Raw genomic sequence first — 112,364 nt, forward strand, 5'->3', positions numbered from 1 at the left:
CATACTTTCGGGAGTACTGGGACGGTGAGCGGGGCGCGCAAGTCGGATGTGGTCAAGCTGGTCGGCGTGGCGGTGGCGGCGTTCGCCTTCACCTTCTCGCTGGTGCCGATCTACCGCATCGCCTGCGAGAAGGTGTTCGGCATCCGTCTCGACGGGTCCGCGGTCAGTGAATCCGCCGCGGTATCCGCCACGCCGGTCGCCGAGCGCTGGGTGACGGTGGAATTCGACGGCAGCGTCAATTCCAAGCTGCCGTGGTCGTTCCGCCCCAACGAGACCAACCGGCGCGTGCGCGTGGGCGAGGTCTACGAGACCACCTACTACGCGCACAACAACAGCGCGGGCCCGGTGGTCGGCAGCGCAACGCCTTCGGTGGCGCCGGCGCGTGCGTCGGGCTACTTCCAGAAGACCGAATGCTTCTGCTTCACCCTGCAGACCCTGCAGGCCGGCGAGACCCGTGACATGCCGGTGCGTTTCATCATCGACCCGGCACTGCCGGCCGACGTGAACACGGTTACCCTCTCCTACATGTTCTACAAGAACGACCTCGCCACCGAACGCCTGTCGCAGGCGCCGCGGGCCGGGGCGCTCTCCACCGCGCGCGCGACGCGCTAGAACCCCAACCGACCGCAGCATCCGACGGAACACCGCCATGGCCCAAGCTCCCGCTACCCACGACAGCGACACCTACTTCGTGCCGCATCAAAGCAAGTGGCCGCTGTTCGCGTCGGTCGCCCTGTTCGTGACCATGTTCGGCCTGGCCGGCTGGTTCAACGATTCCGCCTGGGGGCAGGTCACCTTCTTCGTCGGCGTCGCCGGACTCTGCGCGATCCTGTTCAAGTGGTTCGCCGACGTGATCCTGGAGTCGGTGTCGGGCTACTACAACAAGCGCGTCGACGGCTCGTTCCGGATGGGGATGGTGTGGTTCATCTTCTCCGAGATCATGTTCTTCGGCGCGTTCTTCGGCGCGCTGTTCTACGCCCGCACGCTGGCGTTGCCGTGGCTGGGTGGCGAAGGTTCCGGGATGGCGACCAACGAGGTGCTGTGGGGCGGTTTCAGCGCGGCCTGGCCGAGCGCCGGCCCCGGCGACGTCGGCGGCGGCTTCCAGACCATCCCGGCCTGGGGTCTGCCGCTGCTCAATACCCTGCTGCTGCTGGCGTCGGGCGTGACCATCACGATCGCCCACCACGCACTCAAGGCCGGCCATCGCCTGCAGCTGCTGTGGTTTCTCGGCGCCACCATCGCGCTGGGCTGCATCTTCCTGTTCTTCCAGATCGAGGAATACATTCACGCCTACCGCGACCTCAACCTGACCCTGGGTTCGGGTATCTACGGTTCCACGTTCTTCATGCTCACCGGCTTCCACGGCGCGCACGTGACGCTGGGCACGATCATGCTGATCGTGATCTGGTTCCGTTGTCTGAAAGGCCACTTCACCCGCGAGAACCACTTCGCCTTCGAAGCGGTGGCCTGGTACTGGCACTTCGTCGACGTGGTGTGGCTGATCCTGTTCCTGTTCGTCTACGTGGTCTGACGGCGGAATCCGGTCTGCCGGTCCGGACGGGTCGCGGCCCGTCCGGTTCCCGGGCCGCAGGATGTGCCGGGCGCGGGCGCGGCGACGCAGGATCCCGGCGGGAGAGTCGGAGCGGCGGATGGGCAGCGGGGTGGGCCCGGCGCACGACGCAGGCTGGCCGGATCGTCATCAGCCGGTAGCGATGTCACACCGGCTGCAGGCGTGGCCGCGGCGCAGCACACGCGGCCGCTCACGCCGGGCGCGGTTACCCGCCGACGCCGTGCGGCTCGATCCAGCCCATCCAGATCGCCAGCATCACCAGCAGGATCAGCGCCACGGACAGGCCGATGCGCTTGGTCAGCGCATTGACCGTGCGCTTGGTCTCGCCCTTGTCGACCAGCATGTAATACAGGCCAGTGCCGAGGTTCCACAGGATGAGCACCAGAAAGGCGGCGATCAGCAGGATCTTCAGCGAGTCGTTCATTGCGGTCTCCGGCGCAGGCTGCGCATGAGCGGATTATTGCAGCCGTCGCGGAGCAGCGGGTGAGCAGGTCACGGGCTACCCCGGTCCTCGGCTGGGTGTTCGCGCTGGTGCTGATCGCGCTGTTCTGCATGCTCGGCAGCTGGCAGCTGGGGCGGCAGGACGCCAAGCAGGCGATGCTGGACTCCGCCGCGCAGGCGCTGTCGTCGCGCGCGCCGCAGGCGCTGGATGCCGCCGCGGACCCGCAGCGCAGCCGTGAGCACGAATGGGCCGCGGGCACCGGGCGCTTCGCCGATACCCCGGCGGTGCTGCTCGACAACCAGCAGCGCGGCGGGCGCCCGGGACTGCGCGTGTATCGCGCGTTCCTGCCCGAGCACGGGCGTGCACCGGTGCTGGTCGACCTCGGCTGGCTGCCGGTGCCGCCGGACCGCACCATCCCCACCATCGACCCTGCGCCCGACTGGTCGCACGTGGAGGGCCTGCTGGCGCCACCGCCCGCCGCGGGCCTGGTGGCACCGGCGATCCAGCCGCAGGCCGACGGCAGCCTGCTGGTGATGGCGCTGGACCCGGCGACGATCGCCGACGTACTCGGCCTGCCCACGCTGGCGGCACGCGTGCTGCGTGCCGACCCGACGCTCGAAGGCGGCTATCCGCGCGACCTCGAGCTGCTCGTCAACACCCTCCCGCCCGAACGCCACCTCGGTTACGCGGTGCAGTGGTTCGGCCTGGCCCTGGCGGTGCTGGTGACCGCACTGCTGCTGACCTTCCGCAGGAAATCCCGATGAATCCCACTCCCGTGTCGCGCGGGCAGCGCAACCGCAACCGCGCGCTGCTGATCGTGGTCGTCGTGATATTTCTCGGCAGCGCGCTGGTGGCGGGTGCGTTGCGCTTCGCCGGCTGGCAGCCGCAGGGCATGCGCAACCATGGCGAGTTGCTGCAGCCGCCCGGCGACCTGCGCGCGGTCGCACTGGCCACCGCCGATGGCAGGCCGTACGAGTGGCAGCCGGTGGAGCGCACCTGGCGGATCGCGGTGGCACCGCCGCCGCACTGCGTCGCCGAGTGCGTGCGCCTGTCCGGCGATCTCGACAAGGTCTGGCAGCTGTTCGGGCGCGAGGCCGACCGCGTCCACATCCTGTGGATGGGCGAGCCACCCCCTGCGGCCCCGCGTTCGCGCGCGCTGCATGTGCTGGCCGAGGACGATGCATTCCGCGCCGGCCTCGCGCGCAACGAGGACCCGGCCGGGGTGCCGGTCTATGTGATCGATCCGAACGGGTTCGTCATACTGCGCTACGCTCCCGGGTTCGATGCGGGGCACCTGCGTACCGACATGGCACGCCTGCTCAAGCTGAAGTAGCCCGCGGCCGCATGCCCGGCACCCCGGACCGATGACGACCCACGACCCGATGACTCCTTCCACAGGCTCCGCGCCCACACCTCCGCCGTCCCGGCCGGCGCGTCCGGCCGCGTCGAAGCCGAGCCTGCACCGGCACTTCCACCGCATCGCCTGGTTCGCAGTGGCGCTGACGCTGGTGGTGGTGGTGTTCGGTGCGTTCGTGCGCCTGTCCGACGCCGGCCTGAGCTGCCCGGACTGGCCGACCTGCTATGGCCGCGCGGCGTGGCCGAAGGCGCCCGAGGAAGTCGCGGGGCACGCGGCCACCGACATCCGCCCGCTGGAAACCCACAAGGCCTGGCGCGAGCAGGTGCACCGCCATATCGCCGCGATCCTTGGCGTGCTGGTGCTGGTGATGGCGCTGCTGGCCGCACGGCGTCGGCCGCATGGCGTCGCCCAGGTGCTCGGCGCGTCCGCGCTGGTGGCCGCGGCGATCCCGGCCTACATGTACGGGCACATCGGCGCCGCGTTCGCCCTGGCCGGTGCCGGCGAGGCGATCCTGCTGCTGGCGGCACTGCGCTGGAGCAATGTCGATCTCGCGCGCGCTGCGGTGCTCACGCTTGCGGTGATCATCTTCCAGGCGCTGCTCGGCAAATGGACGGTCACCCTGCTGCTCAAGCCCGTGATCGTGATGGGCCACCTGCTCGGCGGCCTGCTGACGTTCTCGCTGCTGACCTGGATGGCGTGGCGTGCGACGCACCTGCCCATCCGCCTGGCCGGCGCGCACGCCCTGCGGGTACTGCTGTGGGTGGCACTGGCGGTGCTGGGGCTGCAGATCGCGCTGGGCGGATGGGTGAGCGCCAACTACGCGGCGCTCGCCTGCGGTGGCGGCGGCTGGACCACCGACAGCGCCCACTACATCGATTTCCCGAAGTGCGTGGGCCAATGGTGGCCGCCTGCGGATTTCCGCGAGGGCTTCGTGCTGTGGCGTGGCATCGGCGTCGACTACGAGGGCGGCATCCTCGACGGCGGCGCGCGCATCGCGATCCAGATGGCGCACCGCCTGTTCGCGATCGTCGCCTTCGTGGCGCTGATCGCCGCCGCGGTGCGGCTGCTGCGCCTGCCCGGCCTGCGCGGCTGGGGCACGCTGCTGGCGCTGCTGACGGTGGCGCAGGTACTGCTGGGCATCCTCAACGTCAAGCTGGCGCTGCCGCTGCCGGTGGCGGTGATGCACAACGCCGGCGCGGCGCTGCTGCTGTTCGTGCTGGTGTCGCTGCTGGCGCGGGTGCGCGACGTGGGCGCGGGCGCCACGCGCGTGGCGGTGGACTGACATGGCGGTGGCGTTCGGCCAGTACTGGGAGCTGACCAAGCCGCGCGTGGTGGCGCTGCTGGTGTTCACCGCGCTGGTGGGCATGTTCCTGGCCGTGCCGGGCCTGCCGCCGCTGCGCGAAAGCCTGTTCGGGCTGCTGGGCATCTGGCTGGCGGCCTCCTCGGCGGCGGCGATCAACCACCTGATCGACCAGCGCATCGACCGCATCATGGCGCGCACCGCCCACCGGCCGCTGCCCAGCGGCACCCTGCGTCCGGTGCAGGTGCTGCTGTTCGCGATCGCGCTGGGCGTGGCCTCGATGCTGATCCTGGTGCTGCTGGTCAACACGCTGACCGCGGTGCTCACCTTCTTCGCGCTGATCGGTTACGCGATCATCTACACCGGCTTCCTCAAGCGCGCGACCCCGCAGAACATCGTCATTGGCGGGCTTGCCGGTGCGGCGCCGCCGGCGCTGGGCTGGGCGGCCATCAGCGGCACGCTGGATCCCCACGCGCTGCTGCTGGTGCTGATCATCTTCGTGTGGACGCCGCCGCACTTCTGGGCGCTGGCGATCTTCCGCCGCGAGGACTACGCACGCGCGCTGATCCCGATGTTGCCGGTGACCCACGGCGTGACCTACACGCGCTGGCAGATCCTGTTCTACACGGTGCTGCTGCTGGTGGCGACGGTGCTGCCCTGGGCGACCGGCATGAGCGGGCTGTTCTATCTCGGCGGTGCGCTGGTGCTGGGCGTGGTGTTCCTCTGGTACGCCTGGAAGCTGCTGGATCCGCCCGATGAATTCTTCGCGATGCGGGTCTTCAACTACTCCATCGTCTACCTGATGGCGCTGTTCGCCTTCCTGCTGGTCGACCACTGGCTGCAGCCGTGGCTGGCGCCGTCACCGCTGATCGGGTTCGAGCGGATCGGCTGATTCACTCCGGCCGCGCACGCTCCGCAACCGCGTCGAGCGTGTCCGGGCGGATCTCCCACCGGGTGGGCGCGTCGTAATCGAAGTCGACGGTGATACGTCCGGTGTCACGGCGGATCCTCACCACACAGGCGTTCCACGGCGCCTTGCCGGACACCTGGGTGCCGGCACGCAGCGCGTCGATCTGTTCACCCAGCTGCGCGGTTGCCTCGGGGGTGGCTGCCTCCGGCGCAGCGCCGTCGCGGTAGCGGAAGCCCGCGAGCGTCCGGCGCTCCCCGGCATGGACCACGATCAGCGCATAGCCGTCCCACGGCGCGGTGTCGACATTGCGATCGGTCGCGACCAGCCGGCCGATCTCCATGATGCGGGCGTTGTTGTCCATCGACCGAGGATATCAGGCGATATCCGCGACCAGCCGGCCGATCTCCGCACGCGACAGGCTGTCGAACACCTGGCCCGCGGCGTTCTCGAACACCGTGGTGGACGGGTCGTACACCACCTTGCCGCTGTCCGGATCGGTGACCGAATACTCGACCACCACCTGGTCCGGGCGCAGCGCGCCGGCCGGTGCGAGTTCCACGCGGATGTCGACATCCATGCCGGCATCGAGCCAGTCGGCCCATTCCTGTTCCAGGCGCGCATAGGCGCCGGTGTTGAAGTTGCCGTTCTGCGGGAACATGTTCACCGCGCCGTGCCCGTGCACGAAGCGGTAGGCGAAGATGTGACCGGTGTGCTCGCTGCGGTCGAGGCCGTTGTCGACGCGGAAGCCCGACTGTGCGCGGTTCTCCACGCTGTCGGTGTCGCGCATGCTGCCGCTGCCGGGCAGCCAGGTCAGCGTGCCCTCGGCCTGCAAGGGCCGGCCCTGGTCGTCGAAGGTCCAGGTGACGTCGTTGACCTCGCCGCTGGCGACGTCGCTGACCAGTGCGTTGATGCTGCCGGACGAAACGGTTTCGGCGACGCCGACGGTGCCGTCGGGCAGCGTGCCCGAGACCAGCAGGTGGTTGAGCGCCGCGCGCTGGTCGGGATGGCCGGGGTCGCGCTGCACCAGCGTGTGCACGCTGAAGTCCTCGCGGTCGAGCACCGGCGAGCCCGGGCCATGGGCGGTCGGTGCATCGAACACGCTGGCCGGTCCCGACATCACCCGCAGTTCCGCCTCCGGGCGCGCCCTGGTTTCGGTGGTCTTGACCATCACCAGGCGCACGTCGTCGATCGAGTCGACGCCATTGGCATCGGCGAGTGCGTGGAAGGTCGCCTCGAACGGCGTACCGGCATGGTCGCCACCGGCCAGTTCGACGCGGGTGCCGGGCGGCCAGGTGCCGGGATCGAGCGGGTTGATCGCCTGCATCGCGGCCGGGGTCGCGGCATTGCGCGGCATGTCGGCCCGGTAGTGCACGCGCACCGGTGCCTCCTGCTGCCCGGCCACCGCCACCGATACCTCCGTGCTCGCTTCCCAGCGGCTGCGCTGGCCGGCGCTGGTCTCGTTGGAGATGCGGGTGGATGCCGGATCGTGTTCGAACCCGACATCGTGACCCTGCGCGGCCAGCACGTCCGCGCCGAAGCGGCCGGCCGGCGGCTGCAGCCTGGCGGCCTGGCCCGATAGCCAATCAGGCAGCGATGGCCCCGGAAGGCGCGAAGCATCGATGGTCATGCGGCAAAGCCCGTGGGCGGCGCCCGTGCGCCGGCTTCGCACAGCCTAGCCAGTCGGCCATCCGCCCGACATTGGGGGGCACCCGAGGTGCCGGCGGCTGGTTGACATACGGCTCACGGCGGCGGCCGGAGACTCGATGTCCCTTCGCGGCACACCCGGAGCACCCATGGCCAGACCGATCTGGAGCGGCACCCTGTCGTTCGGGCTGCTCAACATCCCCGTCTCGCTGATGGCCGGCGAGCGCAAGACCGACCTGTCGTTCCGCATGCTCGATTCGCGCAACAACGCGCGCGTGCGCTACGAGCGCGTCAATGCCGACACCGGTGAGGAGGTGCCGTGGAAGGACATCGTCAAGGCCTACGAATACGACAAGGACAGCTACGTGGTGCTGGAGCCGGAGGACATCCAGGCGGCGGCTCCGGAAAGCCGCGATTCGATCGATGTCGACACCTTCGTCGAGGCCTGCGACATCAGCCCGCAGTACTTCGAGAAGCCCTATGTGCTGGTGCCGGCGAAGAAGGCCGAGAAGGGCTATGTGCTGCTGCGCGAGGCGCTGACGCGCACCGGCAAGGCCGGCATCGCGCGGGTGGTGATCCGCACCCGCGAGCACCTGTGCGCGGTGATGCCGCGCGGCGAGGCCCTGCTGCTGATCATGATGCGGTTCCCGCAGGAGCTGGTGGACATCGGTGAGTACAGCCTGCCCGAGGCCGATGCCAAGGGCTTCCGCATCACCGAGAAGGAGCAGGCGTTCTCCGAGCAGCTGATCGAAACCATGGCCGCGCCCTGGGACCCCAGCCAGTACACCGACGATTTCCGCGAGCGCCTGCAGCTGGCGATCCGCAAGCGCATGGAGGCCAACGGCGTGGTCGAGAAGCACGAGGATGCCGATTCCCCGGTGGGCGAGCATGCCGCCACCAACGTGGTCGACTTCATGGAACTGCTGCAGCAGAGCATCGACCGCAACCGGCGCACGCCCGCGCGCAAGGCGGCGCCCTCCAAGGCACCGGCGAAGAAAGCCGCGGCCGAGCCGGCGCCGAAGAAGGCCGCGCGCAAGGCCGCTGCGAAGAAGGCCGCCGCGAAGAAGGCGCCGGCGAAGAAGTCGGCCGCGCGCAAGCGGGCCTGACCGGTGGCTGCCCGTGGCAAGGCCGACCGCGACGAGGCCGCTGCATCACCGCGGCTGACCAGCCCGGATCGCGTGGTCTATCCGCGTGCGGGCATCACCAAGCGCGAGGTTGCCGACTACTACCGCGCGGTGGCCGATCGCGTGCTCGCGGACGTCGGTGGACGCCCGCTGTCGCTGCTGCGTTGCCCCGGTGGGGTGGGCGGCCAGTGTTTCTTCCAGAAGCACCACGCCCGCGCGCTGGGCGGTGCGGTCCGCGCGATCCCGCTGCGCGAGAAGGATGGCGACGAGGCCTGCTATGTCGCCATCGACAGCGTCGAGGGCCTGCTCGAGCTGGTGCAGATGAACACCCTCGAGCTGCACCCGTGGGGCAGCCTCGGCAATGACCTCGAGCACCCGGACCGTCTGGTGTTCGATCTCGATCCCGGTCCCGGCGTCGACTGGAAGGCGGTGACCGCCGCCGCGCGAGACGTGCGCAGGCGGCTGGCCGACATGGGCCTGCAGGGCTTCGCGCGGCTGTCCGGCGGCAAGGGCGTGCACGTGGTGGTGCCGATCCGCCCGGGTCCGTCCTGGGACGAGGCGCGTGGCTTCTGCGAGGCACTGGCCGATACGATGGCGCAGCAGCGCCCGGACCGTTACGTCGCCACCGCCAGCAAGGCCAAGCGCGACGGCGTGATCTTCATCGACTGGCTGCGCAACGCCCGCGGGCAGACCAGCGTGTCGAGCTGGTCATTGCGTGCGCGCGAAAGCGCCGGTGTGGCGATGCCGGTGCGCTGGGAGGAACTCGGCCGCGTGGGGGCCGGCGACGCCTACGACCTCCGCCGCGCGCTGCGGCGTGCATCGGCGTTGCGCGGCGAGGAATGGCCGGGCTGGCAGGACGCCTGCGACCAGGCGTTGCCGGACGCAACAGTCGACTGAGGGCTCAGCGCTGCAGCGGCCCGGCCATGCGTGCCAGGGTGCCATCGCGCCACCACATCTGGTGCAGCGCCACCATCAGCACGTGGCCGGCGATCAGCGCGCACAGCGTCCAGGCCAGCACGCCGTGCGACAGGTTGGCCGGCGCCAGCATCCATTCGATCTTCTGGCCGGTGGCCGGGAACAGCGGGATGCCGAACGGCGCGAAGCCGCGTCCGGAACCGGCCTCGCGCAGCAGCGCCACCGCCGGCACGTACGCCATCAACGCGTACAGCACGGCGTGGCCCGCGGTGGCGCCACGGCCGATCAGCGTGCGCGGATGCGGCGGGCGCCGCGCCCATTGCGACAGCCCCCATGCACCACGCACCAGCACCAGCAGCATCAGCACGGTGCCGACGGGTTTGTGGCTGCCGACCATGAACGCGGTCAACGGATGCCGGCCGACGATGTTCTTCACCGCCATGCTGGCGAACTGCCACAGCAGCAACGCCGCCATCGACCAGTGCAGCAGGCGCGAGACCAGGCCATAGCGGAGCGGGGAGTCGAGCCAGCGGGACATGCGGATTCCTGTGGTGCGCGCGCGGGACGCGGCGTTGATGACGGAGTCATGCGGCCGCGCAGTTCAGCGTGCCGGCGCAGGCATGTCAAACATGGCTGGCGGCCACCGGCCGCACCGCCACCGGCCAATCGCGCGACCTGCCGGTCGCGAAGCGGACGATGCCGCCACCGTGACCGCATGCCGACACGGCAGGGCTGCTAGTTGCGGATCGACTGCTGCAGCTCCCGGAGTTCGGCATGCTCCTCCGCGTTCAATGCCGAGGGCGAGCCACCTTCGCGCCACTTGAGCATCAGGTCGTCGACCCGCTGCTGCCTGGTCTGCCTGATCAGCTGCGACACCGCGCCTGCGAATTCCTGTCGCCAGGATTCGATATCGCCGGGCATGTCGCTGGCAGCGAGCTTGTGCAGTGACGCGGCCTCGTCACGGCCCTCGAAATGCTGCAGCAGCATGCCGGTGCTGATGTCGGGCCGTGCATGCACCAGCTCGATCAGCTCCACCAGCAAGGGAACGCCCGGCTGGCGCAGGCCGGCCAGCTGTGCCTGGTCGGGGGTGTCGAGCGCCAGGGCCGGGCGCTGCAGCAGCAGGGTGATCGCGGTGCGCACCAGGCTGCGCTTCGGGGCGGGCACGCCGCGGCTGCTGCGCATGCGTCGCGGTGGCGCCTGTGCGGCCGCCGCGTCGGGCCGCGCACCGACACCGGTGACGGTGACCAGGTGCTGGCGCATCAGGTCGGCGAAGGCACCGTCGGGGATCTGCGCCAGCAACGGTTGCGTGCGCTCGGCCAGCCGGGCCTTGCCGTCCAGCGTGCCCAGGTTCACGCCTTCCGAGAACTGGTCGAAGAAGAACTGCGACAGCGGCACCGCCTCGCGCAGGCGCGCCTCGAAGCCCGCGGTGCCCTGGCTGCGCACGATCGAATCCGGGTCCTCGCCTTCGGGCAGGAACAGGAAGAACGCCTGGCGGCCATCGCGCATACGTGGCAGCACCGATTCCATCGCCTTGGATGCGGCGCGGCGGCCGGCGGCGTCGCCGTCGAAGCAGAAGTAGACGTCGGGCGCGTTGCGGAACAGCAGCTCGGCGTGGTCGGCGGTGGTCGCGGTGCCGAGCGTGGCCACCGCCTCGCGCAGGCCGTGCTGGAACAGCGCGACCACGTCCATATAGCCTTCGACCACGATCAGCCGCGCGATCTTCTGCTGCGCCTGGCGCACCTGCCACAGGCCGTACAGTTCACGGCCCTTGTGGAACAGCGCGGTCTCGGGCGAGTTGAGGTACTTCGGGCCATCGTCGGCCTTGAGGACGCGGCCGCCGAAGGCGATCGTGCGGCCGCGGCGGTCGGCGATCGGGAACATCACCCGGTCGCGGAACTTGTCGTAGGTGTGGCCGCGGTCGTTCTTCGACAGCAGGCCGGCACGCTCGAGCAGCTTCAGCCGGCGCTCGTCGGTGCCCAGGGCGTCCTTGAGCGCGGAGAAACCCTCCGGTGCATAGCCGATCCCGAACAGCTCGCGGATCTCCAGGTCCACGCCGCGCGCATCGAGATAGGCCTGCGCGGCCGGGCTTGCGGCCAGCGCGTTGCGGTAGTGGCGGGCGGCGGCCTCCAGCGCGTCGTAGACGCCGCGGCTGTCGTCGTCGGGGGTGCGCGCGCGCTCGTCGCGCGGGATCTCCATGTTGGCCGCACGCGCCAGTTCCTCGACCGCGTCGAGGAACTCGAGGCGGTCGTAGTTCATCAGGAAGCTGATCGCGGTGCCGTGCGCGCCGCAGCCGAAGCAGTGGTAGAACTGCTTGACCGGCGACACGTAGAACGAGGGCGTGCGCTCGTCGTGGAACGGACACGGTGCCGAGAACTCGCGGCCCTTGCGCTTGAGCGGCACCCGCGCCCCCACCACCTCGACGATATCGGTGCGCGCGAGCAGGTCGTCGATGAACGCGTCGGGGATGCGGGCCATCGCGCTAGTGTATGCCGCCGCCCCCGGATCACCGGCCTGCGGCGGTCGCTGTCCCCATGCCGCAGCAGCCCAGCGGCGGTGTCGCGGCTACGGCGTGCGATCCGGCGGCGAAGCAACGGGCGGCCTCGCGCCCGGTTCGACCGCCAGCGTCGTCGGGTACACCTGCGGCTCGGCCTGTTCGCCGCGCCGCGCCGCGTCCTCGGGCCAGCAGTCCTCGTGCTCGGGCGGCATCTCCCCGCAGCGGATCTGCGCGCGTTCGTCGATGACCGCGGTGATCAGTGCGCCGACGAAGAACACCATCGCCGCGTAGTACATCCATACCAGCAGGATCACCAGCGTACCCATCGACCCGTACGCGCTGCCGGGCGCCGCGCGCGCCATGTACATGCCGATGGCCCAGCGCCCGAGCATGAACAGCGCGGCGGTGATCAGCCCGCCCAGGAACGCCTGCTGCCAGCGCACCCGGCGATCGGGCAGGTAGTGGTAGAGCAGCGCGAACGCGAAGGCGTAGATCGCCAGCGAGATGACGATGCCCATCAGCGGCAGCAGGCTGGGCACCCCGGCGAACACCCATTCGATGATCGCCGACAGCACCGTCGACACGATCACCAGGAAGCCGAGCGCGAACACCACGCCGAACGAGAACACCCGCTTGCGCAGGAACGCGACGATGCCGCCGAGCGTCTGCCCGCTGGTGTGGAAGATCAGGTTGAGCGTGCCCTGCAGGCGCGCGAACACCGTGGTGGCGCCGATGAACAGCAGCAGCGTGCTCCACAGCCCGGCCAGCGAGCCGATGTCCGGCTGCTCGCGGGCGTTGCGCAGCACCGTGCCGGCGACTTCCTGCGCGCTGCTGCCGGCGATCGCGCCGAGCTGTTCGATCAGCTGGTCCTGCGCTTCCGGGTACAGCGAGGCCGCCAGCCACAGCAGCAGCACCAGCAGCGGCGCCAGCGACAGCAGCGCGAAGAACGACAGCGATGCCGCCTGGGTGAGCAGGTCGATCTCGATGAAGCGCCGCGCCAGCGCCACCGGCAGGCTGTGCTGCAGGCGCTCGAACTGGCGTTTGAACTTGGCGCGGGTGTCGGACATGGCGACCGGGAAAGCGACGTCGCCGCGAGGATGCCAAGGACGCGCGTGCGTGCGCCGTGTAGGTGCGCACGCACCGGGGCGCGTGCCCTGACCCCGTCAGGCCGCGGCGGCCAGCCGCTGCAGGGCGTCGCCGTCGACGCGCTGGACCGTCCAGCCGTCGAGGCCCACCGCACCCAGCTCGCGATAGAACGCGATCGCGTCGGTGTTCCAGTCCAGCACCGACCATTCGAAACGCGCGCAGCCGTGCTCGACCGCGGTGCGCGCGAGATGGCGCATCAGCTGGCGGCCGATGCCGCGCGCACGGAAGGCCGGGCGCACGTAGAGGTCTTCCAGGTACAGGCCGCGGCGGCCATGGAAGGTCGAGAAGTTGTGGAAGAACAGCGCGAAGCCCGCCGGCGCGCCATCGACTTCGGCGATCACCGCTTCCGCCGCCGGGCGTGCGCCGAACAGGCTGTCGGCCAGCACAGTTTCGTCGACGACCACCTCGTGGGCCAGGCGTTCGAAGTCGCCGAGCTCGTGGATGAAGGCCAGCAGCAGGCCGACGTCGGCGCGCGTGGCGGGGCGCAGGCTGGCGGCGTCGGCCGCCATCAACCGGCCAGCTTCTGCTTGACCAGCTTCGAGACCTCGCCCATGTCGGCCTGGCCCGCCAGCTGCGGCTTCAGCACGCCCATCAGCTTGCCCATGTCGGCGGCGCCGGCGGCACCGGTCTGCGCGATGGCGGCATCGATCGCGGCCAGGATCTCCGCCTCGCCGAGCTTCTCCGGCAGGTAGCGTTCGATGACCACGATCTCGGCACGCTCGATGGCGGCCAGGTCCTCGCGGGCGGCGGCCTCGTACTGGGTCACCGAGTCCTTGCGCTGCTTGACCATCTTCTCCAGCACCGCCAGCACCGCGGCGTCGTCGAGCTCGATGCGCTCGTCCACTTCGCGCTGCTTGATCGCGGCGTTGATCAGCCGGATCACGCCGAGGCTGGCCTTGTCGCCGGACTTCATCGCGGCCTTCATGTCGTCGGTGAGTCGTTGCTTGAGGGTCATGGGCGGGGCTCCATCGGGCATCGGGGGCAGGGGGCGGCCGCGCCGGGTGTGGGCGGCAGGAACGCAGAAAAGCCGGTCACGCTTGCGCGTGCCGGCTTCTGGCAGCGGCCGGTGCGCGCGGAAGACCGCGCCGCGACCGGCAGCCGACGACTCAGTACAGGCGCTGGCGCTTGGTGACGTCGCGCGACACGCGACGGGCCTGGCGCTTCACCGCGGCTGCGGCCTTGCGCTTGCGCTCCTGCGTCGGCTTCTCGTAGTACTCGCGCTTGCGCGTTTCGGCCAGCACACCGGCCTTCTCGCAGGTACGCTTGAAGCGGCGGAGGGCAAACTCGAACGGCTCGTTTTCGCGGACTTTGACGCTTGGCATAGGGATCTCTGGGAAAGTGGGTGACCGGCCGGCGGGGCCGGCATCCCGGCCGTCGCGGGGCGCATAGGCACGCCACCCCGGCGGGAGAGCCGCGTATGATACCGGGCCTGCGTGGCCGCCTGCAAGATGGGCCTGCAATCCGGCGTGATCGGGCCTGATCCGCCTCCCGGCCCCCGCTGGCCGACCGACCCGGACCTGACTCCCATGCGCGTGCTCGGCATCGAAACCTCCTGCGACGAGACCGGCGTTGCGGTCTACGACACCGCCCTGGGCGGCGCCGCGGCGCTCAGGGCGCAGGCGCTGTACAGCCAGATCGCGCTGCATGCCGAATACGGCGGCGTGGTGCCGGAACTGGCCAGCCGCGACCATGTGCGCAAGCTGGTGCCGCTGATCCGCGAGACGCTGGCGCAGGCCGGGATGACACCCGCCGACCTCGATGGCGTGGCCTATACCGCCGGCCCCGGGCTGGTGGGCGCACTACTGGTCGGCGCCGGGGTGGCGCGGTCGCTGGCCTGGGCGCTCGACATCCCGGCGATCGGCGTGCACCACATGGAAGGCCATCTGCTGGCGCCGCTGATCGAGGACGACCCACCGGCGCCGCCGTTCGTCGCCCTGCTGGTGTCCGGCGGGCACACCCAGCTGGTGGCGGTGGAGGCGATCGGCCGTTACCGGCTGCTCGGCGAGACGCTCGACGACGCCGCCGGCGAGGCCTTCGACAAGACCGCCAAGCTGATGGGCCTGCCGTATCCCGGCGGGCCGCAGCTCGCGGCGCTGGCCGCGCAATCCGACAAGGCGCCCGGCACCCCCGGCGCGTACCGCTTCTCGCGGCCGATGACCGATCGCCCCGGGCTCGATTTCAGTTTCAGCGGCCTCAAGACCCAGGTGCTGCTGGCGTGGCGCGACAGCGACCAGACCGATGCCACCCGCGCCGACATCGCGCGCGGCTTCGAGGACGCGGTGGTGGACACGCTGGCGATCAAGTGCGCGCGCGCGCTCGATGCCGCCGGCAGCGACACCCTGGTGGTCGCCGGCGGCGTCGGTGCCAACCGCCGCTTGCGCGAACGCCTCACCGCGATGTGCGCGCAACGCGGCGGTCGTGCCTGCTTCCCGCGTCCGGCGCTGTGCACCGACAACGGCGCGATGATCGCCTTCGCCGGCGCGCTGCGCCTGCAGGCCGGCCAGCACGATGACGCCAGCGTGCGCGCGGTCCCGCGCTGGGACATGGCGACGCTGTCGCCGCTGGCGGCCTGACGCGACGGGGCCCGGGACGCAGCGGCTAAGCTGTGCCATCCCGCCGCCGCACACCGCACGCCGCCATGGACAAAGTCTTCATCGAAGGCCTCGAGATCGAGGCGCTCATCGGCATCTACGACTGGGAACGGCGGATCCGGCAGACGCTGGTGTTCGACCTCGAGATGGGCTTCGACAACCGCGTGCCCGCCGCCAGTGACGACATCACCCACACGCTCAACTACAAGGCGGTCAGCAAGCGGCTGATCGCGTACGTGCAGGCCTCGGAATTCGGGCTGGTGGAAACCCTGGCGGAACGGTGTGCGGCGATCGTGCTCGATGAGTTCAAGGTCGACTGGTTACGCTTGAAGCTCAGCAAGCCGGGTGCGGTGCGTGGTGCGCGCGCGGTCGGCGTCATCATCGAACGCAGCCGGCAGGCCTGATACAGGGACTTCCGGTGCTGGCGCACCCCGGAGGACCCGACCCCATGCAATCCCAGCTCGAACGCCTCAACGACGCGCTTGCGCCGTACCCGTGGGCCTACACCGTGACCGTGCTCGCCGGCCTGCTGCTGCTGGCCTGGTTGGCCAACTTCCTCACCAAGCGGATCCTGCTGCGTGGCCTGGGACAGCTGCTGCAGCGCACCGCGCTGGGCGGCGCGCAGCACGACCAGCAGGTGCGCCTGCAGGTGATCCCGCGGCTGGCCAACGTGGTGCCGGCGCTGGTGATCTCGGCCGGCATCTCGCTGGTGCCCGACCTGCCGCCGCAGCTGGTCGGGGTGGTCAAGGCGCTGTGCCAGGTGTTCGTGGTGGTGACCATCGCGCTGGCGGTGTCGAAGGTGCTCGACGCCATCAACCGGACCTACGAGCGACGCCCCGACGCGCACAACCGGCCGATCAAGGGTTATTTCCAGGTCGCCAAGATCATCATGTTCGTGCTGGTCGGCATCTCCGTGGTGGCCACGCTGATCGGTGCGGAATTCCTGCACATCGTCACCGGCCTGGGCGCGATGACCGCGGTGCTGCTGCTGATCTTCCAGGACACCATCCTGTCGCTGGTGGCCAGCGTGCAGATCAGTAACGACGGCCGTGTGCGCATCGGCGACTGGATCGAGATGCCCAGCCAGGATGCCGACGGCGACGTCATCGACATCGCGCTGCACACCATCACCGTGCGCAACTGGGACCGCACCGTGACCACGGTGCCGACCAAGAAGCTGGTCAGCGACGCGTTCAAGAACTGGCGGCAGATGTCGGAAGGCGGCGGCCGCCGGATCAAGCGTGCACTGCATCTCGACCAGCGCAGCGTGCGCTTCCTGGAGCCCGACGAGATCGCGCGCTTCCGCCGCTTCAACCTTCTCGACGACTATCTCGATCGCAAGGAGCAGGAGCTGCGCGAGTGGAACGCGACCCTGGCCGGGCGCGGTGCCGAGCCGGTCAACCATCGCCGGGTGACCAACCTCGGGACCTTCCGCGCCTACGTCGAGCACTACCTGCGCCATCACTCCGGCATCAACCAGGAGCTCACCCTGCTGGTCCGGCAGCTGCAGCCGACCGAGGCCGGGCTGCCGCTGGAGATCTACTGCTTCACCGCCGACACCCGCTGGGCCGTCTACGAGGGCATCCAGTCCGACATCTTCGACCATCTGCTGGCGATCCTTCCGGAGTTCGGGCTGAGCGTGTTCCAGGCCCACAGCGATGCCGCGGTGGAAGTGCGGCTGCGCCAGCTCGACGGTGACGGTGATGCGGCACGGCCGGCGCGGGCGTTCGCGCCGGCGCAACCCCCGCTGGATGCAGCCGGGGACCGCTGAGGCATCGCGCCCGCGCCGCCGCTGCGCGATCATGGCGCCCCGATCCGGAGCGCCCCATGCCGCATCTCGCCTGCCTGAGCCTCGGCAGCAACGTCGAACCCGAGCGTCACCTCGCCGCCGCGGTGCGCGCACTGCGTGCGGAGTTCGGCGACGTGGTGCTGTCCACGTTCTACCGCACCCGCGCGGTGGGCTTCGACGGGCCGGATTTCGTCAACGCCGCCGCCGTCCTGCGCACCACGCTCGACGTGCACGCGCTCGACGCCTGGCTGCATGCACTGGAGGACGCGCACGGCCGCGACCGCAGTGGCCCGCGCTACGGCAACCGCAACCTCGACATCGACATCGTGCTGTTCGACGACCTGGTGATCGCCGGGCCGGGGCGGCTGCGGCTGCCGCGGTCGGACCTGCGCCACGCCTTCGTGCTGCGGCCGCTGGCGGAAATCGCGCCGGATATCGTCGAGCCGGTGAGCGGGCGCACGCTGGCCGCGCTGTGGAACGACTCGTCCGAACGCGGGCTGGCGATGGAACCGGTGGTGCTGCCCGCATGAACGGTACGCCGCACGTGGCGGGCGTTGCGCTCGCCGCAGCCGGATAGGCCAGGCCGCATCCGTATACGCGGCCACCGGGGGCGCGGGACAGGGCGTGTGTGCATGCGGGCTGCAGCGTGCGCGTGTCCGCGCGATGTCGCGCACACGCGGATGATCGCGGTCACATCGCCCGCGCGCCATCGTCCTGGTGACTTCCGGCGCTTGCCCGTGCTGGCGGCACCGGCGCAGGATTTCCGTACGTCGACAGATGGAGGTGGGCCATGCTGGAGAAGTTTCAGCGCAGCTGGGCGCTGGTGAAGGCGAGCGCGGCGGTGCTGCGTTCCGACAAGGAGCTGATGCTGTTCCCGGTGATCTCGGGCATGTGCACGCTGGTGGTGCTGGCGACGTTCCTGCTGCCGATGTCGGTGTTCGGTGGCTTCTCCGGCAGCTGGGGCTTCGGCGCGATCGCGGTCGGGCTGCTGTTCTACTTCTGCCAGTACAGCGTGATCATCTTCTTCAATTGCGCGCTGGTGGCGGCGGCGATGATCCGCCTCGACGGCGGCGATCCGGGCCTGGGTGACGGCCTGCGCGCGGCCCGCGCGCGACTGCCGGCGATCCTGGGCTATGCGGCGATCGCCGCGACCGTGGGCGTGCTGCTGCAGTCGCTGCGCAACCGCGAGGGCAACGTGCTCGTCCGCCTGTTCGGCGGCCTGCTCGGCGCGGCGTGGACCCTGGCCACGTTCCTGGTGGTGCCGGTGCTGGTCAGCCGTGATGTCGGGCCGATCGAGGCACTGAAGGAAAGCGTGCGCCTGCTCAAGCGCACCTGGGGCGAGAACGCCATCGGCAACGTCGGCATCGGGGCCGCGTTCGGCCTGATCAGCACGGTCACGATCGTTGCCGGCATCGCGCTGACGGTGCTGGCGGCCAAGGCCTGGCTGGGCCTGGCGATCCTGGTGGGCGGGCTGTTCGCGATCGCGGTGCTGCTGCTGGGCGTGGTGCAGTCGGCGCTGGGCGGCGTGTATTCGGCGGTGCTCTACCGCTATGCCAACACCGGCGAGGCGCCCGCTGGCTTCCAGCCGGCAGCCCTGGAGCAGGCGTTCCGCGCGCGCGGCTGAGTGTCTGTGCCGGCGGGCCGTGCGTCGCGCGCGGCTGGCAGATCGCGATGAAGGCCGCTCCCACCGGCCGCGCCCGCAGGTGGCTCCCGCGCGTCACCCGCGGGCCTGCCTTCGCAGGCCGTGGCCTCAGCCGGCGACCAGCCGCCCGCCGTCCACGCGCAGGCTCTCGCCGGTCAGATAGGTCGCGTCGCGCAGCAGCCACAGCACCGCGCCGGCGACCTCGTCGGGGGTGCCGGTGCGCGCCAGCGGCGTGCGCGCGAGCATCGACTGCTGGCGTGCGGGGTCGTCATCGCCGGCACCGTCGCCCCAGAGGATCGCGCCGGGGGCCACGCTGTTGACCCGCACCTGCGGTGCCAGGTCCAGCGCCAGCGAGCGCGTCGCCGCTTCCAGCGCCGCCTTGGCCATGCAGTACAGCGCGTGGTCGGCGCGCGGATGGCGGGCGTAGATGTCGGTCATGTTGACGATCGCGCCGCGGGCCGCGCGCAGGTGCGGTGCCGCCGCCTGGGCAAGGAAGAACGGCGCCTGCGCGTTGCTGGCGAACAGCCGGTCCCAGTCGCCTGTGGTGGCCGCAGCCAGCGGCGTGGCGAAGTAGGACGAGGCGTTGTTGACCAGCGCATCGAGGCGACCGAAGCGCGCCACTGTCTTCTCGACCAGCGCGGGCAGGCGCCCGGTGTCGGCCAGTTCCGCCTGCAGCGCGAGCGTGCTGCCCGGACGTGCGGCTTCCAGGTCGGCCAGCAGCGTGTCCAGCTCCGGCCGCTGGCTGCGGTAGTGCAGGGCGAGGTCGTAGCCGGCCGCATGCAGGCGCCGGGCGATCGCATTGCCGAGGCGGTGCGCGCTGCCGGTGACGAGGGCGACGGGGGCGGGGCGGTCGGTCATGGCGATCGGCAGCGGCGACGGCCCGACACCATAACCGCCCGTCCGGCGGGCGTGCAGGCGGCCTCGCTTATCCTGTAGCCCGCCTTCGTGAAGCCAGCCGATGCCAGACCTGCACGCCCACCTGCCCGACGCCGCCCTCGCGCTCAGCGCCCGGCTGCAGGGACTGATCCGCGACGAGATCCACGCCACGCCGGGCCGTGCGATCCCGTTCTACCGCTTCATGGAGCTGGCGCTGTACACGCCCGGCCTGGGGTATTACAGCGCCGGCATGGCCAAGTTCGGCGCCGAGGGCGATTTCGTCACCGCACCGGAACTGGGCACGCTGTTCGCCGGGGCGGTGGCCGATGCGCTGGCACCGGTACTGCGCCAGCTCGGCGCCGATGCCCAGTTCGTCGAGATCGGCGGCGGCAGCGGCCGTTTCGCCGAACACGCGATCCGTCGCCTGGTCGCGCTCGACACGCTGCCCGCGCGCTACGCCATCCTCGAGCCCAGCGCGGACCTGCGCGAGCGCCAGCGCGACCACCTGCAGCGCGTGCTGCCTGCCGAGGCATTCGCGCGCGTGGCCTGGCTCGACGGCCCGCTGCAGGAGCCGTGGCGCGGCGTGCTGTTCGCCAACGAGGTGATCGACGCGCTGCCAACACCGCGCTTCACCATCCGCGACGGTGAAGTCTTCGAGGAGCACGTCACGGTCGATGCGGACGGCGCATTCGCCATCACCGACCGCCCGGCGGATGCGCTGCTCGCCGCGGCCGTGCGCCATGTCGAACGCCAGCTGGACACCCCGTTCGCCGAGGGCTACCGCTCCGAACTGCTGCCGCAACTGCCGTACTGGATCCAGGCGGTGATCGGCGGGCTGGATGCCGGCGCGATGCTGTTCGTGGACTACGGCCACGCGCGCCGCGACTACTACCGCCCCGAGCGCCGCGACGGCACGCTGCGCGCGTTCAGCCGCCACCGCGTGGGCAGCGATGTGCTGGCGCGTCCGGGATTGCAGGACCTCACCGCGTCGGTGGATTTCACTGCGCTGGCCGAGGCCGGCACCGGGGCCGGCTTCGATTTCGCCGGCTACTGCAACCAGGCCAGCTTCCTGCTCGGCAACGGCATCGACCGCCTGCTGGTCGACCTCGAGGCGGAGGCCGGCGACGAGGCCGCGCGCTACCGGCTGCGCCAGGAGGTCAAGCAGCTGACCCATCCCGACGCGATGGGCGAGCGCTTCCAGGTGATGGGTTTCGCCCGCGACGTCGACCTCGACCACGCTTTCCTCGCCGGTGACCTGAGCCACCGGCTGTGAGCCGGCTGCGCCCGGGCCGCCCGCTGAAACCGTTCCGCCGCCCGTGGCTGTGGGCGGGGCTGTGGATCGCGGCGATCGCCACGGTACTGGTGGCGTCACTGTCGCCGGCGCCGCCGCTGCCGCCGGTCGACAACAGCGACAAGCTCGGCCACTTCCTCGCCTATGCAGTGCTGGCGATCGGCGCGGTGCAGCTGTACGCGCGCTGGGCGTCACTGCTGGGTGCCGGGATCGGCCTGGTGCTGCTGGGCATCGGCATCGAATACGCGCAGGGCACCCTCACCGCGACCCGCATGGGGGATCCGGCCGACGCACTCGCCAACACCCTGGGCGTCATCGCCGGGCTGGCAACGCGGCTGACGCCATGGCGCGATGCGCTGCTGCGGTTCGACGGCGGGCGTCGCTAGCTGTGATCTCTCAGTAGGTTGTTCATCCGGGGTGATCCCGGAAGACTGGAGGTGCGAATCAGCCACCCCTCCAGGAGCCCCGGATGAACCTGCATAAACATGCCCGTCTTACGCCTCGCGGTCGAGCCCTTCTGGTGGAGCGGGTGATCGACCAAGGCCTGCGGGTCGAGGAAGCTGCGCACGCGGCGGGCGTGAGCGTCAGGACCGCATACAAGTGGCTACGCCGCTTTCGCGAGGAAGGCTGGGCCGGCTTGGATGATCGGTCATCGCGACCGCATCGGTGCCCGCATGCCACACCGCCATCGGTGGCCGCAGAGGTGACCGCTCTGCGTCGTCAGCGTCAGACCTACCGCCAGATCTCATTGGCTTTGCCTGTCGGCCTCAGCACCATTGCCCGGCTGATGCGCCGCGCCGGGCTGCACCGGCTGGCCGAGCTTGAGCCGGCGCGCCCGGATAACCGCTACGAGTATCACCAGGCCGGGGACCTGTTGCATCTGGACATCAAGAAGCTGGGCCGCTTCTGGCGCCCTGGCCATCGGATCACGGGCGATCGCCAAGGCGCGTCCGAGGGCGCAGGCTGGGAGTTCGTCCACCTTGCCATCGACGATCACTCACGGGTCGCCTTCGGCACCATCGAAGGCGATGAGCGCGGATCCAGCGCTTGCCGCGCACTGCTTCAAGCCTTGCGCTACTACCGCGGTCTGGGAGTCACTTTCACCCGGGTGATGACCGACAACGGTGCCTGCTACAAGTCCCGGCGCTTCTGCCGGCTCCTGCGCCGCCTGGGCCTGCGCCATCTGCGCACGCGACCCTACACCCCGCGGACCAACGGCAAGGCCGAACGCCTGGTCCAGACCGCTTTGCGCGAATGGGCCTATGCCTGTTCCTACGACAGCTCGGAGCAGCGCCGGCACGCTCTTCCTCGCTGGCTGCACCAGTACAACTGGCACCGGCCGCACGCCAGCCTTGGCTACCAACCCCCAATCAGCCGCATCCAGCTTCCACTGAACAACGTCCTGGGTTTACACAGCTAGCCGGGCTGCTTGCGCCGGCCGGGGGACCAGCGGCACGAGGTCGCCCGCCATCAGCGATGCACCCCGGGTTGCGCATGGCGCGCCGGGCGTCCGCCCGCCCATCCGCGATCGCGCGGACTTGCTACGCTGCGCGGCCCTGCAGCCGCCTGTCCCCCCATGCACGCACCCGCCATCGTCCACGCCATCCCCGACGCGCTGCGCGCCACGCAGCGACTGGCCTGGACGCGCGCGGCCACCGGTGAACCGGCGCTGGAGCTGCAGCGCGCATCGATGGATGCGGGCTTCCGCAGCTACTGGCGCACCCGGGGCGCGGGCCCCGGCCGCATCGTCATGGATTCGCCGCCCGACCTCGAGGACGTGCGGCCGTGGCTCGAGGTGCGTGACCTGCTCGACGCCGGCGGTGTGCGCGTGCCGCGCGTCGATGCGCGCGATGTCGACGCCGGCTTCCTGCTGCTGGAAGACCTCGGCGGCGACACCTGCCTGCAGGCGCTGGCGCGGCTGGATGCCGATGCGCTGATGGAGGCCGCGTTCGACCAGCTGCTGCGCGTGCAGGCGGTCGCGCCGCCCGCGCACCTGCCGGCCTACGACGCGCCGATGCTGCTGCGCGAACTGGCGCTGTTCGACGACTGGTTCCTCGGCCGCCACCTCGGCGTTGAACTCGATGCCGACGAACGCGCCGCGCTCGACGGGGTGAAGGCGCTACTGGTCGACGCGATGCTGGCGCAGCCGCAGGTGCTGGTGCACCGCGACTACATGTTGCGCAACCTGATGCCGGTGGCCGACGGCGTGGCGGTGCTCGATTTCCAGGATGCGGTGCGCGGGCCCGTCGCCTACGACCCGGTATGCCTGCTGCGCGATGCCTTCCACAGCTGGCCGGAAGCGCGTGTGGAAGGCTGGCTGGCGCGCTACCACGCGCGCGCGCTGGCCGCCGGCCTCCCGGTGCCCGCGCGCGAACGCTTCCTTCGCGATGCGGCGCTGACCGGCGTGCAGCGCCACCTCAAGGTCATGGGGATCTTCGCGCGGCTGCACCACCGCGATGGCAAGCCAAAATACCTGGTCGACGCACCGCGCTTCCTCGGCTATCTCGATGTGGTGATCCCGCAGTATCCGGAACTCGCACCGCTGGGCGTGCTGCTCGACCGCCATGTGCGGCCGCGGCTGGCCGGCGCAACAAGGTCCGCATAATCCGCGGGGCAGCATTCCGCGCGGGCCCATCAGGTTGGGCGGCGACAGGAACGCGCCAGCCCGGCCCCTTACGCGTGGCGCAACGGATCGCACGGGCGCCCTGCACGACACCGCCACCGGCCGTGCGCGATCGTCCGTGACGACACACGCCCGTAGCGAGGCCACGATGGTCGATCTCTTTAGCAACATCCCGCAGCCGAAGCACGGCATCCGCACCGGCATGGGTGGCTGGACCTTCGTGCCCTGGCGCGACAACTTCTATCCGAAGGGCCTGGTGCAGCGGCGCGAGCTGGAATTCGCCAGCCGCCAGGTCACCGCGATCGAGATCAACGGCACGTTCTATGGGCCGCAGAAGCCGGCCACGTTCGCGCGCTGGCGCTCGGAAACCCCGGAAGGCTTCCTGTTCGCGCTGAAGGCACCCAAGCAGATCGTCGAATCACGCCGGCTGGCGGAAACCGGCGCACGCATCGATGGCTTCATCCACGGCGGCATCGCCGAGCTGGGTGACCGGCTGGGCCCGCTGCTGTGGCAGCTGGCGCCGCGGCGTGCGTTCGACCGCGACGATCTCGCCGCCTTCCTCGACCTGCTGCCGCGCACGCTCGACGGCAGGCCATTGCGGCATGTGCTGGAGGTGCGCAACCCGGACTTCATGTGCGCGGAGTACCTGGCACTCGCGCGCGACCAGGGCGTGGCTACGGTGTTCACCGATTCACCGGCGTATCCGTCGTTCGCCGACATCACCGGCGACTTCGTCTATGCGCGGCTGATGCACAGCCGCGACGAGGTGGCCAACGGCTATCCGGATGCCGAGCTTGACGCCTGGGCGCAGCGCGCACGCACCTGGGCCGCCGGCGGGGAACCCGACGACCTGCCGCGGGTCGAGCCGGCCGCGAAGCGCAAGGCGTCGCCGCGCGAGGTGTTCGTGTTCTTCATCGGCGCGGCCAAGGCGCGCAACCCCGCCGCGGCCATGGCGCTGCAGCAGCGGCTGTAGCCTCGGCGATCCGCCAGGTCGCGTGCGCGACCACATGAGCCCGGCGCGCCGCGCGTGCAGGGGCCAGGCTGGCATGGCCCACGCCGTCGCCGGGACAAGGCGGAAGCATCGCGATGGGCGTATCGATCCGCCTGTCCGGTACAGCCCGCTATCGGATGGCGGCTTTGCCGCCCTCAGCGCGCTGCACGTTCCCCGTTGATCCGCGCGTCGAGGGCGGCCCCGGCGGCGTCCGCATAGCCGCGGCAGTCGAGTTCGCGCTCGCGTGCGGGGGTGGCGTCATAACGCCAGCCGCTGGCGTCCGGGTGCGGTGTCAGCAGCAGGTCGCAGGGCAGGGCGCGCAGGGTGGCGATGCTGCGGCGGAAGTCCTCGACGATGCGCGGGTAGCGCGGGTTTCCGACCAGCCGGTAGCCGGGTGCGCTCAGGCTGTCGGCATAGACAATGCGTACCGGCGCGCCGTCGCTGCCGATGTCGGTCCAGCTCCAGCTCATGCTGCCGGGTGTGTGGCCGGGGGTGAAATGCACCTGCAGCTGCAGTTCGCCGAGCGTGAGGGTTTCGCCGTCCTGCAACAGGCGGTCGACCTGCAGCGGGTGATAGAGCATGCCGTCGCCGAAATGCAGGTCATCGGCGCCGCCACGTGCCAGCAGCGCGGCCGACTCGGCATTGCTGGCCACGCGCGCGCCGGTGGCGCGCTTGACCGCCGCCAGCGGGCCGACATGGTCCGCGTGCGCCTGGCTGTGCACGATCCACTTCACGTCCGACGGCTGCAGCCCCAGCGCGGCGATGTTGGCCAGCAGGTGGTCGGCGGCCTGCGGCATGCCGCCGTCGATGAGGATCGCGCCGTCGTTGCCGGCCACCAGCAGCGCGCTCAGGCCGGCGGTACCGATCTGCCAGGTGTTCTGCGCGATGCTCACCGGCGCGAGCGGCTTCCGCCAGGCCTCGCGCACCTCGTACGCACGCAGCTGTGGCAAGGGTCCGGCCGCGTGCGCACTGGCGGGTGCGAGCAGGGCGATGCAGGCGAATGCGGGGAACAGGCGGTGCAGGGTCATGGGTGTATCGGTCCGAGCCGGGGTCAGGTGCACAGTGTGCCGACCGGCGCACTGCTGTCGCCAATCCCGGGACTGGTGGAGATTCGCGAAAGCAGCCCCGGAAGGACCTTCCGAAAACCGATCCATGCGTCGTTAACGAAGACGGTCTGGACACGCAGCGTGATTGCGGGGGAAATCGCATTCCGTTCGGGAACGGTGCTTCTGCAGGCTCCGGGGCAATCGACCGTGCCGGGTGTTCGTGCGGCCGCGGGCCGCTTCGTTGTGGCCCGCGCTGCCCGTCGCGCACACCGGGGGGCGTGCTCCCCCGGCCGGAGTCCGCGTCCGGCTACCACGGCCGGCCACCGGCCATCCATGGCCGGCTGGGAGCACACCCCCCGGTGCACGCGACGGGCGCTGGCGTCCGCGGGCTTCGGTGCCGGGATCAACAGCGCGACCCGCGCGGGTCTTCGTCCTGGATCCTGATCTTCGTCCCGTCTCGACGACAGGTCGGGCCCGCCGTGGATGCAGGGGGATGTCCAGAGCCGGCCATGGATGGCCGGCGGCCGGATGTGGGAGCAGGACGCGGAGATATCCGGCTGGACATCCCCCTGCGTCCGCGGTGGGCTACCGGGACATCACGGATGCCCCGTTCGATCGGGAGAAGATCCGGAAGACGCCACGCCAGTGGGAGCAGGACGCGGAAATATCCGGCTGGACATCCCCTGTCGCCGTAGGTGCGCGACCCGGACCGATGTTCCATCGATCGCGAGAAAAGCCCGGAAGCAGCCCGGCAGTGATTGGTCCGGCGGCATCGGGACCGACCCGGCGGTGCCGCCCGCTACGCTGGCGACGGTGCACGCGCATGCCCGATCGCGGCGACCCGGGCCCGCGCCAGGGCCTCGCCGATCGCGGGTCCGGTCATGCCCTCGCGCACCACGTCGCGCGCCTGCACCGCGCGGGCGGCGTCCAGCAGGCGCAGCAGTTCGCCCGCCTGCGGGTAGGGCACGTCTTCCAGGCCCAGGCGGCCGCGCTTGTCGGCCTCGCAGACGGTGGCCAGCCGGGCGATGCGCTCGGGCTTGCGGAACGCATCGCACCGCTCCAGCAGCGTATGCACGGTGCGGTCGCGCAGCTCGAACAGGCGATGCACGTTGAGGTGCTCGCGGCAGGCCATCACCGCCAGCTCGCGATGCGCGGACGGCACCTTGAGTCGCTCGCACAGGCTCAGCAGCGGTTTCACCCCGCGCTGCTCGTGGCCGATGTGCTTCGGCCATTCCGCCGGCGGCGTCAGTGCCTTGCCGAGATCGTGGGTCATCGCCGCGAACCCGACCACCGCATCCCCCGGTGCAAGCTGCGCCGCCATGTCGCAGACCATCCCGGTGTGGACGCCGGTGTCGATCTCGGGGTGGTATTCCGCGCGCTGCGGCACGCCGTACAGCGCATCCACCTCCGGCAGCACCACCGCGAGCGCGCCGCTGTCGCGCAGCGTCTGCAGGAAGGCGGACGGCTGTGCGTAGGCGAGCGCACGCGACAGTTCCTGCCACACGCGCTCGGGCACCAGGTCGGCAAGCTCGCCGCCGGCGGCCATTGCGCGCATGAGCGCCAGCGTCTCCCCGGCCACGCGGAAACCCAGCGGTGCGAAGCGCGCCATGAAGCGCGCGGCGCGCAGTACCCGCAGGGGATCCTCGACGAACGCCGGGCCGACATGGCGCAGCACCCGCGCCTCGAGGTCGCGCGCGCCGCCGAACGGATCCACCAGGCGGCCGTCGGCATCCTCGGCGATCGCGTTGATGGTGAAGTCGCGGCGTTCGAGGTCCTGCTCCAGCGTCACCGATGCGTCGGCCTGCACCACGAAGCCGCGATAGCCGCGCCCGGACTTGCGCTCGGTGCGCGCCAGCGCATGTTCCTCAGCGGTATCGGGATGCAGGAACACCGGGAAATCACGCCCCACCGGGCGGAAGCCCGCGGCCTCCATGGCTTCGGGCGTGCTGCCGACGACGACGAAGTCGCGGTCGCCCGGCGGCAACCCCAGCAGGCGGTCGCGCACCGCGCCGCCGACGAGATAGGTCTTCATCGACTGATGTCCCGGTCGTTCAACGGGTCGACAGCTTAGGCGATGGCCCCGACCGGGGCGATCGGGTCATGGCCCGCAGGGCGCCTGCGCGCAGCCTGTGCGAGCAGCACTGGGTGCGGGCCTCTCGCAGCGACGTCGCTCTCCGGCAGGCTCCTTCGCGCGCAAGCGCGCTACCGCCGATCGCATGGCTCAGGCCGGGCACGCGAACGGCTTGCGCGGTGCGTCCACGCGACCCTGCATGCGCTCGCTGACCGGCACCGCCGCGCCATGCAGCCGCCAGTCGTAGATCACGCTGAAGGCCAGCACGCGCGCCACGTACTCGCGCGTCTCGCGGTAGCTGATGGTCTCGATCCACAGGTCGGGGTCCATGCCCGGGCGCTGTTCCATCCAGCGTCGCGTCGGCGCGGGGCCGGCGTTGTAGGCGGCGATGGCGACATAGGGCAGGCCATAGCGCTCCTTCATCTCGCGCAGGTAGGCGGTGCCCAGGCGGATCGACACTGCCGCGTCGTAGAGGCTCTCCGCGCCGCCCCAGGGCTCGCCCAGGCGCCGCGCCACCGCCTGCCCGGTGGCGGGGATCACCTGCATCAGCCCGCGTGCATCGGCGGGCGAACGCGCGCGCGGGTTGAAGGTGCTCTCGGCGCGGATCTCGGCCGCGATCCACGCCGGGTCGAGGTTGTGGCGGCGCGCCTCTGCGCGGATCAGGTCGTCATGGTGCAGCGGGAAGCGCAGCGTGTAATAGCGGGTCTCCTCGGGCTGCCGGCCGAGCGAGAACACCGCGCGGTCGAACCAGCCGTGGTCCTGCGCCACCGCCACCGCGATGCGACGCTCGGCATCGCTGAAGGTCTCCAGCGCGGCGTTCCATTCGCGCGTCGCCCAGCCGGGGCGGTCGGCGCCGAACAGCGCCATCGCGCGCACCATCTCCGGGCGGTTGGCGACGCGCGCGCGCGCGGCAGCGTCGGCAGGCAGTTCCAGGGGACACAGCGCATACGGTTGCCCCAGGCGGTCGGCGGCCAGGAAACCGTGGAAGGTGGCCTCGCCCGCGGCGCGCGTAAGCTGCGTGCGCGCGGCCTGCGCCTCGCCCAGCAATTCGTGCATGCGCCCGGCGAAATAGGTCCAGCGCGAATCATTGCGCTGCGTCGGCGGCATGCGCTGGATCGCGGCGAGCGCGGTCTTCCAGTCGGAGCGGGTGATCGCCTCGCGCACCTGCCATTCGTGCAGGCGCTCGTCGTAGGCGGCCATGGGTACTGCCGCGAGCCGTTCGGCCGAGCGCGGCAGGTAGGACGCGACCGTCCACAGCGCGATCTGGTGCAGCACGCGCCCGCGTTCGCTGTCGTCGAAACCCAGCGCCTGGGCGAGTGCGGGCAGTCGCGCTTCGGCGGCGTCCGGGTCCTCGCGCCCCAGCTTCGCCAGTCCGTGCGAAGCCACCAACCGGCTGCGTGGTGTCTTCGGCCACAGCAGCGCACGGTTGTGTGGCGCCTGTACGAAGGCGGCATAGTCCTCGGCCAGCGCACGTTCGCCCCCGGACAGCCCGGCTGCGGCGCTGCGCATCACCGCCGGGTTCCATTCCGCTGCGGCCAGTTCCAGCCGCTGCCAGCGCAGCGCGGGGGTCAGGCTGCCGCGCGTGGTGGCGGCCGCGAACGGCGCATCGCACTCGTCGGGCAGCGAGTTGCCGCTGCTGGTCCAGATCGCCGCCACCTCCTGGTCCCAGCGGGCATCCGCCGCGCCCAGGCGCTGGCGGGCATCGAGTTCGATGCAACGCAGCGCGGTGTTGTCGATGGTGGGCGCCCACGCCGCGCGGATCCCGGCCCAGTCCTGGCGACGGTGCAGCGCACGCAGCCACTCCTCGCGGAACACCTCGGCCACCGCCTGCCCGCGGTAGCGCTGCATGAAGGCGTCGGCCTGGGACGCCGGCAGCGTGGCGAGATTGCGGCGCAGGGCGGTGAACTCCACCCAGCCGTAGGCCGGATGGCCGCTCATGTGCGCCGGTACGGTCTGGCCACGCGCGGCGGCTGCGAACGCGCCCCGCAGCCCGGCATCGGCGGCCGGTTGCGCATGCGTTGCGGTGACGGACAGTGCCAGCAGGACGAACGCGAGCACACGGGACGGATGACGTAAACATGGGATGCGCGACATCCGCCGGACTATAGCCAAGCCGCGATGAAGCGCGTTGATGCCGCGCACACGCACCGTCGCGTGCGCGCTGGGCTAACCTCCTGCGCACCGCCGCTGCCACGAGTGCCACATGCTGACGATGCTGCTGTTCTTCCTCGCGCTCGGCGCCGTGGCCGGGGTGCTTGCCGGGCTGCTCGGCATCGGTGGTGGGCTGGTGCTGGTGGCGGCGCTGGCGTGGTTCCTGCCGTTGCATGGCGTGCCCAGGGAGGTGGCCATGCATGCGGCACTCGCCAGTTCGATGGCCAGCATCATCCTCACCGCGACGTCGTCGGCGTGGTCGCACCACCGCCGCGGCGGCGTGCTGTGGTCGACCGTGGCGTGGCTGGTGCCCGGCATCCTGGTGGGTGCGTGGTTCGGCAGCCGCTTCGCGATCGGCCTGGATGGCGAGGTGCTGAAGTGGTGCGTGGCCGGCTACTGCTTCGTGGTCGGCACGCAGATGGCGCTGTCGCGCGCGCGCAAGGGAAGTGGCCGCGGCGACATCGCGCCGCGCGGTGCGCCGATGGTGGCCGCCGGCGGCGGCATCGGCGCGGTATCGGCGGTGGTCGGCATCGGCGGCGGCAGCATGACCGTGCCACTGCTGGTGTGGCTGGGCGTCGCCCCGGTACGCGCGGTGGGCACGTCGTCGGCCTGCGGCGTGTTCATCGGCCTGTCGGCGGCCGCGGGCTACGCCCTGCAGGCGCCCGCCGGCGCCCTGCCTGCGCACGCGGTCGGCTACGTCTATCTGCCTGCGGCGATCGGCGTCGCGGTGGCCTCGGTCCTGGCCGCGCCGCTGGGCACGCGGCTGGCGCATGCCATCAGCGGCGCCGCGCTCAAGCGCGTGTTCGCGGGCTTCCTGTTCCTGGTCGGCCTGAGCCTGGTGCTCTGGTAGCCGGCGGTGATGCAGGTCGGCGAACACTCCGGCAACCAGGCGCAGCTCGACCTGCTGGCGCGGCTGCTGGAGGCCGCCGCGCGGCGTGAACTGCCGGTCTGGCTGGGCGGCGGCTGGGCCATCGACGCGCGGCTGGGCCGCATCACCCGCGCGCATGACGATCTCGACCTGACGTATCCGGCCGCGCGCCATGACGAGTTCGTCGAACTGATCGGAAGCCTTGGCGCGAAGGTCACCGAGATCACCGGTTACGGCTTTCTTGCCGACTGCGGCGGGGTGCTGCTCGACTGCGAGCCCGCGCACTGGACCGGCACCGCCTGGGAGGTGGAGGGCACGCCGCCCGGCTCCTGTCCGGATGCAACCGAAGGCTCGCTGGCCGGCCTGCGCATGCGCTGCAACAGCTGGGCGGCGATCCTGTGGGACTACTTCCATTACGCCGATGAGTCGCCGCAGGCGCAGTGGCCGGCCAGGCACGTGCACTCGTACGGGCTCGCCTGCGCGGCAGTCGGGGCTGCGGAGGTGGCGCGGTTGCGCGCGCACTTCGACGCCGGGCGGAACAGCCCATCGCGGCAGGACCACTGACGTACAGCGGCGGAAACCGGCCGCGCACGACCATTGCGGCGGCCGATCAGTGACGCAAGTCACAGTTCAGTTTTAACGCTTTGGTTACAACGGGTCGCCGCGGATGGACAGGGGCATCGGCGGCAACCTTCGTCCATGGAGAGAACGATGATGTTGCCGACCCCCTCACGGCTGGCCCGCGCGGTCCAGCTCAGCCTGCTGCTCGCCCTGCCCGCCACCGCCGCCGCGCAGGATGCGCGCCCGGCGTCCACCACCCCCGACACCCGCACCCTCGACGCCGTCCAGGTCACCGGCACGCGCATCCGACGCGCCGAACTCGAGGGTGAGGTGCCGGTGCACACGGTCACCCGTGCCGACATCGAGCGTAGCGGCCTCACCTCGATCGGCGACGTGGTGCAGCAGCTCACCGGCTCCGGTTCGGCGCTCAATACCAAGTTCAACTCGTCGGGCAACTTCGGCTTCCCGCCGGATGGCAGCGGCGTGGGCGCCGGTTCGGCGCAGGTCGACCTGCGGCACCTGGGCTCCAAGCGGGTGCTGGTGCTGGTCGACGGCATCCGCTGGGTCAACGAATCCTCGGCGTCCGGCGTGGGCGCGGCCACCGACCTCAACACCATTCCGCTGGCGATCGTCGACCGCATCGAGGTGCTGGAGGACGGGGCCTCATCGCTGTACGGCTCGGATGCGATCGCCGGCGTGGTCAATATCATCACCCGCCGCGATTTCGACGGCGCCCAGGTGACGCTGAACTACGGCGAGTTCGACGAGGGCGACGGCGCCAGCAAGGGCGTGGACCTCGCCTGGGGCCGCACCACCGAGCGCAGCAGCCTGTTCCTGTCGCTCAGCCACACCGACCAGGACGTGGTCTACGCGCGCGACCGCGAGCAGTCGCGCTTCCCGGTGCCGGGCACCGGCGTGGCGCTGGGCAGTTCGGGCATTCCCGCCGGCCGCTTCTGGTTACGTGACCCGAACACCGGGGTCTCACTGGACCTGGTGCCCAACGCCGGCGTCACCGATCCGCTCTACAACCCCGCGCAGACCGGCTGCACGCGCACCGACGGCTTCCACTGTTTCGGCCTCGCCGACCGCTTCAACTTCGCCGAATACAACCTGCTGCTCACGCCGTCGAAGCGCAGCGGCGCCTTCGGCCAGTTCCGTTTCGACATCAGCCCGGAACTGCAGTGGTATGCGAAGGCGCTGATCAACCGCCGCGAGTCCACCAACCAGGCGGCACCGGAGCCGATCTTCCTCGGTCCCGAAGGCGCCACCGGCAATCCGCTGGCCGACAACATCACCATCTCCGCGCGCAACCCGTACAACCCGTTCGGGTTCGACCTGGTGTCCGGTGAAAACCTGTTTCTGGTCGGGCGCCGGCCGCTGGAAGGCGGGGCGCGCGTGTTCGAGCAGAAGGTCGACACCCAGTATGTGGGCACCGGCCTGGTCGGCAGCTTCGAGGCCGGCAACTCGCTGTGGTTCTGGGACGTCAACGCCGCCTGGTCGCGCAACAAGGCGCGCCAGACCAACCGCGGCAGCTACAACATCTTCAATATCGCGCTCGCGCTGGGCGATCCCGACGCCTGCGCGGCAGTGGCCGGTTGCGTGCCGCTCGACATCTTCGGCGCCGGCACCATCACCCCGCAGATGCTCGGCTGGATCCAGCCGCTGGTGCGCGACGAAAGCCAGAACGAACTGCGCCTGGCCTCGGCCAACATCTCCGGCGAGCTGTTCGAGCTGCCGGCAGGCCGCATCGGCATGGCCGCCGGTTACGAGTTCCGCGAGTACAAGGGCTGGTACCAGCCCGATCCGCTCACCGTGCGCGGCCACTACAACGGCGTGCCGTCGCTGCCGACCGCGGGCAGCTACGACGTCAACGAGGTGTTCGTCGAGCTCGACGTGCCGATCTTCGGCGAGGGCGTGCTCGGCCAGAGCCTCAACCTCAACGTCGCCGGCCGCTACTCCGACTACTCGACCTTCGGCGGCGAGTTCACGCCGAAGTACGGCCTGCGCTGGCAGGTGAGCGAGGACTTCCTGCTGCGCGCGACCTATGCCGAAGGCTTCCGTGCGCCGTCGATCGGCGAGCTGTTCGGTTCCGACAGCCGCTTCGATGCGCAGCTGATCGATCCCTGTTCCGAGCCGTTCCTGGATGCATCGGTGGAATCCAACTGCCGCGCGCTGGGGGTGCCGGCCGGGTTCGCGCAGGTCAACCCGCAGATCTCGATCACCACCGGCGGCAACCGCGAACTCGAGCCGGAGCGTGCGCGCAGCTTCACCACCGGCTTCGTCTGGAGTCCGTGGTTCGCGGCGAATTCGTCATGGGCGGACCGTTTCGATGTCGAGGTGACCTTCTACCGCCACGACATCCAGGGCCCGATCCAGGCGCTGTCGGCGCAGACCCAGCTCGACCTCTGCGTGCGCACGCTCGACGAGGCCTATTGCGATGGCATCGGCCGTGCCGCCACCGGCGGCATCAACGCCTTCAACAACCGCCTGACCAACCTCGGCTCTATCAAGACCGACGGCTGGGACGTGGACTTCTACTGGACGCTGCCCGAAACCGCCGCCGGGCGCTTCGCCTTCGGCTGGCAGAACACCTTCGTCGGCCGCTACGAGGCGGTGGGTGGCGCCGGCCAGCTGCAGCCGCGGCGCCCGGGCATCGAGGTCGAGGACAGTGCGATCCCGGAATGGGCCAGCACCGCGTCGCTGGACTGGACCCGCGAAGCGTGGAATGCATCGTGGACGCTGCGCCACGTGTCGGACCTGGTCGAGGACTGCGGCAATGCGGTGACGTTCCCGGTGTGCAGCGATCCGGCCAGCGGCACCAACCGGCTCGGCTCGACCACCTTCCACGACCTGCAGGCCGGCTACCGCTTCGACTGGCAGCAGGGCCTGACGCTCACCGCGGGCCTCAACAACGTGTTCGCCAAGGATCCGCCGATCTGCCTGTCGTGCTCGCTCAACGGCTACGACGCCTCGACCTACGACATGCCCGGCAGCCGGTTCTGGTACCTGCGTGCGGACCTGAGGTTCTGACGGTCGGCTGCATCCCTTTCCCCGCGCGCGGGAGAGGCGCATGCCTTGACCCTTCTCCCGTTCGCGGGAGAAGGGCCCCGCAGGGGCGGATGAGGGTGCTCTACGCGGCGTCGCGCGTCGACTGCAGGGCCGCGACCGGCACGTCCATCGCCACCGACACCGCGAGGTGGTCGGACAGCGCCGCCGGCATCGCCTGCATGTCGTTGCAGACCAGCGAGCCGGTGGCCAGCACGTGGTCGATGGCCTTGGCCGGGCGCCAGCTCGGGAAGGTCTGGATCGCGCACGACGGCGGCTGCAGCGAGGTGTTGCGATAGAGGATGTCCATCTCCGGGGTGTCGGCGGTGCAGTTGAAGTCGCCCATCAGCACCGCGTTGGGATGGTCGTGCAGCAGCTCGGCGATGAACGACAGCTGCGAGCGGCGCGACTGCGCGCCCAGCGACAGGTGCGCCACCGCGATGCTCAGGCCCTCGGCACCGTCGCCGAAGCGTGCCAGCAGCATGCCGCGGCCCGATATGCGCCCGGGCAGCGGATGCGACTGCACCTCGACCGGCTCGATACGCGCCAGCAGCCCGTTGGCGCTGGAGGCGAGGTTGGCGACATTGCGGTTGGGCTGGTGGGTCCACCAGTCGAAACCGCCACGCTCGGCGAGGTAATGGGTCTGGTTGGTGAAGCCCGAGCGCCAGCTGCCGGGGTCGGCCTCCTGCAGGCCGACGATGTCGTGGGTGCCGGCGAGCTGGGCGATCTGGTCGAGCGCCCAGCGCTTGTTGCCCGCCGGCAGCACGTGCGACCAGCTGCGGGTGGCGTAGTCGCTGTAGCGGCGCGTGCTGGAACCGGCCTGGATGTTGGCGCTGAGCAGGCGCAGGCGGCGGGTGGAGGGGTCGATCGCCATCACCGGTGCGTCGGGAGAGACGCCCGCACCGTAGCCACTGGCGGGTGACGGCGGCGCAGCGTGCGCGGAACCGGCGCCGGGCGGCGCGGTGCGATGCACGACCAGTGGCGACATCACCGCCAGGACACCTCAGCGCGCGTCACGTTCCCGCGCGACCAGGTGCTCGACGGTGTTGAGCTGCTCCTCGAACGCGCGGCCGCCCAGCACGCGGTACCTGCCATTGACCACCAGCGTCGGGGTGGCGTCGACGCCGGCGCGCGCAAGGAACTGCTCGGCACGCTTGAGCTTGGCGTTGACGGTGAAGCTCTGCATGGTGCTGGCGAACTGCGCGGCGTCGGCACCGTGGTCGGCGTAGAAGCCCGCGATCTGCTGGTCGCTGGCGTTCTGCGGCGACAGGCGGCGCTGCACGTGGATGGCCTCGAACATCGCGTCGTGGGTCCGGTCGACCAGGCCCATCGATTCGGCGGTGTAGAAGGCACGTGCGTAGGGCATCCAGGACCCGCCGAACGGCGCGGCCAGCGGGGTCACGCGGACGTCGGCGGGCTGGCGCTTCTTCCATGCCGAGAATACCGGCTCGAACGCGGCGCAGGCCGGGCAGGTGTAGCCGAACACCTCGACCACCTCGATCTGGCCGTTGAGCGGCTGGAACGGCTGGCCATTGGCGATGGTGACGAAGTCGGTGCCCTCGACCGGTGCCGGGCCCTGCGGCGGCGTGGCAGCCGGTGCCGGGGTGGCGGCGTCGGCGTCGGCTGCCGGATCGACAGCAGCGTCGGCGTCCGCGGACGGCTGCGCACCGGTATCGGCGGTTGCGGCGTCCTGCGCGGGTGCGGGGTTGGCGCTGGCGGCGTCGGTGGCGTCGGTGGCGGTCGTGGCGCTGTCGGTGGTCGCGGTTGCGGCCTGGTCGCGATCGCCACAGGCGGCCAGGGCGGCGGCCAGCAGCAGGGAAACAAGGATGCGTGACGTGCTCATAAGCGTGAAGGACCTCGGCTCGAGAAGAAGGGGGAAGGGCTCAGCCGCCGGCCTGGCGCTCGGCGGCAATCAGCTGCTCGGCCGTGTGCAGCAGCTCGCGCAGGCTGCGCGCCTGCACCCGGTAACGGCCGTTGATGATGAGGGTGGGCGTGCCCTGCGCGCCACTGCGCAGCAGGAAATCGCGCGCATCGTTCAGCTTCTGCCGGGTCTGCGCGCTGGTCATCGCGGCGTCCAGGCGGGCGCGGTCCACGCCCAGCTGCTCGTAGAACCAGGCCAGTTCGGCGGTGGTGGCGTTGCGCGGCAGGCGACGCGCGCGGTGCATGGCGTCGAAGGTCGCGGCGTGCGTCTGCTCCAGCGCGCCGATCTCCTCGGCGGCGAAATAGGCCGTGGCGAAGGCATCGTCGGGCCGGTACACCACCGGCAGGTAGCTGAAACGCACGTCGTCGGGGAGCGCGCGCTGCCACGGTTCGATCAGCGGATGCAGGTCGGCGCAGTGGCCGCAGGCATAGGAAAAGATCTCCACCACCTCGATCCTGCCGTCGGGCGACGCCAGCGGGCGGCCGTCGGCGATGCGCACGTAGTCGACGCCCTCCACCGGCGCGTGGCCCTCGTGGGCGGACGCGAGCGGTGCGGCAAGCACCAGGCAGAGCGCGGCGAGACGGATCAGCAGCCGGCGGGACAGGTGCATCGGGAGACTCCGTGGAAGACGGGACGGGCCGCAACGAAAACGCCGGCGCGTGTGGCACGGCCGGCGCGCTTCGGGGTGCAGACGGGGCGATCACGCGCCAGGCAGCGACGGCGCCACTCACTGCTGCTGGACGGGCTCCGCCGACTGCTCGGGGTCGATGCCGCTGGCTTCCGGCGAACCCGGCGCGCCGGCCGGCGGGTTGCCGGCTTCTGCGGGGTCGAGGTAGCGCGTATCGGCCGCAGGCGCGCGCGTTTCGGCCGGTGCCTCGGCCTGCAGCTGCGCCATCTGCGCGCGGGTGGCGGCATCCGGGCGTGGGTGCAGGCCTTCCATGTAGCTGGCCAGTGCCTGGATTTCCTCGTCGCTCAGCGGCTGCGCGATCGTGTGCATGATCTGGAACATGCGGGTATCGCGCTCGCCGGTGGTGCCGTCGCGGAATTCCTGCAGGCGGCGCGCGGTGTACCACGCCGGCTGCCCCGCCACGTGCGGATACGACGGCCCGGGCATGCCGGCGCCGGTCGGGCCATGGCAGGCCATGCAGGCCGGAATCTGCCGCCCGGTATCGCCGCGCCGGTAGATCTGCTGACCGACCTCGTAGAACTTCATGCCTTCGTAGTCACCGGCCGCGACCACGCCATCGTCGGCGATGCCGGCCTGCGCCGACTGCATCGAGTAATAGGCGCCGACGTCGCGCATTTCCTGCGCGGAGAGCATCTGCGCGAACGGCTGCATGATCGGGCTCGGCCGCTCGCCGCTCTTGAACAGCGCCAGCTGGTGGGCCATGTAGGGCTCGTTCTGGCCGGCGATGCTGGGATAGATCTCGCGCACCACGCTGTTGCCGTCGAGGCCGTGGCAGGCGGCGCAGGTGCCGGCGATGGTGGCACCGCGCTGGGCATCGCCCCACTGGGTGTCGGCGAGTTCCGCCACCGCGTTGTCTTCCAGCGGCGCAGCCTGGACGGGCGCGTCCTCCGGCAACGGCAGCGCGGTGGACTGTGCAAAGGCCACGGCACCCATGACGAGGGCGGCGAGGCCGGCGATTCCGTAAACGCGGGCTTGGCGCATTGCTGGGCTCCGACAACATGAATCGAACGCGAACGCGCCCGGGATCGCCGAATTATCGACGCGTGCCGCAACCGGGGTCAAACGGCGCCGGCAGCCACCGGGCCTGCGCACCGGCGGGAAAAACGGGCGGCACACCGGCGCCCATGCGATCCTATCGCCCATGACCAACTTTCTTGCCCGCTCCCGTTACCGGCTGGCGGCGCACACCCCCGCCCAGCTTCCGCCCGACATCGGTTACGAGGTCGCCTTCGCCGGCCGCTCCAACGCCGGCAAGTCCAGCGCCCTCAACGCGATGTGCCAGCAGAATGCGCTGGCGCGGGTCTCCAAGACCCCCGGCCGCACCCAGCAGCTGGTGTTCTTCCAGGTCGAGCCCTACGAGGACCGTCACCTCGTCGACCTCCCGGGTTATGGCTACGCCAAGGTGCCCAAGGACCTGCAGGCGCACTGGCAGGCCTTCATCGCCGGCTACTTTGCGCGCCGCGAGGCGCTGCGCGGGCTGGTGGTGGTGATGGACATCCGCCATCCGTTGCGCGACTACGACCGGCAGATGCTCGGCTACGCGGTGGAACGCGGGCTGCCCGCGCACGTGCTGCTGACCAAGGCCGACAAGCTGGGACGCGGTGGTTCCGGCAACGTGCTGCTGCAGGTGCGCCGCGACCTCCAGCAGGCCTATGGCGACTCGGTCTCGGTGCAGACCTTCTCGGCGCTGCACAAGCTCGGCATCGACGAGGCCTGCGGCGTGGTCAACGCCTGGCTGGAACTGCCTCCGCCGCGCTGATCCGCGCCGCACGGCGAAGCACGCCCGCTGCGCGGTGACGGGCCGCGCCCGCAGGCGACGCCGCGGCCCGAACTCGACATGCATGGCCGATGCATCGGCGATTGTGACGTTGCCGGTGACGCAGCGGGCCATGCGCGTGCGCCGTGCCGTCGATGCCGCGGGATATAGTGGCGCCCCCGCGACGTGCCGCCAGCGCGCGTCCTGCAAGCGTCGACGAGCCTCCGCCACGTGCCCACCTCAAGCCCTTCCCCCGATGCCCCGATCCTCGACCCGCGCGAACTGACCGCGGAAATCGCCTCCGGCGAGAAGCCGCGATCGGACTGGCGCATCGGCACCGAGCACGAGAAGTTCGGTTTCCGTCTCGACGACCTGCGCCCGCCGACCTTCGACGGCGAGCGTGGCATCGAGGCGCTGCTGGACGGCCTGACCCGCTTCGGCTGGGACCGCGTGCGCGAGAACGGGCGCACGGTCGCACTGCTGCGCGATGGCGCATCGGTGACCCTCGAGCCGGCCGGCCAGCTGGAACTGTCGGGCGCGCCGGTGGTGGACATCCACGAAACCTGCCAGGAGGTCGGCAACCACCTCTACGAGGTCAAGGCGGTCGCCGACGAGCTGCGGCTGGGATTCCTCGGCATGGGCTTCCAGCCGAAGTGGCGTCGCGACGAGATGCCGTGGATGCCCAAGGGCCGCTACAGGATCATGCGCGACTACATGCCCAGGGTCGGCAGCCTCGGTCTCGACATGATGACCCGCACCTGCACCGTGCAGGTCAACCTGGACTACATCACCGAAGCGGACATGGTGAAGAAGTTCCGCGTGGCGCTGGCCCTGCAGCCGATCGCCACCGCGCTGTTCGCCGATTCGCCGTTCACCGAAGGCCGGCCCAACGGCTATCTGAGCTACCGCTCGCATATCTGGACCGATACCGACGCCGACCGCACCGGCATGCTCGACTTCGTGTTCGAGGACGGCTTCGGCTATGAGCGCTACGTCGACTACATCCTCGACGTGCCGATGTACTTCGTCTACCGCAACGGTGCGGATGGCAAGGGGCATTACCACGACGCCAGCGGGCAGAGCTTCCGCGCGTTCCTGCGTGGGGAACTGCCGGGCCTGGAAGGCGAGCTGCCGACGATGCGCGACTGGACCGACCACATGACCACCGCGTTCCCCGAGGTGCGGCTGAAGAAGTACCTCGAGATGCGCGGTGCCGATGGCGGCCCGTGGAACCGGCTGTGCGCGTTGCCGGCGTTCTGGGTGGGGCTGCTGTACGACGATGCCGCGCTCGACGCGGCCTGGGACCTGGTGCGCGACTTCACCCGTGCCGAGCGGCATGCACTGCGCGACCACGTGCCGCGCACCGCGCTGGCCACCCCGTTCCGTGGCCACAGCGTGCGCGAGCTGGCCATCGAGGCGCTGAAGATCAGTGCGGCCGGGCTGCGTCGCCGCGACCGCCGCAACGCACAGGACATCGACGAAGTGCGTTTCCTCGAGCCGCTGATCGAGCTGGCCGAAGCCGGGCAGACGCCTGCCGAGAGCAAGCTGGAACTGTTCCACGGGGAATGGCACGGCGACATCGATCGCGTGTTCCGCGAGTTCGCGTACTGACCTGCATCGCCCGCCGCGGATGCACGCGCGGCGCGCGATCGATGTTCAGTCGTCGCCGCGCAGCCAGCGCGACAGCCGGCGGTGATAGTCGACGCGATGACTGGGCTTGCCGGTGCCGGCCAGCAGGTGCGTTCCGCCGGGATAGACCACCATGCGCACCGGCGCCTTCGAGCGCCGGGCCAGCCGCGCAAGCAGCTCTTCCGACTGCCCGAGCGGACAACGCTGGTCGTCGTCGCCCTGCAACAGCAGGGTGGGCGTGCGGATGTCATCGGCATAGGACAGCGGCGACAGCCGGCGATAGCGTTCGTGGGCGTCATCGACTTCGCCATCCATGCTGTACGGGTCGACGTAGTAACCCGAGTCGGATGTGCCGCTGTGCGATTCCATGTTGATCACCGGTGCGCTGATGCCGGCGCGCGCGAAGCGGCCGTCGTGGCCGATCGCCCATGCGGTGAGATAGCCGCCGTAGGACTTCCCGGTGCAGGCCAGCTGCTCCCCCGCAATGCCTTCGGCCTGCAGCGCCTCCACGACGGCGAGATGCTGCGGCAGGTCGAGCTCGCCCCAGTGGCCGTTGAGCCGCTCGGCGAACCGCGCACCGTAACTGCCGGAGCCGACCGTGTTCGCGGCGACGATGGCCCAGCCATGCGACAGCAGGTCATACCCGTACACGTGGCTGGCGAAGTCGATCAGCACATGGCTCTGCGGGCCGCCGTGGAAGTCCACCAGCAACGGGAACGGGCCTTCGCCCTCTGCCGGCAGCAGGACCCAGGCGTCGATCTCCTCGCTGCCGCCGTTGCCGTCGGGCACCTGGAAGCTGCGCTTGTCCACGCGCGGAGCCGCGCGGTCTTCCTCCCAGTCGCGGTTGAAACGGGTCAGCACGCGTTCGGTGCCCGGCGACCAGGTGGTCGCGTGCAGTTCGTCCGGGCGCTCCACGCGCGCAGCCACGAACACCAGGCCATCGCCGGCCGCGCACAGTGCGGCCGCGTGTTGCAGGCCGTCGTCCACCCGGGTGACGACGCCGCTGGAGATGTCCACGACCACCACTTCCTGCAGACCACGCCGCGCGGCGATGGTGGCGACGCGATCGCCGTCCGGGTGCCAGACGATGGTCGAACCCTCGAGCTGCAATTCGTCCGCGGGCCTGCGCAGCGAGCCGTCGGCGATATCGACCAGCCACAGCAGGCTCAGCGAGTCGCCTTCGGTGACGGTTCCGCCGAGCGCCAGCGTGCGGCCGTCAGGCGACCAGGTGATGCCGGCGATGCTGGCCAGCCCGTCGGTCAGCAGGCGTGCGTTGCCGCCATCACCGTCGGCCAGCCACAGGTCCATCCGGTGACGCTGGCTGCCATCGCGCGTACGCACGTAGGCGAGCGACTTTCCATCCGGCGACCACGCGGCTTCCACGACGTCGAAATCACCGCAGACCAGGATCTGTTCGTCGCCACTGTCGACATCCATCGCGAGCAGTACGGTGCGGTGGCCCACCTGTGGGCCGCTGCCATCGAGCTTCCATGGAAGATGGGTCACCACCCACGGCCGGTTGCTGCCGTCGGTGGCGTCGTCCGCGTCCTCGGACCAGGGCGTGCGTGCGGAGAGCAGCACCCGCCGTCCGTCCGGCGACCACTGCATGAGCGCCTGCAGTTCGCGCTGCGACCCACCGACCTGGCGCGCTTCGCCGCCGTCCAGCGGCAGCAACTGCACCTGCTTCGCTTCACCGGCGCGCGCGGAAAGAAACGCGACGTTGCGGCCGTCCGGCGCCAGCGCCGGGGATGACGCGCTGAAGACGTCGGTCGTGAGCTGCCGCGGCGCGGTCTCGGACGCGGTGTCGAGCTGCCACAGCACGGTGCGGTAGCTGTCGGAATCGCGCATCGCCTGTGAACTGGAGAACACCACCCGCGGATTGCCGGGGCACCCCTGGAGTTCGGACAGTGTGATGTGGTTGAAGAGGTCATCGATGCAGAACGCTTGCATGCATGCTTCCTGTCGGATCCCAAAAGAAGACGCCCCCGAAGGGGCGTCGTATGCCAGCAGTAGAGCCTTCGGTGCTCAGCGGCGCTGTTCGCGCTCGTTCTGGCGGTTCTGCTGGTTCTGCTGGTTCTCGCGGTTCTGCTCGTTCTCGCGGTTCTGCTGGTTCTGCTGGTTCTGTTCGTTCTGGCGGTTCTGATCGTTGTTCTGGTTGTTCTGGTTCTGCTGATTGTTCTGGTTCTGCTGGTTGTTCTGGTTGTTCACGTCGAATCTCCAGTCGTTGGGGGTTGCCTTGCGGCAGCAGCAGATCACCACCGCCAACTTCAAAAGTGCGTGGAACGCGCGAGGCCATAACTGAAAGGTTCAGTGGCCCGTAGCGAACGCCGAAAAAGCCTTGTTTTCAAGCGCAGTCATGGACGTGTTTTCACTGTGAGTGGCCAAGGGAACGCATCCCGTAGGATCGGCCCGACCCGCTTGCGCGTCGGATAGGGGTTCAGTTTCCCGTGACGCCCCACGTCATCAGCGATGGTCTGCAGAGGAGTTTCCCCGTGGCACTCGATCTCACCAACATCAAAGGCTGTCCACTCGAACAGCAGCGCTTCACATGGCGCGAACTCGTCCAGCAACCGATCAGCAAGCTGGACGATGACACCTTCACCCGCGTGCGCATCATCCTGCTCAACGGCCTCGAGCATGAGGCGTTGCGCTTTTCGCATGCGTTCGCGCGGATGAATCGCGACATGCGTGCGCCGCTGGCGCGCGTGCGCCGGGTCGAGCAGCACCAGCACACGATGATCAACTGGCTGATCGGTGCCGACCACTCGCCGCTGGAGACCACCATCGCCTACGAGCAGGTGGCCATCGAGATCACCGCCGCGGTTGCGCAGGCGGAGCCGGATCCGTACCTGGCGCAGACCTACCGCTTCGGCCTGCTCGAGGACTTCGACCACATGTACCGCTACTCGGCGATGCTCGACCGGCTGGAAGGCAAGGATGCGAACAACATCCTGCAGTGCTACACCGACATCCTTCCGGGCCGACCGACGGTGGTCGAACACCGCCACCCCGACGACGACCTGCGCAATCCGTTCGATGCCAAGACCGCGCATCCGCTGTCGAAGCTGCACGCGCTCACGATCATGGCGGCCGAGCAGCAGACGCACAATTACTACATGAACATCGGTCCGCTGTTCACCGATCCGGTGGCGCGCCTGCTGTATGCGGAAATCGCCTCGATCGAAGAGCAGCACACCACCCAGTACGAGTCGATCATCGATCCCGACCAGACCTGGATGGAACAGTGGCTGATGCACGAGTTCAACGAGGTCTACAACTACTACGGCGCCGTGCAGCAGGAGGTCAACCCGCGCATCAAGGCGATCTGGGAGCGCTTCCTCGATTACGAGCTGGGCCATCTGCAGTACGTCATGGAGCTGTTCAAGCAGGTCGAGCGCCGCGACCCGATGGAGATCATCCCGGCGACGATGCCCGAGCCGATCGCCTTCGCCAGCCAGCGCGACTTCGTGCGCCAGGTGCTGCTGCAGGAAGTGGACCTGCGTGCCGACGGCCCGGATTTCGTGCCGATGGAGCAGGAGGCCGATGGCTCGCGCGCCTACCGCAGGCAGCTCAATTCGGAAGGGTCGCCGACCGAAGCGGTGCCAGCGGGCTATGTGTGGAACCCCGGAACCGAGCTCGCCCTGCCGGCCGAGCAGCAGAAGTAAGCGTCGAGGAGACGAATCATGGAAAACGACATCCGTACCGGCACCAACCGCACCGGCATGAAGGCGTCCCCGGTGGACGCGCGCAAGCTGCTGGAAGTGCGCGAGCTGCAGACGACCGTGCCCGACCCCGAAATCGATGCGGTGGCGCTGCGTGCCTCCTATCTCCTCGAAGCCGAGCCGGTGGGTTCGATGCCGCCGCCGCCGACGCTGCGCGGCATGGCGGGCACCGCGATGAAGGCGCTGACCGGCAAGAAGATGCACGTGCTGCTCGACAAGATCGCCGAGCGCGCCGCGTTCGAACGCACCGGCACCCGCCTCTACGACATGATGCTGCAGAAGGTGGCCGTGGCCCCCGGCCTGCCGGCCGGCATGACCATCGAAGGCGTGCGCGAGATCCGCGACGAGGAGCACTCGCACTACCTGCTGCTGGCCGCGGCGATCGAGACCCTCGGCGGCGATCCGACCGCGATGACGCCGTGCGCTGATGTGACCGGCGTGCAGGGCATGGGCCTGGTGCAGGCGATGGGCGAGCCGCGGCTGACCATCGCCCAGGCGCTGTCGACATTGCTCGCTGCCGAAGTCATCGACAACGCGTCGTGGGAGCTGCTGATCGACCTGGCCACGCAGTTCGGTCAGGACGAGCTCGCCGCGCAGTTCACCGAGGCGCTTGCCGCGGAGCAGCGCCATGAAGTCACGGTGCGCCAGTGGATGGCCACGGCACTGACGGAGGAAGCGGGGGTCTGATACGACCGCGCCGGATCCACCGATGTGCACGTCGTGGAGGCGTGCCGACCGTGTAGCCTTCGGGCATGCACGCCTCCACGACCGCCGCGCCGCCGCGCGCTTCCGAAGACGACACCCTGCGCGAACCGATCGGGTTCGCCGACACCGACACCCTGCTGCGCGATGATGTGCGCCGCCTCGGCGCGCTGGTGGGCGACATGCTCGCCGAGCAGGGGTCGCCCGAACTGCTGGAAGAAGTCGAGGCGGTACGCCGCGCCGCGATCGCGCGGCGCGAGGCCGCGCTGCCGGTCGACGAACTGGCCGACCAGCTGTCGCGCATTCCGCTCGAGGATGCCGAGGCCATGGTCCGCGCCTTCGCCGCGTACTTCGGCGCGATCAACCTCGCCGAGCGCGTGCACCGCATCCGCCGCCGCCGCGACTACCAGCGCGAAGCCGCGGCGCCGCAGCCCGGGGGGCTGCATGCGGTACTGGCCGAGCTGCGCGACGAAGGCGTCGGCGCCGAGGACGTGGCGGCGCTGCTGCCGCGGCTGCGCATCGAGCCGGTGTTCACCGCCCACCCCACCGAGGCCATGCGCCGCGCGCTGCTGGAGAAGGAGCGCGAGATCGTCGCCCGGCTGGTGGCCGACATCGACCGCGGCCGTACCCCGGGCGAGCGTGCGGTCGACATGGAACGCATCCGCCAGGCGTTGACCGCGGCGTGGCAGACCTCCGAGGCACCGCCGACCCGGCCAACCGTGCTCGACGAGATGGAACACGTCGGCTACTACCTCGGCGACGTGCTGTACCGCGTGCTGCCGACCTATTACCGGGAGTTCGCCGAAGCGTTGGATGCCGTCTACGGGGAGCGCCCGCAACTGCCGGTGGTGCTGCAGTTCGGCACCTGGGTCGGCGGCGACATGGACGGCAACCCGAACGTCGGTGCCGACACCATCCTCGCCACGCTGGAAGCGCAGCGCGCCCAGGTGCTCGGCAACTACGCCGCCGATCTCGGCAAGCTGATGCGCATCCTCACCCAGACCACCGAGCGCGCCGGCATCGATGCCGCCGTTGCGCGGCGGCTGGACGAGTACCGCGCACTGCTGCCCGACGCCGCAGGGCGGCTGAAGCCGCGCCAGGTGGACATGGTCTATCGCCAGCTGCTGGACCTGATGCGCGCGCGCCTCGAGGCGACCGCCCAGGGCGCGGAGTGCGGCTACCGCAGTGCCGGCTGCCTGCTGGCGGATCTCGACCTGATCGCCGACAGCCTGCGCGTCCACCGCGGCGACCATGCCGGCCTGCACGCGCTGGAGCGCGTGCGCCTGCGGGTGCGCAGTTTCGGCTTCCATCTCGCGCGCCTGGACCTGCGACAGGATTCCGCCGTGCACGATGCCGCCATCGCGCAGCTTTCCGGCGACGCCGACTGGTCCGCGCGTCCGCTCGACGCACGCATCGCGGACCTGCACCGCTGGCTCGGCGGTGCCCTGCCGGACACGACACCCAACGACACCACCGCGCGCAGCCTCGCGGTGTTCCGCGCCGTGCGCGAAGCCCGCGCACGTTATGGCGAACACGCGTTCGGCCCCTACATCGTCAGCATGAGCCGCACTGCCGCCGATGCGCTGGCGGTGCTTGCACTGGCACGGATGGCCGGCTGCGTCGAGGACGACGCCGTGCCGCTGGACGTGGCGCCGCTGTTCGAGACCGTCGACGACCTGCAGGCCGCCCCGGCGGTGATGCGCGCGCTGTTCGCCGACCCGGTGTACCGGGCGCACCTCGCGGCGCGCGGCCACCGGCAGACGGTGATGCTGGGGTATTCCGACAGCACCAAGGATGGTGGCGTGCTGGCGTCGCGCTGGGCACTGCAGCGCACCCAGGCCGAACTGGTGGCGCTGGCCCGCGAGGCCGGCGTTGCGATCGTGTTCTTCCACGGCCGCGGCGGCTCGGTGAGCCGCGGTGGCGGCAAGACCGGACGCGCGATCATCGCCGCGCCGCGCGGCTCGATCGACGGCCACCTGCGCGTGACCGAGCAGGGCGAGGTGATCCACCGCAAGTACGGCATCCGTGCGCTGGCGCTGCGCAACCTCGAGCAGACCACCGCCGCGGTGCTGCGCGCGACCCTGCGTCCGCGCGCGGCCGATGCGCGCGAGGACCCCTGGCGCACGCGGATGGCGGAGCTGGCGCAGTGCTCGCGCACGCACTACCGCGCGCTGGTGCACGAGCACCGCGACTTCGTGCCGTACTTCCGCGCGGCCACGCCGATCGACGTGATCGAGCGGCTGCAGATCGGTTCGCGCCCCTCGCGGCGGCGCGATGGCGGGGTCGGCAACCTGCGGGCGATCCCGTGGGTGTTCGCCTGGTCGCAGAACCGCTCCGGGCTGACCGGCTGGTATGGCGTGGGCACCGCGCTGTCGCGCGGCATTGCGCAGTGGGGGATCGAGCCCCTGCAGGAGATGGCGCGCGACTGGCCGTTCTTCGCCGCGACGCTGGACGACATCGAGATGCTGCTGGCGAAATCCGACCTCGACATCTTCGAGCGCTACTCGCGCCTGGCCGGCGAGCTGCACGCACCGATGTTCGAGGACATCGCCAGCGAGTTCCGCCGCACCCGCGACGCGATCCTGGCGATCAAGGGCCGCGACGAGCTGCTGGGCGACGACTACCGGCTCGGCCTGTCGATCCGTCTGCGCAACCCCTATGTCGACCCGATCAGCCTGCTGCAGGTCGAGCTGCTGCAGCGCTGGCGCGCCGACGGCAGCCACGACGACGCCACCCTGCGTGCGCTGATCGCCACCGTCAACGGTATCGCCGCCGGCATCCAGAACACCGGCTGATCGATCCCGGAGTAACGTAGCGGCGACACCCGAACCGGACCGCCGCCATGGCCGATCACGAACTGGTCTTCCACACCAACCCGATGTCGCGCGGCCGGATCGTGCGCTGGATGCTCGAGGAAACGGGTGCCACCTACCGCACCGTCGTGCACGACTACGGTGCGGCGATGAAATCGCCGGAGTACCTGACGATCAACCCGATGGGCAAGGTGCCGGCCATTGAGCACCGCGGCGTCGTGGTCACCGAGGCCGCGGCGATCTGCGCCTACCTGGCCGATGCGTTCCCGCAGGCGGGGCTGGCGCCGGCCATTGACGACGCGCAACGCGGCCCGTACCTGCGCTGGCTGTTCTTTGCCGCCGGGCCGGTGGAAGCGGCGGTGACCGCGCGGGCGCTCGGCAGCCTGCCACCGCCGGAGAAGGCCGGCTTCGTCGGCTATGGCAGCTACGAGCAGGCCATCGACGTGCTTGAACAGACGGCCGCGTCGGCCTCGCCGTGGCTCCTGGGCGAGCGTTTCAGCGCCGCCGACGTCTATGTCGGCAGCCAGGTCGATTTCGGCCTTGCATTCAGGTCGATCCCCGAACGCCCGGCGTTCGTCGCCTGGGCCGAGCGCCTGCGTGGGCGCGAGGCGTACCGCCGTGCGAAGGCCGCCGATGACGCGGCGATCCCGGCCGCCGGCTGAGCACATGCCGGTCCGCGTGCAACTGAGCCGCCGGCGCGGGTGGCGGCTACCCGAGGGCGCCATCAGCGTCGCCCGGCCGACGCGCTGGGGGAACCCGTTCCGTATCGGCGTCGACGGCGACGCCGCCACGTGCGTGGCGCTGTTCCGCGCCTGGATGCTCGCCGATCCGGCACGGCTCGATGGCGCGCGCGCGGCGTTGCGCGGCCATGACCTCGCCTGCTGGTGCGCGGCGGATGCCCCCTGCCATGCCGACGTGCTGCTGGAGCTGGCCAACCGCTGAGGCGGATGGAGTGTCACGCGTGCCGGGAGCTGCAGCGTCCCCCGTCGCGGCAGGGCGCGTCGCTGGCAGCAGGCCCATGATCCGCCGGTGAGCTATACTGCCCCCCACTATCCATCATCGTCTTTTTTGCCATGCCCCATTCGCCCGAGGAAAAGAAGAAGGTCCTCGCCCGCATCCGCCGCATCCGCGGCCAGTGCGAGGGGCTGGAGCGCGCGCTGGAAGCCGGTGCCGACTGCGCGCCGGTGCTGCAGCAGATCGCCGCCATCCGCGGTGCGGTCAACGGGCTGATGAGCGAGGTGCTGGAGTCGCACCTGCGCGAACAGTTCGGCCAGCCCGCCGCCGATGCGGACGAACGCCAGGAACGGATCGCCGAAATGACCACGCTGATCCGTTCCTACCTGAAATAGGACGCGTCCCGCACGCGTCCGACGCCACCCGAGGAGTCCCGCCATGAAATCCCGTGCCGCCGTCGCCTTTGCCGCAGGCCAGCCGCTGCAGATCGTCGAGCTCGATGTCGCCCCCCCGCAGAAGGGCGAGGTGCTGGTGAAGATCACCCACACCGCGTTGTGCCACACCGATGCCTTCACCCTGTCGGGCGAGGATCCGGAAGGCGTGTTCCCCGCCGTGCTGGGCCACGAAGGTGCCGGCATCGTGGTGGAAGTGGGCGAGGGCGTCACCAGCGTGAAGCCGGGCGACCATGTGATCCCGCTCTACACCGCCGAGTGCGGCGAGTGCCTGTTCTGCAAGAGCGGCAAGACCAACCTGTGCGTGGCCGTGCGCGCCACCCAGGGCAAGGGCGTGATGCCCGACGGCACCACGCGCTTCAGCTACAAGGGCCAGCCGGTCTACCACTACATGGGCTGCTCCACCTTCTCCGAATACACGGTGGTGGCCGAGGTGTCGCTTGCGAAGGTGAACCCGGACGCCAACCCCGAGCACACCTGCCTGCTCGGCTGCGGCGTGACCACCGGCATCGGCGCCGTGCACAACACGGCGAAGGTGCAGGAGGGCGACAGCGTCGCGGTGTTCGGCCTCGGTGCGATCGGCCTGGCCGTGATCCAGGGCGCCCGGCAGGCAAAAGCCGGCCGCATCATCGCGATCGACACCAACCCGGCGAAGTTCGAGCTGGCGCAGCAGATGGGCGCGACCGAGTGCGTCAACCCGAAGGACCACGACCGGCCGATCCAGCAGGTGATCGTGGAGATGACCGGCTGGGGCGTGGACCACAGCTTCGAGTGCATCGGCAATGTCGACGTCATGCGCGCGGCGCTCGAATGCGCGCACCGCGGCTGGGGCCAGAGCGTGATCATCGGTGTGGCCGGTGCGGGCAAGGAGATCAGCACCCGCCCGTTCCAGCTGGTGACCGGCCGCAGGTGGCTGGGCACCGCCTTCGGCGGGGTGAAGGGCCGCAGCCAGCTGCCGGGCATGGTGGAGGACGCGATGAAGGGCGACATCCAGCTCGCCCCGTTCGTCACCCATACCCTGCCGCTGGAGCGCATCAACGAGGCCTTCGACCTGATGCACGAGGGCAAGTCGATCCGCACCGTGATCCATTACTGACCAGGCATCTCCCAGCTTTCCCACCCTCACCTTTTCCCGCACGCGGGAGAGGGGTTCAAGACACGTTGGAGGAATCCCATGGAACGTATCGAACATCGTGCGAGTTTCGGCGGCTGGCAGGACGTCTACCGCCATCGCTCGCAGGTGCTGGGCTGCGACATGACCGTCGGCGTGTACTTCCCGCCGCAGGCGGCCGAGGGCCCGTGCCCGGTGCTGTACTGGCTCTCCGGGCTGACCTGCAACGAACAGAACTTCATCACCAAGGCCGGCGCGCAGCGCTATGCCGCCGAGCACGGGATCATCCTGGTCGCTCCCGATACCAGCCCGCGTGGTGACGACGTCGCCGATGCCGAAGGCTACGACCTCGGCAAGGGCGCCGGTTTCTACGTCAACGCCACGCGGGAGCCGTGGGCCAAGCACTACCGGATGTACGACTACATCGTCCACGAGCTGCCGGAGTGGGTGGAGTCCGACCCTGCTGCCAGCGATGCGCGTGCAATCAGTGGACATTCGATGGGTGGCCACGGTGCGCTCACCATCGCGCTGAAGAACCCCGGCCGCTACCGCAGCGTGTCGGCGTTCTCGCCGATCGTGGCGCCGTCACAGGTGCCCTGGGGCGAGAAGGCGTTCGGCGCTTACCTCGGCGACGACCGCGCGGCGTGGAGGCAGTACGACGCCGTCGAGCTGGTGAAGTCGGCGCACGAGCGGCTGCCGCTGCTGGTCGACCAGGGCGATGCCGACGAATTCCTCCATGGCCAGCTGAAGCCGCAGTTGCTGCAGGCCGCCTGCGAAGCTGCCGGGCATCCGCTCGAACTGCGCATGCAGCCGGGCTACGACCACAGCTACTACTTCATCGCCAGCTTCATCGGCGACCACGTCGCCCACCATGCGGCAGCACTGAAGGGCTGAAGTCCTGCCTGCCGCGGACCAACGTGGACCAACGTGGACCAGCACGCACGGGTGCTCCGGTCCGCGCCTGCCCACGCCATCGGTGGCAACGCACACGGTTCCTGCCGCGTCCTCACAGCAGGAAACCGGTGCGCTGGAAGCGGTCCTGGTCCAGCGTGCCGTCACCACGGCGCAGCGCGATCGCCGTGGCGAACATCGGCCCGGCATGCACGACGGTGTGGAACTCCCCGTTCTCGCCGCAGTGGTCGATGCCCGACGGCAGCGCGTCCAGCAACGCGGCGTCGTAGTCGCGGCCGGCGAAGCCCGCGTCCAGTTGCGCGGTATCCACGCAGCACAGCGTCGCACGCAGCCCGCCGGCGAGCATCGTGCGCGCCAGCGTGGTGGTGTCGGCACCGAACAACGGAAACAGCGCCTGCCAGCCGTGGCGCGCGCACAGCGCCTCGCGCCATGCGCGCAGATCATCCAGTGCGAGGTCGCCGAAGGCGATAAGGCGGATGCCTGGCCAGCGCAGGCGCGCCGCATCCAGCGCCCGCGCGAACGCGGCCTCGTAGGCGCGGTTGTCGGCGTCCGCCGGCATCGGCACTTCGATCAGCGGCAGCTGCGCCGCGGCTGCCTGCGCACGCAGCACGTCACCGGCGACGCCCTGCATCGACGCCTGCCCGCCATCGGCGTCCACGGTGGTCAACAGGCCGACGACATCGACGTCGCCCGCCGCGCGCAGCACATGCAGCGCCCACGCCGCGTCCTTGCCGCCGCTCCACGACAGCAGTGCCGGCGTGGCCACCTCAGTAGCGGACGTCGCGCAGTTCCCAGGCCTTGCCGGCCAGCAGCCGCAGGCGGTGGCGCAGGATGTCGCCCGACAGGCTGGTATGCGCCACCAGGTCGAAGGTGATGTCGCCCTCGCCGGTCACCCGTGCCGCCGGATCCACCGGGCCGAGCTCGGGATCGACCAGCTCCGGATCGTCCTGGCTGTCGCGCCAGCGCTCGAACAGCCCGGGCCCGGCCAGCGCGTCCTGCAGCTCTTCGGCCATGCCGGGCGCACTCTGCGAGCGGAATGCGAACGTACCGCTGGCTCTGGCCTGGTCGGGGTCGGGAATGCGGATGTAGTAGGTGGCCATGGATGCGCAAGGGTTGCGGAGATGCGGTGGAGCCTAGCAGCGGGCCACGTGAGGGTGCCGTCCGTGCGCTCAGGTGAACGCGTGCGGCGGCGCCGCGAAGCCGATCGTGAGCGCGCCGGGGCCGACGTTGACCAGCCCGGTCAGGCTCATCACCGTCTCGAAGACCTCGATGCCATGTTCGCGGCAGCTGGCGATCAGGCGGTCGTAGCCCGGCAATGCCCGCATCGCGTCGAGCTCGCCGCCGTAGCTCAGGCACAGCGTGGGCGTCAGCAGGCCTTCGTGCACACGCTCGCAGGTGAAGTCGAACAGCCTGCGCGCCGCGGGTTCGAAGCCGCGCACCCTGTCCACCGGCCCGGTCTCGCCCTGGTGGCAGTGCAGGATCGGCCGGATGTCGAGCGCGGCCCCGAGCGTGGCGGCGAGCAGGCTGACGCTGCGATCGCCGCGACGGCGGGTGCGCTCGCGCAGGTAGCCGAGGTCGCGCGGCACCATGTAGCTGTAGCTGCGGCCGGCAAGGAACTCCAGCCGTGAGTGGATCTCCAGCGCGCTCGCCTTGGCATCGCGCAGGCGTACCGCTTCCACAGGCAGGATGCCCTGGCCTGCGAACACCTGCTGCGAATCCAGCACCTGCAGCGCGAAGGGCGTCGCATGCCCGGCGGCGGTGCGCGGCTGCCGGTACTCGTTGAGGACGGCGTAGCTGGCGTGCCTTGCGTTGTCGTGGATCCGGCTGCGGCTGCGCGCGACGGTCAGGCAGAACACGTGGTCGTAATCGATCACCAGCCGATCCAGGAACAGCGAGCGGATGCGGTCGGCGGGGAAGGCGGCGGTCTGCGCACTGTGGCCACGCCTGCCATGCGTACGGATGAATGCAAGCGTGGCCTGCGGGTCGCGCAGGTCCACGACGCTGGTACCGCCGATGTGCACCGTGGCCGGCAGCAGCACGATGCCCGCCGCGTCCAGCCACTCCGGAGGCAGGTCGCAGGCTGCGTCGACGACGATTCCGATGCGCATGGGCTTGACAGGCGCAGCGTGCAACGGTCGCCGCCGTGCGCGCTTGCGATGCAGGTGTATGGAGGCACGACTCTACGTGATCGGGGAGACAGCCCGCAGTGCCATCGGACCCTGTTGCGATGGCGGGGCGGCCCTTGCATCGCACCGCGTGCATCGGTCGCGCCTCCACGCCGCGGCCCGCGGGCGCCGCTGCACGTAGACTGCGGCCAACCCCTGCTGGAGCATTCCGATGGCCGACGCCGAACTGCGGCTGGCATTGCTGATCGACGCCGACAACGCGCCCGCCTCGAAGATCGAGCCGATCCTCACCGAACTCGCGCGCCACGGCGTGGCCAACGTGCGCCGCGCCTACGGCAACTGGAAGAGCCCGCACCTCAAGGGCTGGGAAGCCGCGCTGCATGCCCATGCGATCCGGCCGATCCAGCAGTTCGCCTACACCAGCGGCAAGAACGCCTCCGACATGGCGATGGTCATCGACGCCATGGACCTGCTGTACGGACGCACGCTCGACGGCGTGGCGATCGTGTCCAGCGATGCCGACTTCACCCCGCTGGTGATGCGCCTGCGCCACGACAACCTACGGGTGTTCGGCTTCGGCGAGGAGAAGACGCCGGAACCCTTCGTCAAGGCGTGTTCGACGTTCCTGTACCTCGAGAAGCTCGGCGTGCTCGACAACGGCGACAGCGGCGCTGCCCGGCCCAGGACCGCCGCGCAGCTGCGTGGCGATGCCACGCTCATGCAGCTGCTGCGCAGCGCGGTGCAGGCCAGCGCCGACGAATCCGGCTGGACGCATCTCGGTGCGGTCGGCAGCCACGTCGCCAACCAGGGCTCGTTCGACTCGCGCAACTACGGCTACCGCAAGCTCAGCGACCTGATCGAGGCGACCGGGCTGTTCGAGGTGCGCCGCACCGGGCAGGCGGTGGAACTGCGCGAGCTGCCGAAGACGCCGGCGCGGCGCTCGCGCAGGGGCGGCGGCGGTGGCGGCGCCACGTAGCGCGGGCTCGTCAGTACAGGTCCACCGGGTCGACGTCGAGCGACCAGCGCACCCGGCGTGCCGCCGGCAATGCGTGCAGTTCCGGCATCGCGCGGTCGAGCAGCGCGTGCAGCGGGCGGCGGCCGGGGCATGACAGCACCAGCTGCGCGCGGTGGAAGCCCGCGCGTCGCGGCATCGGTGCCGGCAGCGGGCCCTGCAGTTCGACCGTGCGCTGGGTGTCGATGGCCGCCATCAGGCTGGCGGCCTCGCGCAGGAATTCGCGCGGCAACTCGACGTGGGCGGCCTCGGCACGCAGCAGCGCCAGATGCGCGAATGGCGGGAAGCCGGCGACCTCGCGCTGCAGCAGCTCCGCCTCGGCGAAGGCCGCGTAGCCGCCCTGCAGCAGGGTGGCCAGCAGCGGATGGCCGGGGTGGTGGGTCTGCAGCAGCACCTCGCCACTGCGCGCGCCGCGGCCGGCGCGCCCTGCGACCTGGATCAGCAGCTGTGCGAGCTTTTCCGGTGCGCGGAAATCGGCGGAGAACAGCCCTTCGTCGATGCCGACCACCGCCACCAGCGCCAGCCCGGCCAGGTCGTGGCCCTTGGCCAGCATCTGCGTGCCGATCAGGATGCCGGCACGCTCGCCGAACGTCGCAAGCGCGCGTTCGATGCCGTCGCGCCGCCGCGTGCTGCCGCGGTCGATGCGCACCACCGGCACCCCCGGAAACGCCTGCACCAGGTGTTCCTCGAGCCGCTCCGTGCCCACGCCCTGCGGCTGCAGCCCGAGGCTGGCGCAGGCCGGGCAGGCCATCGGCGATGGTTGGCGATGACCGCAGTGGTGGCACTGCAGGCGGCGGCCCCCGGCGTGCACGGTCATCGGCCGGCCCTGTTCCGGGATGCTGCAGCGCGTGCACTGCGCACTCCAGCCGCAGTCGTGGCACAGCAGCACCGGCGCATAGCCGCGGCGGTTGCGGAACACCAGCACCTGGCCCCCGGCCGCCAGGGTGGCGCCGATGGCCTCCAGCACCTCGCCCGACAGCCCCGCCTGCAGCGGCCGCTTGCGCACGTCGAGCACGCGCACCGGCGGCGGGCGCGCGACGCCGGCGCGCTGCGGCAGGCGCAGCGCCGTATAGCGGCCGCTGCGGGCGTTGTGCAGGGTCTCCAGCGATGGCGTCGCGCTGCCCAGCACCACCGGCACGCCGAGCGCCCGCGCCCGCACCAGCGCGAAGTCCCGGGCGTGGTAGCGGATGCCGTCCTGCTGCTTGTAGCTGCCGTCGTGCTCCTCGTCGACGACGATCAGGCCCGGCTCCGGCAGCGGCACGAACACCGCCGAACGGGTGCCGACGATCACCCGCGCCTCGCCGCGGGCCGCGGCCGCCCACACCTGGGCGCGCTCGGTGTCGTTGAGACCGGAATGCAGCGCGTGCACCGGCACCCCGAGGCGCTCGCGGAAGCGCGCCAGCGTCTGCGGGGTCAGCCCGATCTCGGGCACCAGCGCCAGCGCCTGCCGGCCCTGCGCGAGTGCGTGCGCGATCGCCTGCAGGTAGACCTCGGTCTTGCCGCTGCCGGTCACGCCGTCGAGCAGGAACGCATGGAAGCCGCGGGCGGCACGGATGGCGTCGATGGCCGCCTGCTGCGCCGGGTTCGGTGGAGGGCCGGCAATCGGGGTCGGGCCCGGGCAGCCGGCGGTGCCGACCCGCCCGGCATGGCCGCGGGCGGCGAGGGTGCGGGCCGCGGCGCGCCAGCCGGGCAGGCGGTCGTCCAGCGCGGCCTCGTCGACGACCACGCCGTCCAGCAGCATGGCCAGCACGCGCGGCCTGCCGTCGCGCATGACGGCCAGCGCGGCGCTGCCGGCGGTGGTGAGCGTCCAGCCCCAGGTGCGGGTGTCGGGCAGCGGCTCGCCGCGCCGCAACGTCGCCGGCAGCGCGGTCGCCAGCACCTCGCCCAGCGGCGCATGCAGATAGCGGCTCAGCCAGCGCAGCGACGCCAGCAGTTCGCCGGCCAGCAGCGGCGCGTCGTCCAGCCACGCCAGCGCGTCGCGCAGGCCGTCGGCGCAATGTTCCGGGCGCCCGACCGCGGCCACCACGCCGACCAGCTCGCGCGGGCCGAACGGCACCCGCACCCGGCAGCCGACCGGCTGCCCCGGGAGGGCCGTGCCCGGGGGCGGGAGGTAGTCGAACAGCCGCGGCAGCGGCACCGGGAGCGCCACGCTCAGGTAGGGGGCGTCGGGGGTGCCGTCGGCTGCAGTCATCGGCCGGGCAGTGTACGCGGCGGCCGCCGCGGCGGACCCGGACTTGCGGGCCAAAGCTGCGCCCACGGGCACGAGGTCGAGGTAAACCGCGGTCACACAACGGGTTTCGGCGTTATCCACACCGCCTGTGGATAAACCTGTGCATCAGCTGTCCGTGAAGGCGCGGAAGGGGCACTGCCATCGGCCGCAGGCAAGGTTGGTGAAAAATTAGCCAAAAGCTGTTTTTTCAGCAAAAACAGCGACTTATCCGTGAAACATGGCTGAACACCGCGACTTCAGCGTTGTGCAGCCTGTGTGTACGGCGGCATCCGGGGCCTGTGGGCAACATCCGTGGCGCGGCGACGCCACCGCCGCGCGTTCGCGCTGTTGTCAAGTCGCGACGCAACGCACCGGCTGGCTATCATGTGGCGATGCAATCGCGCCCCCCAGAGCAGCGCCGACCGTGAGCGACGGCCCCAACGCCTCCACCGCGCTGAGTGCGTTCCTGCGCGGCGTCGAGCGACGGGCCGCGCTGTTCGCGCAGTTGCAGGTGGGCAGCGCCGAGTCCGGCGACGCCGCGCTGACCACCGCCATGGTGGGGTTCCGCGATACCGCCGCGCGCACCCCGTTCGGCGACTGGCCGCGCCGCTTCTGGTCGCTGCTGCTGGCCGCCCCGCAGCTGCGCGAACCACCGCGCCGCGAGCACTGGGACGGCGATTTCGGCGTGCTTGGCGAGATCGGCACCGGTCCGCGCGCGGCGCTGCTGCTGCGGCTGGTGGCCAATGTGTCCGAGGGCGACGCCGCCGGGGTCCTCGGGGTGTCGCGCGAGACCTACCGGCTGGCCCTGCGCCGCGCCCTGCCGCGACTGCCGGACGGCACCCCGGACGAGACCCGTTTCCGGGTGCTGGCCGACACCGTGCAGCTGGCGCTGCGCGACACCCCGCCGGAGCGCCTGGCGGAGCTGGCCCGGCTGCGCGACGCCGCCCTGCGCGGGCGCATCTACACCCCGCGCCGGGAACCGCCGCCACGCGTCGTACGCCCGGCCGGCCCGCGCGCGCGCTGGCTGTGGCCGGCGCTGATCGCGGTGGCGCTGGCCACCCTGGCGGCATTTGCGATGACCTTCACCGACGCCGCCGGCGGCGTGGACCTCGACGCCGAGCCACACGGCATCCGCATCGACGCGCTGCCGGGCGATGGCGCGCGTGGGCCGGGGCTCGACGGCGACGTCGCGCTGCTGATCCATCCCGATTTCGAGCTGCTGGCCAGCGACGAGGGCGAGGGCGTGGCCCGCGATCCTGCCTTCATGGCCTGGCTGACGGTGGAGCTGGAACGCGGCGGCGTGGAGCCGGATATCGCCCGCCCGCAGCGCGACGAGGATGCCGGCGACACCGACGAACGCGCACTGGACGCGGGCGCAACGGAGGCGGCCGATGCGCCGTAGCGCCGTGCTGCTGCTGGCCGCCGCCCTGCTGGCGTTGCCGGCCCGGGCGCTGCCTCCGCAACTGCTGAAGCAACTGGACGCGCTGCCGCCGGCCGAACGGGCCCGCGTGCAGCAGCAGGTCCGGCAGTGGCGGCAGATGCCCGCCGACCGCCAGCAGGCGTTGCGCCAGCGCGTGGTGGAGTGGGATGCGCTGGATCCCGCGGTCAAGCAGGCGCGGCGTGCCGCCTGGGAGACCTGGCAGGCGCTGCCGGAAGCCGACCGCGCACGCCTGCGCGCCACCGCCGCCGTCTATGCACGGATGCCGGAAACCCAGCGCCGTGCGCTGGGGGAGCGCTATGCGGCGCTGGATGCCTTCGAGCGCGACGGGTGGCGCCTGGGGCCGGTGCTCGGTGCCGACTGGCCGCAGCTGCACGGCCTGTTCGCACTGGTGCCGGACGACCAGCGGCTGGCGTTGCTGGCGATGCTGCGCAGCCTCGACGACTCCGCACGCGCCGACCTGGCGATGATCGCGCAGCGCACCCCGCCGGAGGAACGCGACGCGCTGCGCCGCAGGCTGCTGTCGATGCCGGAGGCCGCGCGCGCCGACTGGCTGCGCGTGCAGGCCTCGCCGAACTAGTGGCCCGCGGCTACATCGTGAACAGCGAGAAGCCGATCACGCCCACCGCGACGGTACCGAACAGCATCGCGTAGACGTAGCCGATCGCCAGGTACTTGAGCACGGTCAGCCACCAGGCCTGGCGGTACACGCGGCGCTGCATCCACAGCAGGTACAGCGGCATCCAGCAGACCAACGCGAAGACCAGCGCCGACAGTACGGTGCCGATGACGGGCACCCGCGCCCCGGCCCAGTCGCCCAGGGCACTGGTGCAGAACACCAGCAACAGCGCCAGCATCAGCCAGGCGTGGCTGTAGAGCGCGATCACCACGTGCTCGAGGTAGGGCCTGCGGGTGAAGAAGTAGGCGATCCGCAGCAGCACCGCGAACAGCGGCACCAGCACGAACAGCGTGGCCGGGGCGGCGCCGAACAGGAACTGCGCGATGGCGCGGGGGTCGCGGGCCAGCCGCTCCCAGTTGCGCATCGTGCGGTCGACGAAGGCATTGCCGCTGGCGACGGTCTCCGCAGTGCCGGTATCGGCACCGTCGGGATCCGCCGCCGTTGCCGCGGGACGGGCCGCCACCGCGTCGGATCCATCTGCGGGCTCCGGTGACGGCGTCGCGCGCGGGGTGGGTTCGGCGCCGAGTTCGAGGATGCGGGCATCGGCGGCGGCGTCGATCCGGCGCTGTGCCTCGGCGAATACGAAGCCCAGTGCACGCGGGGCATCGTCGCGTGCGAGGTCGCGCAGCAGGTGCGCGCGTTCGCGTTCGACCGCGGCGACCGAGTCCAGCGCGGCGAACGATTCCTCCAGACCTTCCGGCGCCGCGCGCGGCGGCGCCGCCGGACCTGCCCCCTCGGCAAGGCTGGCCGCGTCCTGCGGCAGCGGGTCGGTATCGACGCTGATGACCGGGGTCATCACCAGCTTGGCGGTGAAGAAGGTCAGTGCCGTCAGCACCACGAACAGCCGCAGCGGCGCGATGTAGCGCACCCGGTGGCCGGCGAGGTAGGCATTGGCCACGCGCCCGGGCACGAACAGGTCGCGCAGGGTGCGGAACACCCGGCCATCGAGGTGCCAGAACGACTCGAAGATCTCCTCCACCGCATGGCCGAAGTGGCGGGTGGGGTTGTGCGCCGACTGCCCGCACAGGTGGCAGTAGCCGCCCTGCAGCCAGGTGCCGCAGTTCTCGCAGGTGGACCGGTGGTGCCCGGTCGCGGCCGCGGTGTTCATCGTGGTGGTCCCCGGTGCCGCGGCGCGATGTCGCGGTGGGCGGTTAAGATACCGGCCCGCCGCGACCCGGTGCCAGCGCCTTTCCGGCGCGGCCGCAGCCGTGGTCCGAGCCGTCCATGCCTTCCCCTTCCCCCCGGGCGCCCTTCCGCAGCGAAGTGCGCACCACAGCCGTGCTGGCCGCGCCGCTGGTCGCAGGCCACGTGGCCACCGGCCTGATCGGCCTCGTCGACAGCGTGATCGCCGGCCGCCACGGCACCGCCACGCTGGCCGCGGTGTCGGTGGGCACGGCGATGTTCTGGCTGCCGATCATGATCCCGATGGGCACGCTGATGGCGCTACCGCCGTCGGTGTCGCAGCTCCAGGGCGCCGGCCGCCGCGCCGAGATCGGCCCGCTGTTCCGGCAGTCGCTGTGGCTGGCGACGGCGCTGGGCCTGCTGCTGTTCGCGTTCATGACCCTGTCGGTGCACGCGCTGGCGCCGATGGGCATCGATGCCAGCCTGGTGCCGGGGGCGAGCGCGTTCCTGCATGGCATCCGCTGGGGGGTGCCGGCGCTGACCGCGTACTACTGCATGCGCTATCTCAGCGACGGCCTGCACTGGACGCTGCCGACGATGCTGTTCGGCTTCGGCGGGCTGCTGGTGCTGCTGCCGCTGGGCACGGTGATGACCTTCGGCCTGTTCGGGCTGCCGGAGATGGGGGCGGCCGGGCTCGGCTACGCCTCGTCGGCGATGCTGTGGGCGCAGGCGCTGGGCTTCGCCCTCTACCTGTCGCGCGCGAAGCGTTTTGCCGACCTCGGGCTGTTCGCGCGCTTCGACCCACCGCGCTGGCCGGAGATCCGCGCCCTGCTGAAGGTGGGCCTGCCGATCGGCGTCACCGTGGCGATGGAGGGCGGCCTGTTCGTGGTCACCGCGCTGCTGATCGGCCGCCTCGGCGAATTGCCGGCGGCCGCGCACCAGATCGCGATCAACGTCTCCGCGCTGTGCTTCATGATCCCGTTCGGCCTGGCCGAGGCGACCACCGTGCGCGTGGGCCATGCGCTGGGCCGCGGCGGTGCGCGCGAGGGCGTGCGCCGCGCCGCGCTGGCCGGCCTGGTGCTGGTGCTGGCGACGCAGAGCCTGACCGCGCTGCTGCTGTTGACCGGCAACACGCTGGTGGTCGGCCTGTACACCACCGATGCCGCAGTCGCCGCGCTTGCGGCATCGCTGCTGCTGTATGCGGCGCTGTTCCAGTTCCCCGATGGCCTGCAGGTGCTCGCCGCCGGCGCGCTGCGCGGGCTCAAGGACACCCGGGTGCCGATGTTCCTGGCGGCGTTCGCCTACTGGGGCGTGGGCATGAGCCTGGGCGCCGGGCTGGGGCTCGGCCTGGGCTGGGGGCCGCGCGGCATGTGGACCGGGCTGATCGCCGGGCTGGTGGTGGCCTCGGTGCTGATGGCGGCGCGCTTCGCGTGGTCGCTGTCGCGGCTGCCGTCTGCCGACGCACTGCCCGCCGCACCCGTCGCCACCCCGACTTCCGGCGCATGAAACCGTTCACCGCGTCCCGCTAAGCTGTCCGCAGCATCCGATGCATATCCTTTTTCCGGAGTTGATCCAATGAACGAAGCGCGCCGCCGCGGCCCGATCGCCCGCGTCCTGGTGGGAATCTGGGACGCCGTGAACTTCAGCCGACGGCTGGTGCTGAACCTGCTGTTCCTGCTGCTGGTGGTGCTGTTCGTCGCCATCCTCGCCAGCCGCGAAGCCGCCGCGCCGCTGCTGGAGCGCACCACACTGGTGATCGCGCCGGAAGGCCGCATCGTCGAGCAGTACTCGTCGGATCCCACCTCGCGGGTGCTGTCGCGCGCAATGGGTCAGGACAGCCCCGGCGAGGTGCAGCTGCGCGACCTGCTGCGCGCGATGGACGCCGCCGCGAAGGACGACCGCATCGAGCGCGTGTACCTGCGCGTGGACGGCCTACTGCCTTCGGGCATGGCGACGATGCGCGAAGTTGCGGCCGGCCTGCGCGCGCTGCGCGAGGCCGGCAAGCAGGTGATCGCCTACGGGCAGGGCATGCCGCAGACCAGCTACCTGCTGGCCGCGCAGGCCGACGAGGTCTATGTCGACCCGATGGGGTCGGGCGTGGTGCTCGAGGGCCTGGCCAGCTACGGCCTGTACTTCGGCGAGGCGCTGCGCGAGAAGCTCGACGTCGACGTGCACGTGTTCAAGGTCGGCGAGTTCAAGTCTGCGGTCGAGCCCTACATCCTCGACGCCGCGTCCGAGGAGGCCAAGCAGGCCGACTTCTACTGGCTCAACGACATCTGGCAGCGCTACCTCGCCGACATCGCGCAGGCGCGCGGGCTGGACGTCGCGCGCATCCAGGCCGACATCGACGGCATGGCCGACGGCATCACCGCGGTCGGCGGCGACATGGCGCAGTACGCGCTGCAGGGTGGCCTGGTCGACGGGCTGATGACCGAACAGCAGGTGGAGGCGCTGCTGGCCGAACGTGGCGTGGCGGATGCCGATGCCGAGCATGGCGTGCGCAGCATCGACCTCGACGGCTACCTCGCGCATGTCGACAACGGCGCGGGCAGCGGGCTGGCGCGCCAGCCGCAGGTGGCGGTGGTGGTGGCCGAAGGCATGATCGTCGACGGCGAGCGTGGACCGGGCGGCGTCGGTGGCGTCTCCACCGCCGCACTGCTGCGCGAGGCCCGCGAGGACGACGACGTGCGCGCGGTGGTGCTGCGGGTCAACTCGCCCGGCGGCTCGGCATACGCGTCGGAACAGATCAACCGCGAGGTCGAGCTGCTGAAGGAGGCCGGCAAGCCGGTGGTGGTGTCGATGGGCTACGTGGCCGCGTCGGGCGGCTACTGGATCAGCATGAACTCCGACCGCATCTATGCCGATCCCTCGACGATCACCGGCTCGATCGGGGTGTTCGGCATGGTGCCCAACTTCACCCGCACCCTCGACCGCTTCGGCGTGCATTCCGATGGCGTGGGCACGACGCGCTATGCCGGCGCGTTCGATCTCACCCGCCCGATGGAAGCCGACGTCGGCCGCGTGATCCAGGCAAGCGTCGAGCACATCTACCGCAACTTCGTCGGCAAGGTCGCACAGGGCCGTGGCCGCACGCCGGAGGCCATCGACGCGGTCGCCCGCGGACGGGTGTGGAGCGGTGCGCAGGCGCGCGACCGCGGCCTGGTCGACGAGCTCGGCGGCCTGCGCGATGCGATCGCCGATGCCGCGCGCCGCGCGGAACTGGCCGACGACGGCTTCCGCGTGCGCTACATCGAACAGCCGCTGAGCCCGTTCGCGCAGTTCCTGGCCGGCATGGGCCGCTCGGGCGCGCTGGCGACGCTGTTCGGCGACACCGCGCTGGCGCAGCGGCTGGCGGTACGCGCGATGCCGGAAATGGAGCGGCACCTCGCCGCGTTCGAAGTGGCGATGGACCGCCCGGTGGCCGGCCCGGTGCGCGCGATGACCTACTGCTTCTGCCCGACGTTCTGAGCCGGGCGCTGGACGCCGCCGCCCGGTGACGCGCGGGGCATGGCGTCGAGCTAGCGGCGCACGTCCAGCCGCTCGTGGCGCAGCAGCGCGCCCACGGCGGCGGCGTCGACCAGGTTGAAGTCGCCGGGCACGGTGTGCTTCAGGCAGGCCGCGGCATGGCCGAAGGCCAGCGCGTCGCCATCCGCCATACCGACCAGGAGGCCGTGCAGCACGCCGGCGGCGAAGGCATCGCCGGCACCGATGCGGTCGACGATGCCCTCCACCGCCTGCGGGGCGACGCGGTGCACGTCGCCGCCGCGGGTGACCAGCAGTGCGCCGAGGCTGTGCGCGTCGACGCTGTTCTGTCCGCGCAGCGTGGTGGCGATGCGACGCAGCTGCGGGAACGCCGCGAACGCGCGCGCGGCGGCGGCGAGGATGCGTGCCTCGTGGGTATCGGCGTGCGCGTCCGCATCGGGCCCCAGGACCACCTCGATGTCGCGATGGTCGGCGAACGCGATCGTGGCCTCGGCAAGCACCGCGCGCAGCACCGTGGCCGGATCCGCCTGCCAGGCCGCCCACAGCTTGGGGCGGAAGTTGCCGTCGAACGAAACCTCCAGCCCGGCGGCGCGCGCGCTGCGCATTGCCGTGACCGTGGCATCCGCGCAGCGCTGGCCGAGCGCCGGGGTGATGCCGGAGACGTGCAGGCAATCGAACTCCGCCACCAGCGCGGGCCAGTCGTAGGCGTCGCTGCCGGCGCGCGCGAACGCGGAATCGGCGCGGTCGTAGACCACCTCGCTGGGTCGCAGCCCGGCACCGGTGGCCAGGAAGTACAGGCCCATGCGCGCGCCGGGATCGCGGCGTACGCGGCCGACATCCACGCCATGCCCGCGCAGGGCGGCCAGCGCGGCATCGCCCAGCGCATTGCCGGCCACCGTGCCGACCATCGCCGCGTGGTGGCCGAAGCGCGCCAGCGACACCGCCACGTTGGCTTCGGCACCACCGATCTGCACCTGCAGCAGCGGCGACTGCAGCAGCAGTTCGCGGCCGGGAGCGCCCAGGCGCAGCAGCAGTTCGCCGAAACAGAGCACGCGTCGGGTCATGGAAGCTGCGTCGCTTCGCGCCGGCGCTCATCCGCCTCGCGCACGGCCCCCTCGACGGCCTGCGCCTTGTCGAGCGGGTCCTGAATGGCGTCGCGCAGCTGGGTGGCCTGTGGCTCGGGTGGCGTGCCCGGCGGTTCGTGCTCGGGCGCGCGGCAACCGGCGAGTGCCAGCAGGGCGGCGCAGGCGAACGCGCCGCGGCGGGCAAGGGATGCGATGGAGGGGGGTGTCGCCATGTCGGACCTCGGTCGGGCTGCGGGCTTGGCTTATCCTACGTGCCGTCATTCGCGGGAGCACCCATGGACCCCCATCGCTGGCGGCTCGACGGCCAACGCGCGCTGGTGACCGGCGGCAGCGCCGGCATCGGGCGCGCGATCGCGCGCGAACTGCTGGGCTTCGGCGCCGAGGTGATGATCGTGGCCCGCGACGGCGATGCGCTGGATGCCGCGCGCGACGAACTGCTGGAAGAATTCCCGACCGCGCAGCTGCGCGCGATGATCGGCGACGTCGCCGATGAAGAGCAGCGGCGCGAGATCCTCGACTGGGTCGAGGACCAGGGCGAAGGCCTCGACATCCTGGTCAACAACGCCGGCGGCAACCTGGTGCGCGCGGCCACCGAGTACGCCGAGGAGGAGTGGCGGGAGATCTTCGAGATCAACCTGTTCAGTGCCTTCGAGATGTCGCGCTACGCACATCCCATGCTGGCGCAGCACCCGGGCGCGCGCATCGTCAATGTCGGCAGCGTGTCGGGCATCGCCCATGTGCGCACCGGCGCACCGTACGGCATGAGCAAGGCGGCGCTGCACCAGATGACGCGCAACCTCGCGGTGGAGTGGGCCGAGGACGGCATCCGCGTCAATGCGGTGGCGCCCTGGTACATCCGCACGCGGCGCACCTCGACGGCACTGGCCGATCCCGACTATCTCGACGAGGTGCTCGCACGCACGCCGCTGGGCCGCATCGGCGAGCCGGAGGAGGTGGCCGCGGCGGTAGCGTTCCTGTGCCTGCCGGCCTCGGCCTACATCACCGGCGAGTGCATCGCCATCGACGGTGGCTTCCTGCGCTACGGCTTCTGAGCGGGCTGCCGATCAGCGGACGCAGGTGGACGCCGCGTAGGTCGCGGCCAGCGCCGCATATTCCTGCTGGTGTTCACGCGCCGCGGGCGACTGCGCCGGCGTCACCTTGAAGCGGAATTCGGCCTCGTCGACGCGGCTTTTCCAGGCGCGGCAGAGGTTCTCCTCCGGCACCGCGGTGCAGCTGTCCTCGACCTGCTCGCAGGCCTGCCCGGCGCCCAGCGTCGGCAGCCCGCCGATGCCGACGGTGTTCAGCGGCCGGCAGCGCGTGGCCGGCACCGCGTCGCCGGTGAGGTAGCGCTCGTTGTCCCAGCGCGTGCACTGGTACAGCGGCGGTGGCGGCACGGGTTCGGCAATCGTGATCGCAGCGGGCCCGGTCGCGGTGTCGGCCGGGGGCGCCACCGCGGTGACCGGCAGCACGCGCAGCCCGGGGGGTGGCTGTGCCGGCACGAATGCCGGCAGCGGCGGCGCCACGTCGACCTCGATGACCTGCTGGCGCTGGCCTGCGGGGCAGGCCTCGGCATTCTGCAGGGTCACCGTGCCATCGGCGGCGGTACAGCGATAGACCACGTTGCCGGCGACGGCGGGGGCCAGTGCCATGATCGCCAGCAGGCCGAACAGGCCTGCGGCGTGCAGGTTGCCGGTCATCGGGATACGTCCATCAAAGCCCCACATCCAAGAGCGCCCATCAGGATCAGCCCACCGGACCCGCCGCTCAAAGCCCGCAATCCTCGGCCAGCCGTGCGTTGAGCGTGCGTTCCTCGGTGCGCAACGTGCGGCGCTCGCTTTCCTGCGCGTTGAACGTCCGCCGGCGGATGGTCTCGCGGCGGTCGCGCAGTCGGGAGCAGACCTCGGCCGCCGGCAATGCGGTGCAGCTGTCGCGGATCCAGATACCACCGCCGCCGTAACCGTAGCCGTGCCCGCGATCATGCCCGTGGCGTGGGGGCGGACGCCGCGGTGGTGGTGGCGGCTGCGGAACGTTGCGCGCCGAGGGAATGCTGATGTTGTTGACCGGCGCGGTGCTGAGCCCGCCGCGCGGCGGGCTGGCCACCGTGCGATCACGTACCGGCGGCGGCCGGACCGGCCCGGGGCCGTGACCATGGTGATACGGCACGCCCAGCGTCCACAGCGGCACGAAGCGCGGATTGCCGTCGCCGTTGTCGCTGGTGTAGCGCTCGCCATCGGGGGTCACGCATTCGTACATCGGTTGCGGCGCGCGCATGACGATGGTCTGCACGCGCTGCGTGGTGGGCGCCGGGGGTGGCGCGGGGGCGGCTTCCGCCGCCGGCGGCGTGCGGGTGCCCGGGGGCGGATCCTGCGGGCGCTGCATCGTGCGTACGTCCTGGTGCATCCCGGCCGCGCACGGGGTGTCCTGCATGGTGACGGCGCCACGCGCATCGGTGCAGCGGTACAGCGTCACCTCGCCCTGCGCCGGGATCACCGGGACGGCAGCGATGGCGAATGCGAGCAGTGCAGCGGCGAGGGCTCGGGGCGGGTCGCGGTCCATGCCCGCATGATGCGTGAGGCGGGCGATGCGCGAAACCCGCCACTGTCGACAGGTGGCTACGCGCGCGGGCGGCATTCAGGCCGCGACCGATGCTCAGTCGCGCAGCACCTGGCCGCTGCGCGCGTCGCAGATCGGGGTCGGGCGTTCCAGGCCGCCGGTGTCACCGCCGACGATGACGTCCACCGCGGCACGCAGGTGCGGATCGAATGTCTCGAGCGTGCGCGGCGGCGGGGCGCCGGCCGGATTGGCGCTGGTGGACACCAGTGGCCCTCCGAACGCGCGGCACAGTGCCGACACCACGGGATGCGCGCTGCAGCGCACCGCGACGCCGGCATGCGCGCCACGTACCCACGGCGGCACCCGGCCGGTGGCCGGTACGATCCAGGTATGCGGCCCTGGCCAGCCGGCGACCACCGTTGCGCGTGCCGCCGGACCCAGCGCGTCCCAGTCCACCAGGCCGTCGAGCTGGCCGACGTCGGCGGCCACCAGGATCACGCCCTTGTCGACGGGCCGCGCCTTGAGCGCCAGCAGGCGTCGCACCGCCGCCTCGTTGAACGGATCGCAGCCCAGCCCCCAGACCGCTTCGGTGGGATAGGCGATGACCGCGCCGGCACGCAACCGCGCGGCGGCGGCATCGATCGACAGCGCGGCGGGCTGCGCGGTCATGGCGTGGCTCAGAAGGGTGCGTCGTCGATGTTCGACGGGGCAACGCCCGCGCCTGCCGTGCGCGCGGCGGACTTCTTCGCCACCGCAGGCTTCGCAACCTTGCCGGCAGCCTTCTTCGCGGTCTTCTTCGTGGTCTTCTTCGCCACCTTCCTGGTGGCCTTCTTCGCCGTCTTCTTCGCCGCGGTGGCCGGCGCCTTGGGCGCGGCCTTCTTCGCCACCTTCTTCGCCGCGGCCTTCTTGCCGAAGCGCCCGCGTGCCGGCTTGCCGGTCTCCTCGAGCAGCGTCGTCACTTCCTCCAGCGTCAGCGAAGCCGGCTCACGGTCCTTGGGGATCTTGCCGTTGAGCTTGCCGTCGCTGATGTAAGGCCCGAAGCGGCCGTTGAGCACCTGGATGTCGCTGCCGTCGAACTCCTTGATGATGCGGTTGCGGGCGATCTCTTCCTTCTCGTCGATCAGAAACACCGCGCGCGCGAGGTCGATGGTGTAGGGATCGTCCTCCTTCTTGAGCGAGGCGTACACGCTGCCGCGTTTGGCGAACGGGCCGAACCGGCCGATGCCGACGCTGACCTCCTCGCCATTGCTCTCGCCCAGGATGCGCGGCATCAGGAACAGCTCCAGCGCGTCGTCGAGCGAGATCGTGTGCATGCTCTGGCCGGGCTTGAGCGATGCGAACTTCGGCTTGTCCTCGGCGTCCTCGGCGGTGCTGCCGATCGCCACGTACGGCCCGTAACGGCCCAGCCGCACGCTCACCGGCTTGCCGGTCTTGGGGTCGGTGCCGAGCTCGCGTGCGCCGGTGGCCTCGTTGCGGTCGACCGACTCGGTCTTCTCCGCCACCAGTTCCTTGAACGGACCCCAGAAGGTCTCCATCAGCGGCACCCAGTCCTTCTCGCCGCGGCTCACCGCATCGAGCTCGTCCTCGAGCCTGGCGGTGAAGTCGTAGTCGACATAGCGGGTGAAGTGGCTGGACAGGAATTTCGACACCGCCCGGCCGACGTCGCTCGGACGGAAGGCACGGCCATCCATCTCCACGTACTTGCGGAACTGCAGGGTCTGGATGATGGAGGCATAGGTCGACGGACGGCCGATGCCGTACTCCTCGAGCGTCTTCACCAGCGAGGCCTCGGTGAAGCGCGGCGGCGGCTGGGTGAAATGCTGGTCGGCCTGGATACGGTCGAGCGGCACGCGGTCGCCCGGCTTCATCGCCGGCAGCTTGCGCCCTTCGTCCTCGTCGTCCTTGCTCCTGCTGTCCTTGCCTTCCTCGTACACGGCCAGGAAGCCGGGGTCGACCACGGTGGTGCCGCTGGCACGGAAGCTGTGCTCGTTGCCGGCGGCGAGGTCGACCGAGACGGTGTTGAGCGTGGCCGGGACCATCTGCGAGGCGACCGCGCGCTTCCAGATCAGCTCGTACAGGCGGCGCTCGTCATCGGACAGGTGTCGACCGACCTGGGCCGGAGTGCGCAGCGCCGAACTCGGGCGCACGGCCTCGTGGGCCTCCTGCGCGTTCTTGGACTTGGTCTGGTAGAAATTCGGCTTGTCGGGCAATGCGCCGGTGCCGAAGTCGCGCGCGATCACGTCGCGGATCTCGCCCAGTGCGTCCTGCGACAGGCTCACCGAGTCGGTACGCATATAGGTGATGAGCCCGACGGTGCCCTCCTCGCCGATGGCCACGCCCTCGTAGAGCTTCTGTGCCACCTGCATGGTGCGGCGGGTGGTGAAGCCGAGCTTGCGCGAGGCTTCCTGCTGCAGGGTGGAGGTGGTGAACGGCGGCGCCGGGCGGCGCTTGCGCTCCTTGCTGATGACGTCGGTGACCTGCAGGACACCCTGTGCAGCGGCCGCGATGCGGCTGCGGGCCTCTTCGGCGGTGTCGCCATCGGTGACGGTGAACTGTTCGAACTTCCTGCCGTCGAGCTTCGTCAGCTTGGCGGAGAACGGCTGCGAGGCATGCGCGCAGGCGGCCTCGATGGTCCAGTACTCGCGGGCGATGAAGGCTTCGATCTCCTCCTCGCGCTCGACGATCATGCGCAGCGCCGGCGACTGCACGCGTCCGGCCGACAGCCCGCGCTGCACCTTGCGCCACAGCACCGGCGACAGGTTGAAGCCGACCAGGTAGTCGAGCGCGCGGCGCGCCTGCTGGGCATCGACGAGGTCCCCGGCGATCGCGCGCGGCTTCAGCATCGCTTCCTTGATCGCGCGCGGGGTGATCTCGGTGAACACCACCCGGTGCAGGTCCTTGTCCTTGAGCAGGCCGCGCTCGCGCAGGATCTCCACGATGTGCCAGCTGATCGCCTCGCCCTCGCGGTCCGGGTCGGTCGCGAGATAGATGCCGTCGGCGGCCCTGGCAGCCTTGGCGATGGCGTCGACGTGCTTCTCGTTCTTCTCGATCAGGTCGTAGCGCATGCGGAAGCCGTCGTCAGGATCCACCGCACCCTCCTTCGGCACCAGATCACGGACATGGCCGTAGGACGCCAGGACCTGGAAGTCCTTGCCGAGGTACTTGTTGATCGTCTTGGCCTTGGCGGGCGACTCGACGATGAGGAGGTTCTTGGCCATGTGGCTTGGGGGTTCCGGGTGCGCGGGCAACGGACGGGCCGGCCGGCAGGATCTTGCAGAAAGGGACGCCCGGGGCGAGGGACCCCGGGCGTGCGTCTTTTCTAGTGGAATCATGGCGGGGCGGCCGGTGTCAAGCCGGTCGACCCCACGGGGCCGCGATTGTCGCCGCTTCGCCGTCAGGAAGCGAGTCGTGCCGCCAGCATTGTCAATCCCAGCGCCAGCAGGACCGCCGCGGCCCGGATCCGGGCGCGGCGGCGCCTGGCAGGGTCCGCTCCGGATGCCGTGACCGGGTAGTCGGGGGCTGGCGATGCGGCGCCAGGCGCGCTGGCGGGTGCGGCGCGCGCCACGGCCATGACGGGCCGTGCATCAGGCGGGGGCGGGGCCGCCGGTGTGAGCGCGGGTGCCGATATCGGCGCGCCTGCGGCAGGCGGTTGCGCCGCGGGCAGCGCCTCCAGGCGCCCGTCCCCATGCAGCCGGAACGCGTCGCGGCGGCTGCGCAGCGGCGCGGGCGGGGTTGCATCGGCATCGCGCCAGACCTCGGAGTCCGCACGCAGGTGGCCGAAGCGGTAGAGCCGCGCCATCGCGCCGGTGTCGTATGGCCCGCAGGCGCGGCCGCGGGCATCGCGGTAATGCCAGCAGGCGGGGTCGGGTCGGGGGTTCGGGTCCATGCGTTCCATGCGGGGCGCGCGCTGCATCCGGCAGCGCCAGGAAGCCGGGGCGCGACACGCCCCGGCGCCGGGTCAATGCACCGGCTCGGGCTCGTCGGCGAAGATCTGGGTTTCCATCCAGGCGTAGGCGGCCTCGCTGCCGGGCTGGTTGAACAGCACCATCAGCACTACCCACTTGAGGTCGTCGAGGTCGAGGTCGTCCTGGTCCAGCGCCATCGCGCGGTCGACCACCAGTTCGCGTTGGTGGGCGTCCAGCACGCCGTGCTGCTCGAGGAACAGCAGGAAGCCGCGGCATTCCTGGTCGAGTTTGTCGAGCTCGGGACCGGCGAACAGGCGCACCGGCCCGTGCGGGCGCGGCGTGGCCGGGCCAGGCCGCTGTTCGGCCAGGGCGTCGAGCCAGTCGAAGGCCTTGCTGATCTCGGCCGGGCTGAAACCGGCCTGCAGCAGACCGGTCTGCAGCGACTCGCGGTCGCGCAGGAGGTCGGCTTCGTCGGTGAAATAGTGCTCGAACAGGTAGAGCAGGACGTCGAGAATGCTCTCTTTCATTTCCCCCGGCCTGCGCCCCGCGGACGCGTCGTTGCGGATGTACGGGAGTACCGGCCGTGCTCGACCAGAACGCGACCTTCGAGCTCCATGAGCAGCAGCATGGAGGACACCTCGGCCGTCGTCAATCCAGTGCGCGCCACCAGCCGATCCATATCCGTTGGGTCGTGCCCGAGGGCTTCCCACAACCGGTTGTAGTCGGGGTTGTCGCGTTCAGGATCCACGCCCGGGGCCGCCCGTGGCGGCTCCGCACACGATGTGGGGCCGTGCAGGCGTCCGTGCAAGGCGTGCGCCAGCACCTGGGCCACCGGCTTCAGGGCGGCGATCACCTCGTCGGGGGATTCCACCAGCGCGGCGCCCTCGCGGATCAGCCGGTGGCAGCCGCGCGCCATCGGGTTGTGCAACGACCCGGGAATCGCGAACACCTCGCGGCCGGCATCCGCGGCGAGCCGCGCGGTGATCAGCGCACCCGAGCGCAGCGCCGCCTCCACCACCAGCGTGCCGAGCGACAGCGCGGCGACGATCCGGTTGCGCGCCGGGAAGTACTCACGCAGTGGCCGGGTGCCGGGCGGGAACTCGCTGACCACCGCGCCACGCCCGGCGATCCGCGCCAGCAACGCGGCGTTCGCCGCCGGATAGGCGATATCCGGTCCGCAGCCCAGCACCGCGACGGTCGGCGCATCGGCATCGAGCGCGGCCGCGTGCGCACAGGCATCGATGCCCAGCGCCAGGCCGCTGGCGATCCCGAACCCGGCGCGTGCGAACGCCCGGCTGAAGGCGGTCGCGTGCTCGCGGCCGGCGGCACTGGGATTGCGGCTGCCGACCACCGCGACCATCGGATGCCACAGCAGCGCCGGATCGCCGGCGATGAACAGGCCCAGCGGCGCACCGGGCGAATCGCGCAGCAGCGGCGGATAGTCGGGGTCGGTGCAGGCGATCACGTGGTGACCCGGCCGCGCCAGCCAGTCCATGGCGGTGGCAAGCGCGCGGCTGTTGTCGCCTCCACGCAGCGCGGCGCGCTGGCCGGCGTCGAGCCCTGCGGCATGCCAGGCCTCGCTTCCAGCGGCCAGCGCCGCGGCGGCGCTGCCGTGTGCCTGCAGCAGCTGGCGTCGGCTGGACGCCGGTCCTCCGGCAAGCAGCAGGCGGGTCAGCGCTTCGGGGTCGTCGTGGGTTGGCGTGGCGGTTGTCGGCATCGCCACACTGTCGTGGCGACCCGCACCGCGTCACAGTCGGGGATGTCCATTTCCCGCTGTAGGACTTGCCCGCGTCAGTGCGGGGGCAACGCCAGCGAACGGCGGACCAGGTCCCGCAGGGCGCCCTGCTCGAGGGCCGACAACGGCGGCAGGTACACGCAACCCTTGCGCCACCTCGTCGGCGGAGGCATGCGCGGTCATCGGTCGTCTCCGGCTCTTCGGATCCCATAACGGCAAACGGCGCCCGAAGGCGCCGTTCGTCCGTACCGGCAAGCAGCCGTCCCACTCAGTAGGGCGCGTCCGGATGCTTGAGGTGGTAACCCACGCGGGTCGGCTTGATGCTGTCCATCACCAGCGCGTAGCTGACGCGGTCGTAGGTGCGGAACACCATCGCGTGGCCGGCGAACTCGTCGGGCAGGCGCACCTTGTTCTCGACGAACACCGTCTGCGGATCGCGGTCCGGGCCCTTCTCGACGCGGTCGATCGCCGACTGGCCCTCGCGCCACAGCGAGAACACGGTGCCGTTGTCGATGCCCTCGCGACGGCCGACCGAGATCGCGATGACGTCGCGCGGGCCGCCGGAGGTCAGCATGTCGGCCACCGCCAGCACGCGGGCGCGGCCGTACTCGGTCTGCACGCGCGGGGCATGCGGGAAGAACTGCAGGTCGTAGGGCTGCGGGTTGACCGGCACCAGGCGGTCGCCGGTGCGCACTTCGAGGCCCTCGTCGTCGAGCAGCAGGGTGCTGACCTGGATGCCACCGACCTCGCCACGGGTGACCGTGCCGGCGCCGACGCGGACCATCTCGTAGCCCAGCACTTCCTGCCCCTTGTCGGGGAAGGTCACGTTGGTCCAGTACTGCTGGAAGTCGAGCGTGCGGCGGCCGCGGAAATCGAGGTCGTCGGAATGGAACAGGTCGCAGCACAGGCCGGCACGCTCGAGATGCGTGTAGCGGGTGGTCGGGCGCACGACGGTGTAGCGCTCGCCGGGCTGGGCCTGCGGCAGGCCGCGCACATAGGCGACCTGACCGTCGACCGCGCGCAGGCGATCGTCTTCCATGCCGACCACGTAGGGCAGGTGCTCGAATTCGTCGACGACCTGCAGGTCGCGCAGGAACGGCTCGATGTCCGACAGCGGCAGCGCGTCGACCGGCGCGGCATCCAGGCGCGGGCCCGGCTGCACCGTGGCACCGGCGACGCGGTCCAGGTACGCGAGGCTGATCACGTCACCCGGATAGATCAGGTGCGGATTCTGGATCTGCGGATTCGCCTGCCAGATTTCCGGCCACAGCCAGGGCCTTTGCAGGAACCGGCCTGCGATGTCCCACAGCGTGTCACCACGCTTGACGACATACGTATCCGGGTGATCACCGCGCACCCCCTGCGCAGCAGCAATTGTTGCGACGGTCAGCAGCGAAACGGCAAACGCCGTCCGCAGCGACCGGGAAAGGCGCTCAAACTTGCCGGCCATCTACCTGCTCCCCTTGGAGATTTCCCCTTGCAGCGGCCGCACTATAGCCTACAAATCCCGGCCGCACGCAAGAGCCGCGGTTACACTGTGGAGCCTGTTTTCCCGTTGTGACCCAGGCCCCCTTTTTCATGTCACTGCTGCCGATCATCGAGTACCCCGACCCGCACCTGCGCGAGCGCGCAGTGGATGTCGACCCCGCGCTGCTGGCGCAACCCGCGTTCCAGAAGCGGCTCGACGACATGTTCGAGACGATGTACGAAGCGCCGGGCATCGGCCTCGCGGCGCCGCAGATCGACGTGCTCGAGCGCTTCATGATCGTCGATGTCAGCGAAGAACGCGGGCAGCCGCTGGTGTTCGTCAATCCGGTCATCCGCAACCGTTCCGAGGCGTTGCGCGCGCACCAGGAAGGCTGCCTGTCGATCCCCGGCATCTATGCCGAGGTCACCCGTGCCGACGGCATCGAGGTCGAGGCGCTCGACCGCCACGGCAAGCCGTTCACGATGCGCGTCGATGGCCTGCTGGCGACCTGCATCCAGCACGAGGTCGACCACCTCGACGGCAAGCTGTTCATCGACTACCTGTCGCCGCTCAAGCGCTCGATGGCGCTGAAGAAGCTCACCAAGCTGCGCAAGCGCGGCTGACCCGCGGCGCTGCCGGCGCGCATCGCCTGGCCGGTGGCGGCGCGCGATGGAGCCGTTACCGGCGCCCTTCCAGTTTCCTGACGGACCCTCCGCATGAAAATCGTGTTTGCCGGCACCCCCGAATTCGCCGTACCCGCATTGTGCGCGGCGGCGGGCAAGGCCGAGGTCGTCGCGGTGTACACCCAGCCCGATCGACCGTCCGGCCGCGGCCGCGTGCTCACGCCGTCGCCGGTGAAGCGTGCCGCGCAGGACATGGGCTTCCCGGTCCTGCAGCCGGACACGCTGCGTGCGGCCGAGGTGCAGGAGGCGCTGCGCGCACTGAAGCCGGACCTGATGGTGGTGGTCGCCTACGGGCTGCTGCTGCCGCAGGCGGTGCTCGATATCCCGGTGGATGGCTGCTGGAACGTGCATGCGTCGCTGCTGCCGCGCTGGCGCGGCGCCGCACCGATCCAGCGTGCGATCGAGGCCGGCGATACCGAGACCGGCGTGTGCCTGATGCGGATGGAGAAGGGCCTCGACACCGGTCCGGTACTGCTGGAACAGCGCACGCCGATCGGCGAACAGGAGACCGGCGGCGAGCTGCACGACCGGCTCGCCGCGCTCGGCGCCCAGGTGCTGGCCGACGGCCTCGGCCTGCTGCGCGTGGGGATCCAGCCGGTCGCACGTGCGCAGCCGGCCGAAGGCGTGACCTACGCACGCAAGCTCGACAAGGCCGAGGCACGGCTGGACTGGCGCGAAGCGGCGCCGGTGCTGGCCAACCGCGTGCGTGCCTTCAATCCGTGGCCGATGGCGGAAGCCGACGTCGCCGGCGAACGCCTGCGCCTGCATGCGGCGGTCGCGCTGCCGCTGGCGCACGACGCCGCTCCCGGCACGCTGCTGGCTGCCGGCCGCCAGGGCATCGACATCGCCTGCGGCGAGGGTGTGCTGCGCATCCGCACGCTGCAGCGCGCGGGCGGCAAGGCGATCACCGCCGCCGACTGGCTCAACGCGCGGCGCGATCCCGCCGTGCCGTCCGCGCAGGGCTGATGGCCGCGCCCGTCGCCGGCGCCCAGGTGCGGGCGACCGCTGCGCGCGTACTGGATGCGGTGATGCGCGGCCGCTCGCTGCGCACCGAACTCGCCACTGCATTGCCGGCCCTGCGCGACCCGCGCGATCGCGCGCTGCTGGAGGCGATCTGCTTCGCCGCGCTGCGCCAGCGCACCCGTGCCGACGCCGCCCTTGCTGCATGGACGCCGCGGCCGCTCGGCGCGCGCGACAGCCTGCTGCGCGCGCTGCTGCATGCGGGCTTCGCGCAGCTCGATCCGCTCGGCCTGCCGCCGCATGCCGCGGTGGCCGCCACCGTGGAGGCCGCGCGCACGCTCGGGCGCAGCCACCAGGCCGGGATGGTCAACGCGCTGCTGCGCCGTGCGATCCGCGACGGCCTGCCGGCGGGCGATCCGGCGGATGCCTGGCCCCCGTGGTTGCGCGAGTGCATCCACGCCGACTGGCCGGACGAGGCCGCGCACATCTTCGCCGCCAGCGCGACCGCGGCACCGGCGTGGTTGCGCGTCAATGCACGGCACGGCGACCGCGAGGCCTACCGCGCGCGCCTCGCCACGCAGGAGGTGCAGGCGGAACTGCCGGCGTGGCCGGTCGACGCCCTGCTGCTGCGCACGCCGGTGCCGGTCGCGCAGCTGCCGGGGTTCGACGACGGCGACGTGTCGATCCAGGACCTTTCCGCCCAGCTGGTTGCCGATGCGCTGGCGGCACCGGCCGGGGCGCGCGTGCTCGACGCCTGCGCGGCACCGGGCGGCAAGGCCGCGCACCTGCTCGAGCGCGACCCGGCGCTGCGGCTGACCGCGCTGGATGTCGATCCACACCGGCTGCAGCGCGTGGCCGACACCCTTGCGCGTCTGCGCCTGCCCGCGGCGTCGCTGCAGGCGGCCGACGCCCGCGCCGCGGACGGCTGGTGGGATGGCACCCCGTTCGACGCCGTGCTGCTGGACGCGCCGTGCTCGGCCACCGGGGTCGTGCGCCGGCAGCCCGACATCCTGCTGCATCGCCGCCCGCAGGACCTCGATGCGCTGCTTGCATTGCAGTCGACCCTGCTCGACGCCTGCTGGCGGCTGCTCGCGCCCGGCGGCGTGCTGCTGTATGCGACCTGCTCGATCCTTGCCGCCGAGAACGCGCAGCAGGTCGACGCCTTCCTCGCCCGCACGCCGGATGCCCGCGCCGAACCACTCGACGAACGCTTCGGCCGCGCGGCCGGTGCCGGGCGCCAGCGGTTGCAGGGCGATGCCGATGGCGATGGCTTCTTCTACGCACGGCTGCGGCGTACGGCGGCTTGAGCGGGTGAGGCTGGCATGCCCTCACCCCATTCCGTCTCCCGTGACGGGAGAGGGGCGATCGTGCCGGGCGGCAGTCGATTCGACGGGCACACCGTGATCGCCGGGAACGAGGGTCCCCGTGCGTCGGTTGTGTCCGGGGCCGGCTAACCAAACCCTAGCGTTTCGCTGTGTAGACTGCGCCGCGTCCACCACCGGCGCCGACCGCACCCCACATGTCGCCCCCGCATCCCTGGCTGAGCGTGCTCGTGCCGTTCTATCGCGTCGAGCCCTACCTGCGCGAATGCGTGGAGTCGGTGCTCGCGCAGGTCGACGGCGGCGTGGAGATCGTGCTTCTCGACGACGCCTCGCCCGACAACTGCGCCACCATCGCGCGCGACCTGCGCAAGGCGCATGGCGATGTCATCCGCCTGCTCGGCCACGACCGCAACCGCGGCCTGTCGGCGGCACGCAACACGCTGATGGCGGATGCGCGTGGCGATTACCTGTGGTTCCTGGATTCCGACGACGTGCTGCTGCCGGGCGCGATCGCCGCGGTGCGCGACGCGGTGTCCATGCATGCGCCGGACCTGGTGCTGTGCGACTTCCGCGTGCTGCGCGAGAAGTTCACCCTCAAGCACCGCCTGCGCGGCGAGCTGCACCGGCGCACCTGGGCCGGCGCATCGCAACAGCTGCAATCGGATCCGCGCGTGCTGCTGAGCGGCCTGCTGGGCGCACGCCAGCTGCATGCGTGGTCGAAGATCGCCCGTGTCGACGTGTGGCGGCAGGCAAGGTTTCCCGAAGGGCGCACGTTCGAGGACATCGCGGTGGTTCCGGCGCTGGTCGGCAATGCGCACAGCTTCGTGCACCTGGACCGCCCGATGGTCGGCTACCGGCAGCGCGCCGACAGCATCATGGCGACGCTGGCACCGGACAAGATCCACCACCTGATGGCGGCGCTGCGCGAACTGCACGCGGGCCTGGTGCCGATCGCCGGCGAGAGCGGCGACGCGCGGTTCGCACTCGACTACTTCTGCCTGCGCAGTCTGGCGACCACCGCGCAGAAGGCGATGGGGCAGGACGCGGCGATCGTCGACGACTTCCGCCGCACCCTGGCACAGCTGTTCCCGGACGGCCCCCTGCAGGTGCTGGCGCATTGCCGCCATCGCGGCTGGCGGATGCGTGGCTGGCGGGTGAGGCGCGGCCTGCGCCGGCTGGAGGCGCTTGCGTGACCGATGCCGTGGCGCGGGCGCCGGGCGTCATGCCTGTGGCGCCGCCGCCGAGCACCCTGCCCGCGGCGCCGAAGCCGCGCATTCTGCATTTCGTGACCGGCGGGTTTTCCGGCGGCGCCACCCAGGTGGCGATCCAGCTGGTCAATGCCGCGCGCGACAGCGGCCGGGTCGAGCCGTTGCTGGTCCTGCGTCGCAAGCGCCGTACCGACCCGGCGCGCATCGCCGAACTGGAGGCCGCCGGCGTGCCGTTGCGGGTGGTGCCGGGCTGGTCGCATGCGGCGACGATCCTCGCGCTGGTGCGCGTGTGCCGGGAGTTCCGGCCCGACGTGCTGGTCGCACACGGCTTCAGCGAACACCTCTGGGGGCGCTACGCCGGGCTGCTGGCCGGCGTGCCGCACCTGGTGCACGTGGAGCACAACACCCGCGAGCGCTACACCCGCTGGCGGCTGGCGCAGACGCGCTGGCTGGGCGCGCGCAGCAGCCGCATCGTCGGCTGTTCGGAAGGCGTGCGGCAGGTGCTGGTGGACATGGGCATGCCGCCCGGACGCACCATCGCGATCCCCAATGGCATCCGCCTGGCGCCGTTCGCGGATGCCGATGCGGTGCCTGCGCCGGCGCGCACCGCGGGCATCGTGATGGTGTCGCGGCTGTCGAAGCAGAAGGACCATCCGACCCTGCTGCGCGCGGTGGCGCTGCTGCGCGATCGCGGGCTGAGCCCGCCGGTGCTGCTGGCGGGCGCCGGCAAGGCACGCCACCGCCGGCCGCTGGAAAGGCTGGCGGCGGAACTCGGCCTGCAGCAGCAGGTGCGCTTCCTCGGTCTGTGCCGCAACGTGCCGGAGCTGCTCATGACGCACCGCATCGCCGTGCTCAGCACCCGTTACGAGGGCATGCCGCTGGCGCTGATCGAGGGCATGGCCGCCGGCTGTGCGGTGGCGGCGAGCGCGGTGCCCGGCGTGCGCGAGGTGATCGAGGACGGCATCGACGGCCTGCTGGTGCCCGGGGCCGATCCGGCGGCGCTGGCCGACGCGCTCGAGCGCCTGCTGCGAGACGACGCCCTGGCGGCACGGCTGGGCGCGCGTGCGCGCGAGGTCGCGGTCACGGAATACGCGCGCGAGCGGATGAATGCGCGCTACGAGGCGCTGTTTCTGGAACTCGCTTCCCAGCCGCCGTTGCGCTCGCAGCAGACGCAGACGCCCTGACCCGGAGAAGGCCGGCCGTATCCGCGGATGTGCGGTAGCCGTGGCGGACGCGGCCGGGGCGCATCCGCGACGCGGAGCCCGGATGGATGTGGATCCCGGGTGCAGTGGGCCGGTTTCTCCCGGCTACGCGGCGAGGGTGCAGTCGATTGCGCGATGCCGCTGGACGACGTGGTCATCGGGCGTGGCCACCGGACGCATGTGTCGCCGACACCGCAGCCAGGTGGCACCGGTCGCTACCAGCGCAGCGGCCGCCGTGCGACCTCGCGGGTGAGGCGGTCGAGCAGGGCGCGCGCCTCCGCATGCGGCAGGAAGCGGATCCGCAGCGCGGGCGCCATCGAACCGGCGCCCGCGGTATCCAGCCACAGCGATGCCATCCCGGTGCAGCGGTCGAGCAGCGAGCGACGCAACCGCAGCGCCTGCAGCTTGTCGATCTCGGCGAAGCGCCAGTGCCGCGACCACCAGCCCTCGCGCACCGCGAGCAGCCGGCCGTCCACGGCGTAACCGGCGCGGCGGGCGTGCTGAGCGGCGGCGAAGATCGCCCACGGCAGCCACAGCAGACCCAGCAGGCCCCAGGCCCCGAACCACCAGCCCAGGCCGGCGCCCAGCAGCAGCGCGAAGCCCACGCCCGGCAGCAGCAGCCGCAACCATGCGCGCGGGTGCAGCGGGCGCCACTGCACGGGCGGCCAGTCGCCGGCGTCGAGCAGGTGGCGGACCAGCGTGTCGCAGGCCGCCGCCGGCGCGATCGGTGCGAGTTCCGACAGGCCGCGCTGGTCCTGGCCGCTGCTGACCACCGCGGTATCCACATGCAGGCTGCGCCGGCGCAGCAGGCGGTGCATCAGGCTCTCGTGCAGTGTCCAGGCCTGGATGCGCCGGCGTGGCACGCTGTTGCGCAGGCGGGTCAGCAGGCCGCGTTCGACACCGAGCCGGCGCCCGTCCTCGACCAGCCGGAAACCGTGGTACTGCACCAGCGCCAGCACCACCGACAGCAACCGCAGCGCGAGTATCGCCAGCACCAGCAGCAGCGCTGCTGCCAGCAGCTGCGCCTCCCAGGCACCGCCGGCCACGCTCACGCGGCCGAAGGCCTCGCGCGCGACGCGGGTCAGCAGGTCCCCGGCCATGTTGTCGGGCAGCACCTGCATCGCCAGCGCCACCGCGCCGGCCACCACGACCATGCCGCGGTTGGAGACCAGGCCCAGGCGGATCACCTCGCCGGTGGACAGTGCAAGCAGGGCGCGGGGCTGCGCGGCGGGCGCGGCAGCGGCGTGCAGCGGTCCGTCGGGCGCGGTTGCCGCCGGTGCACGCCTGCGCACGACCTCCTCCAGCGCCATCGCCTCGGCCAGCGTGAGCACCTGCATCCGCGCTTCGGGCTTGCTGCCGCCGGCCGATTCCAGCCGCACCTCGGCCACGCCGAACAGGCGATGCAGCAGGGTCTGGTGCAGGGCGACGTCGTGGATGCGCGAGAACGGGATCTGCCGCAGGCTGCGTTCGAACAGCCCGCTGCGCACGAATACGCTGTCGGCGCCGATGCGGTAGCGGAAGGTGAGGTAACGCCACACCGCCGCCACCAGCAGCGCGACCAGCGCGATCGCGACCACGCCCAGCCGCATGCCGTCATCGCCGCGGGCGCCGAAGATCGCGATCGCCACCAGTGGCACCACCATCTGCCCGATCTGCGACAGCAGCACGAACAGCCAGGACAGCGGATGCAGCCGGCGCTCGTCGTCCGTGGGCAGCAGGGTTTCGGCCGTGGATGCCGTGGCGAGGGCGGCGGTGCCGGTCGGCGGCGGCGTGCCGGTGTCATCGGCCGCGTCCGCGCCACCGGCGATCGGCGCCATGCCCGGCGCAGGCCCGGCGCCCGGACCAGGCGTGCTGTCGCTGACAGGCGCGCCGTTGTCCGCCGCCCCCGGTGGGCCGCCGCTGCCGCCGGTCTCAGGCGTCGTCGTCATCGTGCCCGGTCCAGGCCGCGAGGCGGTCGCGCAGGCGTTCCGCATCGCCGGCATCGAGGCAGGGCACCGCCACGGCGCTGTCGCGGGTGCCGGCGGTGTGGACGATCAGCGTCGACAGGTTGGCCTGGCGTTCCAGTGGCCCGCGACGCAGGTCGATGTGCTGCACCCGCGTGCCCGGGACCCGTGTCTCGGTGAACCACAGGCGCCCGCGCTGCAGGCCGAAGCCGTCGTCGTCCAGCCGCCAGCGCGTCCAGCGGTAGCGGCGCAGGCCCATCCAGCCGCCCAGCAGCACCAGCCCCAGCCAGGCGGCCAGTGCGCCCAGGCGCGCGGCGTCGCCACCGATCCACACGCCCAGCGCAACCAGCGCCACCGCGGCCGGAATCGCAATGCCGATCGCCCCGGACAGCGCGAACAGCCAGCGCGCGCGCGGTGGCAGTGCGTTCCAGCCGTCGTCGTCGCCGGCATCGCGCGCAGCCGGGCCGAGGTCGTCGAGATCGATCATCGGGCGGCTTCCTCGTGCGCCTTGGGGTAGGGATAAGGCTCGCCGCTGCCCGGCGGGCGGATCGAGTAGCGCTTGTAGGTCCACTGGTACTGCGCCGGATCGCGCCGGGCGATGCGTTCCACCGCCAGGTTGAGCGCGGCCACCGCGGTACGCGGGTCGGCATCGGCAAGGCCGGGCGGCGCCGGTTCGATGCGCAGCGCGAAGTCCGGGCCGTCGCCGATACGCTCGCAGTAAGCGAACAGCACGGTCGCGCCGGTCTTTGCCGCCAACCGGCCGAGCAGGGTCATGGTCAGCGCGCCGGTGCCGAAGAACGGCGCGTACTCGCCCTCGCCCGCCTTGGGCTGCTGGTCGGGGAGGATCCCGGTGACGCCGCCGCCGCGCAGCAGCCGCACCAGCTGGCGCACCGCGGCGCCATCGGCGCGGATCTGGGTGACCCGCTCGCCGGCATTGGCGCGCACCCGTCGCAGGAAGGCCTCGCCCACCGGCGACTCGGGCGCGCGATAGAGCACCGAGATCGGCGTGCGCGTGGCCAGCCACTGGTTGAGCAGCTCCCAGTTCCCGTAGTGCGGTGCGGCCACGATCAGCCCGCGGCCCGAGGCGAGCGCGGCGTCGAACAGCTGCACGCCGTGCGTCTCGCGGATCAACGCGAGGTTGGCGGCCGCCGGCCGGGTCCAGAAGCGCAGGGTCTCGACGAACTGCAGCGCGGTGGTGCGCAGGACCGCCGCGTGCCAGATCTCGCGTTCGGCCGGCAGCGCGTCGGGGTAGGCGATGGCGAGGTTCTGCCGTGCCACCCGGCTTTCGCGTGCATCCAGCCGGTTCCACGCCGTCGCCAGCGCGTGCGCGACCGCGCGCTGCCAGCGCCACGGCAGGCGGGAAAACAGGGCGGCAAGCGCGTACAGCAGGCGGGCGGCGAACTCGTGCATGCGCCGAGTGTAGAGGGCCCCGCAAGCCTGCAGGCCGCCGGGCGGGCACGGCGACGCGCTAACCTTCCGCGGTCGCCACTGCCCACGTCCCGGATGCTCTGCCTGATCCAGCGCGTCACCCGCGCCAGCGTCACCGTCGACGGCGACACCATCGGCGCGATCGGCCCCGGCCTGCTGGCCCTGGTCGGCGTGGAGCCGGGCGACGACACCCCGCAGGTCGAACGCATGGCCACGCGGCTGCTCGGCTACCGCGTGTTCGCCGACGACGCCGGGCGCATGAACCGCGCGCTGTCCGATACCGGCGGCGGGCTGCTGCTGGTCAGCCAGTTCACCCTGGCCGCCGACACCCGTTCCGGCATGCGCCCCGGCTTCAGCACCGCAGCCGCGCCGGCCGAGGCGGAGGTGGTGTTCGACCGCCTGGTGGCGATGTGCCGCGAACGTCATCCGGTGGTGGAAACCGGCCGCTTCGGTGCCCATATGGAGATCAGCCTGGTCAACGATGGCCCGGTGACGTTCCTGCTGAGGGCGTGAGCACGCTGGAAATCCCGGCGGGCGGACCCATATCCATCTCCGGGGCCGGTTCGACGGGCCCTCCGGGCGTCCCGCCGCGTACCTGAACCGCGCGGCATCCGTGTCCCGTTCGCGAACGGGAAATGGGCCGCTGCTGGTATAATTACGGGTTCACTTTTTTCCAATCTTCTGGTAGCGCGATTCTATGGCCAACGAACGTCAGGCGGCGCCGCAGTCCGACATCAAGCAGCTGATCAGCAAGGGCCTGGAGCAGGGCTATCTGACCTACGCCGAGGTCAACGATCACCTGCCCGACGACCTCGTCGATCCGGAGCAGATCGAAGACATCATCGGCATGATCAACGGCATGGGCATCCAGGTCCACGAGACCACGCCCGATGCCGAGACCCTGCTGCTGGCCGGTGAAGCCAGTGGCAACCGCGATGTCGACGACACCGCCGCCGAGGAAGCCGCCGCCACCCTGACCGCGCTCGACGGCGAGGGCGGCCGCACCACCGACCCGGTGCGCATGTACATGCGCGAGATGGGCACGGTGGAGCTGCTGACCCGCGAGGGCGAGATCGCCATTGCCAAGCGCATCGAGGAAGGCCTGAACCAGATGCTTGCCGCGCTGGCGAGCTTCCCGTGGTCGGTGCAGCTGCTGCTCGAGGACTTCGAGCTGCACAAGGCCGGCAAGAAGCGCCTGCCGGAGATCGTGGTCGGCTTCAACGACCTCATCGAGGAGCAGGACGCGCTCGCCGCCGCTGCCGAGGAAGAGGCCGCCAACGCGCCGCCGGCCGAGGCGGATGCCGAGGAGACCGAAGAGGACGAGGCCGATGATTCGTCCGAGACCGAGGAAGCCGGCCCGTCCGGCCCGGATCCGGCCGAGGTCGCGCGCCGCATGGACGCGATGGCCGCGATCTACACCAAGTTCCAGAAGTCCTACGCCAAGAACGGCCCCAGCGCCAAGGCGGTGCTGAAGCTGCGCGAGGAGATGGCGGAGATCTTCGTCACCTTCAAGCTGCCGCTGCCGCTGATGGACACCCTCGTGCGCAAGCTGCGCGAGGTGGTCAACGAGATCAAGGACCACGAGCGCCGCATCCTCGACCTGTCCACCCGAGTGGCCAAGATGCCGCGCAAGGACTTCATCCGTGCCTGGGACGGCAACCAGACCAATACGGACTGGGCGGACGAGATGATCAAGCGCAAGCAGAAGTGGTCGTCGGCGCTCAAGGACGTGCGTGACCAGATCGTCGCCGAGCAGGAAGCCATCATCGCCACCGAGAAGGCGATGGGCGTGACGCTCACCGACCTCAAGGAAATCAACCGTGCGATGGCCTACGGCGAAGCCAAGGCGCGCAAGGCCAAGAAGGAAATGGTCGAGGCCAACCTGCGCCTGGTGATCTCGATCGCCAAGAAGTACACCAACCGCGGCCTGCAGTTCCTCGACCTCATCCAAGAGGGCAACATCGGCCTGATGAAGGCGGTCGACAAGTTCGAGCACCGCCGCGGCTTCAAGTTCTCGACCTATGCCACCTGGTGGATCCGCCAGGCGATCACCCGTTCGATCGCCGACCAGGCGCGCACCATCCGCATCCCGGTGCACATGATCGAGACGATCAACAAGTTGAACCGCATCAGCCGGCAGATGCTGCAGCAGTACGGCCGCGAAGCGACGCCGGAGGAACTGGCCCGGGAGATGGACATGCCCGAGGACAAGATCCGCAAGGTGATGAAGATCGCCAAGGAGCCGATCTCCATGGAAACCCCGATCGGCGACGACGAGGATTCGCACCTGGGCGACTTCATCGAGGACACCAACGTGGAGTCCCCGGTCGAGGCCACCACCAACATCAACCTGCAGGAAACGGTGCACGACGTGCTGGCCGGCCTGACCCCGCGCGAAGCCAAGGTGCTGCGCATGCGCTTCGGCATCGACATGAACACCGACCACACCCTCGAGGAAGTCGGCAAGCAGTTCGACGTCACCCGCGAGCGCATCCGCCAGATCGAGGCCAAGGCGCTGCGCAAGCTGCGCCACCCCAGCCGCTCGGAGCAGCTGCGCAGCTTCCTCGACATCGACTGAAGCCGCGTCACCGCTTCACCCGGAGAAGCCCGCCTCGCGCGGGCTTTTTCGTGTCTGCCGGCTGAGTGCCCGTGCGCTACCTGCGTAGCTGCAATCCTTCTCCCGCGTGCGGGAGAAGGTGGCGCGAAGCACGGGATGAGGGCGACCGCGCCAACCCCACGCGCCGATCACCCTGTCCCGCGCATCCTCCCGCCACGGCGCAGGAGACCGGCATGGCAGACCAGGTGGACGTGGCGATCATCGGTGGCGGCCCCGCGGGGCTGACCGCGGCGACCTATCTGCGGCGTTTCCTGCGCAGCTGCGTGGTCATCGACGCCGGCCACAGCCGTGCGCGCTACATCCCTGAAAGCCACAACTGCCCGGGCTTTCCGCAGGGCGTCTCCGGGCGCGAGCTGCTGGCGCGGATGCGTGCGCAGGCCGAAACGTTCGAGGCCCGGATCGTCGAGGCCCGTGTCGAGCGCATCGAGAACAGCGGGGAAGGCTTCACCGTCAGCGCCGGTGAGCGCCGCTGGCATGCGCGCAACGTCATCCTCGCCACCGGCGTGGCCGACCGCCTGCCTGAGGTGCCCTGGTGCGAGGACGCGATCGCCCGCGGTGCGCTGCGGCTGTGCGCGGTCTGCGATGCCTACGAGGCGCGCGACCAGCGCATCGGCATCCACGGCCCGGCCGATGGACTGATCGGCCACGCGCGCTTCCTGCGCGCCTATTCGCCCGACGTGGCGCTGCTGCCCACCGACCACGCGCTCGCCGGGGCCGATGCAGCCACCGCCCGCGAACTGGGCGTGCGCGTGCTGCCACCGGGAGGCACGCTCGACTTCGACGGCGAGCGCTGCCACTACCGCACGCCGGAGGGCGACGAGACCTTCGACACCATCTACCCCTACCTCGGCCACCACGGCTATGCCGACCTGCTGCGCGGCCTCGGCCTGCCCGGCGACGAAGGCGAACTCAAGGTCGACCTCCACCAGCAGACCCGCATCCCCGGCCTCTACGCCATCGGTGACGTGGTCAGCGGCCTCAACCAGATCTCCGTGGCCTTCGGGCAGGCCGCCATCGCCGCCACCCATGCGCACAACTCGTTGCCGCACGTGCCACGCGGGTAGGCGCGGCGCCACGCGCGATTGGGTAACATCGCGGGCTTCAACGGGCCTATAGCTCAACGGTTAGAGCAGAGGACTCATCGAAAGGTGACCCCGGCATCGGAAGGGCCGGCGGAAAAACGGGATGAATTCAGGGAAACCGCAGCGGCGGCCGCATTGGCCGGACGGTGGCAATCCTGAGCCAAGCCGGCGGTACACCGCCGGAAGGTGCAGAGACTACCTGGGGGCTGCAGTGCCCTTGATGACAGGCTAGAGCGTCCCGCACCCCACCAGCGCAGGCTGCGGGTGATGAGATAGTCCGCGCCGGGCGGAAACGCCCGGGAAAGCGAATCCTTTGGTTCCAGGTTCGAATCCTGGTGGGCCCACCATCCGTGCATCGCGATCGCGTCGACCGCCGCATCGATACGCTGTGCCGCCCGGCTGCGCATCGTTGGCCGCAGCGGTGGAGGCGTGGGGCCCGTACCGCATTCACGTTTGCATATACGCGCACGATGTATCACTGCCGGTACCCCGGCATGCGGCCGGCTCAGGAAACCGCGAACATATGCGCCTGGCGGACTTCATCGAAAGCAACGCAACAGCCATCGTCGACCAGGCGGAGGTCTTCGCACGCTCGCTGACCGACGGCAAGCTGAAGCTCGACTCCGAGACGCTGCGCGACCACCTGCCGCAGATCCTCGAGGTGGTGGTGGCGGACCTGCGCAGCGCGCAGACGCAGGAGCGGGAGCAGGAGCGTGCGGAAGGCCTGCACGACACCCCGGAGTCGGACCCGCTTTCGCCCGCGCAATGGCATGGCCAGCTGCGCGCGCGATCGGGTTTCAGCATCGAACAGCTCGTCGCCGAATTCCGCGTGCTGCGCGCCTCGGTACTGCGCCTGTGGAGTGGGGAACATCCAGGGGCCGACGATTCGCTGGAAGACATGCTGCGCTTCAACCAGGCCATCGACCAGGCGATCGCGGAGTCCGTCGCCCACCACGCGGCCGAGGCACGCACCTGGCACAACATCTTCCTCGGCGTTCTCGGCCACGACCTGCGCGGCCCGCTCACCGCGATCCTGCTCACCTCCAACCTGATGACGCAGATGACCAACGACGCGCCGATGTCGCGCCTGGCCCGACGGCTGGTGATGAGCGGCGAGCGCATGTCGACGCTGCTCGACGACCTGCTCGACTTCAGCCGCAGCTCGCTGGGCGTGGGCCTGCGCATCACCCGCCGCAACGCCGACCTCGCGCAGGAGCTGCACGAGGAGATCGACATGCTGCGCATGGCCTGGCCGGATACCCGCATCCACTACACCAGCCATGGCGCCATCCACGGTGCCTACGATGCCTCCCGCGTGCGCGAAGCGATGGCCAACCTGGTCAACAACGCCGTCAAACACGGCGAGGCCGGCGGCGACGTCCGCGTCCACCTCGACAGCGACGAGGAAGGCATCGTGCTCACGGTCGAAAACACCGGCGCCGCCATCTCCGACGACACCCTGGCGCGGATGTTCGACCCGCTGCAGCGCGGCGCCTCCGCGGCCGCCCCCGACGACGGCACCAGCCTCGGTCTCGGCCTGTTCGTGGTGCGCGAGATCGCCCGCGCGCATGACGGCGAGGTGGCGGTGACCTGCGCCGGTGACCGCACCGTGTTCACCATGCAGCTGCCCGCTCACGCGCCGGGAGAGCTTCCGGCCGCGCCCCCGCGCACGTTCGCGGCGGATCCCCGTTGATCGCGCCGCGGTTGCATACCACTCACGAAGCCGGTGCGCGCGGCGAGGGCCCCGGTCGACTTCCACGCGGTGTCCTGACACGTGACCGGGCGCGAGGTCTGCGGTGATCCGACTGCAGCGGTCGGCGCAGGCGAGGAAGTGTAATGGTCAGTCTTGGTCCGGTGCCGATGACACTGGTGATCCTGCTGCTCGCGCTGGGGGTGGCCGCGCTGGTGGCGCGCCGCCTGGCCAGGCGGCCCGGCGCGCCGCCTCTCGCGGCCGGGGGTGCGCTCGTCGACATGTTGCTGGTCGGGCTGGTCGTCGGCCGTCTGGTATTCGTGGTGCAGTGGTGGCCGCAGTACGCGGCCGATCCGTGGTCGCTGCTGCGCATCGGCGATGGCGGCTACGCGATCTGGGGCGCGGTGCCGGCCGCCCTCGTGTTCGGTGCCTGGCGCATGCGCCGCACGCCGGCGCTGCGGCGGCCCCTGCTGTGGGGCACCGGCGCCGGGGTTGCGACATGGGCCGCGCTGGCCGGCGCGCTGGTGCTGATGCAGCAGGCGGTGGTGCAGCTGCCGGATGTCGAGCTCACCCGCATCGAGGGCGGGCCGGTCCGGCTGTCGGGCATGGACGGCCAGCCGAAGGTGGTGAACCTGTGGGCGACCTGGTGCCCGCCGTGCCGGCGCGAGATGCCGGTGCTTGCCGCCGGCCAGGCCGCGAACCCGCACATCACCTTCGTGTTCGCCAACCAGGGCGAGGGCGGCGACCTGATCCGTGAATACCTCGACGGGTCCGGCCTGCAGCTGGACAACGTCGTACTCGACCCGTTCTCCAGCGTGTCGCAGGCCACCGGCGCACGCGGCCTGCCCACCACGTTGTTCTTCGCCGCCGACGGACGCCTGGCCGACGTCCACATGGGCGAACTCACCAGCGCCGGCCTGGCCCGCAAGCTCGAGCGCTTCGGCCCCGCCCCCTCCCTGCCGGACGGGACAACTCCATGAAACAGTTCCACCTCATTGCCTGCCGGGTGAACTGCGCAACGTACCCGGGCCGCGCTGAACCCGGCGGGTGACCCGCGAACCCGTGTCGTATCCTGCCCCGCATCGCACGGGCCGGGGCCCATCCGGGAAACCGGTCATCAGGGGCGTGAAGACGGCCGGCTGACACGTTCGGCCCGCAGACGTGGTGCGGTCCGCGCATGAGTGGCCATGCCTTTCGCGCGCCTGCAGGAGGCCGATGATGACCGAGCACGATCCTGCGCTGCTCGACCACGAGGCGCTCGAGCGCCTGCAGCTGCCGCAGTGGGCCGCGCTGGATGCCTCCGAGAAGATCGATTTCTTCGAGGAGACGGTGGAGCTGGCGTATCCCGGCGGCGCGCTGGCGCCGGAGCGGCTGGCGATGCGCGACGCGTGGACGACGACCGGGCGCCGCGTGCGACGCCAGACGACCACGGCGCTATTCCGCCGGCCTGACAGGTCCGCCGGCGTCTCCGGCGTTGCCTTCGCCGATCGCGGGGCTGTCGAGCGCGCCCTCTGCCGCGGCCGCCTCCAGCGCGGCCAGCAGCGCCGGCATCGGCATCGACTTCGCGTACAGCCAGCCCTGGCCGTAGCGCACGCCGCGTTCGTGCAGGAAGCGGGCCTGCTCCGCGGTCTCGATGCCTTCGGCCACCACGTCCAGGCCGAGCGTGCTGGCCATGCCGATGATGTGCACGGCGACATCGCTGGTGGGTGCATCGGTGCCCACGGTGTCGACGAACGACTTGTCGATCTTGAGCGTGTCGATGTCGAACGTGCCCAGGTACGAGAGCCCGGAATAGCCGGTGCCGAAGTCGTCGATGGCGGCGCGCAGGCCGAGCGCGCGGATCCCGGCGAGCACGTGCCGGGTGGCTTCGACGGTCAGCAGGCCGCGCTCGGTGGCCTCCACCGCGAGGTTGTGCGGCGCGATGTCGGGCAGGCGGGTGAGCGCGTGCAGCTGCTGGACGATGGCATCCGACGCAAGGTCGGACGCCGACAGGTTGATGCTCAGGCGGAAGTCCGGGTGCTTGCGGAACAGTGCCGGGGTTTCCGCGGCGATGATCGCCAGCACGCGCCCGGTGATGCGCTCGATCAGGCCGCTGTCCTCGGCCGCGGGGATGAACATGTCGGGCCGGATCAGCATGCCGTCGGCGCGCCGCCAGCGGATCAGCGCCTCCGCGCCCACCCAGCGCCCGCTGGCCAGCTCGACGATCGGCTGGTATTCGAGGAAGAACTCGTCGGCATCGAGCGCGGCGCGCATCACTGCCGGCAGTGAGCGCTGCACGCGCAGGTGCCAAAGCAGGGCCAGCCACAGCAGCAGCCCGACCAGCGCACCCACCGGCACCAGCGTCCACGCAAGGGTGCGAGTGCGCGCCTCGATCCGCGCCACCGGCGCGGCGGCGAATGCCAGCAGCTGCCAGTCCGCGGAGTGGTACAGGGTGACCATCTGCCCGCCGTCGAGGAACCGCGCGGTCCCGTCGGGGCCGGGGGTGCGTTCGAGCCATTCCGGCTGGAAGCGGCCGCGCACCGCCAGCGGCACGTGCCCGGGCAGGCTCAGCAGGCCCACCGAAGGGTCGTCGGCGCTCTGCACCAGGTTGGTGAACATCTCCGGGTGCACCAGCGTTGCGGTGCCGCTGTGCTCGGCCATCAGCAGGTCGGTGTCCGGGATCATCGGCAGGCGCACGCGCGGGCGCATGCGGTCGCCCTGCACGCTGGTGAACGCGGCAGGCCCGAGCGGGATGCCGTCGCCGTGGTCACCCAGCGACGAGCACACCAGGCGGTCGTTCTCCACATAGCCCACCGCCTGCAGGTAGGTGGAGCCGAGGTCGATCGACCACATCAGCGCCAGCTTGTCCGGCGTGCACGGGTGGTCGGGCGGGAGCGCGGCCAGCCGCTCGGTGGCTTCCTGCGACTGTCTTGCGATCACCGCGGTGCGCGCCAGCACCGCCCGTGCCAGCTGTTCGACGCGCTCGAACTCGGTGTTGCGCGCCAGGTGCTGGGCCAGATACAGGGACCCTGCAAGCGGAACGCCGAACACCAGCGCCGCGGCCCCGATGAGCCTGATCATCCTTGCCAGCTGCATGGTTCTCCGACCCGGGTGGATGCAGTTCGGCCGCCTACCATGGCATCCCCGGGGCCCGGGGTTAAGTGAACCGTGCAAAGCCGGCCGCTCACGGGTGGTCGGATGCTGACGCATTCATCCGGCACCGCTGCCGTCCGCGAACGGCGTGCCGCAGCTGCGATGGCGGTCACACACGGGCAGGTCCGTGCCGGGTGCGGGCCGGGCGGCGGCGCGGAGGCCGGCGCGCCGGCGGTTGATCGCCACGCCGCAGCCCCCATCCCTGTGGTATCGCGCCCCCCGGCGTACCCCGCGCCACGCGCCGCCATCCCGGAGCCCTGCATGTTGCTGATCCCGACCCCTGCCATCGCCTGCGCCCGCACGCCCGCCCCGCGCGTGGAGCCGCGGCGATGAGCGCGCCCGCGATGCCGCGGCTGTCGATCCTCGAACTCGGCCGGGTGCGCGAGGGTGGCGACCGCCGCACCGCGCTCGACGAGGCGCGCGAGCTTGCGCGGCAGGCGGAGGACTGGGGCTACGAGCGGTTCTGGATCGCCGAGCACCACAACATGCCGGCGGTCACCACCGCGGCCACGTCGCTGGTGATCGCGCATGTGGCCGCGGGCACGAAGCGCATCCGCGTCGGCGCCGGTGGCGTGATGCTGCCCAACCACGCGCCCTACATCATCGCCGAGCAGTTCGGCACGCTGGCGACGCTGTTTCCCGGCCGCATCGACCTCGGCCTCGGCCGTGCGCCGGGCACCGACCAGCTCACCCTGCGCGCGCTGCGACGGCCGCCGGGCAATTCCGACAACTTCCCGCAGGACGTGCAGGAACTGCAGGCGTGGCTCGGGCCGGTGCAGCCGGGCCAGCGCATCGAGGCGGTGCCGGGCTCGGGCACCGAGGTGCCGCTGTGGATCCTCGGCTCCAGCCTGTTCGGCGCGCAGCTGGCGGCCGAACTCGGCCTGCCATTCGGTTTCGCCTCGCATTTTGCGCCGCAGGCGCTCGACCAGGCACTGGCGATCTACCGCGAGCGCTTCAAGCCGTCGCCGCAGCTGGCCGAGCCCTATGCGCTGGTCGGCGTGAACATCGTCGCCGCGCCCACCGATGCCGAGGCCAGGCGCCTGGCCACCAGCCAGCAGATGTCGTTTGCCGACATCTTCCGCGGCGCGCGCAACCTCACCCAGCCGCCGATCGACGACATCGAGCAGTACTGGACGCCGATGGAGAAGGCGCAGGCCGCGCAGATGCTCGCGCACAGCATCATCGGTGGCCCGGACACGGTGCGTGCCGGCATGCAGGCGCTGGCCGAGCGCACCGGCGCCGACGAGCTGATGGTGGTGTCGGATGTGTACGACTTCGAGCTGCGCCTGCGCTCGTTCCGGATGATCGCGGAGATCGCCGGCGCGCATCCGCCGGCGGCGTGACCGCCGCGCCGCCTGTCGCGTGCAGGCGGCGCTGATGGCGCCGACGGCGGGTTGGGCTAGAGTCGCGGTCCGGCCCCTCCGGTCACGACATGCTGCAACGCCTGCAACTGCCTCGCACCTACCGCTTCGACCGCGCCCTGCTGGGGGTGCTGATCGCAAGCTCCGCCTGGCTGGCCCTGACCTTTGCGCGCGGGCCGGGCGAACTGGCCGCGGTGTGGGTGGGCAACGGCCTGCTTGCCGGCTGGCTGCTGACCCGGCGTACCCGCACCTGGCCGGGCTATCTGGCGGTGGCGTACGCGGCGGAACTGCCGGCGCGGCTGCTGGCGGGCGATGAACCGTCGTATGCGGCGCTGATCGCGCTGTGCAACGCAGGCGAGGCGCTGCTGGTGGCCGCCATCATCCGCAGCCGTGTTCCCGACATCCGCAATCCGCGCGACTGGATGCATCTGGGCGGCATCGCGACCGCCGCCACGCTGGTGGCCTGTGCGGTGTCCGGGCTTGCGGCGGCCACGGTCGCCAACGGCATGCACGGACAGCCGTTCGGCATCGCGTTCGAGAGCTGGTATGCCGCGCACGTGGTGGGGATGGTGATCGTGGCCACCACCACGCTGGTTGCCCAGCGCCGCGGCCGCGGCATGTTCACGATGGGCGGCGGCTGGAGCCTGATGGCGACCATGGCGGTGCTTGTGGTGGTGGCCATTGCGATCTTTGTCAGTACCTACCCGGTGCTGTTTCTTGCGTACCCGGCGCTGCTGCTGGTCGCGGTGCGCCATCAGTTCGTCGGGGTGGCGCTGGGGGTGATCGCGCTGGGGCTGATCGGCGCCTACGCCACCCACCTCGGCTTCGGCCCCCTGTGGCTGCCCGGCCTCGACGACGGCGGCCGCATCGCGCTGCTGCAGCTGTACCTGGCCGGTGGCTGCCTGATGACCATCCCGATGAGCCTGGCAATGACCGAGCGCCAGCGCCTGGCCCGCCAGCTTGCGGAAAGCGAGCGCCGTTACCGCATGCTGGCCGAGCATTCGCATGACCTCATCGCCCGCGTGCGTGCCGATGGCGAGCTGCTGTACGCGTCACCGGCGGCCGCCGAGATGTTCGGCTGGACACCGGCGGAAATGCTGGGCTCGCGCTGGGAGATCCTGCATCCCGAGGACCGCACGCTGCAGCAGCAGGCGATGGCCGCGGTGCTGGCCAGCGGCGAGCCGCGCACGGACGTCTACCGGGTGCAGCATCGCGATGGCCGCTTCGTGTGGGTCGAGGGTGTCTGGCGCCCGATCCCGGCCGATGACGGCAGCGACCGTGTCGACGTCATGCTCAACGCACGCGACGTCACCGCGCGGGTCGCGGCCGAACAGGCGCTCGAGGAGAGCCGGCGTGAACTGGAACGGCTGGCGCGCGTGGATGCACTCACCAATCTCGCCAACCGCCGCCAGTTCGATGAGCGTTTCGAGCAGGCGCTCGGCCGGCTGCAGCGGCACGGCACGCCGGTGGCGGTGCTGTGCATGGACATCGACCACTTCAAGCGCATCAACGACGGCCATGGCCATGCCGCCGGCGACGCGGTGCTGCAGCAGTTCGCGCAGCGCCTGTCCGGCGCGGTGCGTGCGACCGACCTGGTGGCGCGCCTCGGCGGCGACGAGTTCACCATCCTGGTGGAGAACCCCGCGCCCGGCACCGCCGAAGCCATCGCCCGCAAGATCATCGACGCCTGCAACGCGCAGGCGCTCGATGCCGACGGCACCGCGCTGCGCATCACCACCAGCATCGGCATCGCCTACGCCACCCGGCCGGTGGATGCGGTGACCCTGATGGCGCAGGCAGACGCCGCGCTGTATGCGGCCAAGGATGCCGGCCGCAACGGCTACCGGGTGCACGCGGACTGAGCGCGTGAAGCGCCGGGCTGCACCCGCTGCGCCTCGACCGCTGTTCGCACGCCGCGGGTTGGCCGACCGGTCAACGCACGGTTTGCGCCGCGACGCTGTTGCACCGATGCCGGCTCTTGGCGCGGCGCTCACCGCGGCGCGCCTACCGTTGCCACCCCATCCCCCGACACCGCGCCATGCACGCAGCCATCCCACAGGTGTTTTCCGCGCCCGTCGGTACCGGGCTGGTGGCGCCTGCGCAGGAGCCGCTGCGTGCCCGGGCGGCGCCGCGCAGCGCCGATGCCGTGGTCGCGCATCCCGCGTGGTGCGACGGGCTGCCGCAGCTCGATGCCGATCGCCTGTTCGCGTCGGCCACCCGCGTGGTGCTGGTCGCGCCCCGGCCGGGCGATGGTGTGCAGGCGGCCGGTGGCCTGCTCGCCGCCGCGGCCCGGCGCGCACTGCCGGTGTGGGTCTGGGTGCTGACCGATGGCGAGGGCCAGGCCAACGCCGCGCGCTGGCGGCCACGGCTCGATAACGCCCTTGATGCCCTCGACGTGCGCAGCGGTGGCATCGAACGCTTCCGCCTGCCGGTCGGCAGCCTCAACGCGCAACGGGATGTGCTCGGCGACCGCCTGCGTCGCCTGCTGCAGCCCGGCGACGTGGTGCTGGCACCGCAGCCCTCGGATGACACGGGAGATGAGGCGGCCGTGGCACACGCAGTGAGTGCCGCCGCGACCTGCAGCGGATGCGTGCGCCTTGGCGTCCCACTCCACGACGGCTGGCCCGCGCCTTCGCTGCTGGCGTCGCGACAGTTGCGGCGCTTCGAACTCGACCCCGACCTCGTCGCCCGCAAGCGCGCCGCATGGCAGGCGTTCGGCGGCGCCCCAGCCGCCGCGGCATTGGCCGCGCCCGCCCCACCACGCACCGACATCGAGATCGTCGCCCTCGGCTGACGCCACAATCCGGCGAGGTGGCCCGGACACGCCAGGTGCATTGGGGCTGGCGTCCCCGACCCGGAAGCAGGCGCTGCTGCCATCGCATCGTCCACTTCGCAACCCGTGGCGACCCCACTCCGCCGCGCGCCTCCAACCGTGGCAACATACGCGTCTGTAACCGTTTTCAACGGAGTGGAAGTGGAGCGTTCGCACCGCATCGATGCCCTGATCGCGCGGATGACGATGGAGGAGAAGGTCGGCCAGCTCGGCTGCTTCGCCGACATGCACCGGCCGTTCGCGGCCGACGTCAACCCGGAAGTCGCCGCCCAGAGCGCGCACGAGGTGCTGGCCGAGGTGCGCGCCGGGCGCGTGGGCACGCTGTTCAACGGCGTCGGCGCGGCGCTGGGCCGCGAGGCGCAGCGCATCGCGGTGGAGGAGTCGCGGCTGGGCATCCCGCTGCTGTTCGCCGCCGACGTGATCCACGGCATGCGCACGGTGTTTCCGATCCCGCTGGGGGAGGCGGCGAGTTTCGAGCCCGACCTGGCGCGGCGTACCGCGCGCGCGGCCGCCATCGAGGCCACCGCCGCCGGCCTGCACTGGACGTTCGCGCCGGCGGTCGACATCGCCCGCGACCAGCGCTGGGGCCGTGGCGCCGAAGGCTCCGGCGAGGACGTGCTGCTGGGCTGCGCGTTCGGCGCGGCGCGCGTGCGCGGCTTCCAGGGCGACGACCTGCGCGCGGAGGCTGCGCTGCTGGCCACCCCGAAACACTTCGCCGCCTACGGTGGCGCGGCGGCGGGGCTGGACTACAGCCAGGTCGACATCTCCGCGCAAACCCTGCGCGACGTGCACCTGCCGCCGTTCCGCGCCTGCATCGAGGCCGGCGCACTCACGCTGATGAGCGCCTTCAACGACATCAACGGCATCCCGGCCAGCGCCAACCGCTGGCTGCTGACCGACCTGCTGCGCACCGAGTGGGGCTTCGACGGGCTGGTGATCGGCGACTACACGGCCGACATGGAACTCATCGCCCACGGCTATGCCGCTGACGAGCGCGATGCCACCCGGCTGGCGTTCACCGCCGGCCTCGACATCAGCATGCAGAGCGGTTTCTACCGCGACCATCTGCCGGCGCTGGTGGCCGATGGCGTGGTGGACCCGGCGCAGCTCGACGCCTCGGTGCGGCGGGTGCTGGAGCTGAAGGACCGGTTGGGCCTGTTCGACAACCCGTACCGCTCGCTCGATCCGCAGCGCGAGGCCGATACCTCGCATCGCGAGGCCCACGAGGCACTGGCGCGTGATGCCGCGCGCCGCTCGATCGTGCTGCTGAAGAATGATGGCGGCGTGCTGCCGCTGCGCAGGGCGGGGCAGCGGATCGCGCTGATCGGCCCGATGGCGGAGGACCGCGACAACCTCGAAGGCTGCTGGGTGCTGTTCGGCGACCGCGAGCGCTACGTGGACCTGGTGACCGGCATGCGTGCCGCGCTCGAGGACGCCGATGCGCTCACCGTGTGCGCGGGCAGCGGGCTGGAGGAGGCGATCCCCGGCGGCATCGACGCCGCGGTCGCGGCCGCGCGCGCCGCCGACGTGGTGGTGCTGGCACTGGGCGAGCCGCAGCGTTACAGCGGCGAGGCGCAGTCGCGGGTGTCGATCACCCTGCCGCCGGCGCAGCAGGCGCTGGCCGATGCTGTGGTGGCTGCGGGCACGCCGGTGGTGGTGCTGCTGCGCCACGGCCGCGCATTGGCGCTTGAAGGCGGGGTGCGCGATGCACACGCGATCCTCGCCTGCTGGTTCCTCGGCAGCCAGACCGGCCATGCCACCGCCGACGTGCTGTTCGGCGGCTACAACCCGTCGGCGCGGCTGCCTGTGAGCTTTCCGCATCACTCCGGGCAGCAGCCGTACTTCTATGCGCACCCGCGCTCGGGGCGGCCGGAACTGCCGGGCGTCACCGAGTTCAAGAACCGCTGGCGTGAGTGCACCAACGCCGCGCTGTATCCGTTCGGCCACGGGCTGTCGTACACCACGTTCGAATACGCCACGCCGCGGCTGTCGACCACGCGGCTGGCCTGGGACGGAACCCTGATCGCCAGTGTCGCGGTCACCAACACCGGTGCGGTGTCGGGCGAGGAGGTCGTGCAGCTGTATATCCACGACCGCGTCGCCAGCCGGGTGCGCCCGGTGCGGGAGCTGAAGGCCTTCCGCAAGGTGGCGATCGCGCCGGGGGAGACGGTGGAAGTCCGCTTCGAACTCGACCGTGCACAGCTGGCGTTTACCGACCCGGCGATGCGGTTCGAGGCGGAGCCCGGCACGTTCGGTCTGTGGCTGGCGCCGTCGTCGGTGGCCGGCGAGCCGGTGCGCTTCGAGTTGCTGGCGCCGGGCGCACTTTAGCCGCGCGGATCGCGTCACGCGTTACATCCGCGGTTGGAGGGTGCCCGCGCACCAACCCTTCTCCCGCGTGCGGGAGAAGGTGCCCCGGAGGAGCGGATGAGGGGCGAGCAGGTGCGGTCGCTGCCCCGGCCCTCACCCCTGCCCCTCTCCCGCAGCGGGAGAGGGGTTCCAACGCCACCTCCAGCATGTTGGAGAGGACCAGGCCGTGGCCCGGATGGTTTCGTCTCCAGTCGCACCAGGCGAGACGGCCATCGCGTACAACGACCGCCCGCCGACGTAACCGACGTGCCCGCTTGAACGCCATCCTCCGTGCTTCCGACCACCCGATCGCCACGCCTGCCGGCACCCGGGCCCTCGCCGCGCCCGGCGGCGGCGAACTCGCCGCACGCCTGACCCGCCGCTACGGCGACCGCATCACCGGCCACTTCGTGGTGCCGGGGCAGGAGGGCAGCTTCGCGCCGTTTCCCGACGACCTGCCACCGGCACTGGCGGCGGCGCTGCGTACGCGCGGGGTCAACCAGCTCTATGCCCACCAGGCGCGTGCCTGGCAGGCGGCGCGCGACGGCAAGCATCTGGTCGTGGCGACGCCGACCGCCTCCGGCAAGTCGCTGTGCTACACGCTGCCGGTGGTGGCCGCGGCGCTGGCCGAAGGGAAGAAGGCGCTGTACCTGTTCCCGACCAAGGCACTGGCGCAGGACCAGGTCGCAGAGCTGCTGGAATTGAACCGCGCCGGCGAACTCGGCCTGCGCGCGGCGACCTTCGATGGCGACACCCCCGGCGATGCACGCCAGGCGATCCGCTTGAACGGCGACATCGTGGTCAGCAACCCCGACATGCTCCACCAGGGCATCCTGCCGCACCACACCAAGTGGGCGCAGTTCTTCGAGAACCTCAGGTACGTGGTGATCGACGAGGTGCACACCTATCGCGGCGTTTTCGGCTCGCACGTGGCCAACGTGATCCGCAGGCTCAAGCGCGTGTGCGCGTTCTACGGCGTGCGTCCGCAGTTCATCCTGTGCTCGGCGACGATCGGCAATGCGGCCGACCACGGCCGTGCGCTGATCGAGGACGAGGTGACCGCGATCCTCGAATCCGGCGCGCCCAGGGGCGACAAGCACGTGCTGCTGTGGAACCCGCCGGTGGTGAACCCGGACCTCGGGCTCAGGGCCTCGGCACGCTCGCAGTCCAACCGCATCGCGCGGCTGGCCATCAAGGCGGGGCTGAAGACGCTGGTGTTCTGCCAGACCCGGCTGATGGTGGAGGTGCTGACGAAGTACCTGAAGGAGGTCTTCGACCACGACCCGCGCAAGCCGCGCCGCATCCGCGCCTACCGCGGTGGGTATCTGCCCACCGAGCGCCGCGAGGTGGAACGCGCAATGCGTGCCGGCGATATCGACGGCATCGTCAGTACCTCGGCGCTGGAACTCGGCGTCGATATCGGCAGCCTCGACGTGGTGGTGCTCAATGGCTACCCGGGCAGCGTCTCGGCCACCTGGCAGCGTTTCGGCCGCGCCGGCCGTCGCCAGCAGCCCTCGCTGGGCGTGCTGGTGGCCAGCTCGCAGCCGATGGACCAGTACATCGTGCGCCACCCGGAATTCTTCGCCGGTGCCAACCCCGAGCAGGCGCGCATCGAGCCCGACCAGCCGCTGATCCTGATGGACCACATCCGCTGCGCCGCGTTCGAGTTGCCGTTCGTTGATGGCGACTATTTCGGCCCGGTGGAGCCGGCGCCGTGGCTCGAGGTGCTGGCCGAGTCCGGCGTGCTGCACCACGAGGCCGCGCGCTGGGAATGGATCGCCGACAGCTATCCCGCGCAGGCGGTCAACCTGCGCTCGGTGGCCGACGGCAACTTCGTCGTCGTCGACCGCACCGATGGCCGCCAGACCATCATTGCCGAGGTCGACTATTCCGCCGCCGCGCTCACCCTCTACGAGGGTGCGATCCACATGATCCAGTCCGAACCGTTCCAGGTGGAGCGCCTGGACTGGGAAGGCCGCAAGGCCTATGTGCGCCGCACCCATGTCGACTACTACACCGACGCCATCGACTACACCAAGCTCAAGGTGCTCGACGAGGCCGAGAGCGCGCAGGCGGGCGCAGGGCTGGCGCGGCATGGCGAGGTGCACGTGGTGCGTCGGGTATCCGGTTACAAGAAGATCCGCTTCCACACCCACGAGAACATCGGCTACGGCCCGGTGAACCTGCCCGACCAGGAACTGCACACCACCGCGGCGTGGTGGCAGCTGCCGCAGGCGGTACTGGATGCCGCGTTCGACAGCCGACAGCACGCGCTGGATGGTTTCCTCGGTGCCGCGCACGCGCTGCACCTGGTCGCCCAGCTCCTGGTGATGGCCGAGGCGCAGGACCTGCAGAAGGCGGTGGGCAGCGGCGATGGCGCCTGGTTCGCCAGCGCCGACGGCGCCGGCCGCGGGCAATGGCGCAATGCCGACGGCCAGCCCGGTTCGCCGGACGACGTGCGCGGCTTCACCCCGACGCTGTATCTCTACGACAACTATCCCGGCGGCGTCGGCCTGTCGCTGCCGCTGTTCGAACGCCGGGCGGAGCTGCACGCGCGTGCGGTGGAACTGGTGCGCGACTGCGGCTGCCGCGGCGGCTGCCCGGCCTGCGTCGGCCCGGTGCTGGAAGCGCAGGAAGGCGAGGGCGCCGATTCGCCAAAACGTACCGCGCAACGCGTGCTCGCCCTGCTGGGTGCGGCCGACGCATGAGCGCGCTGGCACGCAAGCTGGCCGGACTGCGCCGGCAGGCGGGCTCGACGTCCGTGGACCCCCGCCTTCGCGGGGACGACGTGCCTGCGGGCATGCGTGGCGCAGCTGATGGGCACGTAGGCAGGCGTGGCGGAGATGACGTGGAGGGTCGGGCTGCCGGTGGCTTCGCACCGGCCGGGCTGGAGCGCATTGCAGCAGCGGAGCAGGTTGCAGCGGCACCAATCGCCTCGTCCACGCATCGCGCGGCGCCTGCCACCGCACCCGCACGCCGCGCCGATCCGGCGGCGCAGCTGCGCCGCCTCCTCAACCTGCGCCCGCAGGCGCCATTGCGGGCGGCGCCGGCCGCCGATCGCCGGCTCGAGGGCGAGGAGATCGCACCCGGCCTGTACTACACCGAGGCCTGGACGCCGTGGCCGCGGCAGGATGCGCTGGTGCTGCACGGCATCGGCCAGGGCGAAGTCGAGCGCGAACGCGTGCTTGCTTTCGACACCGAAACCACCGGGCTGGCCGGCGGCACCGGCACCCGCGCCTTCATGATCGGCGCCGCCGACTGGCATGCGGGCGGCCTGCGTCTGCGCCAGCTGCTGATCGCCACGCTGGCCGCCGAAACCGCGATGCTGCGCACCTTCGCCGGCTGGCTCGGCGAGGAGACGGTGCTGCTGTCCTACAACGGCAAGAGCTACGACCGCCCGCTGCTGTCGACCCGCTACCGGCTGGCGCGGCTGGCCGATCCGCTGCCGGCGTGCGGGCATATCGACCTGCTGCATCCGATGCGCCGTCGCTACCGCACGGTGTGGCCGAACTGCCGGCTGGCCACCGCCGAGCACGAACTGCTGGGCGTGGTACGCGAGGACGACCTGCCCGGGTCGCAGGCGCCGGCCGCGTGGCTGCAGTACCTGCGTGGCGGCAGCGCGGCAACCTTGCGGCGCGTCGGCGACCACAACGCGCAGGACCTCAGGAGCCTGTGTGGGCTGCTGGAACGGCTGGCCGACTGAGCGCGCCGGCTGGGGTGAACGTAGCGGCGGCTGCATTGCCGGGGCCCCCGGCCGATACTGCGGTCTGCCATTGCTTCAGGAGCATCCATGTCCAGCGAATCCACCTGCGAGGCGTGCGGCGAGGGGCGCGAGCTGCCGGTTGCCATCGCGATGGCCTACCAGCCGATCGTCGACCTCGGCCGCGGCGAGGTGTTCGCATACGAGGCGCTGGTGCGCGGTGCCGACGGCGCGCCTGCCGCTGCGGTGATCGCGGCCATTCCCGATGACCGCCTGTACGCCTTCGACCAGGCCTGCCGGGTCACCGCGATCGAGACCGCCGCCGCGCTCGGCATGCGGCAGACGGTATCGATCAACTTCCTGCCCAATGCGGTGTACCAGCCGGAAAACTGCATCCGCCGGACCCTGGCGGCCGCGCGTAGTGCCGATTGGCCGCTGGAGCGGATCCTGTTCGAGGTCGCCGAACGCGAGCATGTGTCGCGCCCGGCGCATCTGCTGGGAATCCTCGATGCCTACCGCTCGATGGGCTTCCGCACCGCCATCGATGACTTCGGCGCGGGTTACGCCGGCCTCAACCTGCTGGCCGCGTTCCAGCCGGACCTCGTCAAGCTCGACATGGCGCTCGTGCGTGGCATCGACGCCGACCGCGCGCGCCGCACCATCGTCGACCATGTCGTGCGGATGTGCGTGGAACTGGGCGTGGCGGTGGTCGGCGAAGGAGTCGAGACCCGCGACGAAGCGGCGGCGTTGCGCGACCTCGGCATCGACCTGCAGCAGGGCTATTTCTACGCGCGGCCGCAACCGGGCGCGCTGCCGGAGCCGTTGCTTCGACTCGAATGAGCTGATGCGGGCCGGCTCCGGTTCTAGTCGCAGGGGAACGCCATCGTCGTCATCAGCGCATTCTCGGCCTGGCGCGAGTCAAGACGTGTGTGCTGCACCACGATAGGCACGTCGGACTCGATGATGCTCGCGTACGGCGTGTCACGCGGCACCGGTTCCGGGTCGTCGAGGTTGTTGAAGCGCAGGTGCAGCGTGCGGTGCGGCGGCACCTCCACGCGGTAGGGCCCGGCGGGGTCGCGATCCTCGAAGTACAGGGTCAGTTGCACCTGCGCCGTCTGGTCGCCGGCATTGAGGATGCAGCAGGCCTCGTGGCTTTCCAGTTCCGGGGCAGGGCCGGTGCTCTGGCCGGGGATATAGCCTTCGGCGATGGCCCATCGCCTGCGTCCGATCGTGTCCATGCCGGCCTGTGTAGCAGTGGCGATGCATGGACGGCGTCATGGCGGTGCGCCGCATCAGCCGGGTGTTATCGAAATGTAACGCCGCATGCGTGCATCATGCGCGGCTTCCCGGTTCCGGATCCGACCCACGTGCAGCGACGCGACTTCCTGCTGGCGACCGCGATGGCCGCCGTGCTCGCCGGCCGCGGTGGCCATGCATTCGCCGCGACCGCCGCCGCCGCGCGGCCGTTCGACGCCGACACCGTGCCTGCACTGGCGCGCGCCGCCGCGGCGGCGGCGTACCAGCTGCCCCCGCAGACGCTGCCGGCCTCGCTCGGGGCACTCGGCTACGACGGCTACCGCGACCTGCGCTACCGCGGCGACCGCGCGTTGTGGGCCGGTCGCGGAGTGCCGTATACCGCGCAGTTCTTCCATCGCGGCTTCCTGTTCCCGCAGCGCGTTGACATGTACGAGGTGACCGACGGCGAGGCCGCAGCGATCGCGTTCTCGCCGGACCTGTTCGACTACGGCCGCCAGGCGCCGGTGGATGCCGACGAGGATTTCGGGTTCGCCGGCTTCCGCCTGCACGTGGCCGGCGGCGGCCGCGCGGATGGCGACGAGCTGTGCGCCTTCCTCGGCGCGAGCTATTTCCGCGCGGTGGCGCAGGGGCTGGCGTACGGGCTGTCGGCGCGTGGCCTCGCTTTGGGCACCGGTGATCCGGGCCCGGAGGAATTTCCGGTGTTCCGTGCGTTCTGGCTGGAGCGCCCGCCGGCTGGCAGCCCATCGACGGTGGTGCACGCGCTGCTCGACAGTCCCAGCGTTGCCGGCGCCTATCGCTTCGTGATCACCGCGGACGGCCCGCGCACGCGCATCGAGGTCGACGCGCGGCTGTATCCACGGGTGGAGCTGCGCGCGGTCGGCATCGCCCCGCTGACGAGCATGTTCGCGTTCGATGCCAGCGACCGCGTGGGCGTCGACGATTACCGCCCCGCCGTGCACGATTCCGACGGCCTTGCGCTGTGGACCGGCAGCGGCGAACAGGTCTGGCGCGCGCTGGCCAATCCGTCGACGCTGCAGGTCAGCGGCCTGCAGGACCGCGACCCGCGCGGCTTCGGGCTGATGCAGCGCAAGCGCGATTTCGAGGACTTCCTCGACGCCGAGGCCGACTACGAGCGTCGCCCCAGCCTGTGGGTGGAGCCGCGCGATGGCTGGGGCGAGGGCGAGGTGCACCTGGTCGAGATCCCCACCGCCGACGAGTTCCACGACAACATCGTGGCCGCGTGGCGGCCGGCGCAGCCTCTGGCCGCAGGCCGCGAATCGCGCTGGCGCTACGTGCTGCACTGGGAAGCGATGCACAGCTGGGACCCGGCGCTGGCACTGGTGAGCGCGACACGCGCGGGTGCGGCGTTCGAGGAAGGCGTGCGCCTGTTCGTGCTCGACTGGCAGGGTGGCGCCCTCGATGCGCTGGATGCCGCCACCGCGCCGGAACTGGAGCTGTCGGCCAGTGCCGGCGAGGTGCGCAACGTGGTGGTACAGCGCAATCCGGAGGACGGGCGCTGGCGCAGCAGTTTCGAACTGGTGCCCGGTACGGCCTCCACCATCGAACTGCGCGCACGCCTGCATGCCGGCGGCCGCGCGCTCGGCGAGACCTGGCTCTACCGGTGGACGGCGTGATGCGTCCACCTGCCGTGCCGTACGCGTGCGTGGCGCATCGCGCATGACGACCGACAACGCCCCCGGCCTCACCGCCACCGCGCCGCCGCTGCCGCCGGATGCACCGCTGCCGATGCCGGTGCAGTCGCTGCGCACCGGTTCCCGTCCGGTCAGCCGCCTGCCGACCACGCCGCGCGGCATGGCCAGCCGGCGTGCGGCGGTGATCGGTGGTGCGGCGCTGCTCACGCTGGTGGCCGCCTACCAGATCTGGTGGCTGCTGCGCGGCGGCGGCATCAGCGTGGCGGAAGGCCTGCTGATCGCGATCTTCATCGCGCTGTTCGCCTGGATCGTGCAGTCGTTCGTCGGCACCTTCGCCGGTTTCCTGGTGATGCTGCAGCGGCGCCCGGCGCGCCTGGGCCTCGATCCGCGCGCGCCGCTGCCGGCACCGCGCGAGCGCACCGCGCTGCTGATGCCGACCTACAACGAGGATCCGGTGCGGCTGATGTCCGGGCTGCAGGCGACCTGCGAATCGCTGATCGACACCGGCCATGCCGGCATGTTCGATGTGTTCGTGCTCAGCGACACCCGCAGGCCCGAGCTGCAGCAGGCCGAGCTGATCGAGTTCGAGGCGCTGCGTGCGCGCCTGGGCGAGCGCATCCGCCTGTACTACCGCCTGCGCGAGGACAACCGCGAGCGCAAGGCCGGCAACATCGCCGACTGGGTGCGCCGCTGGGGCGCGGCGTGGCCGAAGTTCCTGATCCTCGATGCCGACAGCCTGATGACCGGCGAGACCCTGGTGCGGCTGGCCGACGCGGTGGAGCGCCACGACGACGTCGCACTGGTGCAGACGCTGCCGGTGATCGTCAACGGGCGCACGCTGTTCGCGCGCATGCAGCAGTTCTCCGGCCGCGTGTACGGACCGGTGATCGCCTATGGCGTGGCGTGGTGGCACGGCGCGGAGAGCAACTACTGGGGCCACAACGCGATGATCCGCACGCGCGCGTTCGCCGAGAACTGCGGCCTGCCGGAACTCGACGGCCCGACCCCGTTCTCCGGCCACGTGCTCAGCCACGACTTCGTGGAAGCGGCGATGATGCGCCGCGGTGGCTGGGCGCTGCACATGGTGCCGGGGCTCGGTGGCAGCTACGAGGAAGGCCCGCCCTCGCTCACCGACATGCTGGTGCGCGACCGCCGCTGGTGCCAGGGCAACCTGCAGCATGGCGGGGTGCTGCCGGCGAAGGGCCTGCATTGGGTCAGCCGCTGGCACATGCTGATCGGCATCGGCCATTACCTCACCGCACCGCTGTGGGCGATGCTGATGCTGGTCGGTCTTGCATTGCCGCTGCTGGCGCTGGCGCCCGGCGAGCAGTACTCGGCCGGGCGCTACTGGATGGAACAGGACCCGGACCGCTTCCTCTGGGTGTTCGCGCTGACGATGTCGATGCTGCTGGCGCCCAAGCTGTTCGGCTACCTCGCCACCATGCTCGACCGCGACATGCGCCGTGGCTGCGGCGGTGCCGCACGCGCCGCGGTGGGCGTGCTGCTGGAGACCGTGCTCGCCGCGCTGATGGCGCCGGTGACGATGTACGTGCAGTGCCGCGGCGTGGCCGAGGTGCTGGCCGGCAAGGACTCGGGCTGGGATTCGCAGCAGCGCGATGACGGCAGCCAGCCGCTGTCGGCACTGCTGCGCAGCTATGGCGGCGCCAGCGTGGTGGGTCTGGTCGCACTGGTGATGGCGCTGGGGGTCTCACCCGGGCTTGCGGCGTGGATGTCACCGGTGATCGCCGGCCTGTTGTTCTCGATTCCGATCGTGATGCTGACCTCGTCGCGCGCGGCGGGGCAGTGGCTGCAGCGCCGTCGCATCTTCGCCACCCCCGAGGAGCTGTCGCCGCCGACGGTGCTGGTGCGCGCCAGCGAACTGCGCGCCGAACCGCACCCGTCGGATGCCAGCAGGCGCAGGCGCGTCCGCGGGTAGGACGTTTACCGCCCGCGCCGCCCGTGCCGCGCGGCAGCCGAATGATTACCCTTGCCGCAGGCCTCGAACCGGAACCGACATGCCCCTCGAAGTACTCGAACGCGAAACCGCCGCCGATCCGCAGTGGTCGGTCATCTGGCTGCACGGCCTGGGCGCCGACGGCCACGACTTCGTGCCGATCGTCCCGGAACTGGTGCGCCGCGACTGGCCGGCGCTGCGTTTCCTGTTCCCGCATGCGCCGGTGCGCCCGGTCACCATCAACAACCGCGTACCGATGCGCGCCTGGTACGACATCGTCGAGATGGACCTCGCCAACCGCGCCGACGAGGCCGGCCTGCTGGCGTCGGTGGCGGAGATCGACGCGCTGATCGCACGCGAGAACGCGCGCGGGGTGCCGTCGTCGCGCATCGTGCTGGCGGGCTTCTCGCAGGGCGGTGCGGTCGCACTGGCGGCCGGGCTGCGCCGTCGCGAACCGCTGGCGGGGCTGGTCGGGCTGTCGACCTACCTGCCGGCACCGAACGGCGCGCAGGCCGCGCTCGTGGACGGCGCCACGCGCCAGCCGGTGTTCATGGCGCACGGCACCCAAGACCCGGTGGTGCCGCTGCAGGGTGGACTGCAGAGCGCGCAGCTGCTGCGCGGGCTGGGCTTCGACGTCGACTGGCGCACCTACCCGATGCCGCATTCGGTGAGCATGGAGGAGATCGTCGACCTCGGCGACTGGCTGACCGCGCGCTTCACCGGCTGACCGGGCGGCCCACGCAGGCAGCATCGACGCATGACCGACCCCGTACGCGATCCCTGGCTGCCGGACCTGTGCCGCCTGCGCCGGCTGGGCGCACTGCTGGGCCTGGCCCAGCTGGTGGTCGTGGTGGTGGCGCTGGTGCCCGATGGCAGCCGCAGCTGGAGCCTGCCGCAGTTCCTCACCATCAGCGGCTACGCGCTGTGGCTGGCGCTGGCGGTGGGCGTGCTGCTGTGCGTGTCGCGGCGCACGCTGTCGCGGCTGCCGCCGCGCACCGGGGCACTGGCTGCGGTGCTACTGGCGGCGGGCGTTGCGTGGCTGGCGGCAGCGGTCGTGCACGGTCTGTATGCCAGCGTGGGGGCGACAGGCGAGTGGCCGGGGTTCTGGCGCTTCACCATCGGCTCGGCGGCGGTCACCTCGCTGATCGCTGCGCTGGCGCTGCGCTACTTCTACGTCATCGATGGCTGGCAGGCGCAGGTGCAGGCCAATGCGCGTGCCGAGGCCGATGCGCTGCAGGCACGCATCCGCCCGCATTTCCTGTTCAACAGCATGAACATGATCGCGACCCTGCTGCGGCGCGATCCGCTGGTCGCCGAGCGTGCCGTGCTCGACCTCTCCGACCTGTTCCGCGCCGCGCTGGTGGCGGGCGAGGGGCAGGCGACCCTGGCCGAGGAAGTCGAACTCTCGGAGCGTTACCTGGCCATCGAGCAGCTGCGCCTGGGCGAGCGCCTGCAGGTGGCCTGGACACGCACCGAGCCGCTGCCCTGGACCCTGCCGATGCCGCGGCTGGTACTGCAGCCGCTGCTGGAAAACGCCGTGCTGCACGGAATCTCGCGGCTGCCCGCGGGCGGCACCGTCGCCATCGTGCTGCGCGTGGATGGCGACCGCCTGCACATCAGCGTGCGCAATCCGTCGCTGCCGCCGCAGCAGCAGCTCACCCGCGGCGCCGGCCACGCCCAGCGCAGCATCGGCCACCGGCTGGCCTGGGCCTTCGGCAAACGCGCGCGGATGACCTCCGGCTGGGCGGAGGGCTACTATGTCTGCACGCTGGATCTGCCGCTGGGGAGCGAAGGAGCGCGGTCGTGATCATGAAGGTCGTCATTGCCGATGACGAACCGCTGGCCCGCGAGCGCCTGCGCGCACTGCTCGCGCAGGAAGCGGCCGTCGAGGTGGTTGCCGAGGTCGGCGACGGGCAGGCCGCACTCGAGGCCTGCGCCGCCCATGACGCCGACCTGGTGCTGCTCGACATCGCGATGCCCGGGATCGACGGGCTCGAGGTCGCCCGCCACCTCGCTGCCTTCGATCCACGCCCGGCGGTGGTGTTCTGCACCGCCTACGACGCACATGCGCTGTCCGCGTTCGATGCCGCCGCGGTCGACTACCTGGTCAAGCCGGTGCGCCCGGAACGGCTGCACGTGGCGCTCGAGCGCGCACGCACCTTCACCCTGGGCCGCGGGCAGTCGGACGGCGAGGGCGGCGTGCGCGCCCGGACCCACCTGTGTGCACGCCTGCGCGGCAGCCTGAGGCTGATCCCGGTCGAGGACATCCGCTACCTGCAGGCGGAGGAGAAATACGTGGTGGTGCACCACGCGCGTGGCGAGGACCTGATCGAGGAGTCGCTGAAGTCGCTGGAACAGGAGTTCGGCGAACGCTTCATGCGCATCCACCGCAACTGCCTGGTGTCGCGGCACGAACTGGTGGAACTGCGGCGCAGCCACGATGGCCAGGTGCATGCGGTGCTGCGCCACGTGCCGCAGCCGCTGGAGGTCAGTCGCCGCTGCGTCTCGCAGGTCAGGGACGCGATCCGCGCACTCTGAGCCGCTGTGTCCCGGCGGCGTGGACGGTCACCATCGCGATGCGTGCTGCGCGTGGCGGCTGTTCACGCGGGGTCGGCAGTCGGGGTCGCATGGCCTGCGATAATGCGCGGCATGAACAACACCCTGCGTATCGCCACCCGCAAGAGCCCGCTCGCGCTGTGGCAGAGCGAACACGTCGCCGCATGCCTGCGCGTGCTGCATCCGCAGCTCGAAGTGGTGCTGGTGCCGCTGTCCACCCGCGGCGACGAGATACTCGACCGCTCGCTGGCGGCGATCGGCGGCAAGGGCCTGTTTCTCAAGGAACTGGAACTCGCGATGCAGCGCGGCGACGCCGATTGCGCGGTGCATTCGCTGAAAGACGTGCCGATGGAGCTCGAACCCGGTTTCGCGCTGCCGGCGGTGCTGGCGCGCGCCGACCATGCCGATGCCTTCATCAGCAACCGGTACGACGGCATCGCCGACCTGCCACAGGGGGCCTGCGTGGGCACGTCGTCGCTGCGCCGCCAGGCGCAACTGCGTGCGCGGCGCCCCGACCTCGTGCTGCGCGACCTTCGCGGCAACGTCAACACGCGGCTGGGCCGGCTGGATGCCGGTGAATACGACGCCATCGTGCTGGCCTGTGCCGGCCTGCAGCGGTTGGGGCTGGAAGCGCGCATCCGCTCGCGGCTGGATGCGCCGGACTGGCTGCCGGCGCCGGCGCAGGGTGCGATCGCGGTGGAGAGCCTTGCCGGCGATGCGCGCATCCACGCGCTGCTGGCGCCGCTGGAGGATGTACCGACACGGATCTGCATCGAGGCCGAGCGGGCGATGAACCGGGCGCTGCACGGCAGCTGCCATGTGCCGGTGGCGGGGCTTGCGGTGCTCGACGGTGACCGCGTGTGCCTGAGCGGCATGGTGGGCGACGCCGCCGATGGCCGCTGCGTGCGCGCCGAAGCCGAAGGCGACGTGGCCGATCCGCAGGCGGTGGGGGTCGCGGTCGCGCGCGCGCTGCTCGACGGCGGCGCGGGGGAGTTCCTGCCGGCGGCTACCTGAAGGTGTAGACCAGGTTGACCGTGGTCAGGCGGTCGGTGCGGCTGATGTCGGCGTCGCTGGCCTCGGTGTTGTGGCGTGCCTGGAAGCCGGCCTTGAGCGCCAGCGAGGCGTTCATCGCCACCGACACGCCGAAGTCGTTCTGCGCGTAGGTGTTGTCGTCGCCCGCTTCGACCAGCAGCGTGTTGACCAGCGTGGTGGTATCGGTCAGGCGGGTGCTGAAGTCGAACAGCCCGCGCAGCAGCGGTCCGTTCTCCACCCCGCGCGAGCGGGTGTCCGCACGCCGGTAGCCCGGGCCGATCTCGGTCAGCAGCATGGTGGTGTCGTTGCGGATGAAATGGTGGCCGTAGCCCAGCGAAGCCGTGCCCTGGTAGTCGTAGGACGAGAAGTCGTCCTTTTCGTAGCGCACCGTGCCGACGAGGTAGCGACGCGGGTCGAACTTGATCGAGGTGGAGGCGCCGACATCGAAGCGGTTGGCGGTGATCTGCGCGCGCGTCTCCGGTTCGCGATCCTCCTCGTAGACCGCGGTCACCTCGCTGCGGGTGCGCAGGCCGGAGGCGCGCAGCTGGTGCTTGCGATGCTCGGTCTCGCGCTGGAACACGAAGCGCGTGTTGAGGCTCTCGGAATGGGTGTTGCCGCGCGCCATCGCCATGCCGAGTTCGCCGGTGCCGGTCCAGCCGCGGTCTTCGGTGACCGCGTCGACGCCGTGATCGGGCGCGGGCGCGGGCGTGGCGACGGCAAGCAGCATGGACAGCAGGTACGACATGCGGGGGGAACCTCCGGAAGGGAACGGGCCGGGTGGGATGTCAGAACGCGTAGCGCAGGCGCACCGAGCCGGTCTTCTCGGTGCGTCCTTCGCCGCCGTTGGCGGCGGTGTCGTGCCACATCTCCAGGCTGGAGTGCAGCATCCAGTCGTCGGCCAGGCGCAGGTCGAGGCCGACGCTCTGCCGGACATAGGTGTTCTCGCGGCCGGTCTCGAACAGCACCCGCTGGTTCCACAATGCCCGGTTGCCGAAGCGCTGCTGCAGGCTGAAGCCACCGCGCGCGACCAGTCCGGGTACCGCGGTGCCGTAGTCGGTGTAGGGCTCGATGCGGTAGCCGGTGCCCAGTTCCACGCGCAGGCTGGTGTCCTGTTCGCGCACCGCGTCCAGGCGGTAGGTGGTGTCCACGCGCCAGTTGCGTGCATAGGCGATCACCCGGTCGCGTGCCGCGGCGGGCGCGTAGAGGGCGATCAGGCGGCGGTTTCGCAGCCGCTGGGTGGCCGCCTGCTGGCGGCGCACGCTGACCCGTGCCCCGGGCGCGGGTGGAGGCGGCAGTGCACGCGGACGCGTGCCCTGCCATTCCGCATCCGGACAGACCAGCTGCAGGCACGGCGAACGCAGCGACACCTGCCCACCGACCAGCGCGATCGGCGCCGGCTGCAGCGGCGCTTCGGGAAGCGGCTGGGTGAATACGGGTAGCCCGACCACGGCGAGCCACCAGCCGGGGAACATGGGCAGTCCTCAGTGGAAGCGTTTACATGACGGCACAGTATCACTCCGTGCCGTATTCAGTTGCAAACTGCCGCCCGGGCGGCGTGTACTCCAGCACCGCAGCAAGCAGCAGCGCGACGGACGCTGCAGGCAGCCACAGCGCGGTCGGGGCCACGGTGGCGAGCCCCCAGCACGCCATCGGTGCCGCAAGCAGCGCGGCGTGGACGCGACGGGTGCGCGGGTCTGCCGGTGGAGTTGTCGCGCTGCGGTCGTGGTCGCGCCAGCGCACCAGCGTGCAGGCCGCCAGCAGCAGGCCCAGCAGGGCGAGCGTGAGCAGCATGCCGGCATCACCCTGGCCGGACGGCAACTGCCAGGCCATCAGGCAGAACAGCAGCGCCAAGCCGAGTGTCAGCGCGAGCAGCATCCGCGCAGGGATCCGCAGCGGGTCCGCGCCATCCTCGCGCGTGGCGAGTGCAGCGCCGGCGATCGCCAGCAGCGCGGCCGCCGCAAGCGCAAGCCCGAGCAGGCCCAGTACCAGCGCGCGGTCGGGGCCGGCGGCGATCCAGCGCAGCACCACGAACAGTGCCGCGGCGATCGCCAGCGCGGTCACCGCGGCAAGGTCGGCCCGGCGCGTCCACGCCGGCACGGAAAGCGCGGCGTTGTCGCGTGCATGCCTGCGCCGGCCGACCAGGGTGACGGCGACCAGCGCGCCGCCCAGCAGCAGCGCACTGGCCTGCAGCGGATAGAGCGCCGGCATCAGGTCGGCACGGGCGTGCAGCAGCACCACCGAAATGCCCAGCCAGGCGAGCAGGCCGGTGCCGGCGGCAGCCAGCGGGGGAAACAGCAGTGCCACTGATGGGCGCATCGAAGGTCTCCGGGCACGGTCACGCGCGGTCGGCCGGCGTGGCGCCGTGCCGGTACCGCATCGACGGGTCGGCCGCGGTCCCCGTATCGCCCTGCCGCGCGGCCCCGGCGACGATACCCGGCCGCACGCGCTTCTCCCAACGCCGGCGGTCACAGTTGTGGCGTGGGG

100 protein-coding genes and 2 pseudogenes are annotated in these 112,364 nt (G+C 70.9%); 60 read left to right on the top strand and 42 right to left on the bottom strand.

Annotation, left to right across the window (positions count from 1 at the left end; all coding sequences use genetic code 11):
• The first annotated feature begins 24 nt into the window (after window positions 1-24).
• Together ERL55_RS01305 and ERL55_RS01310 are read left to right on the top strand one after the other, a co-directional pair.
• Window positions 25-612 (top strand): cytochrome c oxidase assembly protein, encoded by a 588-nt coding sequence (locus ERL55_RS01305; protein WP_129134817.1) that lies wholly within the window; start codon window positions 25-27, stop codon window positions 610-612.
• A 37-nt stretch (window positions 613-649) separates the two neighbouring features.
• Window positions 650-1,531, top strand: coding sequence for a cytochrome c oxidase subunit 3 (locus ERL55_RS01310; protein WP_129134818.1), 882 nt, complete (start codon window positions 650-652; stop codon window positions 1,529-1,531).
• A gap of 244 nt (window positions 1,532-1,775) precedes the next feature.
• Here the strand turns inward: ERL55_RS01310 and ERL55_RS01315 are convergent, their stop codons facing one another.
• The gene (locus ERL55_RS01315) at window positions 1,776-1,994 is read right to left on the bottom strand and encodes a twin transmembrane helix small protein (protein ID WP_129134819.1); all 219 of its coding nucleotides are present in this window, start codon (window positions 1,992-1,994) and stop codon (window positions 1,776-1,778) included.
• A 59-nt stretch (window positions 1,995-2,053) separates the two neighbouring features.
• On the opposite strand from ERL55_RS01315, the gene ERL55_RS01320 reads away from it, so the two are divergent.
• The 4 genes from ERL55_RS01320 to cyoE are packed head-to-tail and all read left to right on the top strand — an operon-like array spanning window position 2,054 to window position 5,561.
• Window positions 2,054-2,776, top strand: a complete 723-nt coding sequence (locus ERL55_RS01320) for an SURF1 family protein (protein ID WP_241685804.1) — start codon at window positions 2,054-2,056, stop codon at window positions 2,774-2,776.
• Window positions 2,773-3,345 (top strand): hypothetical protein, encoded by a 573-nt coding sequence (locus ERL55_RS01325; RefSeq protein ID WP_129134820.1) that lies wholly within the window; start codon window positions 2,773-2,775, stop codon window positions 3,343-3,345. Before ERL55_RS01320 ends, ERL55_RS01325 begins: the two co-directional genes overlap by 4 nt.
• Before the next feature lie 49 nt (window positions 3,346-3,394).
• Window positions 3,395-4,651 (top strand): COX15/CtaA family protein, encoded by a 1,257-nt coding sequence (locus tag ERL55_RS01330; RefSeq protein ID WP_129134821.1) that lies wholly within the window; start codon window positions 3,395-3,397, stop codon window positions 4,649-4,651.
• A gap of 1 nt (window position 4,652) precedes the next feature.
• Window positions 4,653-5,561, top strand: coding sequence for a heme o synthase (cyoE, locus tag ERL55_RS01335; protein ID WP_129134822.1), 909 nt, complete (start codon window positions 4,653-4,655; stop codon window positions 5,559-5,561).
• Between the two features lies 1 nt (window position 5,562).
• On the opposite strand, the gene ERL55_RS01340 is transcribed toward cyoE, so the two are convergent.
• Window positions 5,563-5,940, bottom strand: coding sequence for a hypothetical protein (locus ERL55_RS01340; protein ID WP_129134823.1), 378 nt, complete (start codon window positions 5,938-5,940; stop codon window positions 5,563-5,565).
• Window positions 5,941-5,952: 12 nt separating this feature from the next.
• Window positions 5,953-7,206 carry a DNA/RNA non-specific endonuclease gene (locus ERL55_RS01345; RefSeq protein WP_129134824.1) on the bottom strand — a complete coding sequence of 418 codons (1,254 nt, stop codon included), beginning with the start codon at window positions 7,204-7,206 and terminating at the stop codon, window positions 5,953-5,955.
• A gap of 166 nt (window positions 7,207-7,372) precedes the next feature.
• Here ERL55_RS01345 and ERL55_RS01350 point away from each other — a divergent pair, with 166 nt between their 5' ends.
• Together ERL55_RS01350 and ligD are read left to right on the top strand one after the other, a co-directional pair.
• Entirely contained in the window at window positions 7,373-8,329 is a 957-nt protein-coding gene (locus ERL55_RS01350; RefSeq protein ID WP_129134825.1) for a Ku protein, read from the top strand.
• A gap of 54 nt (window positions 8,330-8,383) precedes the next feature.
• Window positions 8,384-9,244 (top strand): annotated as a pseudogene (ligD, locus tag ERL55_RS01355) (non-homologous end-joining DNA ligase); the annotation flags it as partial.
• 4 nt (window positions 9,245-9,248) lie between these two features.
• On the opposite strand, the gene ERL55_RS01360 reads toward ligD, so the two are convergent.
• The 6 genes from ERL55_RS01360 to rpsU all read right to left on the bottom strand — a co-directional run bounded on the left by ERL55_RS01360 (window position 9,249) and on the right by rpsU (window position 14,224).
• On the bottom strand, window positions 9,249-9,800 hold the full coding sequence (locus ERL55_RS01360) for a cytochrome b (protein ID WP_129134827.1): 552 nt from the start codon (window positions 9,798-9,800) through the stop codon (window positions 9,249-9,251).
• Between the two features lie 197 nt (window positions 9,801-9,997).
• A complete protein-coding gene (gene dnaG / locus ERL55_RS01365; RefSeq protein ID WP_129134828.1) occupies window positions 9,998-11,737 on the bottom strand; it encodes a DNA primase in 1,740 nt (579 codons plus the stop codon).
• Window positions 11,738-11,824: 87 nt separating this feature from the next.
• A complete protein-coding gene (locus tag ERL55_RS01370; protein ID WP_129134829.1) occupies window positions 11,825-12,823 on the bottom strand; it encodes a YihY/virulence factor BrkB family protein in 999 nt (332 codons plus the stop codon).
• A gap of 96 nt (window positions 12,824-12,919) precedes the next feature.
• Window positions 12,920-13,411, bottom strand: coding sequence for a GNAT family N-acetyltransferase (locus ERL55_RS01375; protein ID WP_129134830.1), 492 nt, complete (start codon window positions 13,409-13,411; stop codon window positions 12,920-12,922).
• A complete protein-coding gene (locus tag ERL55_RS01380) occupies window positions 13,411-13,857 on the bottom strand; it encodes a GatB/YqeY domain-containing protein (protein WP_129134831.1) in 447 nt (148 codons plus the stop codon). The genes ERL55_RS01375 and ERL55_RS01380 overlap by 1 nt, the downstream gene beginning before the upstream one ends.
• Window positions 13,858-14,008: 151 nt before the next feature.
• The gene (gene rpsU, locus ERL55_RS01385; RefSeq protein ID WP_024889019.1) at window positions 14,009-14,224 is read right to left on the bottom strand and encodes a 30S ribosomal protein S21; all 216 of its coding nucleotides are present in this window, start codon (window positions 14,222-14,224) and stop codon (window positions 14,009-14,011) included.
• Between the two features lie 204 nt (window positions 14,225-14,428).
• Here rpsU and tsaD point away from each other — a divergent pair, with 204 nt between their 5' ends.
• From tsaD to ERL55_RS01410, 5 genes are all read left to right on the top strand, one after another.
• Entirely contained in the window at window positions 14,429-15,475 is a 1,047-nt protein-coding gene (gene tsaD / locus ERL55_RS01390) for a tRNA (adenosine(37)-N6)-threonylcarbamoyltransferase complex transferase subunit TsaD (RefSeq protein ID WP_129134832.1), read from the top strand.
• Window positions 15,476-15,540: 65 nt separating this feature from the next.
• Window positions 15,541-15,897: a dihydroneopterin aldolase gene (folB, locus tag ERL55_RS01395; protein ID WP_129134833.1), complete on the top strand. Its 357-nt coding sequence runs from the start codon at window positions 15,541-15,543 to the stop codon at window positions 15,895-15,897.
• A gap of 44 nt (window positions 15,898-15,941) precedes the next feature.
• The gene (locus ERL55_RS01400; protein ID WP_129134834.1) at window positions 15,942-17,264 is read left to right on the top strand and encodes a mechanosensitive ion channel domain-containing protein; all 1,323 of its coding nucleotides are present in this window, start codon (window positions 15,942-15,944) and stop codon (window positions 17,262-17,264) included.
• A 56-nt stretch (window positions 17,265-17,320) separates the two neighbouring features.
• Window positions 17,321-17,812 carry a 2-amino-4-hydroxy-6-hydroxymethyldihydropteridine diphosphokinase gene (gene folK / locus ERL55_RS01405; RefSeq protein ID WP_129134835.1) on the top strand — a complete coding sequence of 164 codons (492 nt, stop codon included), beginning with the start codon at window positions 17,321-17,323 and terminating at the stop codon, window positions 17,810-17,812.
• Between the two features lie 260 nt (window positions 17,813-18,072).
• A complete protein-coding gene (locus tag ERL55_RS01410; protein ID WP_129134836.1) occupies window positions 18,073-18,906 on the top strand; it encodes a DUF6159 family protein in 834 nt (277 codons plus the stop codon).
• 126 nt (window positions 18,907-19,032) lie between these two features.
• Here the strand turns inward: ERL55_RS01410 and ERL55_RS01415 are convergent, their stop codons facing one another.
• The gene (locus ERL55_RS01415; protein ID WP_129134837.1) at window positions 19,033-19,782 is read right to left on the bottom strand and encodes a pteridine reductase; all 750 of its coding nucleotides are present in this window, start codon (window positions 19,780-19,782) and stop codon (window positions 19,033-19,035) included.
• Window positions 19,783-19,882: 100 nt separating this feature from the next.
• Here ERL55_RS01415 and ERL55_RS01420 point away from each other — a divergent pair, with 100 nt between their 5' ends.
• From ERL55_RS01420 to ERL55_RS01440, 5 genes are all read left to right on the top strand, one after another.
• Window positions 19,883-21,073, top strand: coding sequence for an SAM-dependent methyltransferase (locus ERL55_RS01420; RefSeq protein WP_129134838.1), 1,191 nt, complete (start codon window positions 19,883-19,885; stop codon window positions 21,071-21,073).
• Window positions 21,070-21,477 carry a VanZ family protein gene (locus tag ERL55_RS01425; RefSeq protein ID WP_241685805.1) on the top strand — a complete coding sequence of 136 codons (408 nt, stop codon included), beginning with the start codon at window positions 21,070-21,072 and terminating at the stop codon, window positions 21,475-21,477. Before ERL55_RS01420 ends, ERL55_RS01425 begins: the two co-directional genes overlap by 4 nt.
• Window positions 21,478-21,560: 83 nt before the next feature.
• Complete coding sequence (locus ERL55_RS01430; RefSeq protein ID WP_129134839.1) at window positions 21,561-22,511, top strand: IS481 family transposase; 951 nt, start codon at window positions 21,561-21,563, stop codon at window positions 22,509-22,511.
• Between the two features lie 156 nt (window positions 22,512-22,667).
• Entirely contained in the window at window positions 22,668-23,696 is a 1,029-nt protein-coding gene (locus ERL55_RS01435; RefSeq protein WP_129134840.1) for a phosphotransferase, read from the top strand.
• 166 nt (window positions 23,697-23,862) lie between these two features.
• Complete coding sequence (locus ERL55_RS01440; protein ID WP_129137145.1) at window positions 23,863-24,687, top strand: DUF72 domain-containing protein; 825 nt, start codon at window positions 23,863-23,865, stop codon at window positions 24,685-24,687.
• Window positions 24,688-24,860: 173 nt separating this feature from the next.
• On the opposite strand, the gene bla is transcribed toward ERL55_RS01440, so the two are convergent.
• The 3 genes from bla to ERL55_RS01455 form a co-directional block, all read right to left on the bottom strand.
• Window positions 24,861-25,733, bottom strand: coding sequence for a subclass B3 metallo-beta-lactamase (gene bla / locus ERL55_RS01445; protein WP_129134841.1), 873 nt, complete (start codon window positions 25,731-25,733; stop codon window positions 24,861-24,863).
• A gap of 817 nt (window positions 25,734-26,550) precedes the next feature.
• Window positions 26,551-27,783 carry a multifunctional CCA addition/repair protein gene (locus tag ERL55_RS01450; RefSeq protein ID WP_129134842.1) on the bottom strand — a complete coding sequence of 411 codons (1,233 nt, stop codon included), beginning with the start codon at window positions 27,781-27,783 and terminating at the stop codon, window positions 26,551-26,553.
• A gap of 189 nt (window positions 27,784-27,972) precedes the next feature.
• Window positions 27,973-29,880, bottom strand: a complete 1,908-nt coding sequence (locus ERL55_RS01455; protein WP_241685806.1) for a lytic transglycosylase domain-containing protein — start codon at window positions 29,878-29,880, stop codon at window positions 27,973-27,975.
• 145 nt (window positions 29,881-30,025) lie between these two features.
• Between ERL55_RS01455 and ERL55_RS01460 the strand changes: the two genes are divergently transcribed.
• The 3 genes from ERL55_RS01460 to ERL55_RS01470 all read left to right on the top strand — a co-directional run bounded on the left by ERL55_RS01460 (window position 30,026) and on the right by ERL55_RS01470 (window position 34,432).
• Window positions 30,026-30,823 (top strand): sulfite exporter TauE/SafE family protein, encoded by a 798-nt coding sequence (locus ERL55_RS01460; RefSeq protein ID WP_164972086.1) that lies wholly within the window; start codon window positions 30,026-30,028, stop codon window positions 30,821-30,823.
• A gap of 9 nt (window positions 30,824-30,832) precedes the next feature.
• Window positions 30,833-31,405, top strand: coding sequence for an aminoglycoside nucleotidyltransferase ANT(2'')-Ia (locus ERL55_RS01465; protein ID WP_129137147.1), 573 nt, complete (start codon window positions 30,833-30,835; stop codon window positions 31,403-31,405).
• A 135-nt stretch (window positions 31,406-31,540) separates the two neighbouring features.
• Window positions 31,541-34,432: a TonB-dependent receptor gene (locus tag ERL55_RS01470; RefSeq protein WP_129134844.1), complete on the top strand. Its 2,892-nt coding sequence runs from the start codon at window positions 31,541-31,543 to the stop codon at window positions 34,430-34,432.
• A 100-nt stretch (window positions 34,433-34,532) separates the two neighbouring features.
• Here the strand turns inward: ERL55_RS01470 and ERL55_RS01475 are convergent, their stop codons facing one another.
• The 4 genes and pseudogenes from ERL55_RS01475 to ERL55_RS01490 all read right to left on the bottom strand — a co-directional run.
• Window positions 34,533-35,321, bottom strand: coding sequence for an endonuclease/exonuclease/phosphatase family protein (locus tag ERL55_RS01475; RefSeq protein WP_129137148.1), 789 nt, complete (start codon window positions 35,319-35,321; stop codon window positions 34,533-34,535).
• A 129-nt stretch (window positions 35,322-35,450) separates the two neighbouring features.
• Window positions 35,451-36,290: a thiol:disulfide interchange protein DsbA/DsbL gene (locus ERL55_RS01480; RefSeq protein WP_129134845.1), complete on the bottom strand. Its 840-nt coding sequence runs from the start codon at window positions 36,288-36,290 to the stop codon at window positions 35,451-35,453.
• Between the two features lie 40 nt (window positions 36,291-36,330).
• Window positions 36,331-36,978, bottom strand: a complete 648-nt coding sequence (locus tag ERL55_RS01485; RefSeq protein ID WP_129134846.1) for a thiol:disulfide interchange protein DsbA/DsbL — start codon at window positions 36,976-36,978, stop codon at window positions 36,331-36,333.
• Between the two features lie 285 nt (window positions 36,979-37,263).
• Window positions 37,264-38,037: pseudogene (locus ERL55_RS01490) on the bottom strand (c-type cytochrome); the annotation flags it as partial.
• Window positions 38,038-38,197: 160 nt separating this feature from the next.
• Between ERL55_RS01490 and yihA the strand changes: the two are divergent.
• On the top strand, window positions 38,198-38,815 hold the full coding sequence (yihA, locus tag ERL55_RS01495) for a ribosome biogenesis GTP-binding protein YihA/YsxC (protein ID WP_129134848.1): 618 nt from the start codon (window positions 38,198-38,200) through the stop codon (window positions 38,813-38,815).
• Window positions 38,816-39,043: 228 nt separating this feature from the next.
• Complete coding sequence (locus ERL55_RS01500; RefSeq protein ID WP_129134849.1) at window positions 39,044-40,423, top strand: glutamate--cysteine ligase; 1,380 nt, start codon at window positions 39,044-39,046, stop codon at window positions 40,421-40,423.
• Between the two features lie 45 nt (window positions 40,424-40,468).
• Here the strand turns inward: ERL55_RS01500 and ERL55_RS01505 are convergent, their stop codons facing one another.
• Both ERL55_RS01505 and ERL55_RS14815 read right to left on the bottom strand, forming a co-directional pair.
• Window positions 40,469-42,391 carry a S9 family peptidase gene (locus tag ERL55_RS01505; RefSeq protein ID WP_129134850.1) on the bottom strand — a complete coding sequence of 641 codons (1,923 nt, stop codon included), beginning with the start codon at window positions 42,389-42,391 and terminating at the stop codon, window positions 40,469-40,471.
• 75 nt (window positions 42,392-42,466) lie between these two features.
• The gene (locus tag ERL55_RS14815; protein ID WP_164972087.1) at window positions 42,467-42,649 is read right to left on the bottom strand and encodes a hypothetical protein; all 183 of its coding nucleotides are present in this window, start codon (window positions 42,647-42,649) and stop codon (window positions 42,467-42,469) included.
• Between the two features lie 284 nt (window positions 42,650-42,933).
• Between ERL55_RS14815 and ERL55_RS01515 the strand changes: the two genes are divergently transcribed.
• The 8 genes from ERL55_RS01515 to fghA all read left to right on the top strand — a co-directional run bounded on the left by ERL55_RS01515 (window position 42,934) and on the right by fghA (window position 51,089).
• Window positions 42,934-44,106, top strand: coding sequence for a hypothetical protein (locus tag ERL55_RS01515; protein ID WP_129134851.1), 1,173 nt, complete (start codon window positions 42,934-42,936; stop codon window positions 44,104-44,106).
• Window positions 44,107-44,124: 18 nt separating this feature from the next.
• Window positions 44,125-44,850: a ferritin-like domain-containing protein gene (locus tag ERL55_RS01520; RefSeq protein WP_129134852.1), complete on the top strand. Its 726-nt coding sequence runs from the start codon at window positions 44,125-44,127 to the stop codon at window positions 44,848-44,850.
• Between the two features lie 65 nt (window positions 44,851-44,915).
• Window positions 44,916-47,660, top strand: a complete 2,745-nt coding sequence (ppc, locus tag ERL55_RS01525; RefSeq protein ID WP_129134853.1) for a phosphoenolpyruvate carboxylase — start codon at window positions 44,916-44,918, stop codon at window positions 47,658-47,660.
• A 47-nt stretch (window positions 47,661-47,707) separates the two neighbouring features.
• Window positions 47,708-48,340, top strand: a complete 633-nt coding sequence (locus tag ERL55_RS01530; protein ID WP_129134854.1) for a glutathione S-transferase family protein — start codon at window positions 47,708-47,710, stop codon at window positions 48,338-48,340.
• A gap of 4 nt (window positions 48,341-48,344) precedes the next feature.
• Window positions 48,345-48,620, top strand: coding sequence for a DUF4326 domain-containing protein (locus ERL55_RS01535; RefSeq protein WP_129134855.1), 276 nt, complete (start codon window positions 48,345-48,347; stop codon window positions 48,618-48,620).
• Between the two features lie 131 nt (window positions 48,621-48,751).
• Window positions 48,752-49,027 (top strand): formaldehyde-responsive transcriptional repressor FrmR, encoded by a 276-nt coding sequence (gene frmR / locus ERL55_RS01540; RefSeq protein ID WP_129134856.1) that lies wholly within the window; start codon window positions 48,752-48,754, stop codon window positions 49,025-49,027.
• 43 nt (window positions 49,028-49,070) lie between these two features.
• Window positions 49,071-50,180: an S-(hydroxymethyl)glutathione dehydrogenase/class III alcohol dehydrogenase gene (locus ERL55_RS01545; RefSeq protein WP_129134857.1), complete on the top strand. Its 1,110-nt coding sequence runs from the start codon at window positions 49,071-49,073 to the stop codon at window positions 50,178-50,180.
• A 78-nt stretch (window positions 50,181-50,258) separates the two neighbouring features.
• A complete protein-coding gene (fghA, locus tag ERL55_RS01550) occupies window positions 50,259-51,089 on the top strand; it encodes an S-formylglutathione hydrolase (protein WP_129134858.1) in 831 nt (276 codons plus the stop codon).
• 112 nt (window positions 51,090-51,201) lie between these two features.
• Here the strand turns inward: fghA and ERL55_RS01555 are convergent, their stop codons facing one another.
• The 3 genes from ERL55_RS01555 to ERL55_RS01565 all read right to left on the bottom strand — a co-directional run bounded on the left by ERL55_RS01555 (window position 51,202) and on the right by ERL55_RS01565 (window position 53,215).
• Complete coding sequence (locus tag ERL55_RS01555) at window positions 51,202-51,873, bottom strand: ATP-binding protein (RefSeq protein WP_129134859.1); 672 nt, start codon at window positions 51,871-51,873, stop codon at window positions 51,202-51,204.
• A 1-nt stretch (window position 51,874) separates the two neighbouring features.
• Window positions 51,875-52,207, bottom strand: a complete 333-nt coding sequence (locus ERL55_RS01560; RefSeq protein WP_129134860.1) for a hypothetical protein — start codon at window positions 52,205-52,207, stop codon at window positions 51,875-51,877.
• A 69-nt stretch (window positions 52,208-52,276) separates the two neighbouring features.
• Window positions 52,277-53,215, bottom strand: a complete 939-nt coding sequence (locus tag ERL55_RS01565; RefSeq protein WP_129134861.1) for a DegV family protein — start codon at window positions 53,213-53,215, stop codon at window positions 52,277-52,279.
• Between the two features lie 229 nt (window positions 53,216-53,444).
• Between ERL55_RS01565 and ERL55_RS01570 the strand changes: the two genes are divergently transcribed.
• Window positions 53,445-54,209, top strand: coding sequence for an NYN domain-containing protein (locus ERL55_RS01570; RefSeq protein ID WP_129134862.1), 765 nt, complete (start codon window positions 53,445-53,447; stop codon window positions 54,207-54,209).
• 10 nt (window positions 54,210-54,219) lie between these two features.
• On the opposite strand, the gene ERL55_RS01575 is transcribed toward ERL55_RS01570, so the two are convergent.
• Window positions 54,220-56,436 (bottom strand): primosomal protein N', encoded by a 2,217-nt coding sequence (locus tag ERL55_RS01575; protein ID WP_129134863.1) that lies wholly within the window; start codon window positions 56,434-56,436, stop codon window positions 54,220-54,222.
• Between the two features lie 442 nt (window positions 56,437-56,878).
• Between ERL55_RS01575 and ERL55_RS01580 the strand changes: the two genes are divergently transcribed.
• On the top strand, window positions 56,879-57,856 hold the full coding sequence (locus tag ERL55_RS01580) for a hypothetical protein (protein WP_129134864.1): 978 nt from the start codon (window positions 56,879-56,881) through the stop codon (window positions 57,854-57,856).
• The gene (locus ERL55_RS01585; protein WP_164972088.1) at window positions 57,846-58,472 is read left to right on the top strand and encodes a DUF3106 domain-containing protein; all 627 of its coding nucleotides are present in this window, start codon (window positions 57,846-57,848) and stop codon (window positions 58,470-58,472) included. Before ERL55_RS01580 ends, ERL55_RS01585 begins: the two co-directional genes overlap by 11 nt.
• A 10-nt stretch (window positions 58,473-58,482) precedes the next feature.
• Here the strand turns inward: ERL55_RS01585 and ERL55_RS01590 are convergent, their stop codons facing one another.
• Complete coding sequence (locus ERL55_RS01590) at window positions 58,483-59,679, bottom strand: DUF3667 domain-containing protein (RefSeq protein ID WP_129134866.1); 1,197 nt, start codon at window positions 59,677-59,679, stop codon at window positions 58,483-58,485.
• A gap of 116 nt (window positions 59,680-59,795) precedes the next feature.
• Here ERL55_RS01590 and ERL55_RS01595 point away from each other — a divergent pair, with 116 nt between their 5' ends.
• Together ERL55_RS01595 and sppA are read left to right on the top strand one after the other, a co-directional pair.
• Window positions 59,796-61,199: an MATE family efflux transporter gene (locus ERL55_RS01595; protein WP_129134867.1), complete on the top strand. Its 1,404-nt coding sequence runs from the start codon at window positions 59,796-59,798 to the stop codon at window positions 61,197-61,199.
• A 69-nt stretch (window positions 61,200-61,268) separates the two neighbouring features.
• On the top strand, window positions 61,269-63,161 hold the full coding sequence (sppA, locus tag ERL55_RS01600; protein ID WP_129134868.1) for a signal peptide peptidase SppA: 1,893 nt from the start codon (window positions 61,269-61,271) through the stop codon (window positions 63,159-63,161).
• Between the two features lie 50 nt (window positions 63,162-63,211).
• Here sppA and ERL55_RS01605 read toward each other — a convergent pair whose 3' ends face one another.
• Both ERL55_RS01605 and ERL55_RS01610 read right to left on the bottom strand, forming a co-directional pair.
• Entirely contained in the window at window positions 63,212-64,240 is a 1,029-nt protein-coding gene (locus ERL55_RS01605; protein WP_129134869.1) for a sugar kinase, read from the bottom strand.
• Entirely contained in the window at window positions 64,237-64,473 is a 237-nt protein-coding gene (locus tag ERL55_RS01610; protein ID WP_129134870.1) for a hypothetical protein, read from the bottom strand. The genes ERL55_RS01605 and ERL55_RS01610 overlap by 4 nt, the downstream gene beginning before the upstream one ends.
• A 63-nt stretch (window positions 64,474-64,536) precedes the next feature.
• Between ERL55_RS01610 and ERL55_RS01615 the strand changes: the two genes are divergently transcribed.
• A complete protein-coding gene (locus ERL55_RS01615) occupies window positions 64,537-65,313 on the top strand; it encodes an SDR family oxidoreductase (RefSeq protein ID WP_129134871.1) in 777 nt (258 codons plus the stop codon).
• 12 nt (window positions 65,314-65,325) lie between these two features.
• Here ERL55_RS01615 and ERL55_RS01620 read toward each other — a convergent pair whose 3' ends face one another.
• The 8 genes from ERL55_RS01620 to ERL55_RS01660 all read right to left on the bottom strand — a co-directional run bounded on the left by ERL55_RS01620 (window position 65,326) and on the right by ERL55_RS01660 (window position 73,904).
• Window positions 65,326-65,958, bottom strand: a complete 633-nt coding sequence (locus tag ERL55_RS01620) for a DUF4124 domain-containing protein (RefSeq protein WP_129134872.1) — start codon at window positions 65,956-65,958, stop codon at window positions 65,326-65,328.
• Window positions 65,959-66,025: 67 nt separating this feature from the next.
• A complete protein-coding gene (locus ERL55_RS14820) occupies window positions 66,026-66,817 on the bottom strand; it encodes a DUF4124 domain-containing protein (RefSeq protein WP_164972089.1) in 792 nt (263 codons plus the stop codon).
• A gap of 93 nt (window positions 66,818-66,910) precedes the next feature.
• Window positions 66,911-67,483 (bottom strand): Sua5/YciO/YrdC/YwlC family protein, encoded by a 573-nt coding sequence (locus ERL55_RS01635; protein ID WP_129134875.1) that lies wholly within the window; start codon window positions 67,481-67,483, stop codon window positions 66,911-66,913.
• Window positions 67,484-67,491: 8 nt separating this feature from the next.
• Window positions 67,492-70,032, bottom strand: coding sequence for a DNA topoisomerase I (locus tag ERL55_RS01640; protein WP_129134876.1), 2,541 nt, complete (start codon window positions 70,030-70,032; stop codon window positions 67,492-67,494).
• Window positions 70,033-70,208: 176 nt separating this feature from the next.
• Entirely contained in the window at window positions 70,209-70,700 is a 492-nt protein-coding gene (locus ERL55_RS01645) for a GYF domain-containing protein (protein ID WP_164972090.1), read from the bottom strand.
• Window positions 70,701-70,772: 72 nt separating this feature from the next.
• Window positions 70,773-71,246 (bottom strand): DUF494 family protein, encoded by a 474-nt coding sequence (locus ERL55_RS01650; RefSeq protein WP_129134878.1) that lies wholly within the window; start codon window positions 71,244-71,246, stop codon window positions 70,773-70,775.
• On the bottom strand, window positions 71,243-72,436 hold the full coding sequence (dprA, locus tag ERL55_RS01655) for a DNA-processing protein DprA (RefSeq protein WP_129134879.1): 1,194 nt from the start codon (window positions 72,434-72,436) through the stop codon (window positions 71,243-71,245). The genes ERL55_RS01650 and dprA overlap by 4 nt, the downstream gene beginning before the upstream one ends.
• Window positions 72,437-72,722: 286 nt before the next feature.
• A complete protein-coding gene (locus ERL55_RS01660) occupies window positions 72,723-73,904 on the bottom strand; it encodes a LysM peptidoglycan-binding domain-containing protein (protein ID WP_129134880.1) in 1,182 nt (393 codons plus the stop codon).
• Window positions 73,905-74,032: 128 nt separating this feature from the next.
• Here ERL55_RS01660 and def point away from each other — a divergent pair, with 128 nt between their 5' ends.
• The 5 genes from def to ERL55_RS01685 all read left to right on the top strand — a co-directional run bounded on the left by def (window position 74,033) and on the right by ERL55_RS01685 (window position 79,279).
• Complete coding sequence (gene def / locus ERL55_RS01665) at window positions 74,033-74,545, top strand: peptide deformylase (RefSeq protein WP_129134881.1); 513 nt, start codon at window positions 74,033-74,035, stop codon at window positions 74,543-74,545.
• A 93-nt stretch (window positions 74,546-74,638) separates the two neighbouring features.
• Window positions 74,639-75,571, top strand: a complete 933-nt coding sequence (gene fmt, locus ERL55_RS01670) for a methionyl-tRNA formyltransferase (RefSeq protein ID WP_129134882.1) — start codon at window positions 74,639-74,641, stop codon at window positions 75,569-75,571.
• Entirely contained in the window at window positions 75,571-76,872 is a 1,302-nt protein-coding gene (gene rsmB, locus ERL55_RS01675) for a 16S rRNA (cytosine(967)-C(5))-methyltransferase RsmB (protein WP_129134883.1), read from the top strand. The genes fmt and rsmB overlap by 1 nt, the downstream gene beginning before the upstream one ends.
• Window positions 76,873-77,084: 212 nt before the next feature.
• Window positions 77,085-78,080, top strand: a complete 996-nt coding sequence (locus ERL55_RS01680) for a glycosyltransferase family 2 protein (RefSeq protein WP_129134884.1) — start codon at window positions 77,085-77,087, stop codon at window positions 78,078-78,080.
• Window positions 78,077-79,279 (top strand): glycosyltransferase, encoded by a 1,203-nt coding sequence (locus ERL55_RS01685; RefSeq protein WP_206733343.1) that lies wholly within the window; start codon window positions 78,077-78,079, stop codon window positions 79,277-79,279. Before ERL55_RS01680 ends, ERL55_RS01685 begins: the two co-directional genes overlap by 4 nt.
• A 233-nt stretch (window positions 79,280-79,512) precedes the next feature.
• Here ERL55_RS01685 and ERL55_RS01690 read toward each other — a convergent pair whose 3' ends face one another.
• The 3 genes from ERL55_RS01690 to ERL55_RS01700 are packed head-to-tail and all read right to left on the bottom strand — an operon-like array spanning window position 79,513 to window position 82,650.
• Complete coding sequence (locus ERL55_RS01690; RefSeq protein WP_241685807.1) at window positions 79,513-81,225, bottom strand: PH domain-containing protein; 1,713 nt, start codon at window positions 81,223-81,225, stop codon at window positions 79,513-79,515.
• A complete protein-coding gene (locus ERL55_RS01695) occupies window positions 81,209-81,727 on the bottom strand; it encodes a PH domain-containing protein (RefSeq protein ID WP_129134885.1) in 519 nt (172 codons plus the stop codon). Before ERL55_RS01695 ends, ERL55_RS01690 begins: the two co-directional genes overlap by 17 nt.
• On the bottom strand, window positions 81,724-82,650 hold the full coding sequence (locus ERL55_RS01700) for a lauroyl acyltransferase (protein ID WP_129134886.1): 927 nt from the start codon (window positions 82,648-82,650) through the stop codon (window positions 81,724-81,726). Before ERL55_RS01700 ends, ERL55_RS01695 begins: the two co-directional genes overlap by 4 nt.
• A gap of 93 nt (window positions 82,651-82,743) precedes the next feature.
• On the opposite strand from ERL55_RS01700, the gene dtd reads away from it, so the two are divergent.
• From dtd to ERL55_RS01725, 5 genes are all read left to right on the top strand, one after another.
• Window positions 82,744-83,181, top strand: coding sequence for a D-aminoacyl-tRNA deacylase (gene dtd / locus ERL55_RS01705; protein ID WP_129134887.1), 438 nt, complete (start codon window positions 82,744-82,746; stop codon window positions 83,179-83,181).
• Between the two features lie 184 nt (window positions 83,182-83,365).
• Window positions 83,366-85,246: an RNA polymerase sigma factor RpoD gene (gene rpoD, locus ERL55_RS01710; RefSeq protein WP_129134888.1), complete on the top strand. Its 1,881-nt coding sequence runs from the start codon at window positions 83,366-83,368 to the stop codon at window positions 85,244-85,246.
• Between the two features lie 212 nt (window positions 85,247-85,458).
• Window positions 85,459-86,349, top strand: coding sequence for an NAD(P)/FAD-dependent oxidoreductase (locus tag ERL55_RS01715; protein ID WP_129134889.1), 891 nt, complete (start codon window positions 85,459-85,461; stop codon window positions 86,347-86,349).
• Between the two features lie 541 nt (window positions 86,350-86,890).
• Window positions 86,891-88,060 (top strand): sensor histidine kinase, encoded by a 1,170-nt coding sequence (locus tag ERL55_RS01720; protein ID WP_129134890.1) that lies wholly within the window; start codon window positions 86,891-86,893, stop codon window positions 88,058-88,060.
• Window positions 88,061-88,203: 143 nt separating this feature from the next.
• Window positions 88,204-89,037: a TlpA disulfide reductase family protein gene (locus ERL55_RS01725; RefSeq protein ID WP_129134891.1), complete on the top strand. Its 834-nt coding sequence runs from the start codon at window positions 88,204-88,206 to the stop codon at window positions 89,035-89,037.
• Window positions 89,038-89,491: 454 nt separating this feature from the next.
• Here ERL55_RS01725 and ERL55_RS01730 read toward each other — a convergent pair whose 3' ends face one another.
• Entirely contained in the window at window positions 89,492-91,117 is a 1,626-nt protein-coding gene (locus ERL55_RS01730; protein WP_164972091.1) for an EAL domain-containing protein, read from the bottom strand.
• Window positions 91,118-91,518: 401 nt separating this feature from the next.
• On the opposite strand from ERL55_RS01730, the gene ERL55_RS01735 reads away from it, so the two are divergent.
• The 7 genes from ERL55_RS01735 (at window position 91,519) to ERL55_RS01765 (ending at window position 102,269) form a co-directional block, all read left to right on the top strand.
• Window positions 91,519-92,532, top strand: coding sequence for an LLM class flavin-dependent oxidoreductase (locus ERL55_RS01735; RefSeq protein ID WP_241685808.1), 1,014 nt, complete (start codon window positions 91,519-91,521; stop codon window positions 92,530-92,532).
• Window positions 92,533-92,621: 89 nt separating this feature from the next.
• Entirely contained in the window at window positions 92,622-94,412 is a 1,791-nt protein-coding gene (locus tag ERL55_RS01740) for a diguanylate cyclase (RefSeq protein WP_129134893.1), read from the top strand.
• A gap of 176 nt (window positions 94,413-94,588) precedes the next feature.
• Window positions 94,589-95,344: a PIG-L family deacetylase gene (locus tag ERL55_RS01745; protein ID WP_129134894.1), complete on the top strand. Its 756-nt coding sequence runs from the start codon at window positions 94,589-94,591 to the stop codon at window positions 95,342-95,344.
• 219 nt (window positions 95,345-95,563) lie between these two features.
• Window positions 95,564-97,711, top strand: a complete 2,148-nt coding sequence (locus ERL55_RS01750) for a glycoside hydrolase family 3 N-terminal domain-containing protein (RefSeq protein WP_129137152.1) — start codon at window positions 95,564-95,566, stop codon at window positions 97,709-97,711.
• A gap of 326 nt (window positions 97,712-98,037) precedes the next feature.
• Complete coding sequence (locus tag ERL55_RS01755) at window positions 98,038-100,437, top strand: DEAD/DEAH box helicase (RefSeq protein ID WP_241685871.1); 2,400 nt, start codon at window positions 98,038-98,040, stop codon at window positions 100,435-100,437.
• A gap of 140 nt (window positions 100,438-100,577) precedes the next feature.
• The gene (locus ERL55_RS01760; RefSeq protein WP_241685809.1) at window positions 100,578-101,432 is read left to right on the top strand and encodes a ribonuclease H-like domain-containing protein; all 855 of its coding nucleotides are present in this window, start codon (window positions 100,578-100,580) and stop codon (window positions 101,430-101,432) included.
• Between the two features lie 87 nt (window positions 101,433-101,519).
• Complete coding sequence (locus ERL55_RS01765) at window positions 101,520-102,269, top strand: EAL domain-containing protein (protein WP_129134897.1); 750 nt, start codon at window positions 101,520-101,522, stop codon at window positions 102,267-102,269.
• A 23-nt stretch (window positions 102,270-102,292) separates the two neighbouring features.
• Here ERL55_RS01765 and ERL55_RS01770 read toward each other — a convergent pair whose 3' ends face one another.
• Window positions 102,293-102,667: a sensory rhodopsin transducer gene (locus ERL55_RS01770; RefSeq protein WP_129134898.1), complete on the bottom strand. Its 375-nt coding sequence runs from the start codon at window positions 102,665-102,667 to the stop codon at window positions 102,293-102,295.
• A 96-nt stretch (window positions 102,668-102,763) separates the two neighbouring features.
• Here ERL55_RS01770 and ERL55_RS01775 point away from each other — a divergent pair, with 96 nt between their 5' ends.
• From ERL55_RS01775 to hemC, 6 genes are all read left to right on the top strand, one after another.
• Window positions 102,764-104,320, top strand: coding sequence for a glucan biosynthesis protein G (locus ERL55_RS01775; RefSeq protein WP_206733344.1), 1,557 nt, complete (start codon window positions 102,764-102,766; stop codon window positions 104,318-104,320).
• Window positions 104,321-104,363: 43 nt separating this feature from the next.
• Window positions 104,364-106,274, top strand: a complete 1,911-nt coding sequence (mdoH, locus tag ERL55_RS01780) for a glucans biosynthesis glucosyltransferase MdoH (RefSeq protein WP_129134899.1) — start codon at window positions 104,364-104,366, stop codon at window positions 106,272-106,274.
• A gap of 79 nt (window positions 106,275-106,353) precedes the next feature.
• Window positions 106,354-107,019: an alpha/beta hydrolase gene (locus tag ERL55_RS01785; protein WP_129134900.1), complete on the top strand. Its 666-nt coding sequence runs from the start codon at window positions 106,354-106,356 to the stop codon at window positions 107,017-107,019.
• A 30-nt stretch (window positions 107,020-107,049) separates the two neighbouring features.
• Window positions 107,050-108,099 (top strand): histidine kinase, encoded by a 1,050-nt coding sequence (locus tag ERL55_RS01790; protein ID WP_129134901.1) that lies wholly within the window; start codon window positions 107,050-107,052, stop codon window positions 108,097-108,099.
• 2 nt (window positions 108,100-108,101) lie between these two features.
• Window positions 108,102-108,830: a LytTR family DNA-binding domain-containing protein gene (locus tag ERL55_RS01795; protein ID WP_129137154.1), complete on the top strand. Its 729-nt coding sequence runs from the start codon at window positions 108,102-108,104 to the stop codon at window positions 108,828-108,830.
• A 111-nt stretch (window positions 108,831-108,941) separates the two neighbouring features.
• Window positions 108,942-109,862: a hydroxymethylbilane synthase gene (gene hemC, locus ERL55_RS01800; protein ID WP_129134902.1), complete on the top strand. Its 921-nt coding sequence runs from the start codon at window positions 108,942-108,944 to the stop codon at window positions 109,860-109,862.
• On the opposite strand, the gene ERL55_RS01805 is transcribed toward hemC, so the two are convergent.
• From ERL55_RS01805 to ERL55_RS01815, 3 genes are read right to left on the bottom strand one after another with little or no spacing between them, the layout of a single operon-like run.
• Window positions 109,855-110,625 (bottom strand): DUF481 domain-containing protein, encoded by a 771-nt coding sequence (locus ERL55_RS01805; RefSeq protein ID WP_129134903.1) that lies wholly within the window; start codon window positions 110,623-110,625, stop codon window positions 109,855-109,857. The genes hemC and ERL55_RS01805 overlap by 8 nt on opposite strands.
• A gap of 40 nt (window positions 110,626-110,665) precedes the next feature.
• The gene (locus ERL55_RS01810) at window positions 110,666-111,352 is read right to left on the bottom strand and encodes a DUF481 domain-containing protein (RefSeq protein WP_129134904.1); all 687 of its coding nucleotides are present in this window, start codon (window positions 111,350-111,352) and stop codon (window positions 110,666-110,668) included.
• Window positions 111,353-111,392: 40 nt separating this feature from the next.
• Entirely contained in the window at window positions 111,393-112,196 is an 804-nt protein-coding gene (locus ERL55_RS01815) for a hypothetical protein (protein ID WP_129134905.1), read from the bottom strand.
• Window positions 112,197-112,364 lie beyond the last annotated feature (168 nt).

The organism is Luteimonas sp. YGD11-2 (genome assembly GCF_004118975.1).
Lineage (GTDB): Bacteria > Pseudomonadota > Gammaproteobacteria > Xanthomonadales > Xanthomonadaceae > Luteimonas > Luteimonas muca.

What these genes read in the sequence shown, in the direction of transcription:
- ERL55_RS01310 (WP_129134818.1), top strand. Translation starts at nt 650, where the DNA reads ATGGCCCAAGCTCCCGCTACCCACGACAGCGACACCTACTTCGTGCCG.
- ERL55_RS01315 (WP_129134819.1), bottom strand. Translation starts at nt 1,994, where the DNA reads ATGAACGACTCGCTGAAGATCCTGCTGATCGCCGCCTTTCTGGTGCTC.
- ERL55_RS01325 (WP_129134820.1), top strand. Translation starts at nt 2,773, where the DNA reads ATGAATCCCACTCCCGTGTCGCGCGGGCAGCGCAACCGCAACCGCGCG.
- ERL55_RS01330 (WP_129134821.1), top strand. Translation starts at nt 3,395, where the DNA reads ATGACTCCTTCCACAGGCTCCGCGCCCACACCTCCGCCGTCCCGGCCG.
- cyoE (WP_129134822.1), top strand. Translation starts at nt 4,653, where the DNA reads ATGGCGGTGGCGTTCGGCCAGTACTGGGAGCTGACCAAGCCGCGCGTG.
- ERL55_RS01340 (WP_129134823.1), bottom strand. Translation starts at nt 5,940, where the DNA reads ATGGACAACAACGCCCGCATCATGGAGATCGGCCGGCTGGTCGCGACC.
- ERL55_RS01345 (WP_129134824.1), bottom strand. Translation starts at nt 7,206, where the DNA reads ATGACCATCGATGCTTCGCGCCTTCCGGGGCCATCGCTGCCTGATTGG.
- ERL55_RS01350 (WP_129134825.1), top strand. Translation starts at nt 7,373, where the DNA reads ATGGCCAGACCGATCTGGAGCGGCACCCTGTCGTTCGGGCTGCTCAAC.
- ERL55_RS01360 (WP_129134827.1), bottom strand. Translation starts at nt 9,800, where the DNA reads ATGTCCCGCTGGCTCGACTCCCCGCTCCGCTATGGCCTGGTCTCGCGC.
- dnaG (WP_129134828.1), bottom strand. Translation starts at nt 11,737, where the DNA reads ATGGCCCGCATCCCCGACGCGTTCATCGACGACCTGCTCGCGCGCACC.
- ERL55_RS01370 (WP_129134829.1), bottom strand. Translation starts at nt 12,823, where the DNA reads ATGTCCGACACCCGCGCCAAGTTCAAACGCCAGTTCGAGCGCCTGCAG.
- ERL55_RS01375 (WP_129134830.1), bottom strand. Translation starts at nt 13,411, where the DNA reads ATGGCGGCCGACGCCGCCAGCCTGCGCCCCGCCACGCGCGCCGACGTC.
- ERL55_RS01380 (WP_129134831.1), bottom strand. Translation starts at nt 13,857, where the DNA reads ATGACCCTCAAGCAACGACTCACCGACGACATGAAGGCCGCGATGAAG.
- rpsU (WP_024889019.1), bottom strand. Translation starts at nt 14,224, where the DNA reads ATGCCAAGCGTCAAAGTCCGCGAAAACGAGCCGTTCGAGTTTGCCCTC.
- tsaD (WP_129134832.1), top strand. Translation starts at nt 14,429, where the DNA reads ATGCGCGTGCTCGGCATCGAAACCTCCTGCGACGAGACCGGCGTTGCG.
- folB (WP_129134833.1), top strand. Translation starts at nt 15,541, where the DNA reads ATGGACAAAGTCTTCATCGAAGGCCTCGAGATCGAGGCGCTCATCGGC.
- ERL55_RS01400 (WP_129134834.1), top strand. Translation starts at nt 15,942, where the DNA reads ATGCAATCCCAGCTCGAACGCCTCAACGACGCGCTTGCGCCGTACCCG.
- folK (WP_129134835.1), top strand. Translation starts at nt 17,321, where the DNA reads ATGCCGCATCTCGCCTGCCTGAGCCTCGGCAGCAACGTCGAACCCGAG.
- ERL55_RS01410 (WP_129134836.1), top strand. Translation starts at nt 18,073, where the DNA reads ATGCTGGAGAAGTTTCAGCGCAGCTGGGCGCTGGTGAAGGCGAGCGCG.
- ERL55_RS01415 (WP_129134837.1), bottom strand. Translation starts at nt 19,782, where the DNA reads ATGACCGACCGCCCCGCCCCCGTCGCCCTCGTCACCGGCAGCGCGCAC.
- ERL55_RS01420 (WP_129134838.1), top strand. Translation starts at nt 19,883, where the DNA reads ATGCCAGACCTGCACGCCCACCTGCCCGACGCCGCCCTCGCGCTCAGC.
- ERL55_RS01430 (WP_129134839.1), top strand. Translation starts at nt 21,561, where the DNA reads ATGAACCTGCATAAACATGCCCGTCTTACGCCTCGCGGTCGAGCCCTT.
- ERL55_RS01435 (WP_129134840.1), top strand. Translation starts at nt 22,668, where the DNA reads ATGCACGCACCCGCCATCGTCCACGCCATCCCCGACGCGCTGCGCGCC.
- ERL55_RS01440 (WP_129137145.1), top strand. Translation starts at nt 23,863, where the DNA reads ATGGTCGATCTCTTTAGCAACATCCCGCAGCCGAAGCACGGCATCCGC.
- bla (WP_129134841.1), bottom strand. Translation starts at nt 25,733, where the DNA reads ATGACCCTGCACCGCCTGTTCCCCGCATTCGCCTGCATCGCCCTGCTC.
- ERL55_RS01450 (WP_129134842.1), bottom strand. Translation starts at nt 27,783, where the DNA reads ATGAAGACCTATCTCGTCGGCGGCGCGGTGCGCGACCGCCTGCTGGGG.
- ERL55_RS01460 (WP_164972086.1), top strand. Translation starts at nt 30,026, where the DNA reads ATGCTGACGATGCTGCTGTTCTTCCTCGCGCTCGGCGCCGTGGCCGGG.
- ERL55_RS01465 (WP_129137147.1), top strand. Translation starts at nt 30,833, where the DNA reads ATGCAGGTCGGCGAACACTCCGGCAACCAGGCGCAGCTCGACCTGCTG.
- ERL55_RS01470 (WP_129134844.1), top strand. Translation starts at nt 31,541, where the DNA reads ATGGAGAGAACGATGATGTTGCCGACCCCCTCACGGCTGGCCCGCGCG.
- ERL55_RS01475 (WP_129137148.1), bottom strand. Translation starts at nt 35,321, where the DNA reads ATGGCGATCGACCCCTCCACCCGCCGCCTGCGCCTGCTCAGCGCCAAC.
- ERL55_RS01480 (WP_129134845.1), bottom strand. Translation starts at nt 36,290, where the DNA reads ATGAGCACGTCACGCATCCTTGTTTCCCTGCTGCTGGCCGCCGCCCTG.
- ERL55_RS01485 (WP_129134846.1), bottom strand. Translation starts at nt 36,978, where the DNA reads ATGCACCTGTCCCGCCGGCTGCTGATCCGTCTCGCCGCGCTCTGCCTG.
- yihA (WP_129134848.1), top strand. Translation starts at nt 38,198, where the DNA reads ATGACCAACTTTCTTGCCCGCTCCCGTTACCGGCTGGCGGCGCACACC.
- ERL55_RS01505 (WP_129134850.1), bottom strand. Translation starts at nt 42,391, where the DNA reads ATGCAAGCGTTCTGCATCGATGACCTCTTCAACCACATCACACTGTCC.
- ERL55_RS01520 (WP_129134852.1), top strand. Translation starts at nt 44,125, where the DNA reads ATGGAAAACGACATCCGTACCGGCACCAACCGCACCGGCATGAAGGCG.
- ppc (WP_129134853.1), top strand. Translation starts at nt 44,916, where the DNA reads ATGCACGCCTCCACGACCGCCGCGCCGCCGCGCGCTTCCGAAGACGAC.
- ERL55_RS01530 (WP_129134854.1), top strand. Translation starts at nt 47,708, where the DNA reads ATGGCCGATCACGAACTGGTCTTCCACACCAACCCGATGTCGCGCGGC.
- ERL55_RS01535 (WP_129134855.1), top strand. Translation starts at nt 48,345, where the DNA reads ATGCCGGTCCGCGTGCAACTGAGCCGCCGGCGCGGGTGGCGGCTACCC.
- frmR (WP_129134856.1), top strand. Translation starts at nt 48,752, where the DNA reads ATGCCCCATTCGCCCGAGGAAAAGAAGAAGGTCCTCGCCCGCATCCGC.
- ERL55_RS01545 (WP_129134857.1), top strand. Translation starts at nt 49,071, where the DNA reads ATGAAATCCCGTGCCGCCGTCGCCTTTGCCGCAGGCCAGCCGCTGCAG.
- fghA (WP_129134858.1), top strand. Translation starts at nt 50,259, where the DNA reads ATGGAACGTATCGAACATCGTGCGAGTTTCGGCGGCTGGCAGGACGTC.
- ERL55_RS01560 (WP_129134860.1), bottom strand. Translation starts at nt 52,207, where the DNA reads ATGGCCACCTACTACATCCGCATTCCCGACCCCGACCAGGCCAGAGCC.
- ERL55_RS01565 (WP_129134861.1), bottom strand. Translation starts at nt 53,215, where the DNA reads ATGCGCATCGGAATCGTCGTCGACGCAGCCTGCGACCTGCCTCCGGAG.
- ERL55_RS01570 (WP_129134862.1), top strand. Translation starts at nt 53,445, where the DNA reads ATGGCCGACGCCGAACTGCGGCTGGCATTGCTGATCGACGCCGACAAC.
- ERL55_RS01575 (WP_129134863.1), bottom strand. Translation starts at nt 56,436, where the DNA reads ATGACTGCAGCCGACGGCACCCCCGACGCCCCCTACCTGAGCGTGGCG.
- ERL55_RS01585 (WP_164972088.1), top strand. Translation starts at nt 57,846, where the DNA reads ATGCGCCGTAGCGCCGTGCTGCTGCTGGCCGCCGCCCTGCTGGCGTTG.
- ERL55_RS01590 (WP_129134866.1), bottom strand. Translation starts at nt 59,679, where the DNA reads ATGAACACCGCGGCCGCGACCGGGCACCACCGGTCCACCTGCGAGAAC.
- ERL55_RS01595 (WP_129134867.1), top strand. Translation starts at nt 59,796, where the DNA reads ATGCCTTCCCCTTCCCCCCGGGCGCCCTTCCGCAGCGAAGTGCGCACC.
- sppA (WP_129134868.1), top strand. Translation starts at nt 61,269, where the DNA reads ATGAACGAAGCGCGCCGCCGCGGCCCGATCGCCCGCGTCCTGGTGGGA.
- ERL55_RS01605 (WP_129134869.1), bottom strand. Translation starts at nt 64,240, where the DNA reads ATGACCCGACGCGTGCTCTGTTTCGGCGAACTGCTGCTGCGCCTGGGC.
- ERL55_RS01610 (WP_129134870.1), bottom strand. Translation starts at nt 64,473, where the DNA reads ATGGCGACACCCCCCTCCATCGCATCCCTTGCCCGCCGCGGCGCGTTC.
- ERL55_RS01615 (WP_129134871.1), top strand. Translation starts at nt 64,537, where the DNA reads ATGGACCCCCATCGCTGGCGGCTCGACGGCCAACGCGCGCTGGTGACC.
- ERL55_RS01620 (WP_129134872.1), bottom strand. Translation starts at nt 65,958, where the DNA reads ATGACCGGCAACCTGCACGCCGCAGGCCTGTTCGGCCTGCTGGCGATC.
- ERL55_RS14820 (WP_164972089.1), bottom strand. Translation starts at nt 66,817, where the DNA reads ATGGACCGCGACCCGCCCCGAGCCCTCGCCGCTGCACTGCTCGCATTC.
- ERL55_RS01635 (WP_129134875.1), bottom strand. Translation starts at nt 67,483, where the DNA reads ATGACCGCGCAGCCCGCCGCGCTGTCGATCGATGCCGCCGCCGCGCGG.
- ERL55_RS01640 (WP_129134876.1), bottom strand. Translation starts at nt 70,032, where the DNA reads ATGGCCAAGAACCTCCTCATCGTCGAGTCGCCCGCCAAGGCCAAGACG.
- ERL55_RS01645 (WP_164972090.1), bottom strand. Translation starts at nt 70,700, where the DNA reads ATGGACCCGAACCCCCGACCCGACCCCGCCTGCTGGCATTACCGCGAT.
- ERL55_RS01650 (WP_129134878.1), bottom strand. Translation starts at nt 71,246, where the DNA reads ATGAAAGAGAGCATTCTCGACGTCCTGCTCTACCTGTTCGAGCACTAT.
- dprA (WP_129134879.1), bottom strand. Translation starts at nt 72,436, where the DNA reads ATGCCGACAACCGCCACGCCAACCCACGACGACCCCGAAGCGCTGACC.
- ERL55_RS01660 (WP_129134880.1), bottom strand. Translation starts at nt 73,904, where the DNA reads ATGGCCGGCAAGTTTGAGCGCCTTTCCCGGTCGCTGCGGACGGCGTTT.
- def (WP_129134881.1), top strand. Translation starts at nt 74,033, where the DNA reads ATGTCACTGCTGCCGATCATCGAGTACCCCGACCCGCACCTGCGCGAG.
- fmt (WP_129134882.1), top strand. Translation starts at nt 74,639, where the DNA reads ATGAAAATCGTGTTTGCCGGCACCCCCGAATTCGCCGTACCCGCATTG.
- rsmB (WP_129134883.1), top strand. Translation starts at nt 75,571, where the DNA reads ATGGCCGCGCCCGTCGCCGGCGCCCAGGTGCGGGCGACCGCTGCGCGC.
- ERL55_RS01680 (WP_129134884.1), top strand. Translation starts at nt 77,085, where the DNA reads ATGTCGCCCCCGCATCCCTGGCTGAGCGTGCTCGTGCCGTTCTATCGC.
- ERL55_RS01690 (WP_241685807.1), bottom strand. Translation starts at nt 81,225, where the DNA reads ATGACGACGACGCCTGAGACCGGCGGCAGCGGCGGCCCACCGGGGGCG.
- ERL55_RS01695 (WP_129134885.1), bottom strand. Translation starts at nt 81,727, where the DNA reads ATGATCGATCTCGACGACCTCGGCCCGGCTGCGCGCGATGCCGGCGAC.
- ERL55_RS01700 (WP_129134886.1), bottom strand. Translation starts at nt 82,650, where the DNA reads ATGCACGAGTTCGCCGCCCGCCTGCTGTACGCGCTTGCCGCCCTGTTT.
- dtd (WP_129134887.1), top strand. Translation starts at nt 82,744, where the DNA reads ATGCTCTGCCTGATCCAGCGCGTCACCCGCGCCAGCGTCACCGTCGAC.
- rpoD (WP_129134888.1), top strand. Translation starts at nt 83,366, where the DNA reads ATGGCCAACGAACGTCAGGCGGCGCCGCAGTCCGACATCAAGCAGCTG.
- ERL55_RS01715 (WP_129134889.1), top strand. Translation starts at nt 85,459, where the DNA reads ATGGCAGACCAGGTGGACGTGGCGATCATCGGTGGCGGCCCCGCGGGG.
- ERL55_RS01720 (WP_129134890.1), top strand. Translation starts at nt 86,891, where the DNA reads ATGCGCCTGGCGGACTTCATCGAAAGCAACGCAACAGCCATCGTCGAC.
- ERL55_RS01725 (WP_129134891.1), top strand. Translation starts at nt 88,204, where the DNA reads ATGGTCAGTCTTGGTCCGGTGCCGATGACACTGGTGATCCTGCTGCTC.
- ERL55_RS01730 (WP_164972091.1), bottom strand. Translation starts at nt 91,117, where the DNA reads ATGATCAGGCTCATCGGGGCCGCGGCGCTGGTGTTCGGCGTTCCGCTT.
- ERL55_RS01735 (WP_241685808.1), top strand. Translation starts at nt 91,519, where the DNA reads ATGAGCGCGCCCGCGATGCCGCGGCTGTCGATCCTCGAACTCGGCCGG.
- ERL55_RS01740 (WP_129134893.1), top strand. Translation starts at nt 92,622, where the DNA reads ATGCTGCAACGCCTGCAACTGCCTCGCACCTACCGCTTCGACCGCGCC.
- ERL55_RS01745 (WP_129134894.1), top strand. Translation starts at nt 94,589, where the DNA reads ATGCACGCAGCCATCCCACAGGTGTTTTCCGCGCCCGTCGGTACCGGG.
- ERL55_RS01750 (WP_129137152.1), top strand. Translation starts at nt 95,564, where the DNA reads ATGACGATGGAGGAGAAGGTCGGCCAGCTCGGCTGCTTCGCCGACATG.
- ERL55_RS01765 (WP_129134897.1), top strand. Translation starts at nt 101,520, where the DNA reads ATGTCCAGCGAATCCACCTGCGAGGCGTGCGGCGAGGGGCGCGAGCTG.
- ERL55_RS01770 (WP_129134898.1), bottom strand. Translation starts at nt 102,667, where the DNA reads ATGGACACGATCGGACGCAGGCGATGGGCCATCGCCGAAGGCTATATC.
- ERL55_RS01775 (WP_206733344.1), top strand. Translation starts at nt 102,764, where the DNA reads ATGCGCGGCTTCCCGGTTCCGGATCCGACCCACGTGCAGCGACGCGAC.
- mdoH (WP_129134899.1), top strand. Translation starts at nt 104,364, where the DNA reads ATGACGACCGACAACGCCCCCGGCCTCACCGCCACCGCGCCGCCGCTG.
- ERL55_RS01785 (WP_129134900.1), top strand. Translation starts at nt 106,354, where the DNA reads ATGCCCCTCGAAGTACTCGAACGCGAAACCGCCGCCGATCCGCAGTGG.
- ERL55_RS01790 (WP_129134901.1), top strand. Translation starts at nt 107,050, where the DNA reads ATGACCGACCCCGTACGCGATCCCTGGCTGCCGGACCTGTGCCGCCTG.
- ERL55_RS01795 (WP_129137154.1), top strand. Translation starts at nt 108,102, where the DNA reads ATGAAGGTCGTCATTGCCGATGACGAACCGCTGGCCCGCGAGCGCCTG.
- hemC (WP_129134902.1), top strand. Translation starts at nt 108,942, where the DNA reads ATGAACAACACCCTGCGTATCGCCACCCGCAAGAGCCCGCTCGCGCTG.
- ERL55_RS01805 (WP_129134903.1), bottom strand. Translation starts at nt 110,625, where the DNA reads ATGTCGTACCTGCTGTCCATGCTGCTTGCCGTCGCCACGCCCGCGCCC.
- ERL55_RS01810 (WP_129134904.1), bottom strand. Translation starts at nt 111,352, where the DNA reads ATGTTCCCCGGCTGGTGGCTCGCCGTGGTCGGGCTACCCGTATTCACC.
- ERL55_RS01815 (WP_129134905.1), bottom strand. Translation starts at nt 112,196, where the DNA reads ATGCGCCCATCAGTGGCACTGCTGTTTCCCCCGCTGGCTGCCGCCGGC.